Here is a 115,343-nt window from a genome sequence, read left to right as displayed (position 1 = left end):
ATCTCAACAACAGCCCACCAACCCGAATGCGAGCGCTCACACCTGGATCACAAACGCACACCTCAGCGGCTGAACGGCAGCAGCAATATCAAAACCTCAAGGATCAGTTGCGAAGCAGGGGAGCAGACTCTTCTCACGCCGACCTTCAGGCACAAAATGCCATTTTGGAGCAAGCTGGCTTGGAACCGGCTGGAGAAGAGAAGAGATTCGCATTCGGCAAGTCTTCGAACGTCGAGCGCATGGTGAACGAAATCAACAAAAACGGATCGAACCATTTGCTCAGCTTGTATTTCGCCGAAGGCGGCGCACACACAGTGGCGACGTCGGCCTCCAATGGAACGACCATGCTTTTCGACCCTAACTACGGAGAGTTTACTGTTCGATCAGATCCGAGGCAGATGGCTTCATTGTTACAAAGCCTCGCCGATCGTTACAGGAATCCCAACGGGCAACATTTGTCGACAATCACGACGCAAAGGATGCAGTGAGTTGGGCCTGCAGGCCGGTGGTGATTGACGCGTTCTGTAAAGGCGCGGATGCGTCAGCCGGCGCTTGCGTTCGGTCGAACGCGTCGGGGGCCAGCTCAGCGGCGGATAGAGGAATTTCCTTCCCACCATCGAAGGCAGCTGTGACTTTCTTGGCGTGAATGGCTGGAAACGAGAAGGGCGGAATCGTATCGTCGGTCATGGCGGGCGTGGCGTTCGCGGTTGAAGGTGATGGGGTTGGCTTCACAACCGAATCCTACGTCGCATCAGCGATTTACAGCATGCTCGCCAGCCTCTCGGGCGCTCTCTGACGAATAAGACGGGCTTGGCAACTATCGGCACCCGCCGATCACAGGTGACACGTCGCGTCATGAACATCGATTGAATGTCCGATGTCGGCTGCGCCGATAGGTCGTCGGCCGTTAAGAAGCCGGATTGAGCTGAGCTGGAGAGTTGAGTGTCCGCCGGAGTGGGACCAGGAACAGGCACAAAAGTTCTCTGAGCCAGACCAGGACACGGCGGAGGTTGTGGCCGACGGCTGAGAGGAGAACGTTGGCGGCGTCTCCGGCGCGGCCTTTGAGATAGCAGCGGCCGAGGTGGCCTTCGGTCTTCAGGTGTCCGATGATGGGCTCGATGGCGGAGCGGCGGCGCAGCTCGCGCTTGATGACACCAAAGACGCCGCGCTTCTGGCCAGAGGTGAAGACGCGACGGGGATTTTGCGCGTCGTGACCGCGGTATCCCTTGTCAACATAGACCCACTCGATCGCACAGCCGGTGAGTGTCTCGGTGCGGTCAAGGACGTCCCGCAAGGTGTGACCGTCGTACGGGTTGTCGGGCAGCAACCTGGCGTGCAGCACGCACAGGCCACCGGGGGCCCGGCGATTGTTGGTGACGATGGAGGCCTTCACGCCGAACTCGTAAGGTGCGCTGGCCTTGCCCTTGCCGATGCACTCCACCTCCGGGGCGTGGAAGGAATAAAGCTTGAAGCCGCGCTGGCGCTGCTGCTGCGAGCGAATCTGCCTGGCCCGGCCAAGCGGGAGGGCGAATGCCTCCTCCAGTGCGGGCTGGCCCTCTGTCTTGCGGCGGATGTCGCGGATGATCCGGCCCAGCCGGCTGCGCAGGATGCGCAGCTGCCGCTGATGCCGGTTGAACTGTTTGGCATGCGCGTAACGGCCCGCCATCATCGCTGCGTTTTTGGCCACGCGAGCATAGGATTGCCGCAGTCTGACCCCGTGCTTCCCCGCCAGGCGATTCAACCCGCGGATCGCCGCATGCAGCAGTTTGGCGTCGGTCGGGAAGCTGATCGCCTTCGGCTGCACGGTCGTGTCGACCGTGACCCGCTTGAGGTCCTGGCTGCGTAACGCACCGGCCGCGTGCGCCACCCGAAGGCTCTCGGCCAACAACCGCTCCAGCTTGTCGCCGAGCGGTTTGCGCCAGTGGCTCAGGTCTGAGCGCTCGTGCGGGAAAACGTGCTGGAAAAACTCTTCGCCAGTGAAGAACTGGAAGTACGGGTCGTGGACCCAGCGCTCGCACACGCCCTCATCGGACAGCCCGTAAATGTGCTTGAGCAACAACAGCCCGATCATGAAGCGGGTCTCGATCCCCGGCCTGCCGTTCTCGCTGTAGAGCGGGGCTATCTCCCCGTCGATCCAGTCCCAATCGATCTTGCCGGCGAGCAAAACCAGCTCGTGCTTCATGTTGATGATCTGGTCCAGCCGTGCCCGGAATAGATCGTTCGATCCCGTCGTCTTGTGCTTCTTCGGCCGCATCGTCTCCTCGATGCGCCACACAAGCACGGTTCACAGCGAAGGGGAATCCACAAAACGAATTTGCAAGGTTTGCGGCGCTCAAGCTTCAAATCCCTGCAAATCTCAAACGCTCCCAAACCCCAAAAACAGAATCCCGCTCAATCGCTTAGAGACTTGTTCACGGGCGACTAGGTCCTGTTTCTTGCAAAATCTCACGCCGCCTTGCTCTTGAAGCAATAATCTTCGGGACCGACTGGGCACGCCCACCCGGTCCTCACGATCGGTGACGCGATCGCCGCGAAACCGCCAGTCACTCCATCCGATCAGGGAAGCAGCGTTCCCGCCGCTCCCGGTCACGCGCTGCGCTATTGCCCCGGCGGCAATCCGATAGATGCCGGACGCGATCTGGGTAGTAGCGGCGATCACACCGTCAATCTCCGCAGCATCAGCGTGCTGCCCTAACCAGGTTCCCGCCCCATTCCACGAGTCACCACAGCTGCGGATTAGATGACTCAGCGCTCATCGACAAATGCCACACCCCACCTGATCTGCCACCGAACTTTCATCCGGCGGCGGTTAGAGTCTCGGGTTTTTTTGCAGCGAGACCGGACCTCGCACGCAGGTCAGACTTTCCAGAAAGCTTCACCGGATCCAGCAATTGCGTCTGAACGCACAGGCACGTTCGTGGCTCCCTTGTCGCTTCGCCGCCACGCCAACCATAGGGCGGCCAGTGAGGCTCGGTGAGCTCGCAGCTACCGGCAGGTGACGGCTGCAGCGAACGATCGCCCCAAATTACCTCGAACGTGAGACTCGTCAGCTTCTCGAAAGGTAGCGCCCCTAGCATGAGGCCGCTGAACTCTAGGCGAGCAGTCGCCTATTGAGCGTAACAAGATGAGCATAGGAGAAACCGATGATCGGAGAAATGATCGGAAGCGCTGCCGGCGGATGGCTCGGCGGACCTGCCGGAGCTGCGATTGGTGCCGCATTGGGCGGGGCTGTCGACCATACCTTTGAAAACGTACTCCACAAAGAGCGGTCCAATGCTAGTGACTCCGACAAAACTGCCTACAACAAGAACGCTGAAACGTACAACGTACAGCCCAAGACCGACGGTCTCGGCAAGAACGCAGATTTCAGCCTTAGCACCCTCGGAGGCGGGCAGCTCTTTCTATCTATTCCTGCCTTCGTATCGCCGGCCCGCGTGATATAGTAGGCGGCAACTTACGATATACGACAAAGACACGATATACGACAAAGAAAGGTGAATAGACATGGCGATTAATGCTCCTGGCCCTACTGGCGACACCCAGCAGACCGATGATGGCGGGTTCCAAGACAATCTGGCTGAGTTCGAGCGCGTTAGCCAAAAAGTCCAAACGCAATCCATAACAATGCGCAGAATTACGACCGAGCTCTCGTCCGAGAAGAAGGTCGCCGACGAGCGCGTTCAGTAAATCTGCAAGACGGTTCGGCTCACGGAGTCGCTACCGTGTCGGCGCAGTGAATGACGAACTCTGCAAGAGCCGTACGGCAACTGCCGTACGGCTTATCTCGTTATTCAGGAGATGATCCGTGAGCGAATCGATTTCTCTCGAGTTTGAGGTGCTGTCAGGGCTCTATACTGGGCTTAGGGGCAAACCCGCCATTGGGGCCAGCCTCATCGGCAGCGGGCTCGATGCCGATCTGATCTTCGTTGAACAAGGGCTCGAACCGCGTCACCTTCGCATCACCCCACATGGCAATTCGATCGAGATTGAAGCCCTTGCTGGCGATATCAGCGTAGACGGCCACGGAAATATCGTCCGAGGCGAGGGCGTGAGTGTTTCTCTTCCTGCCGTCGTTCATATCGGCGCCATGTCCATTCGCTGGTCGACGCAGGATTTGCCGCAGGCTGGTTCGAGCAACCGCTCACTTAGCTCGATCGTGGCACTTAGCCTGGTCTTGCTCAGCTCAGTTGTGATCGGTACCGTCTCAACCATCTTCGCCCCAACCGATAGCGCGGTGGCACTGAGCACCGATGCATCGCCTGCTGTCGACGTCGCCCCCAAACCGACCATCAACCATGTTGATGAGCGGGCCGCTGATGCGAGCGCCGAACTGCTGCGGCAGGAGGTTGAACGAGGCGGCCTTCTTAATATCAAGGTCGGCTCCGGAACGGGTGTTGTGACCGCGGAAGGCACTGTTACGCCTGCGATGGTCGCAAAATGGCAAGAAATCCAGCAATGGTTCGACCATCAAACCAAGGGCACTCTTGCCCTGGTGAATGCGGTCATCGTCAAAGAGGAGAAGACGCCGTCCTCGATTGCTGTCCAAGCAGTTTGGCGCGGAAGCGAACCTTATCTGCTCATCGGCGGCCAGAAGTATTTCATCGGCGCGCAGTTGAGCAATGGATGGACGGTCGATCGAATTGAGGATGGGCGAGTGTTACTCAGTCGGAACGGCCGGTCTGCTGCTCTCACCTATTAAAGTTTCTATCCTGCAGGAAAAGAAGGAGAAGTCGATGGCTAGGCTGCCCCAGCACCCTGTAGGGCCCGGCACCTCATCGCAGGGGTTCAACGTCGGCGAGCATGCGCCAGTCGTCCGCCCGACCAACCTGCAAACCAATAAGATCGAAGTCGGTGGCACGCAGGCAGATGGCGCCACGAAACGGGCGTCGTGGCGGGACACGCCCGCGCAGGATCTGCCAATTGATGCTGCGACAGAAGCCACGCTCGAGGTCAACTCTATCGATGCCCTCTCCCGCGTCACTCTTTTCGAGAGGGGTGCGGGGGCCAATGAGATCGACCCACACGCGCTATTGGCCTCACTTTATGGCCACAATCTCTCACATGGACTACTCTCCTTCGTCATTCCACGCCTACGTCATCCGGACGTGCTGCGCGCGGACAAGCATGGCGCTCTTCTGGAACGCCTAACTCAAACATTGGAGGCGACGCCAAACGACAAGACGGCTTGTGAATGTTTGGCAATCCTGCAGCAGGAGCTGCAGCGGCTTCTTCTGCTTCGGCAGAATCAGAACAGCTTGATAAAGGGCTAAGCCATGATTGACTCGGATCGAGTGCAGCAACTCGCCCCTAGGTCGGCCCCAGACGTTTCTAAGTCCGGCGATATCTTGCTGATCTCCGGGCCTGAGCGTGATCTGCTCTGCGCCCTCTCCTATGTCCACCTCGCGTGCGGACAGAGCGCACAGAGTCTAGTTCTGCTGCGAATCGCAGCTCGCGAACATTCCCAAGATGTCGATCTACTCCGCATTCTAGCCTACACTCTCATCTCGGAGAGCCTTGGTGATGAAGCACTTGCTGTCCTGGATCGGCTGGACGCACTTGATGCTCAACCGTCTTCACGCGTGCCTTTGACGCTCTTGCGCAGTCATGCGCTGCGACAAGCAGGCCGCATGACCGAGGCCCGCGACGTCTTCCAACGCTATGTGTCATTGCGCTGCAGCACAGCGATCATCAAAAAGCAGTAGGGATCAACATGGCTAACGTCTTGCGTAACTTCATCGTGCGCGCGCCGGCCCGCCCGGATTTTATGGTCGCATTGCTGCTGCTTTTGGCGATCGGCATGATGATTATCCCGATCCCGATCATCGTGATTGACATGTTGATCGGCTTCAACCTTGGCTTTGCCATATTGCTGCTGATGGTCGCCCTCTATCTCAGCACGCCGCTTGATTTCTCGTCCTTGCCGGGCGTCATCCTGATTTCAACGGTATTCCGTCTCGCGCTGACCATCGCAACAACGCGGCTTATTCTAGCTGAGGGCGACGCGGGCAGCATCATCCACACGTTTGGCGACTTCGTCATTTCGGGAAATATCGCTGTCGGAATCGTCATATTCCTAATCGTGACCATGGTGCAGTTCATGGTTCTTGCCAAAGGCGCCGAACGCGTCGCAGAGGTTTCGGCGCGCTTCACGCTCGACGCGCTGCCGGGCAAGCAGATGGCGATCGATGCGGAGCTGCGCAATAGCCATATCGATCAACACGAAGCACGTCGCCGGCGCGCCACACTGGAGCAAGAAAGCCAACTTCATGGCGCCATGGATGGGGCCATGAAGTTTGTGAAGGGCGACGCGATCGCCGGGCTGATCGTCATCTGCATCAATATGCTGGGCGGGATCAGCATCGGCCTCCTCTCCAAGGGCATGTCGCTCGATGAGGCGCTGCATCAATATACGCTGCTGACGATTGGTGATGCGCTCATCTCTCAGATTCCGGCTCTGCTGCTGTCGATTACGGCCGCGACCATCGTCACGCGCGTCAACGGGCCTTCCAAGCTCAAGCTTGGCGCCGATATCGTCAACCAACTTACGGCGAGCACACAAGCACTTCGGTTAGCCGCCTGCGTCTTGTTATTGATGGGACTTATTCCAGGCTTCCCTCTGCCTCCGTTCGTTATCCTGGCTGTGCTCTTCGCTACAGCGAGCTATGTCAAGGTTGGCGCGAAAGGCGACAAGGCGGCCGCTACGACGGGCGCAAATGTCACCGTCTCGGCCCCGGCACAGCCTCAGAAGCAAGCCGTTCATGCGGAAGCCCTTCCGATCGCGCTATTCCTTGCGCCGAACCTGACGCATTCGATCGACAAGAACGAGCTGGAACAGTGCATCGAGCGCGTTTCAACGCTGGTATCGGCGGATCTTGGCATCACAGTTCCGCGTATCCCGGCCCAGATTGATCAGCACTTGTCCAGGTCGCAATTCAGGGTGGATGTCGACAGCGTGCCAGTTGAACGGGACGTCATCGATCCGACGCAACTCGCGCTCAACGACGATGTGGCGAACATTGAATTGAGCGGCATCCCCTTTTGGCAAGACCCGGAGACGAATCGGATCTGCATCGAAGAAGGCCACGCAGCCGCTCTCAAGGCTGCCGGAATCGGGTATCACCGTCCGAGCGAAATTCTTGGCTTACGTCTCCATTCCACATTGACACGCTATGCACAGCGCCTGGTAGGCATTCAAGAGACCCGCCAATTGCTCGGCCGGATGGAGCAGGAATACGCTGATCTGGTGAAGGAGGTGCTGCGCACGACGACAATCCCGCGAATCGCCGAGGTCCTGCGCCGCCTACTTGATGAGGGCATTCCAATTCGCAACACCCGCCTGCTCCTGGAGGCATTGGCAGAATGGAGTGAACGCGAGCAAAACGCCGTCCTGCTCACTGAATATGTTCGTGCCACTCTGAAGCGGCAGATCTGTTTTCGCTATGCCAATGCCCACCGTGTTGTGGCCGCCTTTATCATCGAGCGTGAGACCGAGGAGATTGTGCGCGGCGCGGTGCGCGAAACCGCTGTCGGCCCGTACCTGGTTTTGGACGATTGGCAGAGCGAGAGGCTGCTTGCACAATTCCGTCAGATCCAGTCCACCATCGCACAAAGTCAGAGCCAGCCCGTCATTCTCGGTTCGATGGATATCCGGCGTTTCGTACGCGGCTTTCTCACCCGCAACGGGATCGATCTGCCCGTTCTGTCCTATCAGGATCTCGCCTCGGATTTCACGGTCCAGCCGATTGGATCGGTCAAGCTTCCGGCTGCCAAGGACCAGGCTCCTTCTAAGGAGCGTGCTGGGCTCCTTACCGCTGCCAGCTAACAGAGCACGGCATGTCGCCGTGAGACAGCCTATGAATTCATATGAGACAAGCATCGGCCGGCACTTGTGCTCCTTTCGTCTGAACTCATGCTCAGCGTTCCTCGCCATTGCAATGCTAGCAGGTTGTGCTACCTCGGAGCGGTCGGGTCTCCCAGTCCAGCAAATGGACAGATCTGACCTAGCAGACGCCAAGGAGATCAATCCTGCTATGCGCGAGCGCATCTCGCACGCTCTCGGTCGGGATGCTGATGAGCAGACTCTGCGCGATACGTTGAAGCAACAACCGGACAACGTCGATGCGGCGATTGCTCTTGCGCGGGCTCTCTTGGCGCGCGAATCCCCGGATGAAGCGCTTGAGGTGATTGATACCGTGTTGTTGACAGTCCCCGGCCACCTGCGCGCGCTGAATGCCAAGGGTGTTGTGCTCGATCACGAGGGCCGCCATCACGAGGCGCAAGCTCTCTACCGCCAAGCTCTCCAAACAGACCCCGCAAATCTGATGTTGCGCAACAATCTCAAATTGTCGCTCGCACTTGATCGGAAGCCGGCGATCGGGAACGCCAGTCTACAACAACCGCAAACGGACGGCCGGCACGCGTTGGACCGATCGAGGTAGCGTGGCCAAGCGGCACGACCCGCCGATGCTCGATGCCTAGCTGTGAGCTTGTCGAATTTGCTGAGTATGAGTCGGACCGAGGCTCAAGGGCCAGTTGCCGCGAAGCAACGTCGTCGATAGGAATGCTACTCGCCATGTATAACCGCATCAGTGACTCATCCATCATTCACGCCGCAAGTGTTTCCGAGGCCGATGAAACGCGTCAGCGCGCCACCAATGACCCGCACGCTGATGAGGATAGCCAAAGGTTCTCGGATATGGTTTCCGCGCTGAATTTAGCATCCGCGGGTTCGCAGGCTGGTTCATCTTCGACAGCAACCCGGACTTACTCTCTGGTTTCCGAGCCGCCGGTGGTTGAGATCTCAAGGTCTACCTTCGAGGACAAGCTAGCGGAGTTTTATGGTGACGACATAGAGTATATCGCTGCGCATCCGCAGCGGTATTCCCGTCCCGTTTCCCAGAAGGCCCAGCGCACGGCGGACATCGCGTTTCGCTTCGGCACGAAAGCCGGTTCGGAGGCGGCACGATATTTCAGCTATCAGCTCGGTAACAAAAGCGTTGGACTTCTGAGAACGGAACTCGGCGGGCCCATGAGCGAGCTGTTCAAAGGCAACAATGCTTGGCGGGAGACATTCCCTGGGCGAGATGAAATCACGTCAACGATAGATTTCCGCGTTACTCATCCACTTGTCGATAACGCGGGCGATATTTTGCTGGAACATCAGCTCCGGCTCGATGGCAACGAACCGCTCGTCCTGTCTCACTCTTTCAACCCCGAAGCGAAAGCTCGCGCAGGAGCATTGGGCTTTGTTGAGGTAGGCGATTCGATGATGGTGCTTGACCCCACCAAGCGCGCGGACAAGTGGAAGAAGAACAGCGAGGGCAAATGGCAGCGGGAAGGCAAACCTCCTTTATATCTTGCCGCAGCTGAAGGCAATGGCGGTGACGATGCCAAGCGTAGCGGGAGCGCTACAAATCACGCGCAAGATCCGTACGACGATGAATACGACTTTATGTAGATCGCACAGGCTCACGCTGAGACAGCTCACGTGATTAGCCAGATCGGCTTTGGCACGGGTCGGACTCGCATCGGATGTCTTCGGCATGTACCGACATCAAACTTCCTGCACCGGGGCGGACCGGAGGGATTGCGCTTTACGCAAGCCAGCTTGTCCGCCTTCCCTGCGCGGGCCGCGTCGGACTCGCCGGCTAGTCTAGCGCGCGCCATCGATGTTCATCGCGCGTTTGTCGAACACGATCAGTGCCCTCGGCGGCTCTGCAAGTTTACTCGCCATGGCTCATCGAGCTCGCACGCCTGCTATTGCGCTGACCACATAGCATCCGGCGGACCGGGATCGCCGCAATGAAAAAGGGGCTGATCTCGGCCGAAAGCAGCGGCAGCTCGTCTTTCAAGCCACCAAGAACGGGCATGACCATTTCCACTGTCTAACGACGCACTCAAGGCGTTTCCAAACTGCTCAAGTGCTACGGTCCGCAGAGCCCGCAATTGCATCCCACCAAAGCAAGGAGGTGATGGCGTGTTCATAGCAAATGGAGCGCTCGCGCCGCTCGCGATAGGAGCACTCGGATGATCACGCCGGTTCGGCGGAACTGGAGTCCAAGAGAACTATTTCACGCTCTTACGCCAGCGATGTTCACCGCCGAACCATCGGTTATACGCGCACGTTGGGACAAATTGTGGCCTGATCTGTACACCGAGTATGACGCCAGGCATTTGAGACGAGAATTGTCGGCCCGAAAGCTGATCGCGACCGACGAAGCTGGGGCGTTTTTCAATGCCTGCGAGGCCGACGAAGAGCGTCACACCGATGGCTTCATCCGCATCATTGAACTTGTCGCTAATGGATCCGAAAAAACCATTCGGGAGAAATTAGACGCTCGTTCGCATGATTTTGGTCCGATCGGCGAACACCTGAAGGACGAATTCTCCCTGATGGTTATGATCGCATTCGATGAGATATGCACTTGCCGCGCCTATGCTGCGGAAAAGCCGTTTTATGATGGCCTTGGGAACGACACGTTCCATCATTGGCTGAGCGAGGTGATTGCCGACGAGGCGGTTCACTCAATGAACGCCGTTAACGTAATCCGCGCGCGCTATAGCGACCGCGTTGGTGAAGTCGACGCAATTCTCGATAACCTAATCAGGCGCGTTACCGACGATCTGAGTTATTCTGGTACATTCGTCCTGGATTACTTCGGCGGAGTTTACACAAAGGAAATGTTCGCTAGCTCGCGTCTCGCTGTCATGAGAAATGTTGCCTAGCCGATCGCGGCGTAGAGCGAGATAGATGGAGCCGTCAGCCAAGCTGAGTCGTGGCACCCGCGCGGTGATTTGCGCAATCGTTCACTCCGGCCCGAACTGGACGGTGCGTTGCCCATAATCTTTCGATGGATGCGCGTTCTAATGCGTCTCACAGCAAGCCTGACGAAAGTCGAGCCGGCATCGTATAGTTGCCAGACGATCTTTCGTTCGCCGCAAGTTGCCATCCTGCCAAGTCAGCGCTGAATTCTCGGGCGATTCCGCATCCAAATGTCGTGTTCGCGACGTGCCGGCGGTTGGGCATTGGCCAGAATGTACTCGCCGCGTTTTGCTTTGAGTCAAGTTGGACACGCAGCGCGCCCGGCGCGAGCCGTCGAGCGATTTGGCCCAGCTTTTGCTCCGCGGCCTGCCGACGATGTACGGTTCCCCGCTTTGTCGGATACGCGGACGTAACCGCCCGCCTATTGGCTTGTTCCTAATCTTTCGCTTCTGCCTAACCAACGATCCCGGGACCGGGAGGTTTTCACAGCGCTAGCGGTCGCTACTTTCGGCGGACTTCGGGGCAGAGAACCAGGAGCTATGAAGTCGACGCCTCCTGGGTCGTTCCCTGCTCGATTTACGCAGTAGGTATCCGCCTTTAGTCGCCTTACAGTCGTGCCCGGACGGCGCTACCGTTGAGAACTGGCGTTATGTACCGTGGCGCCAGCGGATCAATGCCTCCCTAGAGCGCAAGCTCTAGGAGAGTTCCTGGATAAGGCTTCGGTGGCGGTCCCATGAAAGATATGGAGGCGAGCGAAGCTTTATGCCAAAAGCCGAATATGCGGATTAAATCAAATAGCAAAATGCGCGACCGACCAGAAGAAGTGCGGACTGTGCGAGCACCCTCGCCGTCCATTTCAGGCGGCATGCCGACCAAGTCGAAAGGGCCGTGGCCGATCGGTCAGGGCGAACGCTCAGAAAACGGTGCTATCCGTCACCTACCCGCGCCCAAGGGAAAGCAATTCCTGCGATAGCAGGCTAAGACCATCTCTCATCCCCGTAGACTGCGGTCCTTCAGCTTGACACCCCCAGTGGCCGACGGGGTCTAGGCAATTTGGTGGTGAACGAGTACCCTGCCAATGCTTGGATGATCGTGAGGAACATCTGTTCCGAAAATCACAATTGTGAGTCGCGCATGAATACCATGTCGCCTTTCACCCTCCGAGTTACAAGGAATGCTATTTGTCCGCGTGCTCTGATCTGCCGATTAGACGGCCAGCTTTGATGGGGAGCGTCCGGATTCACATAGTTCGATAACGTGCACGGGCATCCTAGAGCAAATCGGCGAATTGCATTCAGCAGATTGAGGTCGCATTGATTTATACAGCACAGGCTAGGTTCCTCGTCCGCAGAGGAAGCAGGCTGGATGGTTTATGATCGAGAACGCAAAGGGCCGGCTCTGTTAAAGAACGGCAACTGGGCCGAGAAGTTGACACGGGAAGAGGCCGAGCGCCTCAAGCAGAGGCTGACGGACCAGCCAGCTGATCCAGGCCTTGACCGACGCTCCCCATTTTGACCAGGTCCACTAGTAAGTGATGGCGCCGACCGGATACCGGCCGCCGAAGCAAATAGCCGTATCGTCCCTGAAACTGCGGCAGGCGGCGGCGCGCGTTCCGGCCCCGGGGACACATCTAGTCGAGCTCAATTCCGGATCGCGACGTGCTCTCGTCAATCTTGGTGAATGAGGAAACCATCAGGCCCGCTCGAGGAGCGGGCTTGCTACAGAACGCACTATGGCAAGCGACAAACCTTGGAACAACTGGCCTATTTGCCGCGCTGCAGGCAAAGGACGACCTCCTTCCAAAGTTTGCTGAGCAGCGCTCAGTCATGTTCCGTAGCCTTTGCGCGCGCGACAACGGGGGATCGCGCCTTCGTCGTCGCCCGCCCGCGACGGCAGAACGGCTGCTCGAGGATAAAGGGAACTCTCGCTGGCAGGTCCCAAGTCGTAACGTGCGCCCGCCGGATCAGCACCTCTTCGCCCATAGGCGCCCACCCAGGCCTCAACGCCGCGAACTTCTGCCTGGTTGACCCGACGCTGACCGTCCCTACCCGCCGCGCTTTCGGATATCGAAGCCTGTGCCACCAGATAGGTCAGGTCATTCCCCCGGGGGCAAGCTTTTGATCAGACGTTCGACGGCCGTGGCGTACACTTTCTCGAACGGACCGCCAGTTTCGAACGCCTCCGCGGGCGGCCGCGATCCAATTTCCACCGGTGAGAGCGGAGATCGCTGCCGTCGTCGGCGCTTCCGGCAACGCGTCTCGATTGGCCGCATCGCGGCGGCCCCATCCCGATTGCCCTGCGCACGGGGGGCTCGCTACCCGCGACGTGCCGCCGGGTGAAAGAACCATTCTCCGAGCGACCATCCCCGATTCTTCGCGGCGGCGACACACAGCCTAAGCCCGGCGAAAAGCGAGGATCGCCGATAACGATGACCATCCCGCCCGTCGTATCAAGCACACCAAGAATGCCCATCGTACTTCGCCTCCCGACGTCAACTCGTCCAATAGGTTTGCGACTTTGGCCGAGGTCTCGGCTGGGCATTCCAGTTCGTACCTACGGAGAGCTTTGACCGGATCGAGAGTTCGATGCTTTCAATGTCATCTCTGAACTGACCTGCCACTTCACCTCCTGGCAGAACACGGCCACCATGATTGTCGAACGTAATACCTGATGATCGACCAAGTCATGGTCGCACGATCTTGACTAGCGAAAACCGCTTGGACATCTGCGTAGCACCGCTTCGATCATGCTCCGGCAAAGCCGGACAATCTGACGCTATGTGAGATTCAAGTCATTTCATGCTGCTCGATGATCGCCGGCAATAAATAGCTGATAGTAGTCGTGATGATCGTCACCGGCGCACAGTTGATTCTTGGACGAACTGATCTTCAAGCTGCTCCCAACCTTTCGTGGAGTACGAGTACGAGTGATTAGTTGCTGTTCTCGACCTGCATCGTCGTTGCAATCAAGCGACCTCACTGGCTTGATGTTGGAAAATGTCGACCAGTCGCGCGCCTCTCGTGTCAAAGATTCGAGTGTCCCTTCTTTCTGCCATGTTCGCAGCCAACGCAGATATCGCCGGAGGATGCGGACAAAGGAGGTGTCGGCAAGACGACCTTATCATAACGCGCAAACACCCGCATTCGACACGGAGTCGCCGTCGGGGGACGCTGAAGCGCTTCTATTCGGAGATCACCGAGATCGTCGATATGACAATGACCGCGGACCAGATGAAGATCTTCGATATCCTGAACTCAGGGCTATCCGTCACCGTCATCGATGCTCGCGCCGGCTTACTGTCCTCTGCACTGGCCGCCTTGCGCGACATCGGCTTTTTGGATTCGGCGCGGTCTGGACGGATCACCTTTGCCGTATTCCATATCTTGGGATCATCTATCGCTTCGCTGGATGAGATCGCCGAGATCGCGACCTACATGAGCGGCGCAAAATACTATCTGGTCAAAACTTCATCAACGATACTCAATTCTTCCAGCGGGACCAGCTGACCTATAATTCCCATTTTCACCGCATCAAGCATGCGACCGAGTTGACCATACCGAAACTTAACGAGATGGCCTATGAGCAGGTCGAAGTCGCTTCCGTCCCATTCGTCGACTTCGTCGCAAACAAGGGGCGGAACGATGAGCCGGCGAATAACTCCTTCGTGCTGCGCGGCTATGTCCGGCATTGGCGGGCAAATGTCTGGAGCGAATTTGATCGCATCAGCTTGACGGAATTGACCGGAGCTAAGTCAGCCAGCCGGGGCGACGAGAAGTAGTCGCATTATCGGCGAGCGACGGGTTGAGCCCAATACGAAACGAGATTGATCTGTTAGCTGTGTTAGCAACCCCCATCTACATCATCTGCTCTCCTAGCCCGCAGGTCGGCAAAACTCTCATCGCTCGCCTGCTGAGCGAGTTCTTGCTGCTAAAAAATGGCAAGGCGCTCTCCTTCGATGTCAGCCTGAAGGAGCCGTCATTGCACGATTACCTCCCCAACATCACGGAGACCGCAGATGTGATCGATACTTACGGGAAGATGCAGCTGATGGACCCGCTGATCATCCACGACGGGGTCGCCAAGGTGATCGATCTCGGCTTCCATGCCTTTGATGAATTCTTCAAGATGTGCGGGGAGATCGGCTTCATGAAGGAGACGATGCGCTGCTATGTCGCGCCTATTATCTTCTTCGTCGCGGGTGCTGACCGCCTCTCCTTTCGTAGCTATGAAATGCTACGGCGGCAGATTCCGCCGGCGGCGCTGGTCACTGTCCACAATGAGTTCGCGCTGCGCAGCGGATTAACCGATGCGATGGATGGCGAGCGGGTACTTCGGATTCCCGCGCTGCCGCTGTTTCTCAAGAGATATATCGATCGAATTCGCTTTTCCTTCACCGGATATCTGCGCAACGAGAAGGACTGGTCCACCGAGCTGCATCAGTGGATCCGACGAAATTACACCATGTTTCGCGACCTGGAATCGATTGTGATGCTGCGGAGACCCTATCGATCTCGAGCGACGAATATCGAAAGCCTACGGGGCACAAGGGCACACTGAAGTTCCGGCTCGCCATCCATTTCGCAATAGGAGGTGAACTTGTGCAATTGCGATAAAGGATCCTTCACCCGAAACGAGCAGTCGAGAGCACCTTTTCAAGCAGGCGCGCGCTCTCGCCGCAGTCAACAAAGGCTGGATTATGCCATCCTGGATGACAAGCTCCCTTTGACATCGGCCGCGAGGAGCGCTCCTCCAACATCGGCTCATGCTGTCGCAGATTTCGACGGACAAGCGACGATGACCCGGCTCTTGGTTCGCTCCCATTGTCAGTTCAACAAACGGCTGCATCTGCAGTGATACGGCGGATATTCTCTACGCCCAGCTCACTGCAACCGCTCCGTGCCACGACCGATGAACTCGAGCATCGACTTCGCGTGGGTGATCTCGCGTGAGACGCGCTTCAGGATCCGGATTGCCGCCGCTTCCGTCGCAATCAGCCCCGCTCTTTCACAGGCTAGCCCGAAATGATGCATCACCTGTTCGTCGGATGGCGCGATGCGATTCTGCCTCACGCTGGTCGTCAATGATCGGAGCATGTGGTCGACGACATCCTTCTCAACCTCGATCAAGAGCTACGTCCTTCTGATTGTTTGCTCAATTCCATGAAATGTGAACGCTTCCAACCGCATCACCAGGCGGCGTTCGCTGCGCGGGATTGTCGTGTTCGAGACGTCGCCGCATCATGCGCATTGAAGACAGCTGCCGCGAGATTTCTTTGGTCGATTATCTCGTCTGCCGGGCCCCCTTCTCTCCAACACGAGACTGCGCGGCTTCAGTTTACGTGAGTTGCAGCTGCCTGATGATCTCCGCGCCTAAACCTCTCTGATGTACGTCAACCGTGCAGCGTGCAGGAAACATGCGATGTGCACCGTCACAACGCCGGGAAACGCAATGATCTGCAGCAAATTCTCTTTCACACGCGCAGCGTGAGCTGGTATCGGTTGATGAGAGCCTTGCACACCTCAAACCGCTCTCCATATTCCCCGAGGACACGGGCAAATCGCAAGTTCCTCGACGCAACTGTTCGGCATGTATGCGGCGCCGTGGAGCGGTTGCTCCCGGATATCCGCATGCTCGATGTTTTGAAATCACCGGGTAAACCTAAATCTGCAATCTGTGATGACGTCGATCGATGATAGATTGAGTGAGATCAGATGGGTGCGAAACGAGATTTGGCGTTGTCGTCGGTTGCTTCGAGCGGGGCTGCCTGGCGCGGAGCGCGAGGTCGTGGAGAAGCGTTTGCTTGAGCAGCTTTCTGCCTTCGAACGGCTCTTGGCGACCGCATTTCCCATGGTCCTGAGCACTGGAGCAAATTCGACGAAAAGCACCGTAGTTTAGTTGGGCCAAGCGACTCCACTCTGGCGCCGATCGAGAACGCCGCAATCGCGTCCACCGGTTCATTCGGAAGGTCGATTGGCGGCCAACGTGAGTGACTTCCCGTGCTCGATTTACTCCCTCGAGGGCGAGAATCAACGCCAAGCCGATCGCACGACGAGCGGCTCTGAATTGGTAAGACCGCCATGGAATGAACTCGCAACGCCAGCATTCGAGCGATTTCGTTGCCGGTTGTAGCCGATTTGACTGTCTGCCAGGAACATTAGGCCAACGTCGCCATAGATTGAGTGACCGTAGGAATTCCTGGACGATGCCTGGCCGTAACCAGCCCCGACGTGCATACCGCATATCCCCGGGTCAGTTTCAGCGAACCGGTGGCAACTTCACTGCTGCCTCAAGGTCCGCGAAATTGGCTGCACCGCTGAAAACGAGCGCTACTGCGGTACCGAAAGTGCGAGCTTCCGGACGCATCACGACCTCACACCAGGTGTGCGCGCGCCCTCGATCGTCGGACGAGGCTATCGATTGCTGGCGCATGCGTGCCCGCCGGTGGATCAACGGCACTCGGGTTGGAGGGACGCTTTCAGCCCGATTAATCCGCTTCGATACAACCAGCCTGACGAAAGGTCCATCACCCGTCCGTTGGGCTGCTAACTGCCGGATACATTCTGAGATTGACGCTCGGGCGGCTCACTCTCGATGCAGGACGATCGGAAGCTTGTCGATGCCTCGTTTCGACCGTCCCTTTCTTTCCGCCGCGGTTGGCATCACCCGCCGACATTCGACAAGCAAGCTTTTGAAATTGTCCCGAAGACAAAACATGGTCGCGTCCACATCCCCACGTCCTGTAAAGCGATTGCAGAAGCGCATCACATCTGGTCTGCAAGACGTCAAGACCTCATCCGACCTCCGATCTCGCGCGTGAGCGTATCCAGTGCACAACATGGCCGCGATCGCAATCACGGCAAGGGTAGCAGATGGGGATACGCACGAGAGGTCCAACCCGTCCGTTCCTTTTGGTTTGCCAAACCTCTCTTGCGCTGCATATCCATCATGATTGTTCTTTGCCCCGCGATTATCGTCCTGCTTGCCGGGAAGCAGGCCAGGCACAGGCCTGTCGCCAAGACCAACCCACAACGACGATCGACTGCGCGCGCGGCTCACGCAGCCCGCCTTATAGCTTGAGACATCCGCAATGTTAGTTATTCCCAATATGACTCGTCCGCAAAGGCGTCCGATCTTGCCTCGGAAGATCTACAACCTGACGCTACGGTCGATTCAAGCACTTTGAGCGTCGAGCAAGCGTCAATACGCGCCGAGATGGGCATATCTGCATCTTGTCATGAGCAAGAAGAACGAACTCCTCGACAATTCCACGCATCTCCGGCTGCACCGCGTGCCAGACGTCATCCGATATCGACCGATATCGCTCCGCCCACCGTCGGGACGCAGCGCATTGTTGAAGACACCGCAGACCGGCATAGCGATTCCGTCGAGCCGATCACCCGACAAGTGGCGTCGTCGCTGCTCGCTCTGTGCCACGCCGACCAACGTCTTAGCGCATGCACGCCCAACGATGGGCGGGACCGACCGCCTTACGGCTTGAATACAAGGTATGAAGCGATGGGCCCAGGATACCTTGGTCTGGGCCGGTAATTGTCGTGTCTGTGACGCAAGTTGATTTCGCATTGTTCAAGCCGCCTGCGGCTATTTCTATTCTGCAGTTTCCGGAGACCCAATCAGCGCTTAAACCTTCGAGCCCGACTGGCACGGCGGTTGCTACTAACAGCGGCAAGCGTGAGACCTGGGTGCAGCCTAGCCGCAACACGGAAGATGCCGTTTGTCTTTGACTGCTACCCACCATTCTGCAGACCGCAGGCCGCGCGATGTTCGCGATTCTCAGGATCTACGACAACACTAGGGCTCAGTATGAGGAAATCAGCGGCACGAGAGCTTTACATAGCAGGCAAGTTATATGTTGTGGCCGCCGGGATTCTGGCTTCGTCAGCAGCGGGCGCTAATGATGATTTGATGAGCGCCGCGAGGCGGATTTTCAGGCCGATCCCCTCAGTCGTTCCTGCGATGAAGGATAACCCTATCACCCACGAAAAAGTCACACTTGGCAAATCCCTGTTCTTCGATCCGAGGCTATCGGTAAGCGAGGTCATTAGCTGCAATACATGTCACAATCTTGGGACCGGCGGAGTAGATGCCGGTCCGATGTCGGTTGGTCATCGCTGGCAGCTGGGTTCGCGGCGCGCGCCAACGGTCTATAACGCAGTCTTCAATGTCGCGCAGTTCTGGGATGGTCGCGCGGCAGACCTCAAGGCCCAGGCCGCAGGCCCTGTCCAGTCCAGTATCGAAATGAATGCGACTCCGGCTCACGTGCTCGACACGTTGAGTTCTATGAACGATTATATCGTTATGTTCAGTAAGGCGTTCCCCAACGATGCGGCGCCGGTTACCTTTGAAAATTTTGCCAAGGCGATCGAGGCTTTCGAGACGACATTGATCACACCTGCCGCCGCCTTCGACCAATACCTCGAGGGCGATGCGTATGCGCTTGGTGATCAACAGAAAGCTGGATTAAAGCTGTTCATCGAAAAGGGATGCTCCTCCTGCCACAATGGAATCAACGTCGGTGGACAGGATTACTTCCCGTTCGGTGTGATGGAAAAGCCAGCCGCAAGCCTGCTTCCTCGAGGCGACAAGGGCCGTTTTGCCGTCACCAGGGTGCCCAGCGACGAATATGTTTTTCGCTCCGCCCCGTTGCGCAACGTCGCATTGCGTCCCCCTTACTTCCATTCGGGCCAGGTTTGGAGCCTCAAACAGGCGGTTGGCGTGATGAGTGAGATTCAACTCGGCGTGAAGCTTAACGATACGGAAAAAGACGACATCGTCGCGTTTCTGAACTCACTCACCGGGCAGCTGCCTAAGATCGATTATCCGATACTGCCCGCGCGTACCGAAAAGACGCCAAGGCCCTCTGTGGACAAATAGAGCCCTTACCGCACCAGAACTAGGCGTTCGTCGAATGCTGAGGAATACGGCGCAACCACGCAAGCTTCTCGTCCATCCTGCGTGGCCGGTTGGCGACGCGAGCGTCTGAAACCCAACGACACGATGGGGCCATTCCACATGCTGGGTTGGGACCTATGCGCGTTTCGCCATGAGCCAAGCGGGCTGTGCAGCATATTTTTGAACGGCACGCAGATTGCTGGGTGAGGAGCAAGGAACTGCTGCGACGAAAGCGGGCGCGGCAGACCACCGCCGGAGTTCCAATGAAACTTATCCGATTGATCCTAGTCGATCTGGTTTTGATGCTGCTTGCGCCTAAAATTGCAGAAGCCATGAATATGGGCGTTGGCGCAATCGTCACATTGGCCACGAAGGCTGTGGCCCCCTTCAAGCGGACTGCCGGCGCCGAGGCGGTATCTATCTCTGGCACGAAGCCACACCTCTCCAGCCAAACGATGCAAGCCCTGCCCGCGACACTGGAACCCGCTTTGTCGATGTCATCGACAAGCGCACACGGCAGCGTTCGATTGCCGGCGCTCAAGATGCCGGCTGCCGTAACACCATCAATCCGCAATCCTACGGCCGCACCTTATGGCCTCCGCGGGAGGGAGAGGCCGCGCTGGAGCGAGACAGACCGGATTGTCGGCGGCGTGGTGATCTTCGCCTTTGCGGCCATTCCGCTCGTGACCTTGATGGAAAGATGCAGCACAGGAACGGCCACGTGAGAGACGCGAAACCCGGCCACATCGAGGTCGCCTTCAACGGCTCTCTGGCCAGCGTCCCGCTGGATGCGCAGTTCAGCGTCCCGGCCAAAGGTGTCACGGCCATTTTCGGTCCGCCTGGGTGCGGCAAGACCACACTCGCGCGCTGCATCGCCGGCATTCAGCGTCTACCGAGCGGGTTTTGCGCAATCGATGGCGAGATTTGGCAGGATGAGACGACGTTTTGGCCGCCTCATCAGCGTCCTGTCGCATATGTATTCCAACGACCGATTCTGTTTTCTCATTTGTCGGTCAAGCGTACCCTCCTGTACAACGCGCCCAAATCAACACCGACACTGATCGACTTTGATGGTGTGGTCGAATTGCTCGGCCTGGCGCCATTGCTTGACCGTCAGCCCTCATTTCTTTCTGGAGCCGAGCGACAGCGACTTGCCCTGGGCAGTGCGCTGTTGTCCCAACCTCGGCTACTTTTGCTGGACGACCCGCTCATTTTGCTCGACAGCCCCGCCAAGCGCGCGATTCTGCCATTTCTCGAGCGCATGCGTGAAGAGCTCACGTTGCCTATGATCTATATCAGCCATGACATGACTGACATCGAGCGCTTTGCCGATCATCTCGTCATGATGAGAGATGGCATTGTGACTGCGGCTGGGCCGCTGCATGCCCTTCAAAGCGATCCAGCGCTTGCCGCGCGCGGCGAAGCGGCGGTTTGCGTTGACACCATCGTCGGCGGCTATGACGGGCGCTACGGACTAATCATCCTCCGCCTCAAAGGTGCGCGTCTGTTGATACCGGGACCGCCGCTCAGACCCGGCACGCAGCTACGGCTGCGCATTGCAGCCGGCGATGTCAGCATAACGTGCGAGGCACCGCGCGCAAGCTCCGTCCTCAATATCTTTCCGGCACGCATCAAAGCTTCTCTGCCGTTCGACGAAGCTGAGGTGACATTGGTTCTGGCTCTCGAAACAGGCCGATCGGGCGTGCCGCTTTTGGCCCGCATCCCGCGCCGCTCCTTTGATGCGCTAAAGCTCAGCAATGGAACGGACGTATTCGCCGAGGTCGCGCGCGCGTTGCCGGTCGCGGCCCCCGAGCGGTTGCTCGTAACCCCTTCCACACCAGCTAGAGATGTTCGACGGTGAGCGCCGACACGAGAAAGGCGCAGCAATAGGACCACGGCCATGATCGGCAATCTTGAAGAAATCGATCCGAATGATGTGGCGGCAATTTTCTACCAGGCAAGCGACCACGTCGATAGGCTGCTTGCTGATTTTGCCCAGGATCTCGCTCGGCAGGGCGTACGCGTCGGCGGCATCGTCCAGCGACACTTCAAGGGCGCAAACGGAACGCACGCGATGGTTGCAGTCGACATTGCAACGGGACAAGAGATCTCGATTTCCAAGCCACTCGACGGCGGAGCTATGTCCTGTACGCTCGATACGAATGGACTTGCCGAGGCCGCAGCTGTCGTTTCCCGGGCGCTTCGCGACAAGGTCGATCTCCTCGTGATCAGCAAATTCGCCAAACAGGAAGCGCTTGGTCGCGGCCTGCGCGCCGAATTCATCGACGCGATCATCTGCGGCGTGCCACTCCTGACGGCTGTTCCAAGAAAATGTCTTGTCGACTGGCGAGCTTTCACGGGGGATGTTGGCAGGCTGCTCGTTTGCGATCGTCAAGTCGTGGAGGAGTGGTGGCACGACAGCTCCACGCGCTTGGCGCGCAGCCGAGTGTTCAGTCCCAGGTGCGGCTATCTGGCGACCATGATACCGGACAGTTTGATGACGGCGGTGAGACTACCGGGCACGCAGGCTCCGAAAGCGCCCGCCGGGCTTCCTGGCCGCCTACGAAAAACGCCTTAACTCCGGCATCCACTCCACATTCTGAGCCAGCAGATGCTCTGCGAGGGCCCTGATGACGCCTTCCAGTCGGCGAGAAGCCGTTCCCACAAGCTCTGCGCGCATTGTCAGTCGAGGCCCGCATCAGGCCCTTAGTCCGTTTTGCAGCCCGGCCGATCGACGACGAACTGTTGAGCTCTGCCTGCCATCCTCCCCGCCAATCACCTAACCGCCGCCGGGTGCCATCCACTACGAAGACGCCCAATTATAATCGTTCTTCTGCCGGCGCATGCTGGCGGCTTGCAGGTTGGCACCTAGCCGTGCTGCACGCCGATCATTCTCGGCGGAGTCGTAGTGCACGCCTTAGGGCCAGAATTTAGGCGCAGTACAGCGCGCGTCGGACGCTTCATCCCATTAGGTTCCCGAATGGCTTCAACATCGCAACCCAGCTGAACAGCGCACTTGATCTAATCGCTTCGAGCGCGCGAGCATCGCGCATGCACGCGGCACGATTGGATATGGATCTGAGATCCAATCGAGCAAAGCTAGACGCTATAGCAGAGCCCCCGGTTGGCGTAGTCGCGACAATCGGATTTAAGAACGCGTGGCATATAGCTTGCTTCACAGGCGACAGCACGATCTAGGCAAAACGGACTGTGAGGACAGCATGCTTGGAATTGGAAGTCAGTTGCCACCGTTCGAGGTCACGGGCGTGAAGCCTGGCTTTCAGGCGCAGGAAGAAGATGGGCAGAGCGCCTTCGAGACGCTGACCGAAACGAGCTTTCCAGAAAGATGGAAGATCATCTTCTTCTATCCCAAGGATTTTACCTTCGTCTGCCCGACCGAGATCGCAGAATTTGCTCGGCTGTCCAAGGAATTCGCCGATCGCGATGCGGTCGTGCTGGGTGGTTCGACTGACAACGAGTTCTGCAAGCTCGCCTGGCGGCGCTCGCATGTCGACCTGCACAATCTACCGATCTGGCAGTTTGCCGACACAAAGGGTACGCTTGTCGATGGCCTTGGTGTGCGTTCACCCGAGGGCGTCGCCTATCGCTACACCTTCATCGTTGACCCCGACAACACAATCCAACACGTCTATGCCACCAATCTCAATGTTGGGCGCAGCCCCAAGGACACGCTCCGCGTTCTGGACGCGCTGCAAACCGACGAACTCTGTCCCTGCAACCGCGAAGTCGGCGGCGAAACCCTGAAGGTTGCTTGAGGCAGCATGTCGTCGATCGAGCAATTGAATGAAAAGATTCCCGATTTCGCCAAGGACGTCAGGCTCAACCTGACCTCCTTGCTGGCCGATGAGACGCTCTCGCCGCAACGACAATACGGACTGCTTCTGGCGAGCGCGATTGCCACCCGCAATGCAGCCCTGATTGCCGCGATGGAATCGGCTGCAGCCGCTGTGCTGACACCCGTGGCAATTTCCGCAGCGAAATCCGCAGCCTCTGTGATGGCGATGAACAACGTCTACTATCGCTTCGTTCACCTCGTCTCCAACCCGGAATACAAGACGATGCCGCCACGGCTGCGCATGAACGTGATCGGCAATCCCGGCGTGGACAAGTCCGATTTCGAGCTGTGGTCGCTGGCGGTCTCGGCCATAAACGGTTGCGGCGCCTGTATCGACGCCCACGAGAAGACGCTGCGGGCCGCGCGCGTCAGTTCCGAGGCGATCCAGACCGCGGTGCGCTTTGCTGCGATCGTCCAGTCGGTGGCGGTTGCGATCGAGGCCGCTGGGCCCACCCCGTCCCAGACGACGGGCTGATTCCCCTGGCCACCGGATCGACACCTGGCGCCACTCAATGGCGCCACAACCGGTCCCTCGCGTATCCCGAGTGAGCGTAATTTCCCCAGGCTATGTCTTGCGGGGCGTACCCTCAAGGTGCCAGCCTCGCTCGAGTTTCACCCTCTGTGCAGGGTGGAATGCGCCCCAAAGGCGGGGAGATCCTCCCGCCCGTTACGGCGATCACACCCACAGTTCTTCGGCCCACTCTCACCCGAACTTGAACAGCACCCCATACCCGCCGCGCGGATGGCTCCATTGGATGTCGCCGGTGGGCTCAGCGATCACGCGGCAGGTGCCGCACTCGATGCAGCCGTCGACCGTTATCTCAACCTGGCCATTGTCGTTGAGTTCGTAGCATCGCGCGGGGCAGACTTTCAAAAGCGCAAGTAGCTGCGACGACGGCGTCGTGTGTGCGCGCACCTTGACGTGCGGATGACCGACATCGACAAGATAGCGGTTGTAGTACAGCTTGTCTTCGACGCGCACTGAGGGTTCGACATTCATGCTTTTGACCTTCCATTGCTGGATTTCACACTGTTGCCGGTCAGCGCCAGGCCCGGCCAAACCGACACGCATCGCCGAACAGACCTGTCCATGACCGCGCCTTGACAAAGGATTTCAGGGTCGCCTTCTCCTTCTCAGCCTTCGGCGTACCATCGACGCGAACAAAGTTCTGCATCGCCTTGGAGATGAGCTGCGGATAGGTAAGAAAGAAGTTTTGCGAATGCGTGTGCATCAGCGTCGGCAAATCCTTGTATTTTTTGAGATCCTTGATGACGAAGGAATCGTCAAGCATCTTCTTGTAGAGCGACAGATTTGTCGCGGTCATCGGCTCGCGGCGTGATTTCACCTGGACGATCGCTTCGGCCGCGATGCGGCCTGAGGTCATCGCAAGATTGGAGCCCTCACGATGGATGGCGTTGTTGAGCTGCGCCGCGTCCCCCACCACCACCCAGCCCTCACCGTGGAGCTTCGGGATTGCCTTGTAACCGCCTTCAGGAATGAGATGCGCCGAATACTCCTTGACTTCGGAACCTGCGATCAGCGGCGCCACGGACGGATGCCGCTTGAAATGATCGAGCATGCCGTAGGGCGTCTGGCCGGTGCGCTGGAAGTCGGCGACGAGACAGCCGATACCGAGCGAAATGCACTCCTTGTTGGCATAGATGAAACCCATGCCGGTCATGCCGCGGGAAATGGTACCGGCCGCCTCGATCACGACGCCTTCATCGCCCTTAAGATTGAAACGCGCCTCGATAGTCTCGCGCGGCAAAAAGTGCATTTCCTTCACCGCGAGCGCAACGTTATCGGGTGTCGGCCGCGCGCGCAGGCCCGCGCGGGTCCCGAGCAGACCATTGACACCCTCCGCCAGCACGACGACGTCGGCATGTATTTCGCCGTCGCGGCGATCTGTACGGACTCCGACGACCCTCTCACGGTCGTCCCGTGCGAGCTCGGTGACTGTCGTCTCGCACAGCACGGTCGCGCCGGCCTCCCTCACCTTCGACGAGAACCATTTATCAAACTGCGCGCGTATGATCGTGTAGCGGTTCGGCCGTTCCTCGTTGAAGTCATCCGAGCGGTAGTGCATCCCGACATGGGATCGATCATCCATTATCCAGAACCGCTGTTCGACCAGATGCCGTTCGAGCGGTGCCTCCTCGCGAAACTCGGGGATCAGCTTTTCCATCATGTCGGCATAGAGAATAGCGCCCTGCACATTCTTCGATCCGGGATATTCGCCCCGCTCGAGCTGCAGCACCTTCATGCCGCGCTTGGCCATGGTCAACGCCGCTGCGTTTCCGGCCATGCCGGCTCCCACCACGATCGCATCGAACCTCTCTTCAATCATCATCATCTCCTCTAGACCGCGATTCGGGCGCGCGAATTCGGCAAAAGCCTGGCGCGAAATGCGGCCGTCAGTGCCGGCAGCAATTGCATGGCGTCACTGACGATCGCGACATGGGCAAAGTCGAGGATCGGCGCGTTCTTGTCAGTGTTGATGGCGACGATCAGATCCGCGCCCTCCACGCCAACCCGGTGCTGGATCGCGCCGGAAATGCCGGCAGCAATATAGAGCTTTGGCCGGATGGTCTTTCCGGTCTGGCCAATCTGCCGGTCAGACGTAACCCACCCTTTTTGCACCAGTGGACGCGAGCAACCGTACTCCGCGCCAAGCAGAGTTGCGAGCTCGCGCACCAACCGAAAATTCTCAGGCGATCCCAGTCCCAAGCCGCCGGCAACCACGACATCGGCATAGGCCAGATTGGACGTTTCTGAATCGCGATCGGGGATGAACGACAGCACTTTCGTGACAATATCGTCTTCAACAAGGCCAAGCGGATGAATGATGATACGAGCGGCATCGCGTGTGACGCGCTCTGGCATGGGCATGACGCGCGGGCGGACGGTCGCCATCTGCGGACGATAATTCAAGGTATAGATCGTGCAGAGCAGCGAGCCGCCAAAGGTCGGACGCGTCGCCGCAAGCGAACCATCGGCGTCGACGTCAAGCGCGGTGCAGTCGGCAGTGAGCCCCGTCAACAAGGTCGTCGCCACGGAACCTGCGAGATCTCGACCGAGTGTCGTCGCACCCAACAGCAGGATTTCCGGCTTGTAGGTGTTGACGAGTTCGGTGAGCGCTTTGGTATAGGATTCGTTGCGATAATCAGACAAAACATTATCACTCACGAGATAGGCCAGGTCGGCGCCATAGCAAAAGGATTCAAGCGCGGCGTTGCGGGTGGACTGCCCCTCCGGACCGATAACGACCGCGGCGAGATTCACCTTTAGCCTGTCGGCGAGCCTGCGCCCCGCACCCATGAGCTCCCAGGACACCGGATGCACCTGGCCGCGCTCCTGCTCGACGAAGACCCAGACATGCTTGTAGGCCTTAAAGTGCTCCGACAGCTCCTTTTTGGCTGCTGCGCGGCCGGCCGCCGCCGGCACGGCGGTTTTGGTGACATTGCTCATGCTTTAAATTCCCCTCAAAAATTTCGCGCGCCTGCGCCACAGGATTGCTTTCTACTTCGGTCAACTGAAGATCACTTTTGATCAACGGGTGGCCGGCTGCTTGCCCGCCCCCGTCTGCTCGGTGCGGCCCGACCGCGCAACGAGCCGCCTCGCCGCGCTAGACGTACCGGACGGGCCAGATCTTGAGAGGTTCTCGACACCGGTCTCTTGCGCGCTCGATTCTGCGAGCGCCACCGCGGCGGCCGGGCCGCTGCGGCAAATCTGACCGGCCGCTTCGATCCTTGGGTCGGCAAGTCCGCTTACTGCGCAATAGCTGCACCTCGCTTTCGGCCCAGCGCTCCTCATTGACTGTGGCGACCGGAGTGATCTTGCCACTGCACCTGCCACGCAATCCGTGCCCAGCCACCAGCGCCGACAACTCGCATGAGCCGACGTTCGTCCCTCGTCCTGACGCATGTCGACCATGGGATGGATGCGGGCCTCCGCGGATTCGGGGACCTGCTGGAAGCGGACGACTATCTGCATAGCCGCTCCAAGTGTATCGTGGACGAGCGACTTACCCATTGACCACCATCTCACGGTCGATGCTGGCTTCAATCGCGTCAAAGGCCATTTCGAACGGCACTGGCGCCAGCGTGAGCCACGAGATGATGCCGCAGCGCTCGACAGCCAGCAGGAGCAACGCCATAGGTCTTCCTTCAAGTCTCATCTCGGACGGCTACCATCTGTCGGCATCGATGACGGGATTGGCACGACAACAGCAAGTGTCGTACCAGTTGCAAGAATCAAGGAAAATCGGGCGAAAGCAATGATTTGTGAGACGCTTAAGATGACCGCTGACACCGCGGACACGACCAGCCCAGACATGGGTCGGGAATACGACAGCGCCGCTCGAGTCATCGCTGCAGAGAGTTGATCTGGATGAAGACAAAGGCTGCACAAGGGACCGTCACCACGCTACTTGGGACAAATCGCGCTGCAGTGGAGCACGAAATCACTTCAGCGCACTCAATGGGACAAAGGCCGCCGGCTTCTTGGGGTCTGCGACGGCATCCTTCAAAACCTTGAACACTCGCTGATCAATCGGTGACGATGCCGCGAAATCCGCATAGGCCTGCTCCAACATCGCCTTGCACCGAGCTCTAACTTCCGGCTCGGCGGCGCCAGCGAACCGCTCCTTTGCGAAATATTGCCCCGTGCGCTTTAGGATATGAAGGCGCGCGACATTGATGATCTTGGGGTCGTAATCGACGCCTAGCAGCGAGAAAAACTCTTCCGCTGACGAGGCCTTGCTGAGCCGATCCAGGATACCGGTCGGCGGGCATGAGTTGCTCATCGTAAAATCTCCCTTTGGTTAGCGCGTCGACATTCGACGAAATGCGGCTGCCGCCTGACGATCCTGTCGCAGCCTCGATCACGGGCGTAACCTACCGCCCGCTTCAGCTGCTCCAGCGGCTGGTCGCGATGACCGCCAAGCTTGGCCGCGATCTGTACATCGGACGCGGAGATCGACATATTGATCATGGACATCTTCGCCTCGATCTCTGCGTCGATGTTCGCCTCCCGTATCCGGCACCAGCCGATGGTGGTCAGCGGAAGATCCGCTTCGACAATGGCGCGGATGGCGGCGATCTCCTCGTTGCCCTTCGTGGGCGTTCCCGCCGCGATCTCCGTGACCCCGGCTCGCGCCAGCGCCTGCGCGATCGCGAGCTTCTCTTCTGTGGTGAACGCAACGAGCCTGCTCGCCGTCGTGCGGCGTCGTGTCGTTGAGCACGGTCGGCTCGGTGCGCGCCTGCTCGGACCAAGAGGGTTTGGCGGCGGTGGTGGCGGCCATCACGAAAGGGCTCCTCATTGTCTTTTGACCAGCATACGTTTCAGCAACTCGCATGCCAGCCCGTCATCCCTGACAACCGATTGTTGTATCTCCGCTTTCCTCCTCCACCGGATCGTCGCAAACGCGACAGGCGCATTAAGCGGACGCCTCACCATGACGCTAGCCACGCTGAACTGGGAGCTAGCTCGGATTACAGCGCGCAGGATGAACGAATTGTCGCGGAGCATTTTGGCCCGGTACCGCCACGTCACATTGTCGCTCGCTCGCATCGAGACGATGTCGGCGGCGCCTCGACCTCCTCCGACGCACGCCAACCCCGGCCAAGCGTTCTCAGACGGCGCCGTGATCGAGAATCCTTGTGACGGCTCAGATCAGCCAGTCGCCGTCGACCGGCGGACGAGCTGCCTGCAACAGAAAGTCACGCCTGCGCTCGGCCATCCGGCTCTCGCCGCTTTCTTCGCCAAAGCAGAGGTTGAAGTCGTTACATTGCGTGCACACCGGCGTTGTGCACATCACGAGGCCTTCATCCTCGCACAGCATGCGGTAGAAAAAGCGCTTCCAGCGCATATTGTTGATATTGCGCACGGCGAACGGCGCGAAATGGCGGCTTAGCAGCCGAGACAGTTCGGCACGATTGCGCAATCCGAGACCTTCCCACAGGTGGTCTGGCTCAATGGCGCGGCGCGCGATCATCGCTGCCAGCCAGCGGCCGATATCGCCTTTCGTCGAGCGTTGCTTGAGCAAGAGATCGCGTACCATTGCGATCTCTTCGTTCTCATCGCACTTGAAGGCCAGGAGCTGCTCCGGGAGATTGATCTCAACCGACGGAAAGTACTGCTCCAGCAAGGCCGCCAGTTCGTGGCCGGACAGGCCGGCCTTCTCGGGAAGCGGACCACCGTCCAGCGTGGCAGCCGCCAGAATAGACGCCAGGACATGGCAATCGAAATTGCTGTCAGTGGCAATGTCAGCATCTGCAGGAGGCACACCGGTGAGCAGGCGGTAGGTTGCAATTCCCCTATGCATCTGGCTGTTCGCATCGACGACACAGGCGGCCATCAACGAAAGGAAGTGCGCTTCGGGCATGATTTTGTGGCTTCCACGGCGGTTAGGTTTACCCCGCACCATCCTGGTCCTGGCCACGGGTCGATCGTCAGAATCCGGCCCCCCCGGATGGGGCGTGGGGGAGACCGGCATCCGTCGCGCGCCTTCACAGGGACACGACTCGCGACCTTTACTCGGCCGCGAGTTCGGCAGCGGTCTTGCCGACGATGGCTTCGTCGACGGGCTTCATAATGCCATGCTCCATCAGCATGTCCTCGAGCTCGTCCATGGAGATCGGGGTCGGAATGATCCCTTTGCCGCCATTGTTGTGAACCTTGGTCGCGAGATTGCGATAGTGCTCGGCCTGCTGCGAGTCGGGCGCATACTCCAACACCGTCATGCGGCGCAACTCGGCATGCTGCACCACGTTGTCGCGCGGCACGAAGTAGATCAGCTGAGTGCCCAGTTTCTTGGCCAGCGCCTCCGCCAGTTCCAGCTCCTTATCGGTCTGCCGCTCGTTACAGATTAGGCCGCCCAGTCGCACACCGCCAGAGTTGGCGTATTTTAGGATGCCCTTGGAGATGTTGTTTGCGGCATACATCGCCATCATTTCACCGGACATCACGATATAGATCTCCTGCGCCTTGTTCTCGCGGATTGGCATCGCAAAGCCACCGCAAACGACGTCGCCGAGCACGTCGTAGGAGACATAGTCGATGTTCTCATAGGCGCCGTTCTCCTCCAGGAAATTGATCGAGGTGATGACGCCGCGGCCGGCGCAGCCCACACCCGGCTCAGGACCACCGGACTCAACGCAGCGGATGTCCTTGAAGCCGACCTTCATCACGTCCTCGAGTTCGAGGTCCTCGACGCTGCCGGCACTGGCTGCGAGGCTCAAAATCGTGTCCTGCGCCTTGGCGTGCAGGATCAGGCGGGTCGAGTCCGCCTTAGGATCGCACCCCACAATCAGGATTTTCTGACCCAATTCGGCCAGCGCCGCTAGCGTGTTCTGCGAAGTCGTGGACTTGCCGATGCCGCCCTTTCCGTAGAACGCGATTTGTCTCAGTGAAGACATGTTGCTCTCCATCAACCGATTTGCCAAAAGTTGCGCACTTCTCATGCGCGAGCTCGTTTCTCTCTCAGAAACGGGGCACACGGGTTCAAGGGAAGGAGCGCATCGCTCGTCGTACGCGTCGGCGTGCACTCAGCCCTCACTCAGTGTTGCTGCCGCCTACTAGCAACCGCCATGCCAACGCTTGCGCGCGCCGATTAAGGTTCTGATTACGTTTTGAAAACCAACGCGCCGGTGCGTCATCCCAGCTGTATTGGAGCTGACAGCATCTGCGCCGTGTCAGAAAGCGAACAAGGGCGAGAACCATCAACCGGAATACGCCAGTTTGGCATGGTCTGGTCCGGTGCCTACCCTCATCTGTGGAACGGAACTTGCTACTTTTCTTGCGAAGCCAGCTGTGGGCGATTTGAGGAGAGTGAAGATGCAGGTCGGACTCGAAACCTCGACGGTAGTGGACCGTCGACGGATGCTTGGTCGACGATGACGAGATCTGCCGCGCGACCCGGCAATTGATGCAGCATGATCAGATCGGGACGCATGAGTTGAAAATGCAGCAGGACGCTTTTGCGAGGGCGTCTATGAGTTGAAGCCAGATGTAGTCCTGCTCAGCGCTCCCTTTGTGAGACATAAGGGGTCGACGCTCACTGATGGGTTAGCGGCTCAGTTTCAAGATGCTCGGATCTTGATCGTTTGCGAACAACAAAGGAGGCCATGCCCATCGAACGCATGAGGCCGGCGCACGCGGTGCGCTGGTTAAGCCGCTGACTTCGCAGATGGCTCGCAAGCAAGTGGAATACACTCCCGGACGCTGCGGCAACGCGGCGATCGCTCAGTTCAGCGTACCCGCATGAGGCAGATTATGGCGACAATCATCTTTTATCAAAAGCCCGGCTGCGTTACCAATGCGCGTCAATTGCAGGCGCTGAAGGTCGCTGGCCACGACGTGATAGCAAAAGATATCTTGAAGGAACGATGGGGCGCCGAGGAATTGCGACGCTTCTTCGGCAATATGCCGATCGCATCCTGGTTCAACCGAGCCGCGCCCCGTATCAAGTCGGGCGAAGTCAATCCCGACGCAATCGAAGCGCCGTGTGCACTCGCGTTGATGCTGCGCGATCCGCTCCTGATCCGACGACCGCTGATCAGCGTCGGCGGTGCAAGGTGCGCTGGATTCGATCATGAGCCCGTGCTGTCGCTGCTTGGCCGGAAGACGCAAGATGATCTCGAGCGATGCTCGTACGAGGGAACGAGCACGCGCTGTCCACAGACGTGAGGAAACGATCGATCGTACGACCATGGCAGCCGATGATGCGAACAACGACGTTTTCGCTTCCAGCTCCCTCAGGGGCAGCCGACAGGTTTTTCGCTGAGAAAACCGGCGTGAGTGGCTTCCCGTAACAAAGTGCTCTCACACTGCACTCGGAGTGAATACAGCCTCTCCCGCGCTTGCGGTGTGTGAGACGCCGCTGCGGTTCGACCGCCCTGATCCCCCATGCCCCCTGCCGGCCTGGGCATCCAAACACAAAGCCGAAAACAGTTTCTTGAACAGCTCAGACCGACGATTGAATTGAATAGCGACCCGAACAGATCGATCTTTTCGTTGTCGTGATCCATTTGCAACTTTGCTGCATAATTGCGCTACGGCGGCTCCATTTTGACCGGCATCAAATCCTTCGCCATTCCCCATGTGTGACAGAGGTCTCGCGCGACTGTTCGCGCAAGCTTGGGAATGGAGAACTCGATGAGACCAAGAACAATTCTGACGACGGCATCCTTGCTCGCGCTCGCGACTTCGTTCGGTGCCGCTAGCAGCTCGGTACAGGCCGCGGATCTGGCCAAGGTGCCTGTCTATTACAAATCACCTCCGATCGAACCCTTCAATCCGTGGATGATCCGCCTGCGCGTGCTTGGCGTTTTGCCGGATACCGCAGGCAGCTCGGTCAACGTCGCCGGCGCGCTGCCGCTGTCCTCGCCAAGTTCTGGGCTGTCGATCAGCGATCAAGCGATACCGGAGCTCGACATCACCTATTTCTTCACAAAAAATATTGCTGCAGAACTCATTCTCGGCGTGGCCAGTCATCACATCACCGGCAACGGCACGCTCAATGAGCTAGATATCGGCAAAGCTTGGTTGTTGCCGCCAACGTTGACTCTGCAGTATCACTTCACGGATTTCGGCCGGCTCAAACCCTATATCGGCGCGGGCATCAACTACACCGTGTTTTTCAACCAATCCGCAGCCAATACGCCACTCGTAGGCCTCGCGGTGACAGATTTGCACATCAGAAACCAGTTTGGCGCCGCGGTCCAATTCGGCTTCGATTACATGCTTGACCGTCACTGGGGCCTCAACTTCGACGTGAAGAAGTTGTGGCTGCGTCCGGATTATTCGGCGACCGTAAACAATGCGATTGCCGTCACCGGGCGTGCCAATATCGACCCATGGCTTGTCAGCGGCGGCATCACTTACAAATTCTGACGCTGGAACAATTTCTGCCGCCAGAACGGGAGCCAGGGAAGGGATCCGTTTGGTCAAAAGCAAGCGAGATGGCGCGTCAAAGATGCGTCATCTCGCCGGACTCTGGAAGCCACCCGCAGCATTGCTCGCGTTGTGAGCTACGGATTGGTGGCATGAAGTGACGGAACGTCAGCCAATCGAGCAAATAGTGATCGATGAGATCGCGCTCTTGATTCGTTGCCCGTTGCGGGGCCCCACTTGCTTATCAAAGGCCGGAATTCAAGCCGGCGCGCCGTTCTACGGGGCAGACCGCGTCACAAAGGACTTGACGCTCAAGCCTCGTCGACCTCTATCAAGCGTAGCACTCTAATCGAGCCCCGCTTCTCGCCGAACATCCCGATGAAATCCAAGGCCATCACGATAGGTCAATGCCTGCTGTTGAGGGCGTCCCGGCGGCGAAGGGCACCCGTTCATATTCAAATGATCGAGCCGCACTGAGATGCTAAGATGCCAACCGTTGGGGCTGATAAGCCGTACACACTTGATAGCCCGAGCCAAGCGGCGCTAAGCGATGCCGCTAGCTGCGCTTTAGCACCATCACGAGGCGGTCGACACGTTTGCCTTGCTTGAGATGAGAGTTTACGATTTCGTCAACGTCCTCAGGCGTGGTCGCGCGATACCAGACTCCGTCGGGATAGATGACCATGAGGGGGCCGGAATTACAAAAGCCGAGGCAGCCCGCCACCGTGAAACCGACATCGTTGAGGCCTTGCGATTCGATCGCCTTACCCATCCGATCCCACAGGGGTTGCGCGCCAGAGGCGCCGCAGCTGCCGTGCGGATGAGTCGGCGGACGCTGTGTGTTGCAGGCAAAGACATGATGTCTATACAGTTGAGGAAGCTCGAATTCGGTTTCTGCGTTCATGCGCCTATCCTGTTATCGACGGGTTTCATCTGAAAAGAGACAAGATCCGAGGGCATCGCCCCACAATCCATTCTTCAGTTAAACCCCGCATCGACCAATTAGTGCTACGGAGTGCCACTCGTGCTCGCGAAGGCAGGGGAGACGAGCGGGCGCCATAGTGAATGCCATCGGAAGATCAGCGATAGATATTTTCACGTCTGGGACAGCCTCCTTGATCGGATTCAACGTCTTCTCCCGTCATCGCAATCTTTTTGCTCCCGCATCGCTTAGTCAATCATCCAACTTCTTCAAGCAAGTTCCGCACCAGATGCGCAACGCTCGTTTCTGCACCGATCCCTCGCTCTGCCCCGGCGCGACTGGCAATTCTTGCCGAGGTTGCGACAAAGTCGCTCCTTTCTGTTTCGGACGCGACAAACGTTGTATCGCGTTGGAGCTGCCCGCTTCAGGCTTCCGCAGTTCGCACGCAGAACAGGCAGAGATTCTTGGTTGATTTATCCGGCTCTTGCACGATCATTTCGCGGAATAGGCAACGATCTTCATGACCCTCGTCCCGTCTCGCGGAGCTTTCACGCTCGGCGATCGTCCCGGCAACTCGTGCACTCTGCTCGCCCAAGACGTGATGGGCTAGCCGCATCGTCCGATCGCGCACGCACCGTATCTTCCTCGCCGAACGGCTAAATCCTGCGATCGTGTCGCTGCCCATCTATCGTTTGCGTCAAAGATAACGCCCAATCGCGAGCGCTCCGACGAGGCGCAAGTGATCACTGAGCTACGTTTGAGGCTACAGGGCAGGCCCGCCCACAAACTCTCAAACTCTCGCTTGGCAGCAATGGCAAACCTGCAACACAACAAGGCCAGATTGCGCCCTCCGCTTCGCGCGCGATACATCGAGATGCGCTTGCCGCATCTTGCGGAACAATGAGCTCGACCACGCGCACGAGCTCGTCAATGCATTCGACCTTAACCGGCGCCGTCGGCTGACCATGGTCGCGGAAATCACTAAGGACGTCGCATGAACGGAGGTTTGGCATTGCAATTGCTGCGCAGGCACTAACGCCAGCTTCGGCGGACGCCCAAGAACTTCTGACACAGGATCGTCATTCCTCTGCCCAAACGGTCCTGTCAGTCTGGGTCCTCCATTCTACCAGCCCAGACGGTGCCTTCGGCGGACTTGTAGCCGCCGACGGCATTTCCTTCGAGCATATTGCATCCGCCGGCAGCAAGACGCGCGTCTTGGCCTGTCGGGTCCATTTGGTGGGCTAGGGTGTTTAGTCCCGGCATTTTCTGGAGCGGATTGAGTTTGAATCGTTCTGGCTGGGAAGTCCAGCATTTGCAGATGTATTCGTAGGGTGTGAGGCCCTTCAGGGTCTTCAACCGCCGAGCGTAGTTGTAGGCGGTGATGAAGTCGGCCAGGTGTGCTTCGAGCTGATCGTGTCGATCGTATTGAACTTTTTCTTCGGAGGCTTGCTGCCTTCGACCTCCGGCAATCGGCTGATGCCGTGGCGCAGGAGACAGCGATGCAGGGATGACCGCGTCAGATGTGGGATGGTCGGCTGCAGCGCATAGAGGCGATCGTCGAGCGGCAATAGCGTATGCCGCCGGAAAGCGACGATGATCGCCTCCTTCTCGATTGAAACTACGGTCGATTTGGCTTCCTTCGGGCCTGTCGAGAGATCGGCGACGGTCGCGCGCCTTCCACTTCGCGACGGTCTTTTGGTTGATCCCGTAGCGCCTGGCGAGTGCTCTCAGGCTCTCTTGACTATTTTGTATTGCTCGACGGATTGCCTCCGTCGTGGTGGCGCAGCCGTGTAAAACTTGTCCCATAGCGCATCCTTCGAATCGTGCGACAAGAATGCACCGTCAAAGCCCGGGATTAAACACCTAGAACATTGTCGAGCGAAGTGATGCCGGTTCGCGTAAAGAAAACGCGTCAAAACAGGAATCGCGAGTCTCGTTCCGGTTCCATCGGAACGGAAACGGCGCCAGCGCCAGAGCACTTCCTTGGTGCCGCGGAGATCGTCGGGTGCATGAGCGACTCTGGCTGGCTGCGCGTTTGCTCTCACACGTTCAGAACCGGCAACACCGCCTGCGTCAAGGCTCACGAGTATGGCGGCTTTATCCGGCAACAAAGCGCGTAAGCACCTTGAGCAACAGCCAAGCGATACGCCTATTAATCGGGATGGATCGCAATTTCCATGGTTTCGTCACTGTCCTCAAACGGGTTGGAAAACCGATCGTCCTCCAGCAGCTTGACGCCGCACAGGCAGACGTCACCTTCGATCACGGCGAGTGCGACCGGTTCAAGCGCTTGTCCATTGCAGGGCCCATCGATGCACACCCCCGTGTCGATCTCGAATCTCGCACCGTGCCGCCCGCATCTGAGAAAGGAGCGGTCTGGGGAGAAGAATTCACCGGAGCCGATGTTGAGCCAGGCGCTGTCATGCGGACAGCGATTGACATACCCCAAATACTCGTTGCCGAAAGTGCGCACCACAATGATCGGAAACGGCCGGCTCCCGCCGCTATCATCGATCCGCGACAGGCTAAAGCCCCTCGCGCCACTCCGCTCGATGGCGTCGGCCGGACAGACGGCGAACACCTCGATCTGACCGCTAATCAGGTTGCCGATCACCCTTAGCTCATCCCGGCTTCGCAGTTTCCTGCTTGAAGGCATCGATCGCGGTGCGGGTCAGCCGAAAAACGCCACGGCCACGAGCGAGTAGCCGATAGGTCGAGCTGGCACGGGCGTTGAGAACGTCAAACCATTGGTCCGGCGTGAGCTTCGCCGGGCGCTCGCTGATTTGGACCACCCTCCCGTTCGGAGCGAAGCGGACGTGAATGATGACTTGTGGCGAGTTCATAGCAATCCCTTATTTGGTCAACCTTAAGGACCCAAGCCAAAACCGAGGATCTCGATTGTGACGTCCTCGGTTTCGAGCACCTGGCGCGTGGGCCCTCGAGCGACGGGTTGGAGACGGCACCTTCGCTACTTCGAGCAGACTTTCTTCGCGCTCCCATCTGGAGCATTTCTCCCGCAGCCTTCCTAGACGAAATGACTCCAGCAGCATCCGGCCTGCCTCCGCATTGTGTGAGACGGCGATCTGCGCGCGAAGCAACGGCCACAAGCGGCCTGCCTATGGTCGCCTTGCTGAATTTGCGCAATGACAACACCGCGATCATCGCTATTCAATCATCGTTCGTTCAGGCAGTGGACGACGGCATCTCAGTAGATCGCTGCACCCGCGCCAACGTTGATCGATGCATCTTTCATGGTCTCGACGACAAACTCGATCTTATTGTTCGTGAGATGGGTGTGAAACGGTAGCGCGAGAGCGCGATCGGCGATTTTTTCCGCAACCAGGAAATCGCCGCGTCGATAGCCGAGTTCAAAATATTGGCGTTGCAAGTGCAGCGGATGGCTATAGGCGGCGGCTTCGACCTGGGCGGCGCGCAGATCATCGATAATGGCATCGCGGCCGGATCGCGTGAAGCGTGTTCCCAGATGGACGAGATAGAGCAACCAGTTCACCTCGGTCACATCGGGGCCAACGTAAGGCGGCTTGATGCCCTCAAATGATTGCATATGCGCGTTGTATAGCTGCTCGACCAATCGACGACGCTCCAGGATTTCATCGAGGCGCTTGAGCTGGGCCAGTCCCAAGGCAGCCGTGAGATCGCTCATGCCGCACTGGTAAGGTGCTGTGGCGCCGACGACAACCGAGGCGCGCTCGTCTAGGCGGTGGGCGCAATTACGACGCAAACCAACCGCGATGTCGATATCGTCGGTCACGACCATTGCGCCTTCGCCACAGCTTAGGGCCAGGGGCTGGGCAAAGTCGAACACCGCCAGGTCGCCAAACCGGCCGACCAGCTCGCCCTTGTAGCTCGATCCGATCGCCTCGGTGGAGTCCTCCAAAAGCGGCAACTGATGGCGCTGCGCGATCGCGCGCAGCTCCGACCATGGCGCAGGATGACCGTTGGCATTGCCGACGACAATCGCCCGCGTGTTGACCGTGATGCGCTCTTCGACCTTCGCTGGGATCAATGTTCCCGACCAATAGTCGATGTCGGCAAATACCGCCCGTGCGCCCGCGAGACCGATGGCATGGACTGTCTCGCGAAAGGAATAGGGCGAGGCAATGACCTCCTGCCCCGACCCGATGCCGAGCGTCTTCAGCGCAAGCAGGAGCCCGATGGTGCCGCTCGAGACCGCAACTGCATATTTGCGGCCAAGGTAGGCCGCGAAAGCGTGCTCGAACGCTTCAGTGATACGCCCATTGGAGATTTGCGGCGAACACAGCAGCGTTTCCACGGCAGAGAGCTCGGCGAAGGTGATATCGGGGTCGGACAGTGGAATGAAGGATGTATTTGCCTCCCCACTGTCCGCGCCATCAAGCGGACGCGCGGCGAGTTCAATGCCGCTCACCGCGTAACATTCCTTTTCGCCAATACGATGCCGGTCGCCCGAGTCGGATCGGCTGTAATCTGCACGCAATGATCTGACCCATCGAGCAGATGCAGGTCGAAACGAGGAAACCGCCGGAACGGCTGATCCGCGACATCCGACGCATCACAGCGCGCCCAGGCAAGCTGCGGGAAGTGGCGCGACAGCTCGACAAAGCAGCTCGTCTCAGCGTCAGCGTCCGCAAGCAGCCGTTCGATTTCGATCAATTCCTCGGCAGTGAGCGCCATCCTGGCTCCTTTATGGCTCGTCGATGGCGGTTCGTCATCGCCAGAACCGACGCTCCGGATCCGCGTTCAATTCGTCGATTGCTGAAGTCAGGCGGTGGTAGAGGCTGTAAAATTCCCAGATTCCTTGCGCGTGGTTCTTGCAAAACAACTTCCAGATTCCGCTCACGGCATCATAAAGAATCAACGCGACATCGACTAGACCGCCATCCTTGTCGATATTGCGCGAGCAACAGGGACTCTCGACGAGATAGCCACCTCTCACCGGCGTCACGTTCGGCGAGACATAGAGATAGCGCTTGCGCAAGCTCAAGCCGCGCTCGATCCGCTTGCGATCGAGCTCGTTTGGGTGAGACACCAAGCCGGTCTTTGCCTTCCTCATCAGCGCGGCATTCATCGCGAAAGCCCCCTTCAAGCCACTGTGATTTCTTCTTCAAGACAGCCGATGAGCAGCCGCTCACCAAAATCGACGGTATAGATCGGCACGTTCGCTTCGGTATGAATAGCGACCCTGATGATCTCGCCGGTCGCTCCGGCGCCGAGCAAGACCCCCTCCGGCTCCGTATTGGGAAAAGAGCCGTCGTTGGTAATGTCGACTGCGGTTTTGACGCGCTGGCCCCGCCGATATTTCGGAAAGCCGGGCTCAGTCATGACACGGCCCCCTCCGGCAATGGCAGATCATCAGTCTCCTCGCTCGCATCCACCGGCGCGAGTTCCTTGCGCTTCATGCCAACGCGGTAGCCGCTTTCCAAAAACTCAACCCCGTAGATGTAGAATTGCTGCAGGAACGTACCGATCGAGATGACGTAACCTACCTCTCCCTTCTTGACCAAAATGTCGCCAATCTCCTTGCCACGATAGGTGCCATCATTGCGGATGGTGCGGTTGGCTCGCACTTTTTCGCCAAAGTTGAAAACAGGCGGCCCGCCGAGCTCGACGACGTCGCTGTCGCGAACAATGCTGCTCACGCTCCGCTCCCTCGTGGACATACAGGGACGCCGCTCGGACCAGCGCAGGCGGAGTCGTGCCGAACGACGGCGCTTGCGGCACCGCCAACGCGCATCACGAAGCTTGCGACGTTTTCAGCAACAGCTCTTGGCATGCCGATCATGGGTCTCATTCTTTAGGCTTGCGCCTGGTAACAAGGCCAGGACGTGTCAATGACGCAGGTACCGTCGACCGGACAGGCTGCGAGACATTGCGGCTCCTCGAAATAGCCGGTGCATTCGTTGCATTTCGCCGGTTCAATAACGAAGCTCCCCGCCTTCTCCGAGATTGCAACATTCGGGCATAAGGGTTCGCAGGCTGAGCAGCTCGTACATTGCGAGGCAATGATCTTGAATGGCACATAACCCCCTTACGCCGCCGAGATCAGTGCCCCCTGGCGTATCGCGGCGTCGCCGCGCTTGGCGTGCTGGATCTCGCCGCTTTTCACCCTGTCAAGATAAGACCTGAACCAAGCGATCGCCGATTTCTCGATGTACTCATGCGCATATTGGTCGACCGGCTCGATTCCAGCCTTGATCAGATTGCTTTTCGGGCAGCCGCCGATCTTGGCTACGAACACCGCATGGCAATCATAGATACCACGGATGATGGTCGAAAGCCTATCCTCCTCGCCCCGACCGCCTTGGCAATAGACATCCACGCGACGGTGGCCGACGAATTTGGCGCCGGATGTGGAAAGCTCGTAGACCTGAAATTCCTTTGCATGCCCAAAGTGCTCGTTGATCAGCCCGGAGCCTTTGGTTGCGACTGCGACCAGAAGCGTGACCTCGCTCATCTCGCCGGCGAATTTCGCAAGCCCGTCTTGGTTGGCCGTGACTTTGGCGGCACGCTCATCCTCCACCCTGTCTTGATAAGCTTTGCGCATCTCGAGGTCATATTTGACGTCCATTTTCATGACCTGGCCGGTGGTGAACTCTGCGCTACGATCCTCTCCGAGCAGACCAACAGCATCGGCGCGGCACTGACGGCAATGCCGCATCATCGCTATCTCCCCTTCACAAGCATCTTGCAGCACCTTCAATTGCTGAGCCGTCGGGCCCCACTGACCGTTGAGGCCGAATACTGTGCCATACTCGGGCGCAGAGATTAGCGGCATGATATTGTGAAGGAAGGCGCCGCGCGACTTCACCGCCTTGTTGACCTCGACCAGGTGATGGTCGTTGATCTGTGGGATCATCACCGAGTTGACCTTGCACAGGATACCCCGCTCGCTAAGCATCTCGAGACCTTGCAGCTGACGATCGGCGAGTATCCTCGCCGCGTCGATGCCGACGTAGCGCTTGTGGTTGAAGAAGATCCACGGATAGATCTTTGCGCCGATTTCGGGATCGATCATGTTGATGGTGATGGTGACGTGCTCGATTTTAGACTTTACGATGGTGTCAATATGGTCCGGCAGCACCAGTCCGTTGGTCGACAGACATAGCTTGATGTCGGGAGCCGCCTTGGCGACCAGGTCGAACGTCCTGAACGTCTTTTCTGGATTGGCCAAGGGATCGCCCGGACCGGCGATGCCAAGCACCGTCATCTGCGGAATGGTGGTCGCGACCGCGAGCACTTTTCTCACCGCCTGCTCAGGGGTGAGCTTCTCGCTCACCACGCCCGGACGTGATTCATTGGCACAGTCGTATTTGCGGTTGCAGTAATTGCACTGGATGTTGCAGGCTGGCGCTACCGCAACATGCATGCGGGCGTAATGATGATGCGCGTCTTCGCTGTAGCAGGGATGGTTCTTCACCTTTTCCCAGATCCCGGTCGGCAGATCGCCTTGGCCTACCCGTGAGCCGCAGCTCGCCTGGCCGGCGTTGGCCGACGTGCGGCAGCCCTTATGCTCGGCGGCAGGCTGCATCATCTCGCCCCGAGCTACCGCACCGTTGGCATATGCTCTGCGCCCGACGACCGCATTCATTTTCATTTCTCCCTGCAGGCAGCATCGCCTCTCCAAGGCCCCCTAAGCGAGCCTCAAGATGAGGTGTAGCAATTCACATGCCATGGCGGAGACGATGGCGTTGCAGCCATCCGTCAAAGAGTTAGCGCAAATAGACGACGCTGACGCATGGAAGAACAGCACTGATGCGCATCTCGGTAATGCGACAGGCACGTCGCGTTTCTGACACCGGGCGCCATGTCCGGCGCATTCATTCTCGCGCTAAGCTCGCGGGAACCCAGCTCCATCTGCATGGCCTTTTGCGGGTTGCGGCCTCTCACAATAGGCCGATATGAGCTGGGCGATCCGGCTTCACAACGCCGTTAATTGGTGAGCAGTATCTCCACCGCGCGAGGGAGCCCAATCGCAAGCGGCGTCAGGCCTTGCTCGAGCAGAAAACACAGCTCGTTGCGTGAGAGCGCGTCCGGATCAACGATCGCATAGTGCGTGTCGGCCGAACGTTTGATGATCTGACGCGCATAGCTACGCAACAATTGATCGTTGAAACGACAACCGATAAACAGAAAGCTCTGTCCGGTCCGCCTTTCCTTGATGATGTCAGGTATCGGTGTCTGGATATCGATTTCGGTCAGCACCTCGACATAGTCCGAGTCAGAGATCAGGAAGTTCTTGGCCGGCTGCACGCCGCCATGTGGCTTATACAGCACCGTCGTCCAGCTGCCGGCCACGACACTGTCGACCTCTTGGCCAACCGGGTCATAAAAGCGATACCAACGGTTTTCGCCAATGCCGGCGCGGATGATGCCCTGCACTTCGCCCCATCCATCGTGCCTGGCCAGCGCCGCGCGCATCGCGCCATCGTACCATGCGTCGACTATGACGGGCAGCGACAGAGACGCAAGATGATGGTGCAACCGCGTCGGCTCGACCGTCGGAGCGAAGGCATGCGCCATCAATGCCGTCACGGTGGAACGATGTTTGCTGATCTCGATATGCTGCGCCGACGCCCACGCATTGCCCTTGGCCCGCCGCGGCAGCGCAATCCTGCTGGCGAAGAAGTCGGCTAACGCCTCGGGTGTCGTCGGCACGTCGGGTCTGGAGAGTTCGGCGAGGCCAGGCCCGAGATAGGGAACAACGCTGGTGGCCCTCAGCCCGGCAGCGACGTCGGCGAGAATGGCCTCTGCATCGGTCGCATTGACAAAATCGATCTGCGGGAGCGCCTTCACGGGTCGTCCCCGTTCTCGCCCCGTTTTTTGGCGTTGATTGTGATCGGCAATGGTGTGTCGCTCGCCATCTCGGGCAAATCGAGCACCCAACCATTAGCTATCTTGATCCAGCCGCCCCAGAGCGTCTCGTACTCGGATTCCACGATCGGCTCTTCGAGATCCTTCTTCGGCACGTAGATCGACAGGCCTGCATCCGGAGAGCGGCGGATCATGATTTTCACAAGCTCAACTCCCTCGACTATGACGCATAGCCGGGCAGACCGGCAGACTGCCGCGGGGTGGCGCGCAGGCGGGCCACGATGTCGGACAGTGCGTACACGACCTCATCGACCTCCGCGACGGAGGTTTCACGCGACAGAGAAAAGCGCACGGCGCCGCGCAAGCTCCACGGCGGCACCTGCATGGCGCGCAGAACATGCGATGGCTCCATTGAGCCGGAGCTGCAGGCTGATCCGAGCGACACGGCAATGCCCGCGCGATCAAGATGATGGACGATTGCTTCGCCATCGAGATGGTCGAAGGCAATATTGGCCGTGTTCGCCAGCCGGTTGCTGACATCGCCAAGCACAACACACTCGCTATTGTGCAAGATCCCCTGCTCCAGGCGGTCGCGCAACGCACCAATGCGAACGCGCTCCGGCTCGAGCCGCTCCACCGCAAGCTCCGCAGCCTTTCCAAGACCGACGATGCCGGGAATATTCTCAGTTCCGCCGCGGCGCCGTCGTTCCTGCGCTCCGCCCCAGATCAGCGGCCGGAACTTTGTCCCTTTGCGCACATAGAGCGCGCCGATCCCCTTGGGTCCATGCAGTTTGTGCGCGGACAGCGACAGCATATCGATCGCACTGTCCTTTAGGTCGACGCGCACCTTGCCCATGGCCTGGACCGCATCCGTGTGAAACAGCGCACCCGCCTCACGGGTCAAGCCGGCCAGAAACTCCACAGGAAAAATAGTGCCGGTCTCGTTGTTGGCCCACATAATGGAGGCAATCGCCGTGCGCGGCCCGAGCGCACAGCGAAACGCCTCGATGTCAAGCCGGCCGCGGGAATCTACCGGTACGATATGCGTCTTGACGCCTCTCGTCGCCAGTTGCTCGACCAGCGCAAGGACAGCCGAATGCTCAACCGAAGTGGTAACGATCTCGTCGCGACCATCCTGGGTCGCAAACGCAGAGAGGATGGCGGCATTAATAGCCTCGGTCCCACCGGAGGTGAAAACGACTTCATGATCGTAGGCAATCCCCAGCAGACCCTGCAAGCTACGCCGCGCCTGCTTCAGCGCGGCTGCGGCCTCGCCGCCAAAGGCATGGGCGGAGGAGGCGTTGCCAAATTGCTCGGTGAAGAACGGCAACATGGCTTGCACGACGGATGGATCGGTCCGCGTTGTCGCATTGTTGTCGAGGTAAATCGGCACTCGAACCCCGCTCAATCCCGCGCCTTGCCTGCCGCAGCAACCGGGATCAGGCGGACGAATTCGCCGAACCTGTTGACCGGCCGCGCTTGAATGCCTTGCAGCGTCTCCCGCAAACGCTGACAGAACGCGCAGGCACCGATCAGGCTGACGATGCAGCCATCGACCCCGATCAGCTGACAGTCGCCACCGTCGCGTTGCCGATTGGGGCGCACCCCCTCGATCACGGCGCGAATGCGTAGCTCTCGGCCGGGCGCGGTGGCCGGCAATTGCCTCAGTTGTTCTGGTTTGGCCAGCATGCTTTGATTTCTCCTCTTTATCAGCTGAATGATTTGCCGCAGAAGCAGCTCGAGGTGGCGTTTGGATTGTGAAAGGTGAAACCTGGGCTTTCCAGCGCCATCACGAAATCGATGGTTGTGCCGACCAGATGCTCACGGCTCTTGTCATCGACAAACACCTTCACACCGCCGCACTCGATCACTGTGTCGTAAGGCTTCGCTTCCTCGGCCAGACCCAGACTGTATTTGAACCCGTTGCAGCCGCCTGCCTCGACCATAATGCGCAAGCCGCTTGCCGGCTGCGTCGACGATGATATTGCGCTCTTGATCGCATTCACTGCGCTATCCGTCAGGTCAATCATGGCTTATCCCTCATCCGCTCTAGGTCTGTCTGCCAATGGGCAAGTCATGTGCCAGCGAGCAGGCGCTTGATGATGCTTACCTTTTCGATTCGCGCCTGTTGACTTTGGAACTCGTGTCGGGCTTCTGACAAGGCCGCTTGAGGCGATCGCAGCCCACTTTCGCCTGTTCTTTCTGAGCTACGCCCAAAGCCGCTGCGCATGCGACGGCAAGCAATTTGCATTGCATCCCGCACCGGCCATGGCGTCGGTGAGGAGCTTAGATCGATGACGAATTTGATGACTGCAATCGAGAACACCGCACTCGGCAGACTTGAGAAGGAGGGCCGCCTGCTCAATGCCGTAATCAAAGGCGGGACCACCAAGCCGGGCCGGTTCGGCTTTCGCGGCGATGTCGCACTGAAATTCCAGACCCAGGTCGCGGACGAGAAACGACCGCCGGACTATTCGATCGAGCAGGTTTTGACGATCGCGCAGGACGGAGAACCCACTATTCCGGTGCTGGCCGGCTATCTGCATTCCTTCGCCTATCTGGCTGACGTCGCGGCTGTCCTTGACGGTATCTTGAGCCCGAATGGCAGCTACTTCATGTTCTGCAACAACATAGATCTGCTGGCGAAATACCGAACCAAGCTCGGTGATGTGACTTTCCGCATCTTACCGTGCGATGAATCCACCGTTTGGAAGGAGATGATGGACCTTGTCGGGGTCAGCAAGGACGATATCAAAAAGCTCGATGCGGGCGGGAAGCTCGATTACCTGCTCGATGCGGCAAAGGATCTCAATCTGTCCTATGACGAGATCTCGTACGAAGACGGGCTGAAGAGGATGGAACCCGTGAAAAATCGCAACGAAAACCGGCCGGTCTGAGCGCAGGCTTCATTCGTTTGGAGACGCATCGTCTTCGACAAGACGCACGCCGACAACACAGATATCTCCATCCTGAACTGTCAACGTGATCGGCGTGAGCGCTCGACCCTTACATGGACCTTCGACGCACCGCCCCGTTCCGAGTTCGAAGGTCGATCCGTGCTTGCCGCACATCAGCCGGACACCGTATGGATCCAGGAATTCGTTCCGTTCCCAGTCCAGATTGACGCTGTTGTGCGGGCATTTATTGACATAGCCAAGCACCTTCTTACCCCATCGCAGTACAACGATGGACCACGGCCGGTGGTTGCCTTCGTCATCGACGACCACAAGATGGAATCCCGTGGCCCGGCGGCTTGGAATGTCGTTAAAGCCACAAATCGCATAGATTACATCTGGCAGCATTCATTGCTCGTTCATTGCAAGACGTTCTTCATTGTCGCTGTGGGATCAACCATGCAAGACCGTGGGAGCGCAAGACCGGCTCGGCTTTTCTAGCAATCCAACGCGCAAGCTTCGCAGTGCAGCGCAAATCATTGGCGCAGGTGCATGATTGGGACCAATCCGCACGAGCATTGAGCCTTGCCGCCCTTCGCCTGCCGCCTGCGCAGCTGCAGCCCTCGCGCACCAACTTTTCAGACCACCTGCTGGACAACTAAGCGCAGTGGTTGCTTACAGAACAACAAGGCCCTTTCCGCATGCGCCGAATAGGCCAGCTCGCGCCGCGGATTGTCGTGATCGTCACTTTGGCACATGATTGACGCGAGCGTACATCGCCTCTCTGTGCCATGTTCATGTCATGACGCACCGTTGCGATTGGACGGTTGCGGCTGGATTTCGAACTCAACCTTCGCTGGAGGAATTCGAGCTGCACGGCCCCGCAAGCGTGAGAACGTCACCATTCTCGAGATCAACGATAGGCAGGCGGAAGGGGGCGCACGCTGCGAGCGCGCGCCCCCTTAAGGCTAGGACCTTCGCGCCGGCGCTTGCAACCGCGAAACGCCAGTCGTTTCCTGCCCGCTGTCGCAATTGCGGTTGCTTTACTCCATATGCAGTCCTCTAAGGGCGCGCTCCAAGTGGAACGACGGATCATCGTCAGAAGAATCCGATCCGAGACTTGCTTCAGTAGCGGTATCAGTATCGGTATCACCATCCTCGACTTTGGAAAGGTACTTTGTAGGCTTGTCTGCTCGTTGCCACTCGTTGTTCTCGTTCTTCGTCCACACTTCGGGATTCCGGTTGGGATCAAGCACCCAGTGATCACGACCAACGTGAACAAAACCCATTTCCGCCAGACGGGGTTCCACGCCGGGTAAGGCAGGACGTGACAAGACCAACGGATGATCGCCGTCCATTCGAAGTTGATGTTCCAGCAGAATATCGCCCGCGTTCTCGACCAGCGGATGAGTAACCCGGAGGTCTACCACCGACGTGATATCGTTGCGCCCAAACTGTTGCCGAAAATGCTCTCCTTTAATCCGAGCCGGACCTCCTGCTCTTAGAAGCCCGACAGTTTCGTCACCCAACTGATAGCTGAAAAATCGGGCCGGCTTATTTGGATCATCGTAGGTGTTGGCGTAACCTCCAGCGACCAATGCTGCGCGCTCAGCTTTCCCGGACACGAAATCCGAGTACTCCTCTGGGTGACTGGCGATGTGCCTGATGTCACTGCGCAAAAATCTCCGCACTCCTTCCATGAAGGAAGATCGATCGATCTCTATAATGGGCGGATCGGATGCGAGAGAATATGGCGCCGGCGACGCCCCACTTGACGCGATGCCCGCAACTGTTTCTGAAAAGCGGGGACTATCTCCGGCCTCTCCCGATTCATCGGCTTGGCCGGCACTTGTCGACTGGCTGGATGAGCCAACGATTCTGCCATACATCAGATCGCTCTCCTAACGGCAGAATTGCACGCTGTCGAGCTCGTGCCGCGCAAGCTCTGCCACCGAGGATATGCAGCCTAGCTGACCATAACCTGACGCACAGACGCAAAGCATCTATCCGCACTCCCACGTGATAACCAGGCTATCCCCGCACCTCACATCCATGCGCTGTTCATTGAGCTGCAATCTGTAGGCCGATAGTGCGTGATATTGCCGACGGTCGATCCATCAAGGAACCGGCCGCTGAACGGCTCAGGCTCCGTACCACGGCCTCTCATCAGACCGCTCCCGCTATTGAGACACGCCGCAGGTCCGAACAGACACATTACTCTACGCACCCGTATATCGAGCACCGGCGGCGCGTGCACGACGACCTCGCTCCTCCCCTTGATCTCGCCGTAGAGGCGCTCGATCGGATTGGTAACCGGTATGAGATGTCTCGGCGCCAACGTTCCGCAGCGGTGTTCTACCTCGTGGGTACGGTGCGACCCTCGGGACAGAGGCACCGGGAGCACGAAGTGCGGGCAGGCCGATGCACACGATGAGCCGAGAGTTCGAGTTAGTAGCTGGCCGCCTCTGCGACTCGCCCGGTCGCGCCGAGAGCGCGACTCCGCAGTTGTCGTGTCGCCCGCGGCTCCCGTCATGTGTCATAGGACGTGCGAATGCGACGTGTGATTGGCATCGACGTCCAGCGAACCTTCGGGGAGGTGGTGTTTTGGGAAGACGGCAGGCTTCGACATGCGGGCCGCATTGATATGACACGGACTGCGCTGGAGGGATTTGGCAAGAGCCTGCTGGCCAGTGATGAGGTGGTGGTCGAAGCGACCGCCAACAGCATGGCGGTGTCGCGGGTTCTGGCGCCGTTCGTGGCGCGGGTGATTATCGCCAATCCGCTGCAGGTGAAGGCGATCGCCCAGGCTCACGTCAAGACCGACAAGATCGATGCCGGCACGCTCGCCAGTCTGCAGGCGGCCGGGTATCTGCCGCAGATCTGGACGCCGGACGCGGAGACCGAACGGCAGCGCAGGCTGGTGGCGCGGCGCTACCAGGTCGTGCGGCATCGCACGCGGCTCAAGAACGAGGTGCATTCGATCCTGCACGCGCACCTGATCCCGAAGTGCCCGCATGCCGATCTTTTCAACGCCGCGGCCGGGCGTGGTTGGCCGCTCAACAGTTGCCCGACGATGAACGCGCAGCGATCGATCGGCACGTCCGTGAGCTTGACCGGTTGGCGGAAGACCTGGCCCTGCTCGACCGCGAGATCGCGCAGGACGCAATGGACGATCCCGCGGTCAATAGATTGATGACAATCACCGGCGTCAATCTGGCGGTCGCCGCCGGGATCGTGGCGGCGATCGGCGACATCAGCCGATTCAACAGCCCGCAGAAGCTGGTGAGCTATTTCGGGCTGAACCCGCTGGTGCGGCAGTTCCTGCAGCGGATTGAGATGGACGGATGGACGATGAGTCCATCGGACTCCAGCGCATCCACCGCCCGGCGCGCCAGGTCCAGGCCGTCGGCCTCGCGAAGTTGTGCGGCGCCGAAATCGGCCAGCAAGGGAATGTCTGGAGCCAGGCGGCGCAGCGCGCGCGTCAGCCCCTGGGAATTGCGGGATTGCAGACTCACGCGCTGCGAACCGACGCAAATGGCGACCCCCAAGGCTTGCGCTGCCCCGCTCAGATGCCGGTTGATGGCCTCGGCGCGTGGCATGCCGCCGGTCATGGAGCTGATCGGCAGCGGCGCGCGCATGGTCTTGCCCAGCAGCGAGGCGCGCAGGTCGATCTGCGTCAGGTCCAACTCGGGCAATGCGCAGTGATCGAACCGGATGTACTCCCAGCCGGCGGCGACCGTACCTGCGCCGTTCGCCGATCCAGCACGAGGTCCAGATGGTCGTCCCTTGCGCCGGCTCAGGGCGGTGTCGCTCATGCTCGCTCCATCGGTCGCATCGGGCGACGGCGTTGCGTCGGATCGGACCGGCGGCAGCGCGCGCACGCCGCCGCCTCCCGCGCGTTCAGGCCGGCGCGCGCTAGCCTCCCCCCGCAGCGTCGCTGCGGTAGCGGCAGGTCGAGGTCTGATAGTACTGCGCGCGGATGGCCGCCATGGCCTCGATCAACGGTCCCCACGGTGAGGGAAAGCGTTCTTCCGCCATCACCCGGTGCAGCATACGCGTATGGCCTGCCAGCTCGTCGTTGAGGAACTCCACCACAGGCATAGCCGGATAGCGCCGCAGCAGCAGGATCGCCGCGTTGTCGGCCTCGCCGGCCGACCTGTCCGTGTCGTGTCCATGCAGATCGTTCTGCAGGCGCCCTATCGTAGAGATGAGCCGCAGGACCTGGCGAAACGCCGGACGCGCGCGCAAGGTCGCCATGTCCAGCCCCCACAGCAACGACAGGCAACAGAACACGTTCGCGTAGGCGATCGAATCGATGCCGTTGTGCAGGTACTCGGCATAGGACCAGCGTTCCGCCCCTGTCGCCTGCGCGTGTCCGGCGCGCAGCGCCGCGCAGTAGAACCGGGTATCGTCGAGAAGCTGAGCATAGTCGCGACGATCGTAGGCGAGCGCGGCCAGCGAAGCGCGCAGCACAGCGCAGCCCTCGAATCCGGGGAGCGCGCACGGCACGCCCCGCCCCAGCGCCTGCTCCACCGCCGCGAGCTGCTCCGGCGCGATCAGGCCAAGGTCGTTGCAATCGTCGAGCCAGAACAGCAGCGCCAGTTCGCGATAGAACGCCACGATCAGCGTTTCGTCCTGCGGATTGCGGCCGGTGCGGGCGCTGGTGTCGCGCAGGCTCGGGTGGATGCGCTGCAGGATGTACTGGCCGCCCCTGACCGCTTCCACGGCATGCTCGTCGGCGAACCCGGTCAGGGAACGCCCCCACTCCAGCACCTGCTGCAGCGCGCGTTCGGTCTGGATCATGGCGCCGCGCCTGCTCCCTTGGCTAGGACGGGCCGCCCCCAACGAAGTGCCAGCCACAACCCGGCGAGTTCGGCCACGCGCACGACCCGGGTGGGGCAATACAGTTCCTTGCCGATCCACAGCGGCGTCTGCGGCAATGCATGCGCCGCATGGCGGGCGAGCATCCACTCCAGCGCACGCGCCACCGCCTGCGCGATGCGCCGGCGCCCTGTCGGCTCTTCGCTCCCGTCCATCACGTGCAACGCGAACAGCGCATAGGCGGTTTCCTCGAATGTGGACGCGCGACCGGCGCCCCAGCCGCCGTCGTCACGCTGCGCCTGCAGCAGCGCCGCCAGCGCGCGCTCGTCGCGCCACTGGGGCTTGCCTTGCGCCAGCGCAGCGACCGCATGCGCGGTGGGATACAGCCACGAAACGTGCCATTTTTCGTTGTCCCATAGACCGTGCGGGTTGCGATTTGCCTCGACGTAGGCGCTAGTGCCGGCAGCGGGCTTTCCCAACAGTCGCAACGCATGCAGGGCATGGATGTTTGTCGACACCGAGGTATTGCGTTCGCCGGGGAAGGTGACGAACAGCTCGCCGATTTCGAAATGGCGCAACGCATCGACCGCCGGGTCGCGGCCTGCAAGGCGCAGGACGCACAACGCAACGGCGGTGTCGTCCGCATCGGCCGCGAAGAGCAAGGCCGGGCCCAGACCGCGCACGCCCAGGCGGGCGTCGAGCTGCGCGACGATCGCGCGTACCGCCTCGGCGAGCGCGGGATGCGCGAACAGCCCGGCCAGATGCAGGGTGTATAGCGACCAGCATGGCTCGAACACATTGATCGGCCAAACGTTGGGAACGACACCTTCGATGCCGCTGTGCGTCGCCAGCGATGCCGCCTGCAGATACGCGTCGGCCCGCCGGACCTGCGGCGTGCTCCCCTGTGTCACGGCGTGCGCACGCCACGCGGCGGTGGCCGCCGGACTGATGCCGATGCTGCCGTTGTCATCCTGGCATGCGGTGGTCGGCGACGTCCCCCAGGCTTCCCAGGAGTGCAGCAACGGATGGCCGCACGGCAACGTCGCCACCGCCCCCAGCTTGACCAGGCACGCTTGCCGCAACGGCAACAGCGCCGGGTGGCGCGGAAACGCCACGCCGCCCAGCAAGGATGCGGCCTCGCCGCAAAACTGCGGCAGGATCAGCTCCGCGCCGATCGGCGCGTCTTCCGGCACCGCATGCACGTACGGATCGGGCTGGTGCTCGAGGAACCGGGTTGCGGCCTGGACTGCGTCGGCGGCGCCGGGAAGAGGATCGGCACGCTGCAATGCCAGCAACGCCGCCCACGTGGGCGCATGGCGGAACAACGGGAAGTCCGCGCTTCCCCATCCGCCATCGGCCTGTTGCTGCGCGATGAGCCACGCGTATGCGTCCTGCCGACCGGTGACGTTGCCATGGAATTGCAGAGTTCGCGCCGTGTCGTAGACGGACGGACCGACGCTGCCGCCATCGCTCATCTCGCTCAGCAGGTGGCGCAATTCGGAAAGGATCTGTTCGGACAGCGCGTTCACGCGGGATGTTCTTTCTGCAGACGGTTGAGGAGAACTAGGATCTGGCAGACGTCGCAGGCCCGTCGCGGCCCGACGCATGGGCAGCGCCGGACGGCCGCCCTGCTCCGGCGCGGCGACACGCCCCGATGCTGGCGCCGGTCCGCCGCAGAGGCTTGCGCGCAGCGCGCCGCGTGCGCCGCGGCCGTGCTGGGCATCCACTGCGATCGGCGCCGCGGACTCGGACACAGTGCAGCATGCACCGCTGCCGCCGGCCGATCGCAGCGGCACAGGGGCGACTCCACGCGGACGGGCGCGCTCATGCGCATGGCGCGTGCTTGAACAGATACGCGTTGGCCCGCTGCAGGATCTGCGCCAACCGTTCCGCACGCGGCCCCAGTGGGGCGATGGCCTCCCCGGCGTCGCGCAACAGATCGGGCACGAACTGGCGCGCTGCCTGCAGCCCCATGATCGACGCGCAGGTCGGCTTTTGCGCCGCCGCATCTTTGCCGGGGGTCTTGCCCAGCGTCGCGGTATCCGCTGTCGCGTCGAGAATGTCGTCGACCACCTGTAACGCCAGGCCGAAACAGGCGCTGTAGCGATCGAGCGCACAGTACAGCCCAGCGTGCGTGGCATCCTCCGCGATCGCGCATAGCGCGCCCATGCGAACGGATGCGCGCACTAGCGCTCCGCTCTTCATCCGGTGCATTGCCACGATCCTGTCCAGCTCGACGTGCTTTCCAACCAGCGACAGATCCATGGCCTGCCCGCCTGCGGCCCCCTCGGCTGACACCGCCTGCGCCAGTTCGCGGACGAGCGCGATACGGTTGTCGCCCGGCGCATCCAGGCTCGCCAGGGTCAGGAAGGCGTGCGCCTGCAGCGCATCGCCGACCAGGATCGCAGTGGCTTCGCCGAACTTGACGTGCACGGTCGGAAGACCGCGACGAAGCACGTCGTTGTCCATCGCGGGCAGGTCGTCGTGGACTAGGGTACAGGCGTGCATCATCTCGATGGCGGCGCCGACGTCGTCGAGCATGTGCGCCGGCGTGTCAGCCAGTGCGCCGGCAGCCAGACAGAGCAAGGCGCGGGTGCGCTTCCCGCCATGCAAGGTGGCGTAGCGCATCGCCGCCATCAGCTCGGTCTCACCGTCGTCTTCGGCGCAGAGAAGACGCGCCAGCGCCTGTTCGACCCGCTTTGCGCCGTCCTGCATCCAGATCTCCGGCAGCAGCCTGCCGGCTGCGCCGCGCGCCTGCGCGCCCAATCCGCCGAGCGCGGAAACGCCAGTTCGGTCGTCGTGTAGCGTGGAACCGGTCTGCATGTTGTTCATGTCCTTGTACCTGACAGGAGACGGCCACGGCGAGCGGCGAGCCGCCACGGTGTTGCCGGCGTCGCACCGAGCGCGCGCGCCGAGTGCAGCAATGCCGCGAGTCGCCGGCGCCGCTGCCTCGCCACACGGGGCATGCGATGCCAGCTCATGAGAATCCGATGCGGATTGTCATGGACGGATGTGCGGTCGGGTAATAGCGCCGGCCTTTTTCGACGCCGCTCAGCAACCGCGGCCGCACCCCGGCCTTGTGCATGGTCAGCGCCAAGGCGATGCAGAACTGCACCAGTTCCAGCCATACCAAGTGGTAGCCGATGCAGACGTGTGGGCCGGTACCGAACTGCAGCATGTCCACCGGACGGATCGGCTCCGTGCGTTGCAGCCACCGCGCCAGGCGGAACTGATCAGGCGCCTCGTGCAGCAGCGCCGAGGTCGAGAAATGCACCAGCGGGATGCACAGATGGGTGCCCGCGGGAATGCGCCGTTGGCCGAGTTGCAATTCCTGCAGCGCGCGACGCGGCAGGAGCGTGGTCGCCGGATGCACGCGCAGCGTCTCGCGGAACAGCGCCTCGGCGACCGGACACTGCGCCAGGTCCGCGTGCCGGGTCGGCACCGCGCCCACGCGTTGCGCCTCCTCGACCAGGGCGTCCCACAGCACAGGCTGCCGCGCCAGCTCGATCACCATCCAGGCCATCGTCGAGGCGGTGGTGTCGTGACCACCAAGCAGCAGCAAGCGGATATTGGCGACCAGGACGTCATCGGAGAGCGCATCGTCGCTGCGATCGAAGGCGCTCACCATGTCGTTGATCAACCCGGTGCGCGCGGCATGCGCGCGCGCGTCGTGGACGAACTGGCGCAACTGCGCGTCGATCCAGTTGCGGGCGGCGCGGCCGCGCCGCAACGGCAGTCCGGGCAGGTCGACCCGGGGCGCGACGATCAACTGCAGCAGTTGCCGGTACCTGCGATGCCATCCCGGCAGGTCCTGCGCGGGGATTCCCATGAGGCTGAAGATGAGCTTGAGCGTCAGGTCGCCGGTTTCGCGCAGGATGGTTACGTCGCCGCGGTCGCGCCACGCCTGCACCCGCGCCCAGATGACGGGCGCGAACTGATCGCCGATGCCGGCCTCGGTCAGCCCCTTGGGCAGGAACGCCGCCTTGATCGCATCGCGCGCCTGCCGGTGCGCGCCGCCGTCCTGGGCGACCAACGTTCCGCCAAGCAATTCGGGCGCCATCTCTTCGATCAGCGCCGAGGACACGTCCTTGTGCCGGAGCAATGCGAACGCATCCGGATCCATCCAGGTCATCTGGTGTCCGGCAGGGCCGAAATTCAGCCAGAAGTAGCTGCCCAGCGTCCGTTCCGCGCGCTGCAGCAGGCGCGGCAGGTCGCAGACGATGGCGGGAAGATGCCCGATCAGGGGGAAAGCGCCGGGCACGACCGGGATGTCGTTCCGCAGCCGGTGCCGACGGTCCAGCGGGTTGAGCAGCATATCCATCAGCCGCGCGGCGCCGCGGCCGCTTCGGCGGTGTCGCCGGCAGGCCGCGCGGCGCGGCTGTTGCCACCGTCGGCGTATGTCGGCACATGCGCCAGCATGCCGCCGTCGATGCACAGGACCTGGCCGGTGATGAACGCAGCATCGTCGGAGAGCAGGAACGCCACCAGCGCGGCCACGTCCTCGGGGCGGCCGACGCGCGGCAGGAGCTGGTGCCGGCGCAGATGCCGTTGCATGCCCTCGTCCAGCTTGGCGAGGAGACGCTCGGTCATGATGAGACCCGGCGCAACCGCGTTGCAGCGGATCTGCGCATGACCGTACTGGGTGGCGAGCGAGGCCGACAGCATGTTCATCGCCGCCTTCGACGCGGCGTAGGACGTGTGCGCGGTGTCAGCGCTAAGCCCTTGGCACGAGGACATGTTGACGATCGCGCCACCGCCGCGGGCGATCATCCGTGGGATGGCCTGCCGGCAGCAGAGCAGCGTGCCGCGCAGATTGGTCGCCATGGTCTGATCCCAGACCGCCAGGTCCAGGTCGAGGATCGCGCGGTCGAGCGGGGTCAGATGCATGGCGCTCGCGTTGTTCACCAGCAGGTCGACCCCACCGAAGTGCCGCTCCGCCGTCTCGAACAGCGCTGCCACCGCCTGCGCATCGGCGATGTCCGTGGCCAGGGCCAGGGCGTGGCCCGCTTCGGCCGCGATCTGCGCGGTGCAGGCGATGGCCGCCGAGCCATCAATGTCGACCACCACCACTCTGCCGCCCTCGCGCGCGATGGCGAGGGCGCATGCCTTGCCGATGCCGGCGCCGGCGCCGGTCACCACGGCCACCTTGCCTTCAAACCGTCCCATCGTGTCCTCCTGGATTGCGTTGGTCTTTCGCGGCATGCCGCTCGGCCTCCGCCGGAGAGGGCGCAGGGTCGGCGCTGGCGCGCTCGTCATCGCCAGCGTCGCTTTCGATGACCCGAATGGCGGCGACCGGGCACTGGCTGGCCGCGAGCCGCACGGCGGCGTGCAGCGCCTGCGGCACCGTCGCCACGCACACTTCGGCCACGCCGTCCGGTTCGCGCTGGCGAAAGGTGCCCGGCAGCGTCAGCACGCACTGCCCGGTGGTTCCGCACAGATCCTGGTCGACCACGACGCGCATCTCAGCCCCCCTGCGCATGCAGCCGCACCGGCAGCGCGCGGAACGTCCTAAGGAACGCGGAAGGCTCCCGGGTCGGCTGCTCGGCCAATGCCAGCGTGGGGAAGCGCGCCTGGACCCGCGGCAGGCTCTCGGCCAACTGCACCCGGGCCAGTTGCGCGCCGAGGCAGAAGTGGATGCCGTGGCCGAAGCTCAGCATGATCTTCCCGTCGGTCGACATGCCAGGACTGGTGCCGTAGAACCGCGCGGGATCGAAGCGGTCGGGATCGGCGAAGGCGTCCGGGTCGCGATTGCCGGCCGCGACCAGCACGCGCACGTCCGCGTTCTTCGGGATCACTGCGCCGCCCAGTTCGATGTCGCGCTGGGCGATACGCGGAATGGAGCTGAACATAACGGGCGCGTCGCAGCGCAGGACTTCTTCGACGAATGCCTTCACCCCCACGGCATCTCTCTGCAGCCAGTGCCGCTGTTCGGGATACGCCAGCATCGCCAGGACCGCATGGTCGATGGCCGCAGCAGTGGTGGCGAAGCCGCCCAGCAGCATGCCCCACATCATGCCGATCAACTCCGCATCCGACAGCGTGTCGGCATCATCGTCGTGTGCGCCGACCAGCATCGACACGATGTCGTGGCGGGGATCGGTGCGCTTGCGCGGTATGAGGTCGCCGAAGTAGGCCAGCACCCTGGCGCTGGCCGCATCCGCCGCGGCGAGCTGAGGATCGCTGGCGTGCGGGCGCAGGCCTTCCAGAATGGCGCCGATGCCGGCGGCGAGCCCGAACATGTCGTCCGGGGGCATGCCGAACAGTTCGGCGAAGACCAACACGGGCAAGGCCAGCGCGAATTCCCGATGCAGGTCCACCGCCTCCCCGTGCTCCAGCGCGGGCGCCATGCCGTCCAGGCGCGCTGCGACGATGCGCGCGATGCTCGGCCGCAGGTAGTCGATCCGGTGCATGGTGAAATCGCGCGAGATCAGCCGGCGCAGACGCGTATGCGTCGGTGGATCCTTCATCGCTAGCGTGGATGCCAGCAGATTGAGCGACAGGCTGGTCGCCGCACGCGGGAAATAGCGCGCCAGTTCGCCCGGCGCCGGTCCCCGAAGCGCATCGCCCGTGGCCTTGAGCGCCCAGTTGATGTCGGCGTGGCGGCTCAACAGAAAGAGGCCCGATGCCGCGCGATGCACCGGATCGTGCTCGCGCAACCACCGCATGAACGGATACGGGTCGTGGATGCACGCTGGCGACGCCAGTTCGGCGAAGGCGTCCCGGCATGCTGCCGTGGTTTCCTGCATGTCCATCTTGGTTACCTGTTGGCGGGCTGATCTGACCGGCGCGCGCCAGGCGCATCGGCAAATTGCAAATTGCGGAGAAGATCGCGATCCCGGCGACGTCCGCGCATCACCAGTGCACCGGGAACTCCTCGAACCCGCCAGTGATGATCTCCTTGCGCAACTTCAGTTCTTCGGGCGCCACGGCCAGGCGCAGCGCGGGAAAGCGCTGGAAGATCAAACCGAACACCACCTTGAGTTCGAGCCTGGCCAGCGCCACGCCGGTGCAATGGTGCGGCCCGTAGGAGAACGCCAGGTGCGGCTTTCCATCGCGTCCTATGTCGAAGATTTCCGGGTCGTCGAAATGGCGCGGATCGAACGAGGTCGCCGGCAGGCCGACCAGCACCTTGCTCTCCGCGGGAATATGCACGCCCGCGATGGTCACGTCGGTCCTTGGATAGCGCATGATGCCGTCCCAGCCCGCGCCCGGCGGGTACATGCGCAGAATTTCCTCCACCGCCCTGTCCACCAGGGATGGATCGGCGACCAGGCGTTCGCGCTGTTGCGGATGGCGGAGCATGGCCAGCAGGCCGAATTCGATCTGCGCGACGGTGCTCTCGTGCCCCGCCACCAGCATGCCCGCCGCCAGGCCGATCGCCTCTTCCTCGGTCGCCTTGCCCTGGTCGACCGCCGCGAGCAGATCCGTCAGCAGGTTGTCGCCCGGATTCTGGCGCTTGTCCCGCATCTTGCCGCGAATGTAGGTGAGCAGTTCTTCCCAAGCCAGGCGCGACGCGCTGCGCGGGCCGCTTTCATGCTGGTGCGTCATCACCTCGTCGGACAGCCCGGCGAAAAAAGCGTGGTCCTCGTAGGGCACGCCCATCAGCGCGCTGATGACCATGGCCGGAAGCGGAAAGGAGAGGTGGCGCCGCAGGTCGGCGGGCTGGGGCTGGGCCGCCAGCGTCTCGAACAACTGCGCGGCGATCGCCTCGACCTGCGACGCGAGCAGCTTCACCCTGTGGTCGCTGAAGGCCGGCGCCACGATCGTGCGTAACCGGGCATGCTCGCTCCCCTCGTGCGAGACCAGCCACCCCGGCGAACCGAGAATCACCGAATCCGGGGTGAATGCCGCCGGCGGCATTCCCGCGGGCCGGAACGCCGCGTCGGACAGCACCGCCTTGGCCTCGTCGTAGCCTGTCACCCACCAGCCTTCGTGCCCGGACGGGAAGCGCACGCGGTGGATCGGGCCGTTGGCGCGTAGCGCCAACATCTCGGGCGAGGGCTCGATGTGATCGACGCGCCACATCGGCAGCGTCGGCAAGGGTTGGACGGACATGGTGGCACTTCACTCTCTAAAGCGATGGAAGGGCGGAAGGTGACCGGCAGGCGCTACGGGCAGCGAATGACGAAAGACGACGTGTAGACGACGTCCTCCGCGGCGATGGTCAGCGCCAGATCCTCCAGCCGCACGAACAGCGCGGGGGCGCCAGCGCAGCGCCCAGGCAGAAATGCGCCCCCTAGCCGAACGACAGGTGCGGGCTGTGCCACCGGGTGACATCGAACCTGTCGGCCTCGCCATAGATCGACCGATCGTAGGATTGGTGAAGAAGGTTCGACCGTAGCCGCCACCGACGTGTCGGCCAATGTAGCCTCCGGACCAGTCCCACACCGCCGGTGGCAGTTTCACTCCTGGCCCAAGGTCTGCCGCTTCGGTTGCACCGCTCGCGACGAGCGCAATTGTTGTGGCGCCCAAACAAGAACTTCTAGATCTCATCCAACGCCTCCCTGCATTTCCTCGGTCCACAACCGAGCGCCAAGTCATTGCCAGAGCAAACCGCAGGAACGGACCAGACGCGAACAGCGACGCGCGCCGTGTCCGTCCCGAAGACCATCGCACTGCGATTGGTGGATGCTGTGAACAGAGCAAATCGCGTGCCGAAGTGAATTCGCAGGCTCAGCAGGCACTTTGTAGCGGCGCGTAGTGTCAGGTTTCTGGCATTGAGTCTCAATGCCGACAACCGGCGCAGCAAGTGCCCGACAAAGGCCTGCTCTCGCGCTAAATGTGCGGGGCAGCCCTTTGCGCGATATTTCAAGCATCCGGATTGGCTGCAGCAGGCGTGGTTCGCCGGAAACCACTCAGCTATCCGGAAAACGAAACCCGCCTCTCCGACATCTCGCTGTGTTGGATGGCGCATGCGGCCGAGAACTTTCCCGACGGCAAGACGCCCGACGGCTTCGGCGTCAAGGTAGACGATAGATTCCTGAAGCTGAATCCGGATCCGCTTGGTCCGTAGCACGACGAGCGCGAACCTGGTCACTTGCGGGGGCAAGTCAAGTGGACCGAAGGGTTACGTCAAGTGCAGAGCTAGGGAGTCCCTCATCCGGCAGGCTTGAGCGCTTCGCCGCGAAGCGGGGCGCGCAGCATTACTAGGAACGGGGTGCCTATAGGCCAGGACTCTGGCTTCGCGACCGCCGAACTGAAGGAGGCGCTTCTCAAAGGTTCGAGATTCGACGATAGCGCTTGTCGTGGAGATCTCGCGCCAAGTCGCAAAGGCTCGCTCGCGCGAAGCACGACGGAAGTCGGCAGTAACGGCTCCGGGATAGGGGATGTGGAAAAAGTTCGCGATCTGATCGTGAACTGATAGAAACCGTTGAGCCTGATGGGACGATTTGAAACGCTTCATGATCCGCTCGCTCTTCGGCGCTGGATCAAGACGTCGAGAACGAAGCCATTCTGGTCGACAGCACGCCAGAGCCAATGTTGTTCGCCCACGATCGAGATAACGACTTCGTCCAGATGCCATTTGTCACCGCGAGCGGGAGCGCGCTGACGTATCCGACCGGAGAACGCCTTGCCAACTTTTTGTCCCCACTGGCGCACGGTTTCATAGGTCACGCCAATGCCACGCGCCGCCAGCATTTCCTCGACCATGCGCAAGCTTGAGGGAAACCGGAAATACAACCAAACGGCATAGCTGATCACTTCCGGTGGTAAGCGATGGCGGCGATAAAGAGGGTCCCGAGTGGTCGGCATGCCCGTCGTCCACCCCCGCGGCCGCTCTAATTCGTTAAACAGTGCCGTGCTATGTGCTTGCCTTGCCGATTAAGCAGGCTTAGCCGCAATGTCTCCGCTCGCTCCGTCTTGAAATCGAGACCGTCAGGGCGCGCGGGCCGAATCTCCATTGCGGGTTCACGTGATCAACAATGGGTCTATCCTCTCCCATATTTCGCGTCTGCCGCGAGAGGGACCCGGCTGGTCGGTCAGGCAGCTTTAGCTGTGGCTGAAACGTGCGTCTGGCAGTTGGCCGGGCAAACCCTGGCGCACGCGCCGCAGCCGATGCAGGCGCCCTGATCATTCAGAACCATGATCTTCTTTTCGATCTCATCGTCCTCGTCATCGTCGAGGTCGACAAGTTCGCCTCCCTCGTTGATTCCTTTCAACGTCATGACATCTCGGCCGCACACCTTGAAACAGCGCCCACAGCCGATGCACTTCTTGGCATCGATTGAGATCAGATAGTCTGGCGTCCAGTCGCGGCCATCGCGCGTTGCAAATGACATGAGCAGGGCCTTTCTAGGTATTTTCCAGCGACTTCAAATCATGGCTCTTGCGCTCGAGCTCGGCAAAGGCATCGTGCGCCTTCTGCGCCACAGCCATGATCGAGGTCCAGTTGATGGGCAATTCTTCCGAAAGATCGTGCAGATCCATTTTGGCTTGTAGCACTTTGGCCGACAGCTTCTTCAATTCTGCCTTCAGTGTTTCACGATCGCTCATGAGTGCCCTCAGTAATTCGCCACGTCTGGAAATTTTCGGATCAGGTCGACTCCGTCCCTGACATATTTGTCACCCTCCTGCGCGAGCTTTGCGAGGTTATCGAAGCCGAAGCGATGCACATCGCGCAGTTGCTTGTTTACGGCGATCAACCGGCCTCCGATCAGCACCATGCGGCCAAAGCCTTCATGATGCATCTTCAGGATCGGCTGGATCATCACGCCGGTGACGCGTTCGATCGAGAGCGCGACCGCATTGAAGAACAGCTCCAGCCGCCACAGCGTATCGGGATCAGGATCGCCCACAATCGGCAATGCGCGGCGCTTCTCCTTGTCCAAGATATAGGGTTCGAGCAGGTGGAGATCGCTCTTGGCCTCCCAGGCGCCGTTGGTATCCTCGGCGCGACAAATCTGGACCAGCTCCCTGAGGAACGGCAAATTGACGGCGCTAGCCTGCTCTACTTCTGCGGTCATATCATCTCAGTCGTCGAACTCGAAAGTGCGCCGTTGGTCCCTCGCCATGACCTTGCGTAGCCAGGGAGGTGGCGTTCCCTTCAGGACACGCTCGAGCTCTTCGAGCAGCCCAAGGATGTCTTCTGGCTTGTTCACCTTGATAGGGTGGACCTTGTTGGCGACCACCCGCGCAGCACCGGCACCGCCGATAGCAGCGACGTAAAGGATTGCGCAATCCTTAATCGCCTCGATCTTCGGTGCCAACTTGTCGTCGTTGCCGTCCTGCTTGAGATCGCCCTCAAACTCAACCGCTTTGAGAAACACGTGCCCGCTTGGCGCGACATCGTAGATAGCGATATTCTTTGCCCAACCAAAATGGGCATCGACGCGTCTTAGGTCTTGAGTGGCGAATGCAACCTTCATGCAATTGACCTCTCGGCTGCACCGACGCTGCGGTGCCCGGATCTCAGTGGCAGTGCGGCCGCAGCCCGCCATCTGTCGGGCGTAGGCTGATGGTTCTCCTCGCGGTCCGCGATCACGAGATTGGCGATGTCGAAGATCAGATCGCGCGTACCCCGATAACCGATGGATAATTGGTGCCCTGCGCCAAGTCGATCGAACATCGGAAAACCCGCACGATGGAACGCAATTTTCAGCCGAGCCGCCGCTTGCCTGCCGTGCGAATGCGTGATCAGCAAGTCGCAATGCTTGGTTTTGGCAAGCTCTTCCAGATCCTCAAGATCGCCAATTAGCACCTGCTTGGTTTTGATCCGCTCGATCACCTCCGACTGCGTGGTCGTTACGGCCGCGCACACCTGCGCACCCATGTCGTGCAGCATACTGGAGAGGTCAAATAAGAGATCTGGCTCAGCGGCGATCGCGAGTCTGCGACCCCCGATATGGAAGTGCGCGTCCAGCATCGCATCGGTGAGCTGACCGCGCTGGCGCCGATATTTCAATGGTACGGGCCGACCACTGATCTCGCTTAGAAACGTCATGAATTCGTCGTTCGGACCGAGGCCGCACAGCCGATCGAAGAGGCGAAATGGCACGCCGCTCTTGGCCAGCATGACCTCTGCCGCGCATCGCATCTGCGCGCCGATTGCTATCGTCCACCCGGCGCGGCCCATGCTCGCAATTTCGTCGACGCCGATGCCGCCGATGGTCGTTGGCGTAAACTCATCGGGGATATGCCCATCGAGCGATCCCGCCAGATCAGGCAGGAAGGACGGCCGCAACCCAAAATCCTCTAGAATGGCACGGAGTTCGTCAAGATCACCTGGCGTGAGGTGACATCCTGGAAGAACATTCACTCGCGAGGGATCGCGAAGGCCATTGACGTTGGGCCGTTCCACCAGCAACTCCACAATGCGCGCCACAGCCTTCTCCCAGCCGTCCTGGAACGCACCCTTGAAATCGGGCGTCGAGACATTGACCAGCGCCAATTTCCTGAGTTGCGGATGCTTGTGGCGGATGAGCTTGAGGTAGGCATCCACATCGTCACCATTGGTCTCGGTGACGCCGGTCGTGCAGATTCCGATGATCTTTGGCTTGGCACGGTTGTGGATATTCAGTATCGCCTGCTCGAGATTCTCATAGCCGCCGAGCACGGTCGAGACCTCGCTCATCGCCGTGGTCTGCAGCGGTACGGCCTCCCTGAAATGGCGCACAAAGAGCGTGAGCCCAAAGGAAGTGCACCCTTGCGAGCCGTGCAGAAGCGGCATCGCCTCACGCAGCCCCATGAAGGCGAATGCGCCGCCGATCGGCTGGCTCATCTTCAGCGGGTTAACCGCGCAGGCTTTTATCGGCGCCGTGACGATGGCCATGACACCTCCCTATTCTGCGGCCTGTGGCGCGGCAGATGGCGAGGACACCAAGATCTCCTCGATACGTCTCCTGCAGCAGCCACCGACCGCATCAGTGTACTCTCTGACTGCCTCGACGCTCCTCAGACCATGCCCGTAGATCGCATCCTCGATCGTGCCGAGATCGACCGTGTTACAGAAGCAGATCTTCCTCGCGCGCCGCGCCGTTTCGGCGAGCGCCGGATCGCGGGCGATCCCGGCCACCGGCGATTGCATCTGCACCTTCGCCCTGGCCAAGGCCTCCCACGGCGCTGGTCGACGTAGCTGTTCCCACATCGGATTGGAAAGCGACTTATCGATCTCCTCCACTAGTTTGACCATGCCCACATAGCCCATGTAGGCGTGGCAACGCTCCTGGTTGATATCGAGCCAGGGCACCGCGGCTTTCAGCGCGACGAACTGCGATTTGCCGCCCGATAGCATGATGTCCGCTTTTGCGTCCTTCAACATCTTGTACATTTCCCGCGGCGTCATATCCTCGATCATGTGGGCATCTTGCCCCATAAGCTCCGTGATGCGTTGCTTGTCTTCCCTCGTTGACTTCTTCACGCTGGTTCCGACCAATTCGAGCCCGGCTTCCTGCAGTGCAGCAACGACCGACCACGACTTGACGCCGCCCGTAATCAGCAAAGCCTTCTTGCCTTTGAAGCGTGGCTGGTACGGCTCGATCGCGGCCCAGGCCCGCGCTTCCTCGCGCGCGACCACCGCTTCGGTGCGCCCGAGCAGCTCTTTCGGCGCGCCGCGTTCAACCAACAAGCGGGCAATCTGACGCAGCGAATCGCTTGAATCCTGGATGCCGTAGAACGCCCCTTCGAAGAACGGGATCCCGTAGCGTTCCTCCATCTTGCGTGCGACGTTGATCATGGCCTTTGAGCACACCAACATCGCCGCCCGCGCGCGATGGGATGACGCGACTTCGTCATATTTGCCATCGCCCGAGATGCAGGAGAGAATCCGGATTCCGAGGTCATCTAGCAATGGCTTCACTTGCCAGAGTTCTCCCGAAAGATTGTACTCTCCGATCAAGTTGATATCGTACGGCGTGGTGCAGTCCGGCTCCCGCGTTCCGATCACATGGTCGAGCAAGGCCTCGCCGGCGAGCTTGTTACCGAGGTTCTTGGAACCAACGAACCCCGGGGAGTTGATCGGGATCACCGGCTTGCCGAACCTTTTGGATGCCGCCTTACAGACGGCGTCGATGTCGTCGCCGATCATCGCCGGGATGCAGGTCTGATAGACGAAAATGGCGGGCGGGTCGCACTTGTCCACGATTTCCTTGATCGCTTTACAAAGTCGCTTCTCGCCTCCAAACACGATATCGGTTTCGTTCATGTCGGTTGTGAATGCGGTGCGCCACAGATTCGAGCCGGAAGACGCCGCGCCGCGATTGTCCCAGGAGTTGCCTTCACACGCGATCGGACCATGCACCAGGTGAGCGACGTCGGTAAAAGGCTGCAGCGCAATCTTGGCGCCGTCGAAGGCACAGCCGCCCGCAGCACTGCCCGGCTGCAGCTGCTTAGTGCAGCCCTTCTTGCGCTCAGCATCCGACTTACTGCCATTCTTGGCGCAGCCCGGCTCGTCGAAAATATTCTGGACGGTGGCCGCTAGCGAATTCATCCGTTTTCCTCTCAGCCGAAGCCAATTGCAAGGTCACCCATCGTGCGCCTGTGCCATCGTCGAGTTTTTTCGACGATGGCACGCGCACTGTTCGTCATCAACGAATGATGTCGAAACTGTAGTCAGTTTTGCCAAGAACGTTGGTCTTCTTGTCAATTTCGTCGAAGATCTTGTCGAGGATCTTCACCAGCACATTCAGGCCGCCCTGATAGCCCCATACTGGGGAGCGGTGATGGTGATGCCGATCAAAAACCGGAAAGCCGATGCGGATCAGTGGCGTTCCAGTGTCACGCTCGAGATACTTGCCATAGGTGTTGCCAATCAGAAGATCGACCGGTTCGGTGAACAAGAGCGAGCGCATGTGCCAGAGGTCCCGGCCCGGATAGGACTGGCAGGCCTGCCCGAACGGTGAGCTTGCAAACAGCGCCTGCATTTTTTCCTGCCACGCCTTATTGCCGTTGGTCGACAGCACATGTGTCGGCTCGGCGCCAAGTTCGAGCAGAAAGGCAGCTAACCCATAGCAGAGATCTGGATCGCCATAGATCGCGAACCTCTTGCCATGAATATGCGCGCTGGAGTCGGCGATGGCATCGACCAAGCGGCCACGCTCTCGCGCGAGTTGCTCCGGGATCTCCTTGCCGCTGATGCGTGATAACGCTACGAGAAAGTCATCCGTTGCAGATACGCCCACCGGGTAATTTAAAGATACGACGTCATGGCCATGCCCAGATACAAACGGCAGCGTTTTTTCCGTGCACCACTGCTGCATGGAGATTGTCGCCTTGGCGTGAATCGCGTTGGCCGCGTCTTCCAGCGTGGTACCGCCGTCATACATGCGGAACTCGCCATCTGTCGGGGTATCGAAGACTTCAGAATTATCGGCCAGTATGGTGTGTTGGATGCCCATCAATGCCAGGATGCGCTTGATCTCGCGAAGGTTGCCGACGGTGTAGCCATCGAACCCGCCAATGATGTTGATTGCCTCGTTTGGCTTGCGCTCTAGCTTTGGCGCTGTTCCGGCCTTGCCGTCCCAAAAATGCTCCAGGATGCCCTTGAGCGCGTTGTCATAGCCGGTGACGTGGCTGCCAACGAACGCTGGTGTGTGCGCGAACGGCACATCGAACTCCGCCGGAACGGAGCCTTTCTCCTTCGACGTCTTGATGAAGGCGTTGAGGTCATCGCCGATCACCTCAGCCATGCAGGTCGTGGAGACCGCGATCATCTTGGGTTTGTACATGTTGTAGCTGTTGGCGAGCCCGTCGATCATGTTGTTGAGGCCGCCAAATACAGCAGCGTCTTCCGTCATCGACGAAGAAACGCAGGAGCTCGGCTCCTTGAAATGCCGCGACAGATGGCTGCGGTAATAGGCCACGCAGCCTTGCGAGCCGTGGACGAATGGCAGCGTGCCCTCAAAGCCAACCGAGGCGAATACGGCGCCAAGCGGCTGGCAGGCCTTGGCCGGATTTACCGCCAGTGCCTCCCGCGCAAAATTCTTCTCGCGGTATTCCGCTGTTTTCGTCCATTCCTTGATACGTTCGACCTCAGCGGGATCGCGGGGATTCTCGAATTTTTTCTTGGTGGCCAGCATCTGCTGGTATTCTGGACCGCGGAACAGTTCGAGATGATCGAGCACGTGTTCTGCACTCTGCGCCATTGTTAAGATCCTTCACTATCGAATTTGGTATCGCCCCGGCTCTCCGCAGAGAGCGAGATTAGTTGCTTTATTCCGCAGCCAAGAGCCGGGCTTTCGGCGCTTCTTTCCAGGGCGCCTTCGTCTTCTTCCAGACCGGCGAGTTGACAGCCATGTCCATATCGCGCGCGAAGATCGCAAAGCCGTCATAGCCGTGATATGGGCCCGAATAGTCCCAGGAATGCATTTGCCGGAATGGCACACCCATCTTTTGGAAGACGTATTTTTCCTTGATGCCCGAGCCGACCAGGTCGGGCTGGAGCTTTTCGACGAAACGCTCGAACTCATAGCCATTGACGTCGTCGTAGATGAGCGTGCTGTCCTTTACGTAGTGCTGGGCGGTGCGCTGATAGTCATCGTTGTGGCCGAACTCGTATCCGGTGCCTACGACTTCCATCCCGAGGTCCTCGTATGCGCCAATCACGTGACGTGGACGAAGTCCGCCGACGTACAGCATCACCGTCTTGCCCTCCAGGCGAGGACGATATTTTGCGATCACGGCGTTCACCAGCGGCTGGTACTTTTCAATCACCCGTTCGGCGCCTTCCTTGATCTTATCGTCGAAATAGCCCGCAATCTTGCGCAGCGAGTCTGCGATCTTTGAAGGTCCGAAGAAGTTATACTCGCACCAGGGGATACCGAACTTCTCTTCCATGTGGCGGGAGATGTAATTCATCGAACGATAGCAATGCAGAATGTTGAGCTTTGCCTTCGGCGTTGCCTCGAGCTCGGCGAGTGAACCGTCACCGGACCACTGCGCAATCACCCGCAGTCCCATTTCCTCCAGCAGAATTCGCGATGACCAGGCGTCCCCGCCGATATTGTAGTCCCCGATGATCGCAACATCGTACGGCGTCGGCTCGAACTTTGATTTGCCCTCGGGCTCGAGCTTGTCGAAAATCCAGTCGCGCACCGCATCATTGGCAATGTGGTGGCCGAGCGACTGCGACACGCCGCGAAAGCCCTCACAGCGAACCGGCACGATGGTCTTGCCGTCATATTCCTTGGACTTCGCTCTTGACACGGCCTCGATGTCGTCCCCGATCAGTCCGATCGGACATTCCGACTGGATAGTGATGCCGTTGTTGAGAGGGAAAAGCTCCTGGATTTCGTCAATGACTTTGACCAGCTTCTTGTCGCCACCAAATACGATATCCTTTTCCTGAAAGTCGGAGGTGAATTGCAGCGTCACGAAACTATCGATGCCCGTCGTGCCGACGTAGTAATTGCGCCGCGAGCCCCACGAATATTGACCGCAGCCAACCGGGCCATGGCTGATATGGACCATGTCCTTGATCGGTCCCCAGACCACCCCCTTGGACCCTGCATAGGCGCAGCCTCTGATGGTCATCACCCCGGGTATGGATTTGATGTTGGACTTGACCCCGCAGTCGGACTTGCCGGCTTGGTGAACGTTGAGGTGCTTGGCGCGCCGTTTCGCGGTCTTTTCCGGATAGACCTTCAGCACCTCCTCAATCAGCTCTTTGTTGCGAGCCCTGATATCTGCGATGCTCTGGGTCGTGGCGAGACTCATGCTGATGTCCTTCAAGGGTTAGCTGTTGGGAGAGCGACTTCTTGACCAAGACTTTGCAACGAGCATGCCAGTGCGGCGTGAGCACAAAAAGCCGAATGATTGAAATCGATTAGCGCGTTTCGTGGTCCGGAACTGGATATTGTTGCTAACGCGACATCGCGCTTTGCCCGGAGAACCCTTCGCTTGGTCCTGTTCGAAATGGGACAAGGGCTGGCTATATGGGAAATTGCACCGCACGATTTATGGCGTGCGGCTGCCGATCGCTGTACTCCGCGATCACGCTGGCGGGAGCGCAGCCCGTGACGAGGAAAACCACCTGCAAGGCCGGTTGGCCGACTGCGGGCTTGCCAATGCCGTCTATGCTCCGAGACTTACAGAGACTTACCTCTGCGATGACGATGATGCCCCATGGGCATGACCTCATCATCATCCTGAGGTCAATACAACCTGGCCTAGCCACTTAGACGTGGCAAGCTCGTCGGCTCACGAGAACAGCTGCCGTGTCTTGATAAGCGCCCGCACGAGCGTATCAATCTCTTCACATGTGTTGTAAAGTCCGAAAGATGCGCGGCACGTCGCCAGCACGCCGAAGCGCTCGAGCAGCGGCATCGCACAATGGCTCCCCGCCCGAACCGCCACTCCGGCACGGTCGATGACGGTGGCAATATCATGCGCATGCGCGCCTTTCATATCGAAGGAGATGACCGGCCCCTTCTCGGCCGTCGTCCCGATCATGCGCACGGAGTTGATGTCCCCCAGCTTCTCCTGCGCGTAAGCGAGCAGCTCGTTCTCGTGCTTGCGAATCCGCTCCTTGCCTATTGAATTGATGTAATCCACAGCCGCACCCAAACCGATCGCCTCGACGATCGGCGGCGTACCCGCCTCGAACCGGTGCGGCGGACCACCATAGATGACGCCGGCAAGCGAGACCTGGCGAATCATCTCGCCGCCACCGTTGAAGGGCGGCATCGATGCCAGATGCTCAGACTTGCCGTAAAGCACGCCGATCCCGGTCGGACCATAGAGTTTGTGGCCTGTCATCACATAGAAATCGCAATTGATGTCGCAGACGTCGACGGTCAGATGGACACATCCTTGCGAGCCGTCGACCAGCACCGGGATACCACGAGCATGTGCGATCCTCACGACGTCTTTCACCGGCAGGACGGTACCTAGCACGTTCGACATCTGGGTGATCGCAACCATCTTGGTGCGCGGGGTCAGGAGCCCCTCAAATGCATCGAGCAGAAAGTTGCCATCATCATCCACTGGCGCCCACTTGATGACTGCGCCGAGTCGTTCCCTTAGAAAATGCCACGGCACGATATTGGAGTGGTGCTCCATAATAGACAGAACGATCTCATCACCCGGGGTGATGCGTTCACGGCCAAAGGTCTGGGCGACCAGATTGATGGCCTCCGTGGCGCTGCGGGTGAAGACGATCTCCTCGTTTAGATGTGCGTTCACAAATCGCGCCACCTTGGTACGGGCACCTTCATACGCCTCGGTCGCCGCGTTAGCGAGGTAGTGCAAGCCCCGATGTACGTTGGCATACTCACTGGAATACACCTGCATCATTCGGTCAAGCACCGCCTTCGGCTTTTGCGCGGAAGCAGCATTATCGAGGTAAACGAGCGGCTTGCCGTACACCGTCATGGCCAGTGCAGGAAAGTCCGTACGCAGACGGTTGACCTCATAACTGCCATTGCTAATCGCGGGATGCACGCTCATCGCCGCGCCCGCAGCCAGTGTTCAGCTTGAATGGTCACAAAATCGCGCAGATTCTCGGCGGCGATCTCCTCAATCGACTCGCCAAGGAACGCCTTTATCAGCACCGCCTGCGCATCCTTCTCGGACAGACCCCGAGCGCGCAGATAGAATACGAGAGCGCCATCCAGCGCACCTGATGTCGATCCGTGGCCGCAGGTCACGTCGTCAGCCAAGATTTCAAGTTCTGGCTTATTGTCCGCCTCGGCCTGGTCAGACAGAAGCAGCGCGCGCGTCGTCAGCGTGGCGTGCGTCTTCTGCGCGGCGGAACGAACGACGATTCGGCCCTGGAACACCGAGCGGCCGCAATCATCGACGACCGCGCGGAACGTCTCCCGACTGGTGCAATGTGGTGCGGCGTGGTCGACCACGATTGTTGTATCGGCGTGCTGCTTTTTCCTGAGAAGATTGACCCCGTTCGCCGAAAGCTTGGATCCCTCGCCGGCCAGCGTGACGAATCCCTGATAGCGACTGATGGAACCGCTGCAGGTCATGTTGAAGAGATTGAGCTTCGCCCTGGCGCCGACTGCGATGATCCCCGACGAGATGTTCACGGCGTCAGCGGCATCGGCGGCCACCCGGATATGCGAAAGGCTCGCCCCGTCACCAACCAGGACGATTGTCGCATCGTTGGTTTGATAGCCGCTAGCGCCTTCGGCCGAAACGAACGTTTCCACCACAGCCGCATGCGCCCCTTGATCGAGCTGCAGATGGGACCGCGTAAAATTGGACACCGACAATCCGGTTGCAACGTGAACGATCTGAATCGGACGCTTCACCGCATGGCCCTCAGCGATCGTTATCACCAGGCCATCGGTCGCCATTGCGGCATTGAGCGAGATCACCGCATCAGTCGTCGTCGACAGCACCAGACCGGCTATCGCGCTATTGGCCGGGTTCTCCAGAACCTCTCGCAACGACAGCACATCGACCCCATTCTCCAGCCTGCCGACGTCGGATAGCTCAGGCGCGAATATGCCGTCCACCAAAACGAGTTTGACCGCCTGATCGGCAGCCGCTTGTTTAGCCGACGCCTGTGCGCGCAGCAGCGCAGCTGCGTCGGGTCGCGGAGCGAGTGGCAGTACCTCGTCGATCAGGGCGCGCAGATCGGTGTATTTCCAAGCCTCCGTACGCCGATGCGGGAGGCCGGCACGCTGATAGGCCTCGAATGCCCTTGCACGGATATGGGCGACAGGGCCTGTGCCGGGCAGCCGTCCATGCGCCGCGGCGAAGACATTGCCCATTGGACGTCCGGCGCCGGCTTTGGCTAAAACCTGCTTCATCAGGAAATTCCTTAAGCGGGTCAGGCCGCGTCCTCGGCTTGGGCGTAGCCACAAGCCTCGAGCTCCAGCGCCAGTTCCTTGCCGCCGCTCTTCACCACCCGGCCCTTCGACATCACGTGGACGACATCGGGAACGATGTAGTTGAGCAGCCGCTGATAGTGGGTGATCACGACCATCGCGCGCTCCGGCGAGCGCAGCGCGTTGACGCCATCGGCGGCAATCCGCAACGCGTCGATGTCGAGGCCGGAATCTATCTCGTCCAGGATGCACAGACTCGGCTCGAACAGAGCCATCTGCAAAATCTCGTTGCGCTTCTTCTCACCGCCGGAGAAGCCGACATTGACGCCGCGCTTCAGCATGTCCTGCGGGATGTTGAGCGACTTGACGACCTCGCGGACTTTCTTCAGAAATTTGGGGGTGGAAAATTCCTGTTGGGCGCGCGCCTTGCGCTGGGTGTTCAGGGCCGTGCGCAGGAAGTTCATGGTGGTCACGCCGGGGATCTCAACCGGATACTGGAACGCCAGGAACACGCCCTTGGCGGCGCGCTCATTGGCCTCCATCTCCAGCAGGTTCTCGCCCCTGAACAGGATTTGTCCGCCGGTGACCTCATAGCCCGGCTTGCCGGCGATGACTTGAGAGAGCGTCGATTTGCCGGAGCCGTTCGGCCCCATGATCGCGTGCACCTCACCCGCATCGATCGCAAGATCCAGGCCGCGAAGAATTTCGTGGTCCTCGACACCAACATGCAAATCTCGGACTTCGAGTAGCGCCATTCTGACCTGATCCCTGAAATGCGTCATTCGGAACGCGAGCCGTATTCGGCGAGGCTCGCGGGACTTTTAGTTATCCGACAGATCCCTCGAGCGAGATGGAGATCAACTTCTGTGCTTCTACCGCGAATTCCATCGGCAGCTTTTGCAGAACGTCCTTCGCGAAGCCGTTGACGACGAGGTCGATGGCCTGCTGCTCGCTTAAGCCTCTGTGCACGCAGTAGAACAGCACATCCTCTGAAATCTTCGACGTCGTCGCCTCGTGCTCGAGTATCGCCGAGGCGTTCTTGGCCTCGATATAGGGCACGGTGTGCGCGCCGCATTTGTCGCCGATCAGCAGCGAATCGCAGGCGGTGTAGTTGCGCGCGCCGGTGGCTTTGCGGTGCGCGCTGACCAGGCCGCGATAGGTGTTCTGCGATTTGCCGGCGGCGATGCCCTTGGAGATGATCCGGCTCGACGTGTTCTTGCCGAGGTGGATCATCTTGGTGCCAGAGTCGACCTGCTGGTAGCCGTTCGAGATCGCGATCGAGTAGAACTCGCCGCTCGAATTGTCGCCGCGCAGGATGCAGCTCGGATACTTCCAGGTGATCGCAGATCCCGTTTCGACCTGGGTCCAGGAGATCTTGGAGTTCCTGCCGCGGCAGTCGCCACGCTTGGTGACGAAATTGTAGATGCCGCCCTTGCCTTCCGAATTGCCGGGGTACCAGTTCTGCACCGTCGAATACTTGATCTCGGCGTCATCGAGCGTGACGAGCTCGACCACGGCGGCGTGCAGCTGGTTCTCGTCGCGCTGCGGCGCCGTGCAGCCTTCGAGATAGGAAACGTAGGAGCCCTTGTCGGCGATGATCAGCGTGCGCTCGAACTGGCCGGTGTTGCGCTCGTTGATGCGGAAATAGGTCGACAGCTCCATCGGACAGCGCACGCCCGGCGGCACGTAGACGAACGAGCCGTCGGAGAACACCGCCGAGTTCAGCGTCGCGAAGTAATTGTCGGTGGTCGGCACCACGGTGCCGAGATATTTCTGCACCAGCTCGGGATGCTCGCGGATCGCCTCCGAGATCGGCATGAAGATCACGCCGGCCGCCTTCAGCTCCTTCTGGAAGGTGGTCGCCACCGACACCGAATCGAACACGGCGTCGACCGCGATCTTGCGGCTGGGCGACGGCGCGCCACCAGGCGGCGGCTCGACGCCTTCGAGGATCGCAACCTCGCGCAAGGGAATGCCGAGCTTCTCGTAGGTCTTGAGGATTTCCGGATCGATCTCGTCGATCGAGGACAGCGTCTTCTTCGGCTTCGGCGCCGCGTAGTAGTAGATGTCCTGATAGTCGATCTTCGGATAGTTGACGCGCGCCCAGGTCGGCTCGGTCATGGTCAGCCAGCGGCGATACGCCTCCAGGCGCCATTCCAGCATCCAGGCCGGCTCATTCTTCTTTGCGGAGATGAAGCGGACGGTGTCTTCCGACAGCCCCTTCGGGGCCTTGTCGGACTCGATCTGCGTCTCAAACCCATATCGATACTGGTCGACGTCGATGCGCCGGACGCGCTCGACCGTCTCTTGTACAGCTACCATTGCCGCCTCCGCTCGCGCAAGGACGACTCCAACCAGTTCCGGCCCGCCCTTTCCGAGCTGATCGCGCAAGTCACGGCCAACTCGGGGCCAGCGAGCGCGAGAACCAGGCGTCGAATCCAAAAGACGGACGCCGTCGGTAGTGTCGTCATCATGTTTCGCGCCGGAGCCCCACTCATCAGCTACTCCTTATGCCGGCACGCAGGTCTCGGGCACGGGGCAAACGACGGCGCATTGCGGCGCGTCAAAATGCCCCTCACATTGGGTGCACTTGGTCGGATTGATCACATAGATGTCGTTCTTCAAACTGATCGCGGCGTTGGGGCATTCAAACTCACACGCACCGCAGACGGTGCACTGGGACGCGATTATCTTGTAGGCCATCACTGCGATTCCATAAGCAAAAGGTGCGGGACGGTTTCTTGCGTTCAAGTCTTGTGCCAAAGAGCCTAGGCCTGATTTGTCTCGGCTATTTTCCATAGCGCATGGCGCCACCTTGACGGCGTGTCGCAAATCCTACAATCGGCGTCACGGCAGCTTGATCTCGATGCCGTGGTTTGAACGCTTCGTCGATCTGACGGCGTTCAGCCGACCAGGAGAACCGCGTTCGCAGCCCCAGGGCGCCATCCTTCCGATGGCTGCGGTGACGCGGCTACAATCAGGGCGCCCCGCTTCTTCCCCGAGTGCTCCGCTGCTGCGTCAGGTCGCGTGGCCCATCATATTGGCTCTGTTCACCGGAACGACGGCGGATTCGGCGCGTCTCCACAGCACGGCCAGAAACGGTCGCGGCGATTGCGCCAGATAAAGTCACACTCCGATGATCGCGGGCTCTCTAGGTGTTTAGTCCCGGCATTTTCTGGAGCGGATTGAGTTTGAATCGTTCTGGCTGGGAAGTCCAGCATTTGCAGATGTATTCGTAGGGTGTGAGGCCCTTCAGGGTCTTCAACCGCCAAGCGTAGTTGTAGGCGGTGATGAAGTCGGCCAGGTCTGCTCCGAGCTGATCGTGTCGATCGTAATGGTAGTGTTGGACGGTCGCTTCCTTGATCGTGCGGTTCATGCGCTCGACCTGGCCATTGGTCCAGGGATGCTTGATCTTGGTCAGCCGATGTTCGATGCCATTCTCTTGGCAGCGCATATCGAACATATGTGTCACGCATCCTGCCGTCGGGCCGTCCGCGTAGCGCCGTGGGAAGGTGAACTGGATCCCATTGTCGGTGAGCACCGTGTGGATCTTGTAGGGGACAGCCGCGATCAGAGCTTCGAGGAAGGCCGAGGCGGAGGTCCTTCCCGTCTTCCTGACCTGTTGCACGAAGGCGAACTTGCTGGTGCGATCGATTGCGACATAGAGGTAGAGCTTGCCTTCGGCAGTCTGGAGCTCAGCGATGTCGATGTGGAAATAGCCGATCGGATAAGCCTTGAACTTTTTCTTCGAAGGCTTACCGCCTTCAACCTCCGGCAATCGGCTGATGCTGTGGCGCTGAAGGCAGCGATGCAGGGATGACCGCGTCAGATGTGGGATGGTCGGCTGCAGCGCATAGAGGCAATCGTCGAGCGGCAATAGCGTATGCCGCCGGAAAGCGACGATGATCGCCTCCTTCTCGATTGAAACCACGGTCGATTTGGCTTCCTTCGGGCCTGTCGAGAGATCGGCGACGGTCGCGCGCCTTCCACTTCGCGACGGTCTTTTGGTTGATCCCGTAGCGCCTGGCGAGTGCTCTCAGGCTCTCTTGACTATTTTGTATTGCTCGACGGATTGCCTCCGTCGTGGTGGCGCAGCCGTGTAAAACCTGTCCCATAGCGCATCCTTCGAATCGTGCGACAAGAATGCACCATCAAAGCCCGGGACTAACACCTAGAGCGGGATGGGCCTAGCTTGAATCGATTTGGGATTCCCAAACCGGAAGCCGTGCTGATGCCGACCCCAAATTGAGCCGCTGCCCAACTGGGTACAGCGCTTCCACGAAACCGGTAGCGTCAAGCCAGACCAGATCGGGGGGTATCGGCCAAAGAAGATTGCGGGGCCGCACCGCGAATGTCTGATGCAACGGTGCCGAAACGATTTTACCGTGCGCGGGCTGGTGGCCGAACTCGCTGAGCGTGGCCTGAAGGTCGATTACCGCACGATGTGGGAGTTCGTCCACGCCGAGAAGCTCAGTTAAAAAAAGACGCTGATTGCCGCCGAGCAGGATCGTCCCGATGTCACCCGTCGGCGGGCGCAGTGGACCAAGTATCGGGATCGGATCGATCCCACTCGGCTGGTGTTCATCGATGAGACCTGGACCAAGACCAGTATGGCGCCGCTGCGGGGCTGGGCGCCGCGCGGTTAACGTATCAAAGCCAAGGTACCGCACGGCCGCTGGCAGACCATGACCTTCATGGCCGCCTTGCGCCGCGATCGCATTACCGCTCCGTCGTTCCTCGAGGGACCGATCAACGGCGAAGCCTTCCTTGTCTATATCGAGAAGGTTCTGGTCCCGACCCTGCGGCACGGCGACATCGTCATCATGGACAATCTAGGTGAGCCGCTGCACACAATGTTCAATCCCCGCCGGAAAACCTGCATTCAGGTGCCGTGTATGGGGCGAAAGTACATTGTTTCGCATCACGAGGACGACTGAAATCCAAACGCGATCGTCTGGTGATCCCGGCTTCGCTCCACGTTCCAAACAAATGCCAGCGACGCTGAGCGGATTGATAGAGCCCCAAACAAAACCGCCCCGAGGGGTGGCCCAAGTCAGGGAGAAAACGCCGCGTGAGGGCTGGGATCATGCCGCAGCCTGTTCGATCGGTGAGAACGGGAGCCCGAGGCTCTCGGCCACGGCCTTGTAGGTTAGCCGGCCCCGATGGACATTGAGGCCCGCGCGCAGGTGCGGATTTTCGAGCACGGCGGAAAAACCCTTGTTGGCCAGAGCCAGGCCAAACGGCAGCGTGGCATTGTTCAGTGCCTCGCTCGAGGTCAGCGGCACGGCGCCGGGCATATTGGCCACGCAATAATGAATGACGCCATCCACTTCGTAAGTTGGACGAGCGTGAGTCGTTGGGTGCGATGTCTCAAAGCAGCCGCCCTGATCGATAGCGACGTCCACGATCACGGCCCTCTTACGCATCGAACTCAGCATGCCCCGCCGGACTAGCTTCGGCGCGCTCGCACCTGGAACGAGCACCGCACCAATCACCACATCGGCCGCAAATACCTCCTCCTCCACCGAGTCGATGGTCGAGAACCTGGTCCGAACGCGCCCTTCAAATAGCTCATCCAGCTCGCGGAGCCGCGGTATCGAGCGGTCGACGATGGTCACCTCTGCGCCCAAACCGATCGCCATGCGCGCCGCGTGCGTACCAACGACGCCACCTCCAATCACCACGATCCGAGCCGGCTGAACACCAGGCACCCCACCGATCAACAGCCCACGTCCGCCTGCACTCCGCTTCAGGGCGCTACCCGCCGCTTCGATCGCAAGTCTACCCGCGACCTCGCTCATCGGTGCCAACAGTGGAAGACCACCATGCGCATCAGTTACGGTCTCATAGGCGATCGCGGTGCACCCGGATTCTAGGAGCCCCTTGGCCTGCTCCGGATCCGGGGCCAGGTGCAGATAAGTGAAGAGGATCTGGCTCTCCCGCAGCTGGCTCCATTCGGACGGCTGAGGCTCCTTGACCTTTACGATCATCTCGCTCGATGCGAATACCTCAACTGCGGACGCTAGAATCGTTGCGCCGGCGTTGCGGTAATCGTCGTCGGCGGCACCAATGCCCGCGCCGGCATTGGCCTCGATCATCACGCGGTGGCCCGCGGCCACATATTCGCGAACAGCTCCAGGGGTAAGGCCCACGCGGTATTCGTCGACCTTGATTTCCTTGGGAACTCCGACCTTCATTTGAAAACTCCCTGCCCGGAGAGCCTTTCTAATCGGAAAAGCGCAGCGATATTTCGACGCAGGTGCGCAAAAGGCGCAGGAATTCAGCGATCTTTGACCAGCGGCGCAGGATTTCAAACAAACAGATACTGGACGGTTTGAATGACCACTCTGAGCTTAACCATCGTTCCCCGCGGCCGAAGCGAACAGACTCTCGACCGCAAATGGCAGCCCGCTGCTGAAAAAGAAAGGGATATAATGGAACAGTGGACGTCTTGATAACGCCTACAGAATTACCTTCCGCGGCGATGACAAAGGGGCCTTCCGCTCTGGGCGAACGTATCCTCATCTCATTGCCTGCGAATCACGCGTTGGCTGTACGCGAGGTCAATGACTGCATGGAACCTTGGTGGTCAGTCCGTTCTCCTGAGCCACCTTGATCCAAGAGGGGAGATCGCGAATCTCTGATCTCAAAGCAGCTCTTGTGCAACAGTAGCCCAAAATCAAGCGGCGCGATGCAAGTCGAAGCCTTGTAAAGAGTCTCATAGGAGCGGTCCACGCCTCCCCTCAGCCCTGGAGTGGCAAGTGGGAGTTGCCGAATTTCTTGACGAGCGAACATCGCAGCCAGCCAGTTGAGCAGGACTGGCCGCAAATTTTTAGGCTCGTTTTCTTTGCTGATGGCTAATCACCATTGATCTCGAATTTGGTTTCCCAAAACTCGGAAGATGCGCATGCATGACGCCTTCATGCCCGCCGCAAATGAGCGTGACGTGCTCAACAGATCCGGGGCAATTGTTCGCCCGACAACCAATCGACAATTCGTCCACCGCCGAAACTGGTCGCCATCTGCACAAATTTGTGATCGTCAGCTACCGCCTCGCCAATATCAGCTGCATCACATCCGAGCGGATGCGCCTTCATGGCTGCGAGCACGGCATCGGCCAAATCGGGCGCGACGATCGCAACGAGCTTGCCCTCATTGGCGACATGGATCGGATCAAGCCCAAGAAGTTCGCAAGTGGCCGCAACCGCGGGCTTCACCGGAATGGCCGCTTCCTGCAGACGGAACCCGAGCGCAGATTGATGCGCAATCTCGTTTAGGGAGGCGGCAAGACCGCCGCGCGTGGGGTCACGCATCACCCGGATGCCACGGCCACCGGCCGCGACCATGACGGCTACGAGGTTATGCAGCGCTGCGGAATCCGAGACGATCTCGATTTGAAAGGCGACGTTGTGGCGCCTTGACATGATCGCCACCCCATGATCGCCGAGGCTACCAGACACCAGGACACGGTCCCCGACCCTTGCTCTGTCGGCGGAGAGATCGAGCCCATCGGCCAGAACCCCGATCCCGGTCGTGGAGATGAACAGACCATCCGCCTTGCCGCGCTCGACGACCTTGGTGTCCCCAGTGATGATGTAAACGCCGGCGCCGCGCGCCGCCGCGCCCATCGAATCCGCAATCGTCTTCAGATCCGAAAACTGGAAACCCTCCTCGATGATGAAGCTGGCCGATAGATAGAGTGGACGCGCGCCGGCCATGACGACATCATTGATCGTGCCGTGCACGGCGAGTGACCCGATATTGCCGCCGGGAAAGAACAGCGGCGAAACCACATAGCTATCGGTCGTCATCACCATCCTGCCTGTCGTAACGTCAAACGCCGACTGATCATTGCAGCGGGCGAGCCATTCATTGCCGAAGGCCTCGTGAAAAACGCCCGAGATCAGCTGTGCCATGGCACGGCCCCCGGATCCGTGGGAAAGATCAACGCGTCCGTTCTCGAGGTCGAGCTTGTGTTGATAGGCCTTTGCGCTCATGACATCCGCCTCACCCCATCATCGCGAACTCGGCCATATGTCCAATACGCGGCACAAGCACCTTCCGACGAGACCATGCAGGACCCTATGGGAGTTTCCGGCGTGCAGACGGTTCCAAACAGCTTGCAGTCAACTGGCCGCTTGGCGCCGCGCAGGATCGCGCAGCACTCGCACGCCGGATTGTCGGCGACACGCAGCTCGTGCATAGCAAAGCGCGCCTCGGCGTCAAATCGCGCGTAAGCCCGCTTCAGCTTGAGTCCGCTGTTGGGTACAAGCCCAAGCCCACGCCATTCGAACTGCTCCCGCAGTTCGAATACCTGCAAGACCTCGTCCTTGGCACGCCGATTACCGTCGCGCGTCACCGCGCGGCTGTATTGGTTCTCCACCTCATAACGGCCTTCGTTCACCTGGCGCACCAGCATCAGGATCGCCTGCATGATGTCGAGCGGTTCAAATCCCGCGATCACGATCGGCTTACCGAATTGTTCCGCCAGAGGCTCGTAGGGCCGCGTACCGATGATGGTGCTGACATGTGCAGGCCCGACGAAGCCGTCAATTGCGACCCCGCCGATATTGCGGATCTTTGGGTTCTCGAGAATGCTGTGCATCGCAGACGGCGTAAGCACGTGGTTGCAGAACACGCTGAGGCCCTTCAGCCTCTTCTTCTCGGCAATCCGGATCATCACCGCTGTCGGGGGCGTCGTGGTCTCAAATCCGATGGCAAAGAAGACTACCTCCCGGCTCGGCACCTGTTCGGCGAGCCGGATAGCGTCGAGCGTCGAATAGACCATCCGAATGTCAGCGCCGAGCGCTTTGGCTCGCAACAGGGACTGTCCTTGCGACCCGGGCGCGCGCATCAGGTCGCCGTAGACGCACAGTGTGACCTCCGGCCGCTCGACGAGCCGGATCGCCATGTCGATCCGGCTGGCGGGCAGAACGCAGACGGGACAACCCGGCCCGTGGATCATGCGGACGTTCGCGGGCAGCAAATCCTCCAGTCCGTAGCGGGAGATCGCATGCGTGTGTCCGCCGCAGAATTCCATGAACCTATAGGTCCTTTGTGGACCGGCCTCGGCGCCAATCGCATGCGCCAGGCCCAGCGCAATGGTCTTGTCGCGAAATTCGTCGGCATATTTCATGATCGGAGCTCCAGCCCTGCGCTGCCTAGCTCTTGCAGGAGCTCCATCGTGCGCTTGGCTTCTATCGGGTCGATCTTGGCCAGCGCATGGCCGACATGGACAAGGACGTAGTCGCCGACGTCGAGTTCGTCGATGAGAGCGATCGATACTTCCAGGCTGACGCCGTCGATGGACACGATCGCCATGTCGTGGGGAAGAACTTTCGCGATCTCTGCCGGGACCGAAAGACACATATCAGGCTGTTCCTTCCAGGGCTGACGACTGTTCAGCAATCTGCAGAGCGGCAATCCAGGCTTGGCCAAGGCTCAAGCCACCGTCATTGGGTGGCAGCTGCCGTGGCATCAGCGGGATGAGACCGACGCTGCTGCAACCGCGCTGGATTTCATCCGCCAGCACCACGTTCAGGAAGCAGCCGCCGCTTAGAACGACGGTATTGACCCCGGTCGTTCGCGCAGAGCGCGTGACCCAGTCAATGCAGGCGGCGGCGAAGGTGCCATGAAACAGCCCGGCTCCGTCGGCGGCGTCAATCTTGTCTGCAATCAAGCGTGCAAACAGCGGACGAAGCGACAGCACGCCGCCATCGATCGTCCAGCCGGCATCGAAAATCGCAGTCCGTCGCACCAGCGCCTCGAGCTTCATCGCGGCTTCGCCCTCATAGCTCTGCACACTCGCAATCCCCAGCAGCGCCGCCGCTGCATCGAACAACCTGCCCGCGCTGGTCGTGGTGGCCCCGCCCGGCTGATCAAGCAATGCCTGCACGCGCTCAGCCTGCCGTTGCGCTGCAAAGCGGGGCCCGATTTCGTTTCCCCGGCCGAGCAACTGCAATACTGCGCTCGCCATCCGCCACGGCTCGCGGGCTGCACGATCTCCGCCAGGCATTTGCAGGGGCGCGAAATGCCCGATGCGTCGAGACCTCGTCCCTTCGCACAACAATAGCTCACCACCCCAGTTGCCCCCGTCGGAGCCAAAGCCATGGCCGTCGAGCACCAGCGCAAGCGCAGGTCCCGTATGGCCACGCTCAGCGATGACGGCGGCAGCATGTGCGTGGTGATGCTGGACTGCGACCCGCGCGCGGCCGCTCGCTTCCGCAAACCTGGTAGACGCCATATTGGGATGCAGATCATGGGCGATGACGACAGGCTCCACGCCAAGGGTCGATGTGAGGTGCCGGATCGTCTCCTCGAACACACAGATGCCTTCGGCGGTATCGAGATCGCCAATATGCTGGGACACGAACGCTTCATTGTCCCGCGTGATGGTGACGGTCGATTTCAACGCGCCGCCGACGGCGAGCACGGGCGGCACAGACTTCGCAAGCCGGACCGGTTCGGGAACATAGCCACGGGCGCGACGAATGAATTGGGTCCGGCCCGCCACCACCGACACCACGGAGTCATCGGCACGCGTTAGGATCTCGCGATCATGGGTCACGACAAGGTCGGCGATCCCCTCGAGCCGCCGCAGCGCCTGCGCGTTGTCGATCAGTAGCGGCTCGCCGCAAGGATTGGCACTGGTCGCGACGATGACGGGGCCGGCCCCCTCAAGCCATGCTCCTGTCGAGCGAAGCACATGAAGGATGAGGTGATGCAGCGGGGTTACAGGCAGCATGACACCCACACGCGATAAGCCAGGAGCTATGCCGGGCGCTAGACGATTGCGCGTAGCTAGAAGGACGACGGGGCGAGCTACGGATTCGAGGAGCGCAAGCTCGGGCGCATTCGCGTCCGCGATCTCATTGACCCGCTCTATGGAACCAACCATGACCGCGAACGGCTTCTCAAGGCGCTGCTTTCTGCTGCGCAAGCGCTGCACGGCGCCTTGGTTGCGCGCGTCGCACAGTAGCTGGTACCCGCCCAGCCCCTTTATCGCCACGATTTGACCGCCGGCGATCGCCGCGACAATGGCGTTGATCCCATGGCTGAGCCGAGGGCCGCATGTCGGACACGCGATCGCCTCCGCATGGAACCTGCGGCTGGCCGGATCGACATACTCAGCCACGCAGGCGGCACAAAGCCTAAAAGCCTTCATGACCGTGTTGCGGCGATCGTACGGAAGCTGTTCGGCGATGGTATAGCGCGGGCCGCAATGCGAGCAACTGATGAAGGGATAAAGGTAATGGCGACTTTCTGGATCGAATAACTCACTGAGGCATTGCTGGCAAGTCGCGGCATCGGCGACGATCCGGGTTGACAACTTGCCACCTTCGCTCGTGCCGATCAAAAAATCTTTCACCACGAGCGCTGCGGTCTCTTGAACGCAGATGTGGTCGATGCGCGCCAGTGGAGGTGCCTCAAGCGGCAAAGCGGCGACAAACGCCGATGCACGATCACCCTCAACCTCGATCGTGACGCCATCGGGCCCATTGATGACAAATCCCGCCAATCCGTACCGCGTGGCAAGGCCATAGACGTAGGGACGAAAGCCGACCCCTTGCACAGCCCCGCTCACGCGCACGCGCAGCCGTTTTCGGTCGCCGCAAGCGGCGGTGGCGCTCATCGCTTTGTGTCCTCCGCGGCGCGCCTTTGATGCGCCGCCTGTTTATCGATCCAAGCGTAGAGTGCGCCAAAACCCTCGCCGGTACGCGCCGAAACCGCAAGCACTTCGACCGTTGGATTGACGCGTCTTGCATATTCGATGGTCCTGCCCAACTCGAACTCAAGCACTGACGCCAGATCAATCTTGTTGATCAGCATGAGCGAAGAAGCGGCAAACATATCCGGATATTTGAGCGGCTTGTCTTCACCTTCGGTAGTCGATAACATCACGATCTTGCAGGCCTCTCCAAGATCGAAGGCCGCGGGACAGACAAGATTACCGACGTTCTCGATGAAGAGAATACCTCGTGCGAGCAGCGGCAAGCGACGATAAGCCTCGCCAATCATTGCAGCATCGAGATGGCAACCCTTGCCGGTATTGATTTGAATAGCTGGCACGCCGACCGCCCGAATGCGTTCGGCATCGTTCGAGGTCTGCTGGTCGCCTTCGATGACCCCGATCGGGCGGCTGCGCCTGAGCTCGGACGCGGCACGGACAAGCAGCGACGTTTTGCCTGCACCGGGACTGGACACAAGATTAAACACGAGCAGATCATCGGCCACGAAGCGCGCGCGGTTGGCCGCCGCGATCCCATTATTCTTGCCAAGGATGTCGCGCCCGATCTGAATGACCCGCTCGCTGCTCATGCCCGCGGCCTTCAAGGCAGCCGGGCCGGCGCCGCAGCTCAGAAACGCCTGCCCACCATGAGCCTGCTGATGGCCGGGACGATCGTGGTGATGATGACCGTGGCGAGCCTGATATGAATGCTGCGGGCTTTGGTCACCATGCGGATGGACATGATGGCGGTCGCAATCGTCCTGCACATGAGCATAGTAACGCCCCTGGCCTTGCGCATCATCCGCTTCGGCGTGTCCGGCTAAAGACGCCTGTTCGCTGCAGCCGCATACGGTACACATCAATCGATCTCCAGCTCTTTCACTCGCATCTGTTCGCCCGCGGTTACCAGCAACTGATAGCTGCCGCAGCAAGGACAGCACTCACCTCGCCGTACAATTTCGACGCTCTTCGAACAGGTCATGCACCAGGCCACGCCGGGGAGTTCGACGATTTTAAGAACCGCGCCGTCGGCAACGGTCCGCGTTGCAGCGGCCCGAAAGCAAAACATGATCGCTTCGGGCGAGACATGGCTGAGCGCCCCGATTTCCAGGCAGACGCTCCGTACCTGCGAAAACGATCGGCGACGCAACTCCTGCTCGACGATTTCGATGATGCCCAGACAAAGCGCCATTTCATGCATCGCCAATTTCGCGAAAATTGAGTGTGAAGCCGACGCAGGGATCGAGCGATGCAATCACCGCACGAACCGCATCCTGATGTCGTCGCGCCGTCAGCACCGCACCCTGCAGGCTCCGGACAAGCGGTCCGCGCCGATGGAAATTCCATTCCGTGGGCGCAAGAAACTCGAAGCGGGATATCTGGCCCTGAGGATCAAGCTCAACCGCGTGATAGAGGCGCCCCCTGGCGCATTCGACCGCGGCCGCTGCACGGCCAGGACCTAGTCTGTAGCTTTCGATGATCCCATGCTCCGCCGAATCGGTATGAGCACCGGCCTTGAGCCAAGCGCATAGCCGAACGATTTCCGCAATTCTGGCCTTCAGCCGCTCGACCGCACCCGACCGGCCCAGCGGGAGCCGATCACGCGTCATTTGGCGCGCCCATGGACCCGTCTCGGGCGCATGTTCCGCAAGATCGGGACAGTGGCAAAAAGTCGCGTCATCCACGAGCAGCCGTTCAACGATGTTGCGGTCGTCGGCAACGGACAGGAACGAGTGCTCGATCGGGAATGACTTCAAGTCGACCTCATCAAGCGCCGCAATGCGCAGCGCGAATGGGCTACCTGGCCTCAGCGCGCCATCTTCATTCGTTATGCCGAGCGCGGCCAGCGCAGTCACAATCTGCGCTATCGCTTCGCGTCGCGCAGAGCCGTAGGCAGGCTGCGCGCTGCCGACAAGCACTGACATTCCCCGCATCAGGGAGCGGATCGCAGCCGCATTGGCGATGTTCGGCGTGAGCTGTCCGACAAAGAGACTACGCAGCAATTCTGCGATGCGCTCGGCAACGACGAGGGCAATACGACGCTGCTTTGTCGAGCACATGATCTCTTGGTCGCGCGCGGCCTCGATCGCGGACAGTAATGCAGTTTGTTGCGCAGCGGCACACAACGCGAAGAGCCGCGGCAGAGCCTTGAGCAATGACAAGGCCTGCTTGCCGGCGAACAGCCGCGCCAGCGGCGGCCGGACTCGTGGCAGGATCTCGACTGCAGCGATTACGTCGGCAGAAAGCGATACGGTGACTTCGATCTCGTTGCGGGCGGTGAAGCTCATGCGCACCGTTCCACCATCATCTCGCGGAAGAAATGCCAGCGGTCGCTCAAACTGAGATCTGGCGCATGGATCCGATGTGACGCTGGCCGGTCGTTCCGCCCCATCATGGCAGGGACCGTCGCTTCGGCACGGACGGACCGCATGTCTTCGCGAGCGAAGGACGCCGATAACAGCGAGCAACAGGCAATCAAGCCCAATAGCGCGATCTCGCTGACAATAAGTTCAATTTCCCCGGATCGAACTCTCGATTTCCGCTCAACACGCGGTTGCCGAGTGCCGTTACGCTGGATGACAACCACCTTCATGACCGAAGGCGCACCCATCATGCCAGCGCCCCGCGCGTGCGAAATCTGATCACTTCGACCCCGAGCGGTTCGTTCGAGCGTCGGGGGAGATGTTTGCGGCAACCTATTGGGATATCGCGCCACCGTGCATGCGCGTCGTCCGCGAAAGCTCGCCGGATGCCAAATGTTCTCTAAGCTCTTCATGGGAAGTAAGCCTTGATGATTTCGTGCAAGCGTTCGGCGGAATCCTCGAAATCCTCGTCGGCCGCCAACGCTACAAGCGGCACGCCGCCGACCTCCAGCGTATCCTGGATGATGTTGTCCATAGAATTGAAGAACTGCACCGACCAGACGTTCCGGATTCCGGTCGCCTGCACTCGGCAAGAGCCGTAGCCGCGGAAGATGAGCTGGACCGGACCATTGCCTACGCTTTGTTGCAGAAACGCCAGGTCGATAGCGCTCATCGGCAGCAGCGTGAGATTGATGACATGCGCGCGCATGCCAGACCGCCAGGCGCGGGCCCGCTCGCGTATTTCGGCGAGCACCGGGAGCACGTTCATCGCGCCGTCCGGCGCCGAGCCTATCACAAGATCGGTGGACGTCAGGTCGGTTGCGGCGCGGCGCACGATCTGCGGGATCGCCCCGATCTCAACATATTCGTGTGCTGGCTCGGACCCAGTACGTACGCGCCAGATTCCCGCCAGCACGGCCTCCCGGATTTGCGCCAGAGAGCCATCTGGCAGCGCAACGACGCCGGCAACCTCGCCCTCGCCAAGCACTTCGGAAATCAGCCTGCGCTCGAGATCGCTGAGATTCGCCAGTCTGTACAGTTGCGTCCGTACGCCACTTTTCTGGCGGCCAACGGCAGCAGCGGCGTTCGATAACAGCGCGGTGGCATTCGGACAGATTCTCGCAAGCTCGTCGCCATCGCGCCAAGCGCGCTTGGTGAGCGCCCCCACAGCCGTCGGTCCGCTATGGATTGCGCCGAGACTTTCCGTGTCGAGTGGGAAGTCGCTTGCCGCCTGCTCGGCCCCTTCCGATACGACGCTGGCCGCTGTTTTCATGATGCGACGTTCCTTTGGGTTTGTCAGGAGGCAATGCTCTTGGCGATACAAGCGCTAAGGGCGTGTGGCCGAACGATCGATGCCGAGATGCGGTCGATCTTGACCAACGGACCCGGTCCTTGCCGGTCAGGCGGAGTGTATCGTGCTGATGGCACAGGACCGGCGTCCGCGGGCCACGCAGCCCGAGCCGTCCGTCCGGTTCGCCACTAGCGCCGCGCGCGGTCACTGTGCCTCGCATGCTCGGCCGCAGCGCCTTGATCAGTTCAGAAAGAGAGATTGCGACGTGGATGGCCCAGAGCGAATAGAGGGGATCGGCCGCCGACAGCAGCACCACGACTGCCCTCATGGGATCGTGCGTGGCCAGGCGCCCATCGGCGCTGGCGCTCCCCACCTCGGACAGACCGGGCCGTGCCAGATCGTGTTGCGCCAGCTGGAATTTCATCAGACGCCTTTCTGATAATCTTAGGTTCTCTTAGGCGGGGTATTAGCAAGGCACATGCCAATCATCGTCTCGCCGCGATCGCGTTCTCCCGCTCGGATCAGCGGCTCAAAGCGCTTGGTATGTTTCGTGTAGAGGGTGCCCGCGATTGCAGATTCGATATGCGAGCAAGCGTAGGCGGCGCAACGTCCGCAAGCGGCACCACTAGCGTAGGTGCTCGGGCAATTGCGGCTCATGACCGATCAAGTCCGCAAAGAAGCGATCGCAGTCCTGGCCGTTGAGGCCGGCCTCAAGCCCGTCGAGTGCTTGCGAGATCAGCCTTGCTTCATCCTCGTCCAACAGCCGCACCGCGGTATCGATATGGACGAGCACCTTGGCGCCGAGCGACGCGTCGGAGAGCAGCATGACCGAGACACGCCGCTGTTCATTGCCATGCTCGCACAGCGCCGTGATGCCGTCTGTCTCAACAATCGTCATTGGCAAGCCAAGGCACATGGTCAGCCCGGGCCGCTAGATCGGCTGCGCTCTTGTTTCATAGTTTGCACGGTCGATATTGTTCGCCAACAGCTGTTCTGCTGCAGGCAGCGGCGCGGTCCGCAGCTTTGCCGGTGAGCCCCACTGCACTAACAGTTTGCAAGCCAGTTCAATCGCAGGCGCGATCTGAGAACGCACCGGAGCAGTCAGCGGACCGCCCCAATGCTCCAGGTCCAACGGCTGACAGCCGATGAGAGCGAGTTCTCGCGGGCAGCGGCCAAGCAGGTCGGCCGCACTCAAGACCTCCTGAAAGCCGGTCTGATGCAGGCTCACCTTCTTGGCAGCGGTAAATTTTGGCACTTCGTCATCTCGCACGAGCTTCAACTGCCCGGGCGGCAGTCCATAGTCGATGGCATCGAACACAATCAGGCAGTCCGCCCACTCGAGAAAACTGACGAGGTAGAGCCCCTGAGTGCCACCATCGAGGATGGTGACGTTGTCATGGGTGACGTAGCGGCGGTGAAACTCCTCGATCGCTCGCACGCCGAATCCCTCATCGGCCCACAGGATATTGCCAATGCCGAGCACCAGGATCCGCTTCTTGTTCTCCGGACTTAGCATCCGCTTCCCAGTCAATCGCGAAGCTCGCGTTCACCCGAAATCATGGAGGAGATGCTTTGGCGCGACATGACGTCCTCCCGGATCACCGCGTAGATATGGACGAGGGCAAAGCTCACGATTACCCACAGGCCGAGATGATGCCAGGTATGGACGTCCTGACTGTTCGGCCAGATTGCAAACACCCAGCCGAATAGCTCGTACTGCCAGCTGTCACTACCGGCGCCCTGTCCATAAAGTGCGAAGCCTGTGACAACCATGAACGTGATCGTCTGCGTAAACATGAAGAACATTGCGAGTTGAGCTAGGCGATTGTGCCCGACACGCCTCTCGGGCTCAGCTGCAAGGAAAGCATACCAACGAATCTCGTGGCACACCTCGCGCCAAAAGCTCCTGCGCCAGAGCGGCACGCAGAAGATCTGCATGGCATACGGGTTTCCCATCAGGGCCCAGTAGATGCGCAGCAGAAAGCCGACGCCGAGCACATATCCCGCAGAGAAATGCGCAACGCGGATATAGCCAAACAGGAAATTGCCGCTTGCCTCTCCCGGCATCGCCGGTGTCCCAGTTCCAATGAGATAACCGGATATACCCAGCACCAGAATGGCCGCCGCATTGACCCAATGGCACAGTCGCACCGGCGCCTCATAAACGTAGGCGACGCCATGGCCGACACTGCGAGCGTTCGGTGCCGCATCGACGGCCGTAAGGGGGTGCGGAGCCTTGTCCAGCATGTGCCTAACGAACATTGACTGAAGCCATTTCTTGGCCGGCAGGACTGATCACGTGGGTCGAACACGCCAAGCACGGATCGAAGGAATGGATCGTTCGCAAGATCTCGACCGGCCGATGCGGATCCGCCATCGGAGTACCGATCAGGGAGGCCTCAAAAGCGCCAATATTGCCCTTGGAATCGCGAGGCGACCCGTTCCACGTCGTCGGCACGACACATTGGTAATTGCCGATCTTGGTGTCCTTGATCTTGATCCAATGCCCGAGCGCACCGCGCGGCGCCTCAGTGAAACCGTAGCCCTTGGCCTCCTTAGGCCAGCTTTCCGGCTTCCACTTGCTGACATTGGCAGTTGCGGTATTGCCGGCCTTGATGTGGAGCACCAGCTTGTCCTGGAAATAACGCATCTGACGCGCCGCCCACTGACATTCGAGCGCTCGGGCCGCAGTACGGCCAAGCGTCGAAAACAGCGCAGTCAGGGGAAGATCGAGCCCCTTGAGCAGTCTCTCGGCCGGCTCCTTGAACTCGGCTTTGCCTTGCGCACAACCGATGATGTATCGTGCCAACGGCCCGACCTCGACGGCGTGGCCGCGCCAGCGCGGCGCTTTGATCCAGGAATACTTGCCGCCTTCGTCGAGTTCCTTGGTATCTGTCCTGCTGCCTTTGACCTTTTCGCCAAGCTGAAAGCTCGGCTCGGTGACGCCATCCCAGGGATGCAGACCGCAGAACTCGCTCGGGTACTTATACCATGAATGGGCGACGAACTCCTGGATCTGCTCGGGATCGCCAAGGTCAATCGGCAAGATCTCCTTGAGATTGCCATCAAGAATGACGCCGCGCGGCAGCTTGAGGCTTTTCTCGGAACAGTCGTTGCCGCTTTCGGGGATGTCGCCATAGGACATCACACTTTTGCCCGAAAGCCCGCCGCCATAGAGCCAGTCCTTGTAGAACGAGCCGATCGCTGCAATGTCGGGCAGATAGACCTGCTCGACAAACTCGATCGAACGGTCGATGATCGAGGACACGAGGTTAAGCCGCTCCATATGGATCGCGCCCACCGCGCCTGTTCCATCGATATTGATCGCGCAGGGCACGCCCCCGACCAGCCAGTTCGGATGCGGGTTCTTGCCCCCATAAATGGCTTGGATCTTGACGATCTCTTTCTGGAAGTCGAGCGCTTCCAGATAATGCGCCATGGCCATCAGGTTCGCTTCCGGTGGTAGCTTGTAGGCCGGATGACCCCAATAGCCATTCTTGAACGGACCAAGTTGCCCTGATCCAAAGAATCTGGTGAGCCTGATCTGCAAATCCTTAAAATAGCCAGGAGACGACAGCGGCCAGGGCGAGATGGACTGCGCCAGCGCGGAGGTCGATTTGGGATCGGCCTTGAGCGCGGAAACCACATCGACCCAATCCAGCGCGTGCAGATGATAGAAATGCACGAGGTGATCATGCACAAGCAGGCACAGCTGCATGATGTTGCGGATCGAGTTGGCATTCTCCGGAATGGAGATCCCTAGCGCATTCTCAACCGCGCGCACAGAGGTGAGCGCATGGGTGCCGGTGCAGACACCGCAAATCCGCTCGGTGAACGCCCATGCGTCGCGCGGATCGCGCCCGCGCAGGATGACTTCGATGCCACGCCACATCGTCCCGCTCGAGACTGCATTGCGGATCACGTTGTCGGAATCGAGATTGGCCTCGACGCGCAGGTGGCCTTCGATCCGGGTCAGCGGATCGATGACAATTCGCTTACCGGAAGAATCGAGATTGAACCCATTCGGTGTCCGGACACCCACCTTCGCCCTCCCCTCAACTCGGTTTACTTCTGTGAGCTGCGCGATCCGGCTTCTGGGTCAACCGCTTCACGGCCGTGACCGCCGCGTGCGCGGCGACGGTCAGTCCCACTGCGCCGGCAGCGGCCTTGCCAATCTGATCGGCGTTCTTCTCGATGCCGAACTGCTTGATGGTCGTGAGCCGGTCGTAAAATGAACCTTTGTCCCAAAAGCCGTCTTCGGAGCAGCCGAAGCAGCCGTGGCCGGATTGAACTGGGAATGAAACGCCGCCGTTCCACCGAACGGCCGAGCAGGCATTGTAGGTGGTCGGCCCCTTGCAACCCATCTTGTACAGGCAGTAGCCCTTGCGTGCGCCCTCATCATCCCACTCCTCGACAAATTGGCCAGCGTCGAAATGGGCACGCCGATAGCACTTGTCGTGGATGCGCTCGGAATAAAACATCCTTGGACGTCCTTGGCGATCGAGCTCCGGAAGCTTTCCGAACGTGGTCATGAAGGTCACCAGGCCGGTCATGACCTCTGCGATGGGCGGGCACCCGGGCACCTTGATAATCGGCTTGTTGGTGATCACCTTATCGATCGGCGCCGCGCCAGTCGGATTTGGCTTGGCCGCCTGTACGCAGCCCCAGGACGCACATGTGCCCCAAGCGACGATCGCCATGGACTCTTCCGCCATCGACCTGAGCTTTTCAATGAACGGCTTGCCGCCGTCAATGCAGAACATGCCCCCCTCGTTCAGCGGCGGATTGCCTTCGACGGCAAGCACATACTTGCGTTTGTACCTGGCACGGGTTTCCTCCAGGATGGATTCGGCCTGATGTCCTGCCGCCGCCATGATCGTATCGTCATAGTCGAGCGAAATCATCGACAACAGCGCATCTTTGATCAAAGGATGGGCCGAGCGGATAAAACTTTCCGAGCAGCAGGTACACTCGAGCCCGTGCAGCCAGATGACGGGCACGCGCGGTTTGGTCTCCAGAGCGGTGGCAATACCACTTGCGGCGAGCGGACCGAGTCCGAAGCTCGCAGCCGTAAAACTGCAGAATCTGTTGAAACTGCGACGCGTGATTCCCTGACGTCTGATCACGCTGTAGAAAGTTTCCGTTGCCCCGCCCATGAACCCTTCCAAGTGTCTCGTCGGACGTAACGAATTACTGACGTCCAGCAGCAAGAAACAGGCCACGGCACAAGAAGCACTTGGCAGATGCCAAGCCGCCGCTTGGCAGTCTGCAATGCGGATTGGCGAGCCCAGCTGGCGAGGTACAAGCTCGCGTCTGATCGCCCATCGCGTTAATGGTCCGGTTTTGAACGTCGACGTAAGAACTCCAACAAAGCAACACAACGGTTTGCTGCAGCGCGACGACTGCGTCATACTCGCTTTAAGCACGGCGCGCGGCATGACGATTGCTTGACAGAGTTGGTGCCGGTGCCGGGCACCACATCGGCCACCGATTTGGTTCCTGGTTGATGCGTCAGCGGCAGCTTGGTAATGCCTTCGTTGAAAACATGCTTGTCGCCTTGACCGGCTGAGCTGCGAAACCCGACAGAGACGCGCGACTTGATCAGAGCTATGCGAGGGCCCGCCACAGCTGAGGCCTGATGTGTTGCGATGAAGATCGTGACCGTAGATCGGAGAACTCTGCGCTTCGAATTTTATCGAACGTCAGGCTGCCGCATCCCACCTTCATGTTTTTCGAATTCCGGAATCGCGAAGCTTGACCCGCAGATGCGGGCGACCCTTTTCCATCAGCATAAACCCAACTACCGCCAGCATCGGTTTGGTCATAGACGCGGATGCGAATATCGCATCGACGTTCCTCTTTGTGGATCGAGGTCCGTACGCCTTGTAGCGAACCATTGCTGTCTCTGGCGATTGCAACAACCGCGCCCGGTACCCGCTTGCCTGCGATATCGCGATCGAAGAACTCGTCTAGTCTGGCAAGCCGCTGCTTAGAAACTCCGTCGTCATTGCCATCACCTCGAGCAGAGGCGCGGAGTATGCCGAATTGTAGCTGATTCCGGCAGCCGCCGCGGCCATAACAGGCCGCGTTCACTGTGTCCTCGCCAAGGACGGACGGATCTGGCTTGCAATACTGCTGCTCGCTCATGATCGGACATGTCTGGCCGGCCGTCACGTCGCGGGCGATTCGAACCGGCGAGGTGTGCCTGCCCTCATGTGCCTCTCCTGGCACAGCATTTGTCGATGAGGGTTAAAGTGAAAATGACGACAAAGGCGAACATCACCATACCGCCGGCAACCCAACTTGCCTCGCGCCAGCGCGATGCCTGGACATAGTCTATGACGTAGGCTGACAACACCTTGGTGCGCCCAGGAATGTTGCCGCCGATCATCATCACGACGCCGAATGTGCCGATCGTATGAGCAAAGCCAACCACGGCAGCCTTGAGAAACTCCAGTCGCGCTAGCGGCAGGCCGATGGTAATAAAAGCATACAACGGAGAAACACGCTGACTGCCGACAACTTCCAGCGGACCGTCGCCTATCGCAACAAAGGCATTACGGATCGGTTGCACCACCAAAGGGAGCGCCGAGAGGACCGATCCGACCACGATTCCTACAAAAGTAAAGGCGAGCGTGTGCTCGCCCCAGAAAGAGGCGAGAAGGCCCCCTGGACCGTTCGGGCCGAGCAGGACGAGTACGCAGAAACCGAGCGCAGTCGGCGGCAGCACAAGTGGCAGCGCGATGATTGTCGCTACCGCGTCGCTCAAGACCGTCTTTGAGCGTGCTAGCCACCACGCGAGCGGCGCGCCAACAACCAGGAGGATCATCGTCGTCACGCTGGCAAGCTCGATCGTGAGCGCAACGGACTGCCAGATCTCCGCCGAAAAAGCATCCATGTGCGTCAGCCCCCCGGTGAGAGTACGTCGTCATACCGGCTCAGCGATCGCCTGCACGTCCGGATCGCTGAAGAATTCGGCGTGCATCGCCTATTGGTCCGGTCCAACCTCCAAGAACTGGGCGTCTTTCCAGATTGACTCGCAAAACCGCTCGCTAACAGCCGGCGCATACCCGCTTCGCTGCCTGTTAGCGGCGACAGTGCAGTGGAGCAGAGGTCAGACTGTCCGGTATCTATCAATCGATTAGCCTGCGGGATGGGCGCACGCTGTATTAAGTTCTGCTGCGAGGCTTCCGACTTGGCGAACACATTCGTCGTGTTCGCCCCAGCCGTCCCTTCCGAGGCGACGACTCGACGGCAACTCGACAGCATCGTGAACGACAGCGGCTTGCGCGTATCCGCGCCATTCAGGACGTTCGAAGTCAAATTCGCCTCAGAGGTGAAGTGATTTTCCGGAGCCGCAGGGCCGTTCTCAAGCAGCCGCCTCGGGCGAACGCTGTCGCCCCGGCGAGACGCCTGAAATTTCGCGGCTTGCGGGGCTTGGCTATGGAGTTCGGTGCTCGCGGTAATGTTCAACACGGTCTCGGGCCGCTTCGCCCGTTTCGACAACGCGACAGGCTCATCGTGCGGCATGCAGCATTTGGTGACGGTTGCCACATTGAGGCGCGTCGTTTCTGCGAGCAAGAGCGGCATCGCAAGCCTCATCGGAAACTCCTGTGACAGGGCCGCTTCGACCGGTCTGACGGCGCAGCTCCTCGCTCGCTATCCAGCAATCTCTGTGCCGCTTGCGAAGTGTGGCGTGCGTGGAAAAAACGCGCATAGATACCAACGTCGCTGTGGAGTGGACCTAACGCGCTGTCAGGTTTCCGGCATCTCTGTTCTCAAGCAGACAGCGACGGCACAATGAAACGGTAGAGTTTGCCGCCCGAGAGATGCTGTTGGAGTTTTACAACGCTCCGTGTCAACTCGACGCAAATCTTTATGTCGATCTGCTTCGACGAATCGGCTGGTTTGTTTTGGGTCCCTCAAGCGCGAGCGCGATCAGCGCAAGCAACCCGCCACAGTTCCATTGCGAGAATAACGCGACTGAAAGTAATGCGCTGAACTTTTGTCTGCCTTGAAGAAAGACAATTGGGCGTCGCCGACCGTCTTTATCCGGCACCCCTGCGTGCGCTGTCTTATGATAGCGGGGCACAAACTTGGGACATGCGTTAGTCGTGCCGAGAGTTCGGCCAGGACATGCCGCCGAAATCAACGCGTTGCAGCGAACCTACAGCGCGTCCGGGCGATGCAGCATATCGACGGTGATGGTGCCGCTGGCGCGCAGATCTTTTCGTTCGCGTGCTTTTGCTGCTCGCTGAAGAAGACGTCGCGGTGGTCGACCTCATGCGCGGGAGAAATTCGCCCAACCGTCCGGCTTCACCGGGCCATGTACTGCTGGACCGGAGCACGCTCGCCGTCATCCAATTGCCGCCACTCTGTTCGAACTCGCCAGTACAGCCGGCGCCAGTCACGCTGGTCTCGTCCGGCCTGACAAGAAGGTCGAAAACGAACGGTCAAAGCTGCCAAGGCGGAATGATCGAGTTGAGAAACCATCGCAGCACTGCTTTTGCGAGACGGCCAAAGGCTCACCCAGGGCCGAAGGCAGATACGCCCTACATCGACCAAACCTTCCTACCCGCACCGTTAGCACGGGTCTGGAGACGCCCCCGTGCACGAACGAGCTCTACCGCGAGCAAACACGCAGTGCCCCGCGCGCCAAATCAAAGGTTTCCTAACGAAGCCAAATCTAGCCTTGATCGCGCCACGCTTCCATCGCGTGGATACCTGCGATCCAAACAATCAATTTTACCAATGCAGCGCATTGTTGCGTAAACTCAGCACGCGACGCATACCGATCACACTGAGCTTCCACGCCGAGACACGCCTCCGCTAACTTACCCTGCCAGTGCAAGATATGTGTCGCTCTGAGCAACGCCTTCGCATTCGGACATGCCAACGCCGTCCGAGTATTCAAATGAACCTCGCCAAAAGGCAGATGTTTCCGATGGCCGTTTTATAGGCCGCAGGTTAGGCGTCTGGTGCAAATCTTGCTTGACGAAAACGATAACGTAATTGAACGCCTGCCTTTGGAATGACGCGCCGGCTCTCGGAACTGTCTTCAATCGGACACGGCTAAAATGACAGCCTCGCATGAGGCCGGCGCCTCTCAACGATGCGGCGGCCCGCATTCGAGTGTATTCGGGAAGGAAGCGTCATGACCACCATGGCAACTGCGGCACCCGCGCGTGCGTCGCAAACTTGGTATAAAATTCTCTACGTCCAGGTGTTGATCGCGATCGTGATTGGCGTCATCGTCGGCTGGCTATGGCCATCAGTTGCGACCAACGACTGGGTCAAGGCGCTCGGTGACGGCTTCATCAAGCTGATCAAAATGGTGATCGCGCCGATCATCTTCTGCACCGTCGCATCCGGCATCGCGCATATTCAAGATGCAAGGAAAGTCGGGCGCGTCGGCGTCAAGGCGTTGGTCTATTTCGAGATCGTCTCCAGTTTTGCCTTGGTGTTGGGTCTTGTCATGGGCAATCTGGTCCAAATCGGCCATGGCCTTGCGGTCAAAGCCGATGCTGCGGCGGCCGCCAATTACGTCAAGCAGGCGGAAGCCTCCAAGACGGTGGATTTCTTTCTCAATATCATTCCCGAAACTGTGGTCGGCGCCCTCGCTCGCGGCGATGTCCTGCAGGTGCTCCTGTTCGCGATCCTGTTTGGCTTTTCGCTGATGGCGCTGGGAGAGCGTGGAAATAGGCTGCTCGGCATGATTGACGACGTCGCGCACGCGGTGTTCGGCGTGATCGCCATCATCATGAAAGTGGCCCCGATCGGTGCATTCGGCGCGATGGCCTTCACGATCGGCAAGTTCGGGCCGGCGGCGCTGGGTAATCTGATCGGTCTGATCGCGCTATTCTATGCCACGGCCGCGGTCTTTGTGGTGGTCGTGCTCGGTCTGATAGCGCGCATCGTCGGCTTTTCGATCTTCAAGTTCATTGTCTATATCAAGGACGAGCTTTTGATCGTGCTCGGCACCTCATCCTCGGAAAGCGCGCTGCCGCAATTGATGGAAAAGCTCGAACGACTGGGCTGCTCCAAGCCCGTGGTCGGCCTCGTGGTGCCAACCGGCTACTCCTTCAACCTCGACGGTACCAACATCTATATGACGCTTGCGACATTGTTCATTGCCCAGGCACTCGGGGTCGATCTCACCTTTGGCCAGCAGCTCACGATCTTGCTCGTGGCAATGCTGACCTCGAAAGGGGCAAGCGGCGTCACTGGCGCGGGCTTTATCACGCTCGCAGCGACATTGTCGGTGGTCAACCCGGCGCTGGTGCCGGGCATGGCAATCGTGTTCTCGATCGACAAGTTCATGAGCGAAGTGCGAGCTCTTACCAACATCACCGGCAATGGCATTGCCGCTGTGTTCGTGTCCTGGTGGGAAGGCGAGCTCGAGCATGCGACGCTACACGCCCGGCTCAAGCAGCCCACCGATTCCACCGGTATCGACATCAGAAACACAAGGAGGTAGGCCCCCGCATTTTTGGCCGTGATTTCAGGACGCGTCGAAACAACCTGAAGCTACGTGGGCTTCAAGCCCCCATCGCTGTCGCGTCGAGCCTGGTTGGCTTTCATACCCGTTTCAGGATGCGGCAAATCCTCGCAGCTTGGTGATCTACCGCCGCTTCAAGAACCTTAATGCGCGAGGCGCCGCCGCCCATGATTACCGAAGACGTGTTTGGCGCGGCGTAGGCGCCAAGCTTTGGCCGTTCAGGCTTGGAAATTCCAGGGCATAAGAGCATCGATCTTGAGAGATCGGCCAACGCCGCGCGATCCGTTCGAGAGTTTGCGTGAGCCATCCGATTGAGCGACACGGCGAGCTCTCGATCAGGCCAATGACCAGCGAGTTTGCGAAGCGCGTCAACGGCCGTGGGGGCCATATCCCCCGTATATCGGCCCGTCTTAACGAGAGCAACACGAACCTCCGTGTGCCGGCCGCCGGTCCGTGGATGAGCAGATCCGTCTCATTGGTATTGTCATCGAGATCGCAAACAATCTCTCGGACAACGATGTGCACCAACCGCTGCTTGGTGCGTGTGTCCGTGGACGGTGCATTCCAAACCTGGAGGACTTCGCCCGTGCCTCGAAGGCAGCATAGAAGCCGCCACAAGCAACTGTCGGGTCCGCTGCGTGTTTCGGCAATTTCCGGACAGCAATTTCGGTAATTCGCGGACAGCGATTTCAGTAATTCCGGGACAGGGATTCCGCTAAATCGCGGACAGTTGCGGGAGGTTGGTTTTCGGGAGCGCCGTTCAGGCAATGTTCTCTCTCAAGCTGTGAGTTTGAGAGGGGCAATGCCGAGACGGAAGCAAGCGAAACGAACCACTGTGAAGGACCTACGATCGATCCTGAGGCTGACGTACGAGCAGGACCTGTCGGTTCGGGAGATCTCGGAACGGCTGCAGATCAGCAAGAGTTCGGTTGCCACCTACCTGCTGCGAGCGCGTGAAGCGGGTTTGAGCTGGCCGCTGCCGCCGATTTACGAGAGCGAGGCGGCCTTGCAGCGAGCCTTGTTCCGGCGGGTCGGGCGGCCCCCGCAGGACTTGAGCGAGCCTGAGTGGCCACGGGTGGCGCAGGAGCTCAAGCGCAAGGGCGTGACGCTGACGCTGCTGTGGCAGGAATACCGGACGGCGCATCCCGACGGCTATGGTTACACGTGGTTCTGCGAGAAGTTTGACGCCTATCGGCGCCGGGCGAACCCGACCTTCCGTCATCGCCACGCGGCGGGTGCAGTGATGCAGACCGACTATGCGGGTCCGACGGTGGAGGTGATCGATCCGCAAACCGGCGAGATCCGTCAGGCGCAGATATTTGTCGCGGTGCTCGGGGCCTCGTCGCTGACCTTCGCTATGGGGAGCTTCGGTCAGCGACTACCAGATTGGATCGAAGGCCAGACCCGGGCCTTGTCGTACTTCGGCGGAGTTCCCAGGGCGATCGTCTGCGACAATCTGAAGGCCGGGGTCGTCAAGGCGTTGTGGTTCGAGCCGACGCTCAACCAAACCTTTGCCGCCATGGCCGAGCACTACGACACGACGATTTTGCCGACCCGCAGCCGCAAGCCGCGCGACAAGGGCAAGGTTGAAGGCGCGGTGCTGATTGTTGAGCGCTGGATTCTGGCACGGCTGCGCCATCGGCGGTTCTTCAACCTGACCGATCTCAATACTGCGATCGCCGGTTTGCTGGAGGAGCTGAACCATCGGCCGATGCGCCATATCGGCAAATCCCGCCGGCAGCTGTTCGAGGAGATCGAGCGCGCTGCGTTGACGCCGTTGCCGGGCGAGCCGTTCGAATACGCCGAATGGAAAACGGCGAAGGTCCACCCCGATTATCACGTCGAAGTCGACAAGACCTTTTACTCGGTGCCGCACCGGCTGATCGGCCGTCGGGTGGACGTCCGGCTCACCTATCGAGCCGTCGAGATCTTCCAGGATCACACGCGTGTTGCCAGCCATGTGCGCCGCTCTCAGCGCAGCGGCCATGTCACCGTGAACGAGCACATGCCCAAGGCCCATCAGCGTTACGCCAATATGACGCCGGCGAGCTTGATCAAGATGGCAGCGCGGATCGGCGTCAACGCCGCCACGCTGGTCGAGCGGATGATGCGTGAGCGCCCGCATCCCGAGCAGGGTTATCGCTCCGCCATGGGGATCATCGCCCTGGCGCGGCGCTACGAGCGCGATCGGCTCGAAGCAGCTTGCGAGCGGGCACTCGTCATCAACGCGATCAGCTACTCCTCGGTGAGCGCGATCCTCAAATCCGGGCTCGACCGCGCGAGCCCTGCTGCCGCCCCCGTCAAAGCCACCCCCTCGCACGCCAACATCCGTGGTGGGGGCTATTATCAATGAAGGAAAGGACCATCGCGATGCTGACCCACCCGACCCTCGACCAGATGCAGGCGCTCGGCCTTGCCGGAATGGCGGCCGCCTACCGGCAATTGGCCGAACAGGACAATGCCGCCGATCTCAGCCGCGACGAGTGGCTCGGCCTGATGCTCGATCGCGAAGCCGCCATGCGCGCCGACCGGCGCCTGACCAATCGGCTGGCCGCAGCCAAGCTGCGCTTCATCGACGCCTGTATCGAAGACGTCGACTTCGCGTCCCGCCGCGGTCTTGACCGGCGCAACACCCTGCAGCTGGCGCAAGGCGCCTGGCTGAAAGCCCATGAGAACTTCATCATCACCGGCCTGACCGGGACTGGCAAAACTTGGCTGGCGTGCGCCTTCGGACGCCAGGCGGCCAGGCTCGATCATTCCGTCCTCTATTTGCGTATGCCGCGCCTGTTCGAAGACCTCGCCATGGCCCGTCTCGATGGTCGCTTCCCGCGCCTCATCGATAAGCTCGCACGTGTCCAGTTGCTCATCCTCGACGATTGGGGCACCCACACCCTCAATGACCAGCAGCGCCTTGATCTCCTCGAAATCTTCGAAGAGCGCTACAGGCGCAAATCGACCTTGATTACCGCTCAGCTGCCCGTTGCCCAATGGCACGACATGATCGGCGAGCCAACCATCGCAGATGCTATCCTCGACCGGATCATCCACAACTCCCACCGTATCGCCCTCGAAGGCGACAGCATGCGAAGGAAAAAAGCTGCGCGCCCCTTGACCGACGTCGAAAACAGCGAAACGAATACCAACTGACTTCAACAACCAGGCAACCAAAAGCCAGCGCCGCCACGCTGTCCGCGATTTAGCGAAACTGCTGTCCGTCAGTTAGCGAAACCGCTGTCCCGTTTTTGCGAAATACGCAGTCCGCGGGACGCCGCCGGAGAGATGGCGGATGCCGTCTTGTCAAGACGCCCCTTAATTGCGGCTTGATGTCAATTTCTCTCTTCCTTTAAAGCCATTCGGCAACGACCACTGTCCCGGCGGACATCGCCTGGCCAGCGGACCGGACCAGGACTTCTGCCCGATCTCGCCGATCACGCACACCGCGGTTTCCGTTTGCGAGATGTCCAGCCCCACGTATTCCTTCATGATAGCTGCTCCAAATTAATCAATTGCTGGAGCTCGACGATAGCGAGAGCTTCTGCCCCGCGGCGCTGATCGCAATGACGTCATCGTCCGCAGATTTGCGAGCCGATCGATAGGCCTGAGTTCGGTCAGCCCTTACCGGGGCCTTGCGCAGGATTAGGGCACTGACCGCGCGCGCAAGAAGGAGCAGGTCCTAGCCGAGAAGGCTCGCGCCGATGAAACCGGGATGGCCCCGGTCCAGCGCCGGGCGGAGATCACGGAGGCCTCCTGCAGGCCGGACAGTGCGGAAGCGAACCGTTCGGGGCGGAGCCAGAAGGAGAAGGGCTATATCCTAGCTGGCTAGGCTAGGACCTTCATCAGGCGCAGATGGATCGCACAGATGTACCGTCACCCGCTCCACGTTTGCTGCTGCTCTTTCCAGATTAGGCGAGGCGTGCCTCATTGTTCAGCGTCAGCGTCTTTGCTGAACCGATGTTGCCCTCTGTCCACGTTGGACGTGCCCTCGCGCCACGCGGCTGAGCTCTGCGGGGGCTCCCGCGGCCTCGAGCGCCTGCGAGGATTATCGGCAGCGAAGCAAACCAGATATCTCAGGCTCGATTGTACCCATGTCAGCGCGCGATATTGAAAGGTTTAGGACAATTATACTTACGTTTGTGATGCGCCTTTCCTCGGCGCGTGTTGAGTTCAGCTGCAATCAATCGATCTTGGAACTGTGCGCGAGCGTCTCTCGGGACAGAAAGGTTTGCCCAATTTTTGCCTAAAATGTTATAGCTCTCCCGCCGCGGAAAGGCCGGACGGTCTAAGAATGCTTAACCAGATCAGCAATTTCAAACGTTCAGCCACCCAGCTTGCTTTCGGTGGCATAACGCTGGCGGTTGTGACGCAAGCTTCCTTGTACCTTCACACGCATTTCGCTGCGACGGCGTTCGCCTATTTGCTAGTGATATTACTGTTTTCGTTGATCGGCAGCTTTATCGCATCATCCGCGCTTTCGGTCGTAGCCATCGCTGCTTTGGCATACTACTTTGTGCCCCCGGCGTTCAGTCTGCGGATCGATGACCCTCAAGCTCTTCCGGTAGTCGTCGCATTCTTTACTGTCTCGATTGTCGGAACGCACCTGATCGGAAAAGTCCGCCAGGAAAGAGAGGCTGCACGTGAGGCTGCGGCCAAGCTCCGGCGCAGCGCGGCCGATTTGAAGGACCGCGAAAAGCGGTGGCGCGCAATCTTTGAACACAACCCAGCCATGTACTTCATGCTCGACGAAGCCGGTACTGTCCTCAACGTCAATACGTACGGCGCGACACAACTCGGCTATGCGCCTGCCGAACTGATCGGTCAATCCATCCTGAGAGTCTTTCTTGAGGAGGATCGCGCGTACGTTCGCAAATGCGTTCGAAAGTGCTTTGAAGAAATCGGCCAATCGCGCACTTGGGACGTCCAGAAAGTCAGAAAAGACGGCTCGGTATTGTGGGCACGTGAAAACGCCAAAGCCATGCTCTGGGCCGATGACCAGTTCATTGTCCTCATAGCCTGCGAAGATGTCACGGAACGAAAGCAAACCGAACTTGCTCTGCAGCGGAGCGAAGCCCATTTGAATCAGGCGCAGGAGCTGAGCCATACAGGCAGCTTCGGCTGGAACGCTACCACCGGCGAGGCATTTTGGTCAAAGGAGACTTTTCGAATTTTCCAGGTCGACCCGCCGACGGTTCCAGGGCCACAACTGGTCGTCGAACGCACTCATCCAGACGATAGAGCTTCGGTCCAAGAGACTATCGATCGAGTGATGCGAGACCCAAAGGATTTCGAGCATGAATACCGGCTCCTGCTGCCGGACGGCTCGGTGAAGCACATCCATGCTCGGGCGCGAGCCACGACAACCGCCACTGGTGACATCGAGTTTGTCGGGGCAGCGACGGATATAACGGCGGCAAGGCAAACAGAACGGCAGCTGCGCCGCAGCGAGGCCTATCTGGCCGAAGCCCAGCATCTTAGTCACACGGGCAGCTGGTCCTGGGACGTCTACAATCTCGACTATGTGTATCGCTCCGCTGAGGTCGACCGTCTATTTGGCTTTGAACCGCAAGAGACTGCATCGATCGAGACCATTCGGTCGCGCATCCATCCAGATGACCTGCCGCGGCTTCAGGAAGTGCAGCGCCAGGCTATCGAAGGCCAGCAAGAGCGCTTTGAATATGATTTTCGAATCCTTCTGGCAGATGGCGGAATAAGGCGCATACACTCCGTTGCTCATGTGGTGGTCGGCAGCGATGGCAACACGAGCGAACTCATCGGAACACATATGGATATTACCGAGCAATACGCCGCTAGGGAACGCCTGGAAAACACACTTTCTGCGCTGAGCGAAAGCGAGCAACGCTTTCGCGACTACGCCGAAACAGCTTCCGACTGGCTCTGGGAGACAGGACCATATCATCAGGTCACCCACCTGTCCGAGCACACCAGCTCTGCGGGAATATTGGCGACGGGATTGATGGGACTGCCTCGCTGGGACATCGCGTGCGACGTCGAGGAAAACCCTGAGAAGTGGCGGCAACATCGGGCGACGCTCGAGGCGCATCTTCCGTTTCGGGATCTCGTCTATCGCACTGTCAACCGTATGGGATCTCCGATCTACGTCCGGACGAGCGGCAAGCCTTTTTTTGATGTAGACGGCAATTTCCTCGGCTACCGCGGCGTCAGCACCGACATCACCGCCATGATTCGCGCAGATCAAGCCGAACAAGAGCTCCGAAAGGCACAGGCGGAGCTTGCGCATGTGACGCGTGTGACGACGTTAGGAGAGCTGACAACCTCCATCGCCCACGAAATCAACCAGCCACTCGCCGCGATCATCAGCAACGCCGACGCGTGCCTCGGCTGGATGGGCCGCCAGACACCAGATCTTTCCGCCGCGCGCTCTTCGGTTGAGTGGATAATCGAAGACGCAATCCGGGCCAGCGAAGTGATCCGTCGCATTCGCGTACTTGCGAAGAAAGGCGAGATCGAGATGGTACCGCTCGATATCAACGATGTTGTTAAGGATGTCATTCCTTTGGTTGCACGTGAGCTGGTTAGCCACCGAGTGACGCTAAAGACTAAGTTGACGGCAGCCCTGCCCGCGATCCTCGGTGATCGGATTCAGCTGCAACAGGTGATCATCAATCTGGTAATGAATGGGATCGAAGCCATGGACGCAGTTACGGACCGAGCGCGCGAACTGGTCATTGAGTCATCTAAGGACGATACGGCACATGTGCAGCTTACCGTGACGGATTGCGGCGTCGGGATCGCTAAAGATGATACCGACCGAGTGTTAGACCCCTTCTTCACGACAAAATCGAGTGGCCTTGGCATGGGTCTTTCGATCTGTCGCTCGATTGTGGAAGCTCATGGGGGGCGCCTTTCAGTCGTTCGCAAGCAGGGGCCGGGGGCAAGCTTTCGGTTTGACCTGCCGTTGCATAAGGAGCTCGTGCCGTGAGCGAACGCTCTGCCCCCCCGCGCGAAGGCGGCAACGCTGAAGCTTCGACAAATGCGATAGTCTTCGTTGTCGAGGACGACGTCTCGATGCGTCGGTCGCTAACGAACCTTTTTCAATCGGTCGGCCTGGACGTCGTGGCATTCGGGTCGGCCCGCGAAATGCTCCAGAGCAGGCTTCCCGATGTTGTTAGCTGCCTGGTCCTTGATATCCGGCTGCCAGGTCAGAGTGGACTTGAGTTCCAGGCTGAGCTGGCGCGGTTGAACATTCATGTTCCGATCATTTTCATCACCGGCCATGGCGACATTCCCATGAGCGTCAGGGCCATGAAAGGCGGAGCGGTCGATTTTCTCACCAAACCGTTTCGCGATCAGGAGCTGCTTGACGCCGTGGTCGCCGCGACCGAACGTGACCGCAAGAGACGGAAGACTCAGCAGACCATCGCGGAGCTGCAGGCTCTATTTGAGACCTTAAGCCCACGCGAGCAGGCAGTGATGAAGCTGGTCGCTACCGGCCTGATGAACAAGCAGATAGCCGCCGAGCTGGGGCTCGCCGAGATTACGGTCAAGATATACCGGGGACACCTAATGAAAAAGATGCGCGCCCGGTCGCTTGCAGATTTGATCAGAATGACGGAGACGCTGAGCATCCGCACAAGCCGATCCGAACAAACCTAAGTATGATTTTACAATTTCACCACTCAACCCCACTTTTCGTCCAAGGTGGCTAATGCTGTGGTGGCCGCCATTCCTGCCTGCGTCCGGAGGGTACGTCTTGTCCACGCATTTAATATCTGTCGTTGACGACGACGCGTCGGTCCGCGCGGCGACAGAGAACCTTTTGAAATCGCGTGGCTACATCGTCCAAACATTTGCGTCGGCCGACGACTTTTTGAGGTCACCGCAGTTGAACGAAACCTCCTGCGTAATTGCGGATGTGCAGATGCCGGTCACGAGCGGCTTGGACCTGTTGGCCGAAATGCGGACCAAAGGTCTCAGTGTGCCGTTCATTTTCATTACTGCCTTCCCGGACGACCGCGTGCGCGCCTCGGTCCTGAGCTCGGGAGCGATTGGCTTTCTGGCCAAGCCCTTTGCCGGACACACGCTGATCGAGTGCCTCGATGCTGCATTGAAGTAAAACCACGGCTCACGCGAGACGCTCTCGATCAGCTTCTCGGCGTCAAGCGCGCGGCACCTGCAGTAAGAACTCCTGAGGATCTTCTGGAATCAACTTCCCGAATCAGCTGGCATTGCCAGCGGTCGACTTCCTACTTTGCTTACGTCGATCCAGAACAGCGCTCCCGCCGCGAGGCTCAGGTACTTGGCATTCTGAGTTCCATTAATCTATGTAGGCTGGCGCTCGGGGTGATCTTCCCCCGGAACGGTTTCGACCGGCTTGAGCGCTTGCTTAGCGTACTGCTTACGACGCCGAAAGAGCTCCTCTCAGCCCAGCAGTTCTCTGGACTGAATTGTCGAACCATTTGCTTGCGTCTTGTTTATGATCGACGTTGGTTGGCAGGCGAAGAGCTCTGCGGGACGAACTCCTGCTCACCGCAGTGCCACTGCCCGTCACAGATGTTTTCTCTTGTCTACGGGGCGTGGTATCGCTCCGCGCCTTTTTTCAGCCCTATCTCAGGCGGCCTCTTTGCTCCTCACGAACTCTTGCGCCTCATTAGATCGCCTGGAAGACCTCCACCTCGAAGCTACCCCATATACCCAACGCGCAGAACGCCCGGTCTCCTTTCGACCGCGGGCGAACTTTTGGCCGCGCATCGCGCAGCTTATATCCGACGCAATCTATCGCGTTACGCTTACCGCTCTCATGCCCAGTAATCGCTAGCAGTTCGGCAACCACCAAACCGGCTCTCTGCATACCGTTTTCCCTCAAAACGCAGGAGCTCTTCTGATTGCAAGCCGCCGAAGGCCGCCTAACGTAGCGGAGTGCAGTACGAGACATGTTCTACGCGACTATGTTCCCGGCAGCCTATGATCACATGAAATTATCCTCGTATTCGCATGATGAGGACCTTTCTTCCATTTTAGTATCCCTTCTTTCGTTGTCGTCTACTTTGGAAAGATAGCGCGCAGCAGTACCTTTTCGCTGCCACTCCCCATCACTGTTCCTTATCCAATTGTCTGACTTCTCTGGGTCGAGAACCATATTGTCGGCATCAACCTCGACAAACCCCATCTGTACCGCACGGGCTCTTGCTTCCGGATTAGCCGGACGCAAATTGAGCAACGGCCTTTCGCCGTCCACTCGAAGTTGATGCTCGAGCAAAATATCACCAGCGTTCTCGACGAGCGGATGAACGACCTGAAGATCTACAGTCGAGGTAGTCCCAGTTCGCAAAGGAAACAGCTCCTGCCATTTTTTGACGTCAAACTCCGTCATGCTGTCGCCGCCCTCCATTCTTAGAAGCCCGACACTTCTTTCTCCTAATTGATAGCTGAAGTATCGCGCATTGCCGGAATCTCGAGTTGCTCCATAACGCTCGGCAACTTTTGCAGTTCGCCGTGCTCTTGCGGACACGAACTCCGAGTACTCCTGCGGGTTGTCGGCGATGTGCTTGATTTCCGTGCCGTAATAGGCTCGCGCTACGTCGATGAATGACGACCTATTGATCTCTATCACAGGAGGCCTTGGAACTAACGAATATGGTGTTACCGAAGGCGAGCTGCCACTGGAGCCCGGTGCAGCTATATTCGTATTGACGAACGCATCCGCGAACCTATCTGCATCCGTTTGCTCGTCAGCTTCGGCAACGCGCGAGGATTGGAACCAGGACGAGCCATTTATCTGATTATACATGCCGATTTATGCTCCCAGCGGGCATTTGCTGCCGCATTTGGTTCAGGCTGGTTAGGCCCTTCGGAGCTGATGGGCTGGCAGCCTTACCAAAACCTGACGCGAGACCGTGAATGCCCTCCAAACCTTTCGGCAAGCTTTCCTAGAGCGGCACGAACGTAATGCACGTCGCGGCGGCGTTGTCGGAATTGCGGCGAGGCTACGAGCATGGCTCGCAATGTCAGCCTATCTGGAGTAAGTTTTTCCAGCACGTTTTCCCGCACGAGCGCTCAGACCTGAGCCATTGGCGCAAACGGCTCGGCGACAAGCTGGAGCGGTTGTTGGCCGAGAGCCTTCGGGTGGCGCACGCGGCCGGTGCGTTACGCAGCCAGGACCTCAAGCGGGTCACGGTCGACACGACCGTGCAGCCGAAGGCGATCAGCTTCCCGACCGACGCCAAACTGCTGCATGCGGCGATCCGCGGGTTGAACCGCCTGGCGAGGAAGCACGGGGTCAGACTGCGGCAATCCTATGCTCGCGTGGCCAAAAGCGCAGCGATGATGGCGGGCCGTTACGCGCATGCCAAACAGTTCAACCGGCATCAGCGGCAGCTGCGCATCCTGCGCAGCCGGCTGGGCCGGATCATCCGCGACATCCGCCGCAAGACAGAGGGCCAGCCCGCACTGGAGGAGGCATTCGCCCTCCCGCTTGGCCGGGCCAGGCAGATTCGCTCGCAGCAGCAGCGCCAGCGCGGCTTCAAGCTTTATTCCTTCCACGCCCCGGAGGTGGAGTGCATCGGCAAGGGCAAGGCCAGCGCACCTTACGAGTTCGGCGTGAAGGCCTCCATCGTCACCAACATTCGCCGGGCCCCCGGTGGCCTGTGCGTGCTGCACGCCAGGTTGCTGCCCGACAACCCGTACGACGGTCACACCTTGCGGGACGTCCTTGACCGCACCGAGACACTCACCGGCTGTGCGATCGAGGGGGTCTATGTTGACAAGGGATACCGCGGTCACGACGCGCAAAATCCCCGTCGCGTCTTCATCTCTGGCCAGAAGCGCGGCGTCTTTGGTGTCATCAAGCGCGAGCTGCGCCGCCGCTCCGCCATCGAGCCCATCATCGGACACCTGAAGACCGAAGGCCACCTCGGCCGCTGCTATCTCAAAGGCCGCGCCGGAGACGCCGCCAACGTTCTCCTCTCAGCCGTCGGCCACAACCTCCGCCGTGTCCTGGCCTGGCTCAAAGAACTTTTGTGCCTGTTCCTGGTCCCTCTCCGGCAGACACTCAACTCTCCAGCTCAGCTCAATCCGGCTTCTTAACGGCCGACGGAGTAGGATCAATCGCTAATTCACCTATTGAACGGCGCCGTCGGACGCTCTCCTTCCGATGCCGCGCGTCACGCTAGACACATGTCCCGATCGCGGTCTCGACAAGTTCGGGGGAGCGCGCTGCCCTTCTGACGATTATCAGAAGTCGCGACAACCAAATCTCCGCCAACTATGACCAACTATGGACTAGCGCGAGACTACAACCTTTCAGGATTTTGAATCCGCGGAGCTGGCGCAGCCACCACAGCCTAATGGCCAGACAACGGAAAAGCACCTCGACATTGCCGCGACTACCTATTCGACGGTGACCGATTTTGCGAGATTGCGCGGCTGATCCACATCCGTCCCCATAACGACGGCAGTATGATAGGCTAAAAGCTGCACCGGGATGGCATAAACCATCGGCGTAAAGCTTCCACCCATGTCCGGCAACACAATGGTCATGAGCGTGTCCAACGTCGCTTCCGAAGCGCCCTTCGCATCAGTGATCAAGATAATGTTGCCACCGCGAGCCGCGACTTCTTGCATGTTCGAGACCGTTTTTCCAAAAACCGCGTCGTAAGGTGCGATCACCACCACGGGCACGGTCTCATCGATCAACGCAATCGGTCCGTGCTTGAGCTCGCCAGCGGCGTAGCCTTCTGAATGGATATACGAGATTTCCTTCAGCTTGAGCGCCCCCTCCAGTGCTAGGGGAGCCGATGTGCCTCGACCGAGATAGAGCACATCGTTCGACTTAGCGACATGACGTGCGAGTTTCTCGATCTGCGGCTCGATCAACAGCGCCGCAGCAATCAGCCGCGGCACTTCGATAAGCTCGCGGACAAGCTTCGATTCATCGATCTCGTGCAACTTACCCCGCTCTTTGCCTGCTGCCAGAGCAAGCGCCGCCATTACCACTAGCTGGCAGATGAATGCCTTGGTGGAGGCGACGCCGATTTCGGGTCCCGCTAGCGTCGGCAACACGGATTCGCTCTCACGCGCAATCGTCGAGGTCGGGACGTTGACCACAGATATCGTGTGCAGACCCTGGCTCTTGGCGTAACGCAGCGCAGCCAGAGTGTCAGCGGTCTCCCCCGACTGCGAAATGACGATCGCGAGATCGCCCTTGCGCAAAGGAGCCTCCCGGTAGCGAAACTCAGATGCCACATCGATCTCGACCGGCAGGCGTGCTAGTCGCTCGAACCAGTATTTGGCGATGTGACCGGCGTAGCTTGCCGTGCCGCAGGCCGTAATCGAGATGCGCTGAATGGAATTGAAGTTGAACGGCAGTTTGAGCGGCAGGGCTACGCGCTCGGCGCTAATATCGACATAATGAGCCAATGTCTGCCCGGCCACTATCGGCTGCTCGTGGATTTCCTTGGCCATGAAGTGGCGATAATTCGCCTTGTCTACCAGGAGCGACGACGCGCCGGATTTTGATGTTTCCCGGTGAACGATAGTGCCGTCCGCGCCGTAGATCACGCAAATCGTGCGGGTAAGCACGGCCCAGTCGCCGTCTTCAAGATAGGTAATGGAATCGGTCAAGGGCGCGAGCGCAAGCGCGTCCGATCCTAGATACATTTCGCCATTACCATGCCCAATCGCAAGCGGCGATCCCTTGCGCGCACCGATCAGAAGATCGTCGTGGCCTTTGAACAGGAATACCAGCGCGAAGGCTCCGTGCAGCCGCGGCAGCGATGCCTGTACCGTCTGCTGTGGCGAGTAGCCATTCAAGAGATAAGATTCAACGAGATGCGCCACCACCTCGGTGTCCGTCTCAGAGCTGAAATGGGCTCCATTCCGCTCCGATTCGGCTCTCAGCTCGCGGAAGTTCTCGATGATCCCATTATGAACGACCGCGACATTTTCCGTCGCGTGCGGATGGGCATTGCTCTCGGTCGGCCTTCCATGAGTCGCCCACCGGGTATGACCAATACCGATATGACCCGACAGCGGATGCCGGTGCAGCCGCTCATCAAGGTTTCTCAATTTACCTTCAGCGCGCCGCCGCTCGATACGGAGACCTTCGAGCGTAGCAACTCCTGCGGAGTCGTAGCCACGATACTCCAATCGCTTGAGCGAAGCGACCAACTGCCCAACGACCGGACCACGCCCCAAGATGCCGACAATTCCACACATACCGACCAATGCAACCGAAGTTCAAGGAGGTTGACGATCCTCCTACAGGAAGCTCTTCATGAAAACCGCTTGCCCGATCATAACCAGCGATCAATGTCGGGATTTGCTGCGGCCATTGCCGCCGCATTCACAAGCGTGAGCTAGGTCTCTTTCAACCATCATCGTTTCGTCCAGCTACATTCCGCTTTTGGGTAACAGCCGCCAAGTACAAGCCGCGAATGTGGCCGCGAATGGCGTGGGTCGTGGTTTGGCTCATCATCACCGTAAGCCATTCACACTCTTCAGTTCAAACTGCCCAGAAACTGTGCGGCGGCGCCGCCGAATCGGATGGCGGCTGGTGCAGCGGCAACCAATTCCTCGCGTCTCGTTGAAAGACTTCTTCGAGAGGCCCACATCCCGCATCGGCGGCGCTTGTCGCGCTGGTTTAAGAGGCTGATCATACTCGAACGGATGCAAGCTATGCTCGTCGGGATGAGACTAACGATCGGCATCGATAGCTCCATTGTACAAACGTAAGCTTTCGATATCGAAACGTTTGAAGAACTATACCAGCGTTTGCGAGTCTACCCATTTCGTGGCTGCGTCGACCGTCCGCTGTCTACGCGAATAGCTGTTGGCGGAAGCGTTTATCATCAATATGGTCCATGATCTTATCGCTTCCCAGACTGCGTGTTCTGTTGGAAACTGAAGGGCACGGGCCACACGCTTTGCGGGCTACGGGATCGATGCGCAGGCTTCACTGTCGCTGAGTGCTGGCCTGCACGCCGTCATTCCGGCCGTGCACTGACATCTCCTGACTGGCAACTTGGGACCTCAACACGCCTCTCTCCGGCCATGACCAGACCACGTCCGAATGCATACAACATGCGTTGAGGATAGTAAGCCACACAGACCGTCGGCTTCTATCTCACTGGAAACATCGCCAGAGCGCGCGCCCGGCTGCGCGTGACGGCGTTTGTCATCCATTTCGCCAGCGCAGGGTGATCGCGGGTATCAGGAAGGTTGCGAGGATGAGTTGACTTCCTTTTTTGAATCTCAACTACAACGGCAATTCTCCAGGCCAGTACAAATCAATGTATATAGTGTGCACGCCTATATGATGTGTATGATTAGAGCTAACGATCGCTTTCCTCTATTTGCGGGTGGAGCGCGCTAGCGCATCTAGATCTCACGATAAACCGTTTCGCAAATAGCGCTCCTAATGGGGCTTTCTTTCCAGCGCAACTAAGAGAGACGATGGCGGTACAGGACGCAAAGCGGCGCGTGGCCCTGATCACCGGCGTGACCGGGCAGGACGGCGCGTATCTCGCCGAATATCTGCTTGGCCTCGGCTACACCGTGCACGGGATCAAGCGCCGGTCGTCCTCGTTCAACACCGCGCGCGTCGACCATCTCTACCAGGACCCGCATGCCGGCAACGTGCCGTTCCTGATGCACTATGGCGACATGACGGATTCGACCAATCTGATCCGGCTGATGCAGCAGATCCGGCCGACCGAGATCTACAACCTCGCCGCCCAGAGCCACGTCCAGGTCAGCTTCGAGAGCCCGGAATACACCGCCAACGCCGACGCCATCGGCGTGCTGCGCCTGCTGGAGGCGATCCGCATCCTCGGCATGGAAAAGGAGACCCGGTTCTACCAGGCCTCGACCTCAGAGCTCTACGGCCTCGTGCAGGAGGTGCCGCAGAAGGAGACCACGCCGTTCTATCCGCGCTCGCCCTACGGCGTCGCCAAGCTCTACGGCTACTGGATCACGGTGAACTACCGTGAGGCCTACGGCATGTTCGCCAGCAACGGCATCCTGTTCAACCATGAGAGCCCGATCCGCGGCGAGACCTTCGTGACGCGCAAGATCACCCGCGCCGTCGCCCGCATCGAGGTCGGCCTGGAGAACAAGCTCTTTCTCGGCAATCTCGATGCCAAGCGCGACTGGGGCCACGCCCGCGACTATGTCGAGGGTATGCACAAGATCCTGCAGGTGGACGAGCCCGGCGACTTCGTGCTCGCCACCGGCGAGACGCGCTCGGTTCGCGAATTCGTCGAGCTGGCATTTGCGGAAGTCGGCCGCAGCGTCGAATGGCGCGGCAAGGGCGTCGAGGAGATCGGCGTCGACAAGGCGACCGGCAACACCCTGGTGCAGATCGACCCGGTCTATTTCCGTCCGACCGAGGTCGATCTTCTGATCGGCGACGCCAGCAAGGCGCGCGCCAAGCTCGGCTGGGCACCGAAGACGCCGTTCGCGCAGCTGGTGAAGGAAATGGTCGCCAGCGATCTCGTCGAGGCCAGGCAGGATGCGGCCAATGGCAAGCACGGCGTTTGAACTGAAGGGCAAGACGGTCTTCGTCGCCGGCCATCGCGGCATGGTCGGCTCGGCGCTGATGCGTCGGCTGGCGCGCGAAGGGGCCGATCTGCTGACGGTGTCGCGCAGCGAGGTCGATTTGCGCGACCAGGCCGCGGTGAACGCCTGGTTTGCCGCGAAGCGGCCGCAGGCCGTGTTCCTCGCCGCCGCCATGGTCGGCGGCATCGTTGCCAACAACACGCTGCGGGCCGAATTCCTCTACGACAATCTCGCGATCTCGACCAATGTGCTCCAGGCCGCCCATGCCAACGGATGCGAGAAGCTGATGTTCTTCGGCTCGTCCTGCATCTATCCGCGCCTGGCGCCGCAGCCGCTGCGCGAGGATTCGATCCTGACCGGCCCGCTGGAGTCGACCAACGAGCCCTATGCCATCGCCAAGATCGCCGGCATCAAGATGGCCGCGGCCTATCGCAGCCAGTATGGCTCAGATTTCATCAGCGTGATGCCGACCAACCTCTACGGTCCCGGTGACAATTATCATCCGGAATACAGCCACGTCGTCGCCGCACTGATCCGCCGCTTCCACGAGGCCAAGGTCTCGGGCGCAACCAAAGTCGTGGTGTGGGGTACCGGCACGCCGCGCCGCGAATTCCTTTATGTCGACGATCTGGCCGACGCCTGCATCCATCTGATGAAGACCTATTCCTCGCCGGACCTGGTCAATATCGGCACCGGTGAGGACATCACCATTGCCGAATTCGCACTCCTGGTCGCCGCGGCCGTCGGCTATCGCGGTGAGATCAGCTTCGACACCTCGCGCCCGGACGGCACGCCGCGCAAGCTGCTCGACGTCAGCCGCCTAATTAAGCTCGGCTGGCGCGCCCGGACCTCACTGGAGGAGGGCATTGAGTTGGCGTACCGGGCGTATCTCGCCCGCAGCAATAAAAGCCGCCAGAGCGATCTTGCTCATCCCCGGCAAGCAGGCTTGAGGGAGGACAATCCTCCACGACCGGTCAGCGGTGAATCTGCTAGCCATCTGGCGGCCGGAGCCACTCGGTAATAAATCTACTTCGCCATGTGATTTTATGTGATTTTTGGGGCCGTTACCGGCCTTCTTCGTCAACACCGCGACCGGTTGGATGCCAACATCTGAGTGGCCGGGTACATCCTGGCCACCGGCCCGACCAACCGACATGCATGAAGACGTCGAATGATCATGATCGCGGATGTGTTGTTCTACTTCCGATGAAGTCGAGCGTCTCGATAAGCACGACCTGAAGTCGATGCCGATCCGCAGCCGACCATGTAATCGGAACGCGCCAATGTTCCTCTTCGGCCACACCTAGCGATAGTCCGCCATCACCTTCCGCGCCGACAGCGTGACGAGGCACATGAGCGCACCTAACATTCCGAACGCCAAAGGCAGACCAACCATATGAGCGATAACCCCGACGCTGGCGGGACCCACGAGTATACCCGCGTAGCCGGCCGTCGTGATGACCGCGATCGCAAGGCCCACTGGCATCATTTTCTGTTTGCCAGCGCTGCGGCATAGGACCGGTACAATATTCGAAATGCCCAATCCGATAAGCGGGAAGCCCATCATCGCAATTACCGCAACCGGCGCGGCCACTACAGCCACGAAACCCGTCACAATCGGCAGAGTTCCGAACATTATTAGGGCACGGTCACCGAATCGTGCCACAGCGGCATCTCCGCCGAGACGGCCCACGGTCATGGCGATGGAGAAGAGTATAAAACCGAGACCCCCGTGCGCCTCCGCGAGGAGACCACGACCAATGAGAAGCAAGGCGCTCCAGTCGAGCATTGCTCCTTCCACAAGAAAGGTGATAGCCGCGAGTGCAGCAACTAACAACACGCTGCGATGGAGCGAGAAAAACCATGGTCCCCGTTGCGTCCGACCTGTTGCGAGTAACCGCGGCCAGGCCGACACAATTGCAAGCATCATTAGCGCAGAGCAAACCAGCGTCGAAGCAAATGGGTCAAGCCGCAGCGAAAGGAACGCAGTCATGGCGGCAGAGCCAGCGAATTCGCCAATGCTGTACCGGGCGTGGAATCCGGACATCAACGGACGGCCCGTGGCGCGCTCCACTTCGATTGCGTGAATGTTCATAGCTACATCGATCGAGCCAACTGAAGCGCCGAACGCAAACAGCACGGTGCCTAGGCCGATAAATGTGTTGGCTACAGTGAGCAATGGCAGGATAAGTGCCAGGCCAAGTCCGCCCGCTAGTATCATGGGCTTGCTGCCATACCTCGCATTCGAAACGCTGGTCAAAAGCATCGCGACGACTGATCCAGCGCCGAGACAGAGAAGCAGTAGACCAAGCATGCGGTCATCTGCCGCGAGCCGCTCCTTGGC

At 59.8% G+C, this 115,343-nt stretch carries 100 protein-coding genes and 10 pseudogenes (2 of these 110 only partly in view); 35 read left to right on the top strand and 75 right to left on the bottom strand.

Annotated features, from left to right (window positions below; genetic code table 11):
- Nucleotides 1-488, top strand: partial view of a YopT-type cysteine protease domain-containing protein gene (locus tag ACE103_RS08215; protein ID WP_375779019.1) — the 3' portion only. 331 nt of this gene lie to the left of the window's left edge; the window shows 488 of its 819 coding nt (coding positions 332-819); the start codon falls outside the window, past its left edge; it ends in the stop codon at nucleotides 486-488.
- On the opposite strand, the gene ACE103_RS08210 is transcribed toward ACE103_RS08215, so the two are convergent.
- Nucleotides 466-687 (bottom strand): hypothetical protein, encoded by a 222-nt coding sequence (locus ACE103_RS08210; protein ID WP_375781320.1) that lies wholly within the window; start codon nucleotides 685-687, stop codon nucleotides 466-468. The genes ACE103_RS08215 and ACE103_RS08210 overlap by 23 nt on opposite strands.
- Nucleotides 688-907: 220 nt before the next feature.
- Complete coding sequence (locus tag ACE103_RS08205) at nucleotides 908-2,254, bottom strand: IS5 family transposase (RefSeq protein WP_375779018.1); 1,347 nt, start codon at nucleotides 2,252-2,254, stop codon at nucleotides 908-910.
- 889 nt (nucleotides 2,255-3,143) lie between these two features.
- Here ACE103_RS08205 and ACE103_RS08200 point away from each other — a divergent pair.
- The 8 genes from ACE103_RS08200 (at nucleotide 3,144) to ACE103_RS08165 (ending at nucleotide 9,457) form a co-directional block, all read left to right on the top strand.
- On the top strand, nucleotides 3,144-3,443 hold the full coding sequence (locus tag ACE103_RS08200) for a hypothetical protein (RefSeq protein WP_375779017.1): 300 nt from the start codon (nucleotides 3,144-3,146) through the stop codon (nucleotides 3,441-3,443).
- Nucleotides 3,444-3,504: 61 nt separating this feature from the next.
- Nucleotides 3,505-3,687: a hypothetical protein gene (locus ACE103_RS08195; RefSeq protein WP_375779016.1), complete on the top strand. Its 183-nt coding sequence runs from the start codon at nucleotides 3,505-3,507 to the stop codon at nucleotides 3,685-3,687.
- 118 nt (nucleotides 3,688-3,805) lie between these two features.
- Complete coding sequence (locus ACE103_RS08190) at nucleotides 3,806-4,699, top strand: hypothetical protein (protein ID WP_375779015.1); 894 nt, start codon at nucleotides 3,806-3,808, stop codon at nucleotides 4,697-4,699.
- A 34-nt stretch (nucleotides 4,700-4,733) separates the two neighbouring features.
- Nucleotides 4,734-5,270: a hypothetical protein gene (locus ACE103_RS08185; RefSeq protein WP_375779014.1), complete on the top strand. Its 537-nt coding sequence runs from the start codon at nucleotides 4,734-4,736 to the stop codon at nucleotides 5,268-5,270.
- Nucleotides 5,271-5,273: 3 nt separating this feature from the next.
- The gene (locus ACE103_RS08180; RefSeq protein WP_375779013.1) at nucleotides 5,274-5,702 is read left to right on the top strand and encodes a tetratricopeptide repeat protein; all 429 of its coding nucleotides are present in this window, start codon (nucleotides 5,274-5,276) and stop codon (nucleotides 5,700-5,702) included.
- Between the two features lie 8 nt (nucleotides 5,703-5,710).
- Entirely contained in the window at nucleotides 5,711-7,822 is a 2,112-nt protein-coding gene (gene sctV, locus ACE103_RS08175) for a type III secretion system export apparatus subunit SctV (protein ID WP_375779012.1), read from the top strand.
- 208 nt (nucleotides 7,823-8,030) lie between these two features.
- Nucleotides 8,031-8,438, top strand: coding sequence for a tetratricopeptide repeat protein (locus tag ACE103_RS08170; protein WP_375779011.1), 408 nt, complete (start codon nucleotides 8,031-8,033; stop codon nucleotides 8,436-8,438).
- Between the two features lie 134 nt (nucleotides 8,439-8,572).
- Entirely contained in the window at nucleotides 8,573-9,457 is an 885-nt protein-coding gene (locus tag ACE103_RS08165) for an Effector protein NopP (protein ID WP_375779010.1), read from the top strand.
- Between the two features lie 265 nt (nucleotides 9,458-9,722).
- Here the strand turns inward: ACE103_RS08165 and ACE103_RS08160 are convergent, their stop codons facing one another.
- Nucleotides 9,723-9,875: a hypothetical protein gene (locus ACE103_RS08160; RefSeq protein WP_375779009.1), complete on the bottom strand. Its 153-nt coding sequence runs from the start codon at nucleotides 9,873-9,875 to the stop codon at nucleotides 9,723-9,725.
- Nucleotides 9,876-10,026: 151 nt separating this feature from the next.
- On the opposite strand from ACE103_RS08160, the gene ACE103_RS08155 reads away from it, so the two are divergent.
- From ACE103_RS08155 to ACE103_RS08145, 3 genes and pseudogenes are all read left to right on the top strand, one after another.
- Nucleotides 10,027-10,725: a hypothetical protein gene (locus ACE103_RS08155; RefSeq protein WP_375779008.1), complete on the top strand. Its 699-nt coding sequence runs from the start codon at nucleotides 10,027-10,029 to the stop codon at nucleotides 10,723-10,725.
- 3,109 nt (nucleotides 10,726-13,834) lie between these two features.
- A pseudogene (locus ACE103_RS08150) lies at nucleotides 13,835-14,540 on the top strand (hypothetical protein).
- 59 nt (nucleotides 14,541-14,599) lie between these two features.
- Nucleotides 14,600-15,319, top strand: coding sequence for a hypothetical protein (locus ACE103_RS08145; protein WP_375781046.1), 720 nt, complete (start codon nucleotides 14,600-14,602; stop codon nucleotides 15,317-15,319).
- 323 nt (nucleotides 15,320-15,642) lie between these two features.
- Here ACE103_RS08145 and ACE103_RS08140 read toward each other — a convergent pair whose 3' ends face one another.
- Nucleotides 15,643-15,888 (bottom strand): hypothetical protein, encoded by a 246-nt coding sequence (locus ACE103_RS08140; RefSeq protein ID WP_375779007.1) that lies wholly within the window; start codon nucleotides 15,886-15,888, stop codon nucleotides 15,643-15,645.
- A 2,695-nt stretch (nucleotides 15,889-18,583) separates the two neighbouring features.
- Between ACE103_RS08140 and ACE103_RS08135 the strand changes: the two genes are divergently transcribed.
- The 6 genes from ACE103_RS08135 to ACE103_RS08110 all read left to right on the top strand — a co-directional run bounded on the left by ACE103_RS08135 (nucleotide 18,584) and on the right by ACE103_RS08110 (nucleotide 24,003).
- Entirely contained in the window at nucleotides 18,584-19,654 is a 1,071-nt protein-coding gene (locus ACE103_RS08135; RefSeq protein WP_375779006.1) for a cytochrome-c peroxidase, read from the top strand.
- Nucleotides 19,655-19,935: 281 nt separating this feature from the next.
- Nucleotides 19,936-20,397 carry a hypothetical protein gene (locus ACE103_RS08130; RefSeq protein WP_375779005.1) on the top strand — a complete coding sequence of 154 codons (462 nt, stop codon included), beginning with the start codon at nucleotides 19,936-19,938 and terminating at the stop codon, nucleotides 20,395-20,397.
- A complete protein-coding gene (gene modC, locus ACE103_RS08125; RefSeq protein WP_375779004.1) occupies nucleotides 20,394-21,533 on the top strand; it encodes a molybdenum ABC transporter ATP-binding protein in 1,140 nt (379 codons plus the stop codon). The genes ACE103_RS08130 and modC overlap by 4 nt, the downstream gene beginning before the upstream one ends.
- Nucleotides 21,534-21,572: 39 nt before the next feature.
- On the top strand, nucleotides 21,573-22,250 hold the full coding sequence (locus ACE103_RS08120; RefSeq protein ID WP_375779003.1) for a DUF2478 domain-containing protein: 678 nt from the start codon (nucleotides 21,573-21,575) through the stop codon (nucleotides 22,248-22,250).
- Nucleotides 22,251-22,893: 643 nt separating this feature from the next.
- On the top strand, nucleotides 22,894-23,448 hold the full coding sequence (locus tag ACE103_RS08115) for a peroxiredoxin (RefSeq protein WP_375779002.1): 555 nt from the start codon (nucleotides 22,894-22,896) through the stop codon (nucleotides 23,446-23,448).
- Between the two features lie 6 nt (nucleotides 23,449-23,454).
- The gene (locus tag ACE103_RS08110; protein ID WP_375779001.1) at nucleotides 23,455-24,003 is read left to right on the top strand and encodes a carboxymuconolactone decarboxylase family protein; all 549 of its coding nucleotides are present in this window, start codon (nucleotides 23,455-23,457) and stop codon (nucleotides 24,001-24,003) included.
- A 228-nt stretch (nucleotides 24,004-24,231) separates the two neighbouring features.
- Here the strand turns inward: ACE103_RS08110 and ACE103_RS08105 are convergent, their stop codons facing one another.
- The 8 genes and pseudogenes from ACE103_RS08105 to nifH form a co-directional block, all read right to left on the bottom strand.
- Nucleotides 24,232-24,528 (bottom strand): ferredoxin family protein, encoded by a 297-nt coding sequence (locus tag ACE103_RS08105; RefSeq protein ID WP_375779000.1) that lies wholly within the window; start codon nucleotides 24,526-24,528, stop codon nucleotides 24,232-24,234.
- Between the two features lie 40 nt (nucleotides 24,529-24,568).
- The gene (locus ACE103_RS08100) at nucleotides 24,569-25,876 is read right to left on the bottom strand and encodes an FAD-dependent oxidoreductase (RefSeq protein ID WP_375778999.1); all 1,308 of its coding nucleotides are present in this window, start codon (nucleotides 25,874-25,876) and stop codon (nucleotides 24,569-24,571) included.
- An 11-nt stretch (nucleotides 25,877-25,887) separates the two neighbouring features.
- Nucleotides 25,888-26,997, bottom strand: coding sequence for an electron transfer flavoprotein subunit alpha/FixB family protein (locus ACE103_RS08095; RefSeq protein WP_375778998.1), 1,110 nt, complete (start codon nucleotides 26,995-26,997; stop codon nucleotides 25,888-25,890).
- 556 nt (nucleotides 26,998-27,553) lie between these two features.
- Nucleotides 27,554-27,685, bottom strand: a complete 132-nt coding sequence (locus tag ACE103_RS08090; protein WP_375778997.1) for a hypothetical protein — start codon at nucleotides 27,683-27,685, stop codon at nucleotides 27,554-27,556.
- Between the two features lie 306 nt (nucleotides 27,686-27,991).
- Nucleotides 27,992-28,333, bottom strand: coding sequence for a nitrogenase stabilizing/protective protein NifW (gene nifW / locus ACE103_RS08085; RefSeq protein WP_375778996.1), 342 nt, complete (start codon nucleotides 28,331-28,333; stop codon nucleotides 27,992-27,994).
- 65 nt (nucleotides 28,334-28,398) lie between these two features.
- Nucleotides 28,399-28,831, bottom strand: a pseudogene (locus ACE103_RS08080) (homocitrate synthase); the annotation flags it as partial.
- 366 nt (nucleotides 28,832-29,197) lie between these two features.
- Nucleotides 29,198-29,914, bottom strand: coding sequence for a nitrogen fixation protein NifQ (locus ACE103_RS08075; protein ID WP_375778995.1), 717 nt, complete (start codon nucleotides 29,912-29,914; stop codon nucleotides 29,198-29,200).
- Between the two features lie 148 nt (nucleotides 29,915-30,062).
- Nucleotides 30,063-30,947 (bottom strand): nitrogenase iron protein, encoded by an 885-nt coding sequence (nifH, locus tag ACE103_RS08070; RefSeq protein WP_375781045.1) that lies wholly within the window; start codon nucleotides 30,945-30,947, stop codon nucleotides 30,063-30,065.
- Nucleotides 30,948-31,803: 856 nt separating this feature from the next.
- Here nifH and ACE103_RS08065 point away from each other — a divergent pair.
- Both ACE103_RS08065 and ACE103_RS08060 read left to right on the top strand, forming a co-directional pair.
- On the top strand, nucleotides 31,804-32,217 hold the full coding sequence (locus ACE103_RS08065) for an ArsC/Spx/MgsR family protein (RefSeq protein WP_375778994.1): 414 nt from the start codon (nucleotides 31,804-31,806) through the stop codon (nucleotides 32,215-32,217).
- Nucleotides 32,218-32,685: 468 nt separating this feature from the next.
- Nucleotides 32,686-33,423, top strand: a complete 738-nt coding sequence (locus ACE103_RS08060) for an OmpW family protein (protein WP_375778993.1) — start codon at nucleotides 32,686-32,688, stop codon at nucleotides 33,421-33,423.
- A 556-nt stretch (nucleotides 33,424-33,979) separates the two neighbouring features.
- On the opposite strand, the gene ACE103_RS08055 is transcribed toward ACE103_RS08060, so the two are convergent.
- Nucleotides 33,980-34,327 (bottom strand): (2Fe-2S) ferredoxin domain-containing protein, encoded by a 348-nt coding sequence (locus ACE103_RS08055; RefSeq protein ID WP_342709687.1) that lies wholly within the window; start codon nucleotides 34,325-34,327, stop codon nucleotides 33,980-33,982.
- Between the two features lie 211 nt (nucleotides 34,328-34,538).
- On the opposite strand from ACE103_RS08055, the gene ACE103_RS08050 reads away from it, so the two are divergent.
- Nucleotides 34,539-34,817 carry a hypothetical protein gene (locus ACE103_RS08050; protein WP_375778992.1) on the top strand — a complete coding sequence of 93 codons (279 nt, stop codon included), beginning with the start codon at nucleotides 34,539-34,541 and terminating at the stop codon, nucleotides 34,815-34,817.
- A 773-nt stretch (nucleotides 34,818-35,590) separates the two neighbouring features.
- Here the strand turns inward: ACE103_RS08050 and ACE103_RS08045 are convergent.
- The 14 genes and pseudogenes from ACE103_RS08045 to ACE103_RS07980 all read right to left on the bottom strand — a co-directional run.
- A pseudogene (locus ACE103_RS08045) lies at nucleotides 35,591-36,151 on the bottom strand (IS3 family transposase); the annotation flags it as partial.
- A 346-nt stretch (nucleotides 36,152-36,497) separates the two neighbouring features.
- The gene (locus tag ACE103_RS08040) at nucleotides 36,498-36,947 is read right to left on the bottom strand and encodes a Rieske (2Fe-2S) protein (protein WP_375781044.1); all 450 of its coding nucleotides are present in this window, start codon (nucleotides 36,945-36,947) and stop codon (nucleotides 36,498-36,500) included.
- 603 nt (nucleotides 36,948-37,550) lie between these two features.
- The gene (locus tag ACE103_RS08035; RefSeq protein ID WP_375781043.1) at nucleotides 37,551-38,744 is read right to left on the bottom strand and encodes a DegT/DnrJ/EryC1/StrS family aminotransferase; all 1,194 of its coding nucleotides are present in this window, start codon (nucleotides 38,742-38,744) and stop codon (nucleotides 37,551-37,553) included.
- 5 nt (nucleotides 38,745-38,749) lie between these two features.
- The gene (locus tag ACE103_RS08030) at nucleotides 38,750-39,019 is read right to left on the bottom strand and encodes a hypothetical protein (protein ID WP_375778991.1); all 270 of its coding nucleotides are present in this window, start codon (nucleotides 39,017-39,019) and stop codon (nucleotides 38,750-38,752) included.
- Between the two features lie 34 nt (nucleotides 39,020-39,053).
- Nucleotides 39,054-39,413, bottom strand: a complete 360-nt coding sequence (locus ACE103_RS08025) for a DUF3024 domain-containing protein (protein WP_375778990.1) — start codon at nucleotides 39,411-39,413, stop codon at nucleotides 39,054-39,056.
- Between the two features lie 14 nt (nucleotides 39,414-39,427).
- Nucleotides 39,428-39,667, bottom strand: a complete 240-nt coding sequence (locus ACE103_RS08020; RefSeq protein ID WP_375778989.1) for a nitrogen fixation protein NifZ — start codon at nucleotides 39,665-39,667, stop codon at nucleotides 39,428-39,430.
- Nucleotides 39,664-39,984 (bottom strand): nitrogen fixation protein NifZ, encoded by a 321-nt coding sequence (locus ACE103_RS08015; RefSeq protein WP_375778988.1) that lies wholly within the window; start codon nucleotides 39,982-39,984, stop codon nucleotides 39,664-39,666. The genes ACE103_RS08020 and ACE103_RS08015 overlap by 4 nt, the downstream gene beginning before the upstream one ends.
- Nucleotides 39,985-40,139: 155 nt before the next feature.
- Complete coding sequence (locus ACE103_RS08010; protein WP_375778987.1) at nucleotides 40,140-40,364, bottom strand: 4Fe-4S binding protein; 225 nt, start codon at nucleotides 40,362-40,364, stop codon at nucleotides 40,140-40,142.
- 9 nt (nucleotides 40,365-40,373) lie between these two features.
- Nucleotides 40,374-41,933 (bottom strand): nitrogenase cofactor biosynthesis protein NifB, encoded by a 1,560-nt coding sequence (gene nifB / locus ACE103_RS08005; RefSeq protein WP_375778986.1) that lies wholly within the window; start codon nucleotides 41,931-41,933, stop codon nucleotides 40,374-40,376.
- A 341-nt stretch (nucleotides 41,934-42,274) separates the two neighbouring features.
- Nucleotides 42,275-43,138, bottom strand: a complete 864-nt coding sequence (locus ACE103_RS08000) for an SIR2 family protein (RefSeq protein ID WP_375778985.1) — start codon at nucleotides 43,136-43,138, stop codon at nucleotides 42,275-42,277.
- A complete protein-coding gene (gene nifT, locus ACE103_RS07995) occupies nucleotides 43,135-43,359 on the bottom strand; it encodes a putative nitrogen fixation protein NifT (RefSeq protein ID WP_342709678.1) in 225 nt (74 codons plus the stop codon). The genes ACE103_RS08000 and nifT overlap by 4 nt, the downstream gene beginning before the upstream one ends.
- 17 nt (nucleotides 43,360-43,376) lie before the next feature.
- Nucleotides 43,377-44,564: a cysteine desulfurase NifS gene (nifS, locus tag ACE103_RS07990; protein ID WP_375778984.1), complete on the bottom strand. Its 1,188-nt coding sequence runs from the start codon at nucleotides 44,562-44,564 to the stop codon at nucleotides 43,377-43,379.
- Nucleotides 44,561-44,845 (bottom strand): NifU family protein, encoded by a 285-nt coding sequence (locus ACE103_RS07985; RefSeq protein WP_375778983.1) that lies wholly within the window; start codon nucleotides 44,843-44,845, stop codon nucleotides 44,561-44,563. Before ACE103_RS07985 ends, nifS begins: the two co-directional genes overlap by 4 nt.
- A gap of 20 nt (nucleotides 44,846-44,865) precedes the next feature.
- Complete coding sequence (locus ACE103_RS07980; protein ID WP_375778982.1) at nucleotides 44,866-45,186, bottom strand: HesB/IscA family protein; 321 nt, start codon at nucleotides 45,184-45,186, stop codon at nucleotides 44,866-44,868.
- Between the two features lie 276 nt (nucleotides 45,187-45,462).
- Between ACE103_RS07980 and ACE103_RS07975 the strand changes: the two genes are divergently transcribed.
- Nucleotides 45,463-46,053, top strand: coding sequence for a hypothetical protein (locus tag ACE103_RS07975; protein ID WP_375781042.1), 591 nt, complete (start codon nucleotides 45,463-45,465; stop codon nucleotides 46,051-46,053).
- A 9-nt stretch (nucleotides 46,054-46,062) separates the two neighbouring features.
- Here the strand turns inward: ACE103_RS07975 and ACE103_RS07970 are convergent, their stop codons facing one another.
- A complete protein-coding gene (locus ACE103_RS07970; RefSeq protein WP_375778981.1) occupies nucleotides 46,063-46,458 on the bottom strand; it encodes a Rieske (2Fe-2S) protein in 396 nt (131 codons plus the stop codon).
- 635 nt (nucleotides 46,459-47,093) lie between these two features.
- On the bottom strand, nucleotides 47,094-47,939 hold the full coding sequence (locus ACE103_RS07965; RefSeq protein ID WP_375778980.1) for a host specificity protein: 846 nt from the start codon (nucleotides 47,937-47,939) through the stop codon (nucleotides 47,094-47,096).
- A gap of 662 nt (nucleotides 47,940-48,601) precedes the next feature.
- Between ACE103_RS07965 and ACE103_RS07960 the strand changes: the two genes are divergently transcribed.
- Both ACE103_RS07960 and ACE103_RS07955 read left to right on the top strand, forming a co-directional pair.
- On the top strand, nucleotides 48,602-49,243 hold the full coding sequence (locus ACE103_RS07960; protein WP_375778979.1) for a transposase: 642 nt from the start codon (nucleotides 48,602-48,604) through the stop codon (nucleotides 49,241-49,243).
- Nucleotides 49,216-49,308, top strand: a pseudogene (locus tag ACE103_RS07955) (hypothetical protein); the annotation flags it as partial. The gene ACE103_RS07960 and the pseudogene ACE103_RS07955, both read left to right, overlap by 28 nt.
- 86 nt (nucleotides 49,309-49,394) lie before the next feature.
- Here ACE103_RS07955 and ACE103_RS07950 read toward each other — a convergent pair.
- From ACE103_RS07950 to ACE103_RS07910, 9 genes and pseudogenes are all read right to left on the bottom strand, one after another.
- A pseudogene (locus ACE103_RS07950) lies at nucleotides 49,395-49,865 on the bottom strand (type 2 isopentenyl-diphosphate Delta-isomerase); the annotation flags it as partial.
- 100 nt (nucleotides 49,866-49,965) lie between these two features.
- A complete protein-coding gene (locus ACE103_RS07945; protein ID WP_375778978.1) occupies nucleotides 49,966-50,853 on the bottom strand; it encodes a hypothetical protein in 888 nt (295 codons plus the stop codon).
- Complete coding sequence (locus tag ACE103_RS07940; protein WP_375778977.1) at nucleotides 50,850-52,400, bottom strand: hypothetical protein; 1,551 nt, start codon at nucleotides 52,398-52,400, stop codon at nucleotides 50,850-50,852. Before ACE103_RS07940 ends, ACE103_RS07945 begins: the two co-directional genes overlap by 4 nt.
- Nucleotides 52,401-52,695: 295 nt before the next feature.
- Complete coding sequence (locus tag ACE103_RS07935) at nucleotides 52,696-53,694, bottom strand: polyprenyl synthetase family protein (RefSeq protein WP_375781041.1); 999 nt, start codon at nucleotides 53,692-53,694, stop codon at nucleotides 52,696-52,698.
- Nucleotides 53,695-53,848: 154 nt separating this feature from the next.
- Nucleotides 53,849-55,192 (bottom strand): cytochrome P450, encoded by a 1,344-nt coding sequence (locus tag ACE103_RS07930; RefSeq protein ID WP_375778976.1) that lies wholly within the window; start codon nucleotides 55,190-55,192, stop codon nucleotides 53,849-53,851.
- Complete coding sequence (locus ACE103_RS07925) at nucleotides 55,192-56,037, bottom strand: SDR family oxidoreductase (RefSeq protein ID WP_375778975.1); 846 nt, start codon at nucleotides 56,035-56,037, stop codon at nucleotides 55,192-55,194. Before ACE103_RS07925 ends, ACE103_RS07930 begins: the two co-directional genes overlap by 1 nt.
- A complete protein-coding gene (locus ACE103_RS07920) occupies nucleotides 56,024-56,332 on the bottom strand; it encodes a ferredoxin (RefSeq protein ID WP_247803975.1) in 309 nt (102 codons plus the stop codon). Before ACE103_RS07920 ends, ACE103_RS07925 begins: the two co-directional genes overlap by 14 nt.
- Nucleotide 56,333: 1 nt before the next feature.
- Nucleotides 56,334-57,623: a cytochrome P450 gene (locus tag ACE103_RS07915; protein ID WP_375778974.1), complete on the bottom strand. Its 1,290-nt coding sequence runs from the start codon at nucleotides 57,621-57,623 to the stop codon at nucleotides 56,334-56,336.
- Nucleotides 57,624-57,723: 100 nt separating this feature from the next.
- The gene (locus ACE103_RS07910) at nucleotides 57,724-58,926 is read right to left on the bottom strand and encodes a cytochrome P450 (protein ID WP_375778973.1); all 1,203 of its coding nucleotides are present in this window, start codon (nucleotides 58,924-58,926) and stop codon (nucleotides 57,724-57,726) included.
- A 766-nt stretch (nucleotides 58,927-59,692) separates the two neighbouring features.
- Between ACE103_RS07910 and ACE103_RS07905 the strand changes: the two genes are divergently transcribed.
- A complete protein-coding gene (locus ACE103_RS07905; RefSeq protein ID WP_375778972.1) occupies nucleotides 59,693-59,884 on the top strand; it encodes a hypothetical protein in 192 nt (63 codons plus the stop codon).
- 173 nt (nucleotides 59,885-60,057) lie between these two features.
- Here the strand turns inward: ACE103_RS07905 and ACE103_RS07900 are convergent.
- The 15 genes and pseudogenes from ACE103_RS07900 to ACE103_RS07830 all read right to left on the bottom strand — a co-directional run.
- Nucleotides 60,058-60,624 (bottom strand): annotated as a pseudogene (locus tag ACE103_RS07900) (IS6 family transposase); the annotation flags it as partial.
- Between the two features lie 227 nt (nucleotides 60,625-60,851).
- Complete coding sequence (gene fdxB, locus ACE103_RS07895) at nucleotides 60,852-61,151, bottom strand: ferredoxin III, nif-specific (RefSeq protein WP_375778971.1); 300 nt, start codon at nucleotides 61,149-61,151, stop codon at nucleotides 60,852-60,854.
- 13 nt (nucleotides 61,152-61,164) lie between these two features.
- Nucleotides 61,165-61,365: a CCE_0567 family metalloprotein gene (locus ACE103_RS07890; RefSeq protein ID WP_375778970.1), complete on the bottom strand. Its 201-nt coding sequence runs from the start codon at nucleotides 61,363-61,365 to the stop codon at nucleotides 61,165-61,167.
- An 8-nt stretch (nucleotides 61,366-61,373) separates the two neighbouring features.
- Nucleotides 61,374-61,835: a NifX-associated nitrogen fixation protein gene (locus tag ACE103_RS07885; RefSeq protein ID WP_375778969.1), complete on the bottom strand. Its 462-nt coding sequence runs from the start codon at nucleotides 61,833-61,835 to the stop codon at nucleotides 61,374-61,376.
- A 6-nt stretch (nucleotides 61,836-61,841) separates the two neighbouring features.
- A complete protein-coding gene (gene nifX, locus ACE103_RS07880; RefSeq protein ID WP_375778968.1) occupies nucleotides 61,842-62,237 on the bottom strand; it encodes a nitrogen fixation protein NifX in 396 nt (131 codons plus the stop codon).
- Nucleotides 62,234-63,640, bottom strand: coding sequence for a nitrogenase iron-molybdenum cofactor biosynthesis protein NifN (gene nifN / locus ACE103_RS07875; protein ID WP_375778967.1), 1,407 nt, complete (start codon nucleotides 63,638-63,640; stop codon nucleotides 62,234-62,236). Before nifN ends, nifX begins: the two co-directional genes overlap by 4 nt.
- 9 nt (nucleotides 63,641-63,649) lie before the next feature.
- Nucleotides 63,650-65,296, bottom strand: a complete 1,647-nt coding sequence (gene nifE / locus ACE103_RS07870; protein WP_375778966.1) for a nitrogenase iron-molybdenum cofactor biosynthesis protein NifE — start codon at nucleotides 65,294-65,296, stop codon at nucleotides 63,650-63,652.
- A 97-nt stretch (nucleotides 65,297-65,393) separates the two neighbouring features.
- Entirely contained in the window at nucleotides 65,394-66,950 is a 1,557-nt protein-coding gene (nifK, locus tag ACE103_RS07865) for a nitrogenase molybdenum-iron protein subunit beta (protein WP_375778965.1), read from the bottom strand.
- Between the two features lie 67 nt (nucleotides 66,951-67,017).
- Nucleotides 67,018-68,520 carry a nitrogenase molybdenum-iron protein alpha chain gene (gene nifD / locus ACE103_RS07860; RefSeq protein ID WP_375778964.1) on the bottom strand — a complete coding sequence of 501 codons (1,503 nt, stop codon included), beginning with the start codon at nucleotides 68,518-68,520 and terminating at the stop codon, nucleotides 67,018-67,020.
- Nucleotides 68,521-69,003: 483 nt separating this feature from the next.
- Nucleotides 69,004-70,251, bottom strand: coding sequence for a cysteine desulfurase (locus ACE103_RS07855; RefSeq protein WP_375778963.1), 1,248 nt, complete (start codon nucleotides 70,249-70,251; stop codon nucleotides 69,004-69,006).
- Nucleotides 70,248-71,570: a Fe-S cluster assembly protein SufD gene (sufD, locus tag ACE103_RS07850; RefSeq protein ID WP_375778962.1), complete on the bottom strand. Its 1,323-nt coding sequence runs from the start codon at nucleotides 71,568-71,570 to the stop codon at nucleotides 70,248-70,250. The genes ACE103_RS07855 and sufD overlap by 4 nt, the downstream gene beginning before the upstream one ends.
- 20 nt (nucleotides 71,571-71,590) lie before the next feature.
- Complete coding sequence (gene sufC, locus ACE103_RS07845; protein WP_375778961.1) at nucleotides 71,591-72,343, bottom strand: Fe-S cluster assembly ATPase SufC; 753 nt, start codon at nucleotides 72,341-72,343, stop codon at nucleotides 71,591-71,593.
- A 70-nt stretch (nucleotides 72,344-72,413) separates the two neighbouring features.
- Entirely contained in the window at nucleotides 72,414-73,910 is a 1,497-nt protein-coding gene (gene sufB, locus ACE103_RS07840) for a Fe-S cluster assembly protein SufB (RefSeq protein ID WP_375778960.1), read from the bottom strand.
- Nucleotides 73,911-74,096: 186 nt separating this feature from the next.
- Complete coding sequence (locus ACE103_RS07835) at nucleotides 74,097-74,291, bottom strand: 4Fe-4S binding protein (protein WP_342709650.1); 195 nt, start codon at nucleotides 74,289-74,291, stop codon at nucleotides 74,097-74,099.
- A gap of 448 nt (nucleotides 74,292-74,739) precedes the next feature.
- Nucleotides 74,740-75,703, bottom strand: a pseudogene (locus ACE103_RS07830) (IS481 family transposase).
- Between the two features lie 144 nt (nucleotides 75,704-75,847).
- Here ACE103_RS07830 and ACE103_RS07825 point away from each other — a divergent pair.
- Nucleotides 75,848-76,426, top strand: a pseudogene (locus tag ACE103_RS07825) (IS630 family transposase); the annotation flags it as partial.
- 246 nt (nucleotides 76,427-76,672) lie between these two features.
- On the opposite strand, the gene ald reads toward ACE103_RS07825, so the two are convergent.
- The 18 genes and pseudogenes from ald to ACE103_RS07735 all read right to left on the bottom strand — a co-directional run.
- On the bottom strand, nucleotides 76,673-77,785 hold the full coding sequence (gene ald / locus ACE103_RS07820) for an alanine dehydrogenase (RefSeq protein ID WP_375778959.1): 1,113 nt from the start codon (nucleotides 77,783-77,785) through the stop codon (nucleotides 76,673-76,675).
- A gap of 753 nt (nucleotides 77,786-78,538) precedes the next feature.
- The gene (gene hypE / locus ACE103_RS07815; RefSeq protein ID WP_375778958.1) at nucleotides 78,539-79,585 is read right to left on the bottom strand and encodes a hydrogenase expression/formation protein HypE; all 1,047 of its coding nucleotides are present in this window, start codon (nucleotides 79,583-79,585) and stop codon (nucleotides 78,539-78,541) included.
- Entirely contained in the window at nucleotides 79,582-80,724 is a 1,143-nt protein-coding gene (gene hypD, locus ACE103_RS07810; RefSeq protein WP_375778957.1) for a hydrogenase formation protein HypD, read from the bottom strand. The genes hypE and hypD overlap by 4 nt, the downstream gene beginning before the upstream one ends.
- Nucleotides 80,721-80,957 (bottom strand): HypC/HybG/HupF family hydrogenase formation chaperone, encoded by a 237-nt coding sequence (locus ACE103_RS07805; protein ID WP_375778956.1) that lies wholly within the window; start codon nucleotides 80,955-80,957, stop codon nucleotides 80,721-80,723. The genes hypD and ACE103_RS07805 overlap by 4 nt, the downstream gene beginning before the upstream one ends.
- Before the next feature lies 1 nt (nucleotide 80,958).
- On the bottom strand, nucleotides 80,959-83,220 hold the full coding sequence (gene hypF / locus ACE103_RS07800) for a carbamoyltransferase HypF (RefSeq protein WP_375778955.1): 2,262 nt from the start codon (nucleotides 83,218-83,220) through the stop codon (nucleotides 80,959-80,961).
- Nucleotides 83,217-84,176, bottom strand: coding sequence for a hydrogenase nickel incorporation protein HypB (gene hypB, locus ACE103_RS07795; protein WP_375778954.1), 960 nt, complete (start codon nucleotides 84,174-84,176; stop codon nucleotides 83,217-83,219). Before hypB ends, hypF begins: the two co-directional genes overlap by 4 nt.
- Nucleotides 84,176-84,517 (bottom strand): hydrogenase maturation nickel metallochaperone HypA, encoded by a 342-nt coding sequence (hypA, locus tag ACE103_RS07790; RefSeq protein ID WP_375778953.1) that lies wholly within the window; start codon nucleotides 84,515-84,517, stop codon nucleotides 84,176-84,178. The genes hypB and hypA overlap by 1 nt, the downstream gene beginning before the upstream one ends.
- Nucleotides 84,510-85,604, bottom strand: a complete 1,095-nt coding sequence (locus tag ACE103_RS07785; protein WP_375778952.1) for a hypothetical protein — start codon at nucleotides 85,602-85,604, stop codon at nucleotides 84,510-84,512. The genes hypA and ACE103_RS07785 overlap by 8 nt, the downstream gene beginning before the upstream one ends.
- Before the next feature lie 484 nt (nucleotides 85,605-86,088).
- Nucleotides 86,089-86,952, bottom strand: coding sequence for a hydrogenase expression/formation protein (locus ACE103_RS07780; RefSeq protein WP_375778951.1), 864 nt, complete (start codon nucleotides 86,950-86,952; stop codon nucleotides 86,089-86,091).
- Between the two features lie 643 nt (nucleotides 86,953-87,595).
- Nucleotides 87,596-87,886 carry a HypC/HybG/HupF family hydrogenase formation chaperone gene (locus tag ACE103_RS07775; RefSeq protein WP_342709636.1) on the bottom strand — a complete coding sequence of 97 codons (291 nt, stop codon included), beginning with the start codon at nucleotides 87,884-87,886 and terminating at the stop codon, nucleotides 87,596-87,598.
- Between the two features lie 15 nt (nucleotides 87,887-87,901).
- Nucleotides 87,902-88,486 (bottom strand): HyaD/HybD family hydrogenase maturation endopeptidase, encoded by a 585-nt coding sequence (locus ACE103_RS07770; protein ID WP_375781040.1) that lies wholly within the window; start codon nucleotides 88,484-88,486, stop codon nucleotides 87,902-87,904.
- An 11-nt stretch (nucleotides 88,487-88,497) separates the two neighbouring features.
- On the bottom strand, nucleotides 88,498-89,217 hold the full coding sequence (gene cybH, locus ACE103_RS07765) for a Ni/Fe-hydrogenase, b-type cytochrome subunit (protein WP_375778950.1): 720 nt from the start codon (nucleotides 89,215-89,217) through the stop codon (nucleotides 88,498-88,500).
- Nucleotides 89,218-89,221: 4 nt separating this feature from the next.
- Nucleotides 89,222-91,012, bottom strand: a complete 1,791-nt coding sequence (locus ACE103_RS07760; protein WP_375778949.1) for a nickel-dependent hydrogenase large subunit — start codon at nucleotides 91,010-91,012, stop codon at nucleotides 89,222-89,224.
- A 13-nt stretch (nucleotides 91,013-91,025) separates the two neighbouring features.
- Nucleotides 91,026-92,126, bottom strand: a complete 1,101-nt coding sequence (locus tag ACE103_RS07755) for a hydrogenase small subunit (RefSeq protein ID WP_375778948.1) — start codon at nucleotides 92,124-92,126, stop codon at nucleotides 91,026-91,028.
- Nucleotides 92,127-92,577: 451 nt separating this feature from the next.
- Nucleotides 92,578-93,117: a hypothetical protein gene (locus ACE103_RS07750; RefSeq protein ID WP_375778947.1), complete on the bottom strand. Its 540-nt coding sequence runs from the start codon at nucleotides 93,115-93,117 to the stop codon at nucleotides 92,578-92,580.
- A 64-nt stretch (nucleotides 93,118-93,181) separates the two neighbouring features.
- Nucleotides 93,182-93,868 carry a molybdate ABC transporter permease subunit gene (locus ACE103_RS07745; protein ID WP_375778946.1) on the bottom strand — a complete coding sequence of 229 codons (687 nt, stop codon included), beginning with the start codon at nucleotides 93,866-93,868 and terminating at the stop codon, nucleotides 93,182-93,184.
- Nucleotides 93,869-93,873: 5 nt separating this feature from the next.
- Nucleotides 93,874-94,572, bottom strand: a complete 699-nt coding sequence (locus tag ACE103_RS07740) for a hypothetical protein (protein ID WP_375778945.1) — start codon at nucleotides 94,570-94,572, stop codon at nucleotides 93,874-93,876.
- Nucleotides 94,573-95,137: 565 nt separating this feature from the next.
- Nucleotides 95,138-95,253: pseudogene (locus ACE103_RS07735) on the bottom strand (oxidoreductase); the annotation flags it as partial.
- 871 nt (nucleotides 95,254-96,124) lie between these two features.
- On the opposite strand from ACE103_RS07735, the gene dctA reads away from it, so the two are divergent.
- From dctA to istB, 3 genes are all read left to right on the top strand, one after another.
- Entirely contained in the window at nucleotides 96,125-97,447 is a 1,323-nt protein-coding gene (dctA, locus tag ACE103_RS07730) for a C4-dicarboxylate transporter DctA (protein WP_375778944.1), read from the top strand.
- An 823-nt stretch (nucleotides 97,448-98,270) separates the two neighbouring features.
- Nucleotides 98,271-99,821, top strand: a complete 1,551-nt coding sequence (gene istA, locus ACE103_RS07725) for an IS21 family transposase (RefSeq protein ID WP_375781039.1) — start codon at nucleotides 98,271-98,273, stop codon at nucleotides 99,819-99,821.
- 17 nt (nucleotides 99,822-99,838) lie between these two features.
- On the top strand, nucleotides 99,839-100,615 hold the full coding sequence (gene istB, locus ACE103_RS07720; protein WP_375781038.1) for an IS21-like element helper ATPase IstB: 777 nt from the start codon (nucleotides 99,839-99,841) through the stop codon (nucleotides 100,613-100,615).
- Between the two features lie 162 nt (nucleotides 100,616-100,777).
- Here the strand turns inward: istB and ACE103_RS07715 are convergent, their stop codons facing one another.
- A complete protein-coding gene (locus tag ACE103_RS07715; protein WP_375778943.1) occupies nucleotides 100,778-100,951 on the bottom strand; it encodes a hypothetical protein in 174 nt (57 codons plus the stop codon).
- An 802-nt stretch (nucleotides 100,952-101,753) separates the two neighbouring features.
- Here ACE103_RS07715 and ACE103_RS07710 point away from each other — a divergent pair.
- The 3 genes from ACE103_RS07710 to ACE103_RS07700 are packed head-to-tail and all read left to right on the top strand — an operon-like array spanning nucleotide 101,754 to nucleotide 105,560.
- A complete protein-coding gene (locus ACE103_RS07710; protein WP_375778942.1) occupies nucleotides 101,754-104,426 on the top strand; it encodes a PAS domain S-box protein in 2,673 nt (890 codons plus the stop codon).
- Nucleotides 104,423-105,100, top strand: coding sequence for a response regulator transcription factor (locus ACE103_RS07705; RefSeq protein WP_375778941.1), 678 nt, complete (start codon nucleotides 104,423-104,425; stop codon nucleotides 105,098-105,100). Before ACE103_RS07710 ends, ACE103_RS07705 begins: the two co-directional genes overlap by 4 nt.
- Nucleotides 105,101-105,152: 52 nt before the next feature.
- Nucleotides 105,153-105,560 (top strand): response regulator transcription factor, encoded by a 408-nt coding sequence (locus tag ACE103_RS07700; RefSeq protein WP_375778940.1) that lies wholly within the window; start codon nucleotides 105,153-105,155, stop codon nucleotides 105,558-105,560.
- An 852-nt stretch (nucleotides 105,561-106,412) separates the two neighbouring features.
- On the opposite strand, the gene ACE103_RS07695 is transcribed toward ACE103_RS07700, so the two are convergent.
- Entirely contained in the window at nucleotides 106,413-107,234 is an 822-nt protein-coding gene (locus ACE103_RS07695; RefSeq protein WP_375778939.1) for an Effector protein NopP, read from the bottom strand.
- Nucleotides 107,235-107,467: 233 nt separating this feature from the next.
- On the opposite strand from ACE103_RS07695, the pseudogene ACE103_RS07690 reads away from it, so the two are divergent.
- Nucleotides 107,468-108,529, top strand: a pseudogene (locus ACE103_RS07690) (IS5 family transposase); the annotation flags it as partial.
- Nucleotides 108,530-108,832: 303 nt separating this feature from the next.
- Here the strand turns inward: ACE103_RS07690 and glmS are convergent.
- Nucleotides 108,833-110,659: a glutamine--fructose-6-phosphate transaminase (isomerizing) gene (glmS, locus tag ACE103_RS07685; protein WP_375778938.1), complete on the bottom strand. Its 1,827-nt coding sequence runs from the start codon at nucleotides 110,657-110,659 to the stop codon at nucleotides 108,833-108,835.
- 1,236 nt (nucleotides 110,660-111,895) lie between these two features.
- Between glmS and gmd the strand changes: the two genes are divergently transcribed.
- Nucleotides 111,896-112,981, top strand: a complete 1,086-nt coding sequence (gene gmd / locus ACE103_RS07680; protein WP_375778937.1) for a GDP-mannose 4,6-dehydratase — start codon at nucleotides 111,896-111,898, stop codon at nucleotides 112,979-112,981.
- Nucleotides 112,962-114,020, top strand: a complete 1,059-nt coding sequence (locus ACE103_RS07675) for a GDP-L-fucose synthase family protein (protein WP_375778936.1) — start codon at nucleotides 112,962-112,964, stop codon at nucleotides 114,018-114,020. The genes gmd and ACE103_RS07675 overlap by 20 nt, the downstream gene beginning before the upstream one ends.
- Before the next feature lie 282 nt (nucleotides 114,021-114,302).
- Here ACE103_RS07675 and ACE103_RS07670 read toward each other — a convergent pair whose 3' ends face one another.
- Nucleotides 114,303-115,343: the 3' portion of an MFS transporter gene (locus tag ACE103_RS07670; RefSeq protein WP_375778935.1), read on the bottom strand. It continues 147 nt past the right edge of the window; the window shows 1,041 of its 1,188 coding nt (coding positions 148-1,188); its start codon lies off the right edge, out of view — the gene reads right to left on this strand; its stop codon occupies nucleotides 114,303-114,305.

Origin of the sequence: Bradyrhizobium sp. ma5 (assembly GCF_042258955.1) — a bacterium.
In the GTDB taxonomy this organism is placed as follows: Bacteria; Pseudomonadota; Alphaproteobacteria; order Rhizobiales; family Xanthobacteraceae; genus Bradyrhizobium.
This window is presented reverse-complemented; position numbering and strand designations above follow the sequence as displayed.

What these genes read in the sequence shown, in the direction of transcription:
- ACE103_RS08115 (WP_375779002.1), top strand. Translation starts at nt 22,894, where the DNA reads ATGCTTGGAATTGGAAGTCAGTTGCCACCGTTCGAGGTCACGGGCGTG.
- ACE103_RS07700 (WP_375778940.1), top strand. Translation starts at nt 105,153, where the DNA reads ATGCTGTGGTGGCCGCCATTCCTGCCTGCGTCCGGAGGGTACGTCTTG.
- ACE103_RS08210 (WP_375781320.1), bottom strand. Translation starts at nt 687, where the DNA reads ATGACCGACGATACGATTCCGCCCTTCTCGTTTCCAGCCATTCACGCC.
- ACE103_RS07750 (WP_375778947.1), bottom strand. Translation starts at nt 93,117, where the DNA reads ATGAGCGAGCAGCAGTATTGCAAGCCAGATCCGTCCGTCCTTGGCGAG.
- ACE103_RS07910 (WP_375778973.1), bottom strand. Translation starts at nt 58,926, where the DNA reads ATGTCCGTCCAACCCTTGCCGACGCTGCCGATGTGGCGCGTCGATCAC.
- ACE103_RS07985 (WP_375778983.1), bottom strand. Translation starts at nt 44,845, where the DNA reads ATGCTGGCCAAACCAGAACAACTGAGGCAATTGCCGGCCACCGCGCCC.
- sufD (WP_375778962.1), bottom strand. Translation starts at nt 71,570, where the DNA reads ATGAAGCAGGTTTTAGCCAAAGCCGGCGCCGGACGTCCAATGGGCAAT.
- ACE103_RS08095 (WP_375778998.1), bottom strand. Translation starts at nt 26,997, where the DNA reads ATGAGCAATGTCACCAAAACCGCCGTGCCGGCGGCGGCCGGCCGCGCA.
- ACE103_RS08155 (WP_375779008.1), top strand. Translation starts at nt 10,027, where the DNA reads ATGATCACGCCGGTTCGGCGGAACTGGAGTCCAAGAGAACTATTTCAC.
- ACE103_RS08120 (WP_375779003.1), top strand. Translation starts at nt 21,573, where the DNA reads ATGATCGGCAATCTTGAAGAAATCGATCCGAATGATGTGGCGGCAATT.
- ACE103_RS07885 (WP_375778969.1), bottom strand. Translation starts at nt 61,835, where the DNA reads ATGACCGCAGAAGTAGAGCAGGCTAGCGCCGTCAATTTGCCGTTCCTC.
- fdxB (WP_375778971.1), bottom strand. Translation starts at nt 61,151, where the DNA reads ATGTCATTTGCAACGCGCGATGGCCGCGACTGGACGCCAGACTATCTG.
- ACE103_RS07695 (WP_375778939.1), bottom strand. Translation starts at nt 107,234, where the DNA reads ATGTATAATCAGATAAATGGCTCGTCCTGGTTCCAATCCTCGCGCGTT.
- ACE103_RS07805 (WP_375778956.1), bottom strand. Translation starts at nt 80,957, where the DNA reads ATGTGTCTTTCGGTCCCGGCAGAGATCGCGAAAGTTCTTCCCCACGAC.
- ACE103_RS07835 (WP_342709650.1), bottom strand. Translation starts at nt 74,291, where the DNA reads ATGGCCTACAAGATAATCGCGTCCCAGTGCACCGTCTGCGGTGCGTGT.
- ACE103_RS08185 (WP_375779014.1), top strand. Translation starts at nt 4,734, where the DNA reads ATGGCTAGGCTGCCCCAGCACCCTGTAGGGCCCGGCACCTCATCGCAG.
- hypA (WP_375778953.1), bottom strand. Translation starts at nt 84,517, where the DNA reads ATGCATGAAATGGCGCTTTGTCTGGGCATCATCGAAATCGTCGAGCAG.
- ACE103_RS08090 (WP_375778997.1), bottom strand. Translation starts at nt 27,685, where the DNA reads ATGGCGTTGCTCCTGCTGGCTGTCGAGCGCTGCGGCATCATCTCGTGG.
- ACE103_RS07945 (WP_375778978.1), bottom strand. Translation starts at nt 50,853, where the DNA reads ATGATCCAGACCGAACGCGCGCTGCAGCAGGTGCTGGAGTGGGGGCGT.
- nifE (WP_375778966.1), bottom strand. Translation starts at nt 65,296, where the DNA reads ATGAATTCGCTAGCGGCCACCGTCCAGAATATTTTCGACGAGCCGGGC.
- ACE103_RS08135 (WP_375779006.1), top strand. Translation starts at nt 18,584, where the DNA reads ATGAGGAAATCAGCGGCACGAGAGCTTTACATAGCAGGCAAGTTATAT.
- ACE103_RS07855 (WP_375778963.1), bottom strand. Translation starts at nt 70,251, where the DNA reads ATGAGCGTGCATCCCGCGATTAGCAATGGCAGTTATGAGGTCAACCGT.
- dctA (WP_375778944.1), top strand. Translation starts at nt 96,125, where the DNA reads ATGACCACCATGGCAACTGCGGCACCCGCGCGTGCGTCGCAAACTTGG.
- ACE103_RS08130 (WP_375779005.1), top strand. Translation starts at nt 19,936, where the DNA reads ATGAAACTTATCCGATTGATCCTAGTCGATCTGGTTTTGATGCTGCTT.
- ACE103_RS07785 (WP_375778952.1), bottom strand. Translation starts at nt 85,604, where the DNA reads ATGAGCTTCACCGCCCGCAACGAGATCGAAGTCACCGTATCGCTTTCT.
- ACE103_RS07890 (WP_375778970.1), bottom strand. Translation starts at nt 61,365, where the DNA reads ATGAGCGATCGTGAAACACTGAAGGCAGAATTGAAGAAGCTGTCGGCC.
- hypD (WP_375778957.1), bottom strand. Translation starts at nt 80,724, where the DNA reads ATGAAATATGCCGACGAATTTCGCGACAAGACCATTGCGCTGGGCCTG.
- ACE103_RS08100 (WP_375778999.1), bottom strand. Translation starts at nt 25,876, where the DNA reads ATGATTGAAGAGAGGTTCGATGCGATCGTGGTGGGAGCCGGCATGGCC.
- ACE103_RS07925 (WP_375778975.1), bottom strand. Translation starts at nt 56,037, where the DNA reads ATGGGACGGTTTGAAGGCAAGGTGGCCGTGGTGACCGGCGCCGGCGCC.
- ACE103_RS08170 (WP_375779011.1), top strand. Translation starts at nt 8,031, where the DNA reads ATGCGCGAGCGCATCTCGCACGCTCTCGGTCGGGATGCTGATGAGCAG.
- ACE103_RS07755 (WP_375778948.1), bottom strand. Translation starts at nt 92,126, where the DNA reads ATGGGCGGGGCAACGGAAACTTTCTACAGCGTGATCAGACGTCAGGGA.
- ACE103_RS07775 (WP_342709636.1), bottom strand. Translation starts at nt 87,886, where the DNA reads ATGTGCCTTGGCTTGCCAATGACGATTGTTGAGACAGACGGCATCACG.
- nifB (WP_375778986.1), bottom strand. Translation starts at nt 41,933, where the DNA reads ATGAATGCGGTCGTCGGGCGCAGAGCATATGCCAACGGTGCGGTAGCT.
- ACE103_RS08030 (WP_375778991.1), bottom strand. Translation starts at nt 39,019, where the DNA reads ATGGCGCTCACTGCCGAGGAATTGATCGAAATCGAACGGCTGCTTGCG.
- cybH (WP_375778950.1), bottom strand. Translation starts at nt 89,217, where the DNA reads ATGCTGGACAAGGCTCCGCACCCCCTTACGGCCGTCGATGCGGCACCG.
- nifK (WP_375778965.1), bottom strand. Translation starts at nt 66,950, where the DNA reads ATGGCGCAGAGTGCAGAACACGTGCTCGATCATCTCGAACTGTTCCGC.
- ACE103_RS08060 (WP_375778993.1), top strand. Translation starts at nt 32,686, where the DNA reads ATGAGACCAAGAACAATTCTGACGACGGCATCCTTGCTCGCGCTCGCG.
- ACE103_RS07980 (WP_375778982.1), bottom strand. Translation starts at nt 45,186, where the DNA reads ATGATTGACCTGACGGATAGCGCAGTGAATGCGATCAAGAGCGCAATA.
- ACE103_RS07975 (WP_375781042.1), top strand. Translation starts at nt 45,463, where the DNA reads ATGACTGCAATCGAGAACACCGCACTCGGCAGACTTGAGAAGGAGGGC.
- ACE103_RS07935 (WP_375781041.1), bottom strand. Translation starts at nt 53,694, where the DNA reads ATGCAGACCGGTTCCACGCTACACGACGACCGAACTGGCGTTTCCGCG.
- ACE103_RS07740 (WP_375778945.1), bottom strand. Translation starts at nt 94,572, where the DNA reads ATGAGGCTTGCGATGCCGCTCTTGCTCGCAGAAACGACGCGCCTCAAT.
- ald (WP_375778959.1), bottom strand. Translation starts at nt 77,785, where the DNA reads ATGAAGGTCGGAGTTCCCAAGGAAATCAAGGTCGACGAATACCGCGTG.
- ACE103_RS07770 (WP_375781040.1), bottom strand. Translation starts at nt 88,486, where the DNA reads ATGCTAAGTCCGGAGAACAAGAAGCGGATCCTGGTGCTCGGCATTGGC.
- ACE103_RS08160 (WP_375779009.1), bottom strand. Translation starts at nt 9,875, where the DNA reads ATGGTCATGCCCGTTCTTGGTGGCTTGAAAGACGAGCTGCCGCTGCTT.
- ACE103_RS08195 (WP_375779016.1), top strand. Translation starts at nt 3,505, where the DNA reads ATGGCGATTAATGCTCCTGGCCCTACTGGCGACACCCAGCAGACCGAT.
- nifH (WP_375781045.1), bottom strand. Translation starts at nt 30,947, where the DNA reads ATGTCTTCACTGAGACAAATCGCGTTCTACGGAAAGGGCGGCATCGGC.
- ACE103_RS08180 (WP_375779013.1), top strand. Translation starts at nt 5,274, where the DNA reads ATGATTGACTCGGATCGAGTGCAGCAACTCGCCCCTAGGTCGGCCCCA.
- hypF (WP_375778955.1), bottom strand. Translation starts at nt 83,220, where the DNA reads ATGAGCGCCACCGCCGCTTGCGGCGACCGAAAACGGCTGCGCGTGCGC.
- istB (WP_375781038.1), top strand. Translation starts at nt 99,839, where the DNA reads ATGCTGACCCACCCGACCCTCGACCAGATGCAGGCGCTCGGCCTTGCC.
- ACE103_RS07930 (WP_375778976.1), bottom strand. Translation starts at nt 55,192, where the DNA reads ATGGATATGCTGCTCAACCCGCTGGACCGTCGGCACCGGCTGCGGAAC.
- ACE103_RS08025 (WP_375778990.1), bottom strand. Translation starts at nt 39,413, where the DNA reads ATGAATGCCGCGCTGATGAGGAAGGCAAAGACCGGCTTGGTGTCTCAC.
- gmd (WP_375778937.1), top strand. Translation starts at nt 111,896, where the DNA reads ATGGCGGTACAGGACGCAAAGCGGCGCGTGGCCCTGATCACCGGCGTG.
- ACE103_RS08105 (WP_375779000.1), bottom strand. Translation starts at nt 24,528, where the DNA reads ATGAATGTCGAACCCTCAGTGCGCGTCGAAGACAAGCTGTACTACAAC.
- istA (WP_375781039.1), top strand. Translation starts at nt 98,271, where the DNA reads ATGCCGAGACGGAAGCAAGCGAAACGAACCACTGTGAAGGACCTACGA.
- ACE103_RS08075 (WP_375778995.1), bottom strand. Translation starts at nt 29,914, where the DNA reads ATGCCCGAAGCGCACTTCCTTTCGTTGATGGCCGCCTGTGTCGTCGAT.
- ACE103_RS08065 (WP_375778994.1), top strand. Translation starts at nt 31,804, where the DNA reads ATGGCGACAATCATCTTTTATCAAAAGCCCGGCTGCGTTACCAATGCG.
- nifX (WP_375778968.1), bottom strand. Translation starts at nt 62,237, where the DNA reads ATGAAGGTTGCATTCGCCACTCAAGACCTAAGACGCGTCGATGCCCAT.
- nifN (WP_375778967.1), bottom strand. Translation starts at nt 63,640, where the DNA reads ATGGCCATCGTCACGGCGCCGATAAAAGCCTGCGCGGTTAACCCGCTG.
- ACE103_RS08165 (WP_375779010.1), top strand. Translation starts at nt 8,573, where the DNA reads ATGTATAACCGCATCAGTGACTCATCCATCATTCACGCCGCAAGTGTT.
- hypB (WP_375778954.1), bottom strand. Translation starts at nt 84,176, where the DNA reads ATGTGTACCGTATGCGGCTGCAGCGAACAGGCGTCTTTAGCCGGACAC.
- ACE103_RS07745 (WP_375778946.1), bottom strand. Translation starts at nt 93,868, where the DNA reads ATGGATGCTTTTTCGGCGGAGATCTGGCAGTCCGTTGCGCTCACGATC.
- ACE103_RS07675 (WP_375778936.1), top strand. Translation starts at nt 112,962, where the DNA reads ATGGCAAGCACGGCGTTTGAACTGAAGGGCAAGACGGTCTTCGTCGCC.
- nifD (WP_375778964.1), bottom strand. Translation starts at nt 68,520, where the DNA reads ATGAGTCTCGCCACGACCCAGAGCATCGCAGATATCAGGGCTCGCAAC.
- ACE103_RS07780 (WP_375778951.1), bottom strand. Translation starts at nt 86,952, where the DNA reads ATGAAAACAGCGGCCAGCGTCGTATCGGAAGGGGCCGAGCAGGCGGCA.
- glmS (WP_375778938.1), bottom strand. Translation starts at nt 110,659, where the DNA reads ATGTGTGGAATTGTCGGCATCTTGGGGCGTGGTCCGGTCGTTGGGCAG.
- ACE103_RS07965 (WP_375778980.1), bottom strand. Translation starts at nt 47,939, where the DNA reads ATGTATGGCAGAATCGTTGGCTCATCCAGCCAGTCGACAAGTGCCGGC.
- ACE103_RS07710 (WP_375778942.1), top strand. Translation starts at nt 101,754, where the DNA reads ATGCTTAACCAGATCAGCAATTTCAAACGTTCAGCCACCCAGCTTGCT.
- ACE103_RS07915 (WP_375778974.1), bottom strand. Translation starts at nt 57,623, where the DNA reads ATGGACATGCAGGAAACCACGGCAGCATGCCGGGACGCCTTCGCCGAA.
- ACE103_RS08020 (WP_375778989.1), bottom strand. Translation starts at nt 39,667, where the DNA reads ATGACTGAGCCCGGCTTTCCGAAATATCGGCGGGGCCAGCGCGTCAAA.
- sufB (WP_375778960.1), bottom strand. Translation starts at nt 73,910, where the DNA reads ATGGTAGCTGTACAAGAGACGGTCGAGCGCGTCCGGCGCATCGACGTC.
- nifW (WP_375778996.1), bottom strand. Translation starts at nt 28,333, where the DNA reads ATGAGCAACTCATGCCCGCCGACCGGTATCCTGGATCGGCTCAGCAAG.
- ACE103_RS07960 (WP_375778979.1), top strand. Translation starts at nt 48,602, where the DNA reads ATGCGACGTGTGATTGGCATCGACGTCCAGCGAACCTTCGGGGAGGTG.
- sufC (WP_375778961.1), bottom strand. Translation starts at nt 72,343, where the DNA reads ATGGCGCTACTCGAAGTCCGAGATTTGCATGTTGGTGTCGAGGACCAC.
- ACE103_RS07920 (WP_247803975.1), bottom strand. Translation starts at nt 56,332, where the DNA reads ATGCGCGTCGTGGTCGACCAGGATCTGTGCGGAACCACCGGGCAGTGC.
- ACE103_RS08110 (WP_375779001.1), top strand. Translation starts at nt 23,455, where the DNA reads ATGTCGTCGATCGAGCAATTGAATGAAAAGATTCCCGATTTCGCCAAG.
- ACE103_RS08055 (WP_342709687.1), bottom strand. Translation starts at nt 34,327, where the DNA reads ATGAACGCAGAAACCGAATTCGAGCTTCCTCAACTGTATAGACATCAT.
- ACE103_RS07715 (WP_375778943.1), bottom strand. Translation starts at nt 100,951, where the DNA reads ATGAAGGAATACGTGGGGCTGGACATCTCGCAAACGGAAACCGCGGTG.
- ACE103_RS08205 (WP_375779018.1), bottom strand. Translation starts at nt 2,254, where the DNA reads ATGCGGCCGAAGAAGCACAAGACGACGGGATCGAACGATCTATTCCGG.
- ACE103_RS07970 (WP_375778981.1), bottom strand. Translation starts at nt 46,458, where the DNA reads ATGCTGCCAGATGTAATCTATGCGATTTGTGGCTTTAACGACATTCCA.
- ACE103_RS08200 (WP_375779017.1), top strand. Translation starts at nt 3,144, where the DNA reads ATGATCGGAGAAATGATCGGAAGCGCTGCCGGCGGATGGCTCGGCGGA.
- hypE (WP_375778958.1), bottom strand. Translation starts at nt 79,585, where the DNA reads ATGAGCGCAAAGGCCTATCAACACAAGCTCGACCTCGAGAACGGACGC.
- sctV (WP_375779012.1), top strand. Translation starts at nt 5,711, where the DNA reads ATGGCTAACGTCTTGCGTAACTTCATCGTGCGCGCGCCGGCCCGCCCG.